We start from the raw sequence: 109,085 nt of genomic DNA, 5'->3' as shown, positions 1-109,085 counted from the left end.
AGATGAATTGAATATAATTCCCGTCTTTATCCTTTATTAGAATTAAGTCGCCCACGGCATTAAAATATTGCCGTACCCCTGTTTTATAATTGGCAAGCTCATACGCAGACTTTTCATTTCCTATCTTGACATTCTCTGATTCGGAAAAGTTCAGATCATGAAAAGGATACCCTACAATATTAGATCCATCTATTCGATAAGTGCCCAAGCCGGAAATATAAAGGTACATCTGTCCGTCTACTCTTTTGAAATAGGAAATATCCCAAATCCACCCTTTTCCGAGCTTGAATCTGCCCTCTTCATCGGTTGATTGTTTCGTGATATTCTCCTTATAACTTTCCGGGTTGAAAGTAATATCGTTCTTGGCTCGAGAGCTGTCGTATACGCGTCGCAGCGCAAAATCTAAACCGTTGTATCCGGGCATGACCAGATCCGTTGTCTCCACGCGCAAGGAAGCGTCCACGGTTGAAATATGGTCGCTTTCCGAACCGACTGCATAAGGAGCTTGATCCAAGCGAATCGCTGTACGCTGCAGCGCGACCTTGTCGTATGGGCTATCGTCGCTCAGCAATCTCTTCGCTCGACGCAGGGTGTTGTATACTAGATCGGTAACCGATAATGGATCTTCTCCTCCATATACTTGATCCGTCACAGAGGTGGGGCCATATACAGCAGCAGTTACACTTGCATTATGAGCATGTAGGGGATCCGTAACTAGCGAGGGATACTGCTGTTCCATAAATTGCTCATACGATCCGCCCTGCTTTTGAAGAAGCAGCCCTTGATAAATATGATGAAGCGGGTAGCCTTTCACGATTTCATTGACCACCCAATCCCTTGCTACGCCAAACATTTCCGTAATCGAGGTGACGGTGATTAGCTCATCTGAGTCCGATAAGGTTTCATTTGCACCGTATACGCTAGAGGTGACGGTCATATTGGATGATCGGTTCGCAGACTTAGGAGTGTCTTGTGCTGATGTAGTAGGTATACTTGTAAACAATAGCGTACATGCAAGAATTATTGACAAATATCTCTTCAAGGCTAAATCCTCCACTTCATTTTTTGTTGAATCTATATTCTTTTTAATTTCGGATTTGCAATGTATACCTTGCCTTTTCCACTCGTTCCAGTCTCACTTAGATATGTTTCACCTCCCTGTCATATCGCTAATACACGTAGATTAAATTTGAGTTGGTGGCTGGTGTTTTGTACATTTCGCTTTCGATCTCAACAGGCTGTAATGCCCGATTCCAGACTTTCAACTCTGCTATATTTCCGTGAAATTGATAGTGGGTATCATTATCCCATCCTGATAAGTAAGCACGATCTGCAACATTTCGATTAGAAGCAGTCCCTATCTTCGCAAGAGTTTGTCGAACGCCATTGATATACAACTCATTTTTGTAAGTATCCCCATTCGTAAATATTGCAGATACGTGAACCCACTTATTAACTAGTGAATCCGATGAGGTTCCATACAAATCCCCATTGCCTGTATTGAAGCCAAATAATCGATCATTAAAGTACAAATCGTACGTGCTGTTAGCCCAGCTAAAGGGCATTTCGATTTGGTTCCCGTCCCATTTCATCCAAAATTGAACGGTTGTTTGCGCACCAGGACTCGGATCCGCTTGAATTCCTGATAATTTCATTTGTTGGAATCCGTTGAACTTCAGTGATTGTACAGGCTCATCTCTTAGCTTCCATTCTCCTACCAAATCTGCTACTGCTACAGGACTTTTCGAAAATACACTGCTTGAAATTTCGGGTTGCGTTAACGCCCTCTTCCAGATTTTTAGATCTGATATTTGACCTTTGAAGCGGTAATCTTCACTCCTTGCCCAGCCTGAAATATTCGCAGTGCCCGACACAGATTTAATTAGTGATTGACTCCCGTAGTGTTGTAACGATTGCTTTGTTCCATTTACATAGATTTCACTTTTTGTAATGTCCCCGTTGTGAAATATAGCCGTAATTTGAACCCATTTGTTCGCGATATTTTCGGCTGGAAATCCAAATAAATCCCCATTCCCCGTATTGAACCCTAATACATTACTGTTCAGCCAAAGTGTATATCCCGAGTCCCAGCTAAATGGCATCATATTGTCTTGACCTGTCCAGTTCATCCAAAATTGGACGGTTGTTTTGGCATTTTCAGCGCCGTTAATTCCATAGGCATTGATTGCAACTTTTTCTTTGCCTGTAAACGTCTTTTTATCTGCGGGAGTGTAACTATTATCTGCAATGTTTACAGTAGATTTTCGAATCAGGTTGCCATTTGGGTCATATTCATAAATAACGTTGTTTCCTGCAAAGCTCGTGCCAGCCGGCAACATTATCATAAGAATTATAAGTAGTGACGATATTATCGTTCTCATATGATACCTTCCTCATCATTAAATTCATTGTTTTATGCTGCTCGTACGATTCCCGTTTTGATCGTATATATATTGATTCGTCTCCCCTTCGATAATGTGATAGACTCAATCCATTACCTGAACATGCACCCCTGCTACGGCCATCATATTCCCATATGGATCAACCGTGTAAACATGCGTAATGTATGTACCTGATTCATTATTATGTTTACTGAAAGGAATTCGGATTTTCCATACACCCGGCTTTACTTGTTCTCCTTTCATCCATGGATGTTCAAGATCATCTTGTCCATTGTGATCCGTCCATGTTGGAAATCTGACTTCATTGATGCTAGTAGGAACTCCTTCTACAAAAATTTCATATGAACCGTCGCTTTTCTTCACCTCTTGCGGAGCTCTAAGTTGAACGTTGTTGCCGCGAACCGTAACGATAAAACCATCTACAAATTTCCCATCCGCATAGATATGGGTAATATAGCTGCCCGCCTCCTGATTATGCTCACTATAAAGTACAGTTGCTTTCCATACTCCATTCGCTACTTTACTTCCCTCAATCCATTTCAAGTCATCCTGATCATGAAGAGCTGTCCACGTTGGGAACTGAACCTTCTGCGTATTCTGATCCAGACCATAAATGGCAATATCGTAGGACACACTAGATAGATTCGTCTCGATTGGATACTGAGTTCCACCTGTCACATTTACCTCTGCCGCGCCAAGCATCATGTTGTTTCCATATTTGTCAAAGCTATAAATATGTGTGATATACTTTCCTGTCTCATAATTATGCTTCTTGAATGGAATCGTTATTTTCCATGTACCGTTCCCTTGATTGACTCCTCTAATCCAAGGTTGTTCCAGATCGTCTTGGCCATTTGCCTCTGTCCCAGTCGGAAACCTAACCTCATTCACATTGGAGCCTACACCATCAATGTAAATATCATAAGACTCGTCCTTCAATGACGCTTTTTCTGGACTGCGCACTTTCACGTTAAAGCCCACATTCACGATTGTCGATGCAACCATACGATCCCCATCATAAATATGAGTAATATAAGAGCCTGTTTCCATACCGTGATTTTTGAAAAAAACAGTCGCTTTCCATACTCCATTAGACACCTTCGTTCCCTTGATCCAATCAATATCATCTTGACCATTACGATCAGTCCAAGTAGGGAAATATACCTGTTCAGCATTACTACGTATCCCTCTTATATAGATCTCATAAGATAGAGCCGACAAATTGATTGTTGGCTGTGCTGTCTGGCTCCCTTTTTTTCGATTGATTTGATTTCCGTTAGAATCATAGATATAAGACATATAAGTGCCATCTGCTTGAAAAGCAGCGATCAATCTTCCGTCAGCATCGTATATGTAATCGTTTTTCTTTGCATCTGTAGACAAGTTAATAAACACTTGCTGCGATTCCTTTTGCCCTTCTTGAGCAAGTGCTTTGTCCCCGTAAATCAAGTTTGTCCCAATCATAAAAACAATCATTATAGTGATGCTTATGAACAGCTTCTTTACATCCTTCACCATTACCATGTACCCCTGCCTTATCTATGTTTCCTTTTTCTATATTTACTATATCTGCTGACCTACGCTACTTTACAGACATTAATTTACATATATAAGAACAAACGGGTATTATTTGGGCGTGTTTTGTAACATCATTGTTCTTTTTATCACCTTATAGAAATGTTTCCATGTATACTATGTTCATATAGTCACTCACGGAGGTATAAATCGAATGAAAAAATTGATCGGCCTATTTCTTTTGCTTTTTGGATTGGCCCCTGCCATAAATACGTCCGCTTTTTCTGCAGGGATAACAGAATATGAATATAACGGGAATAACAACTTAGTGAAAACGACTTCTAACGATACACAAACAAAATATGAGTATGATAAGAATGGAAATATGATCGGTCGGAAAATAAATAAAAATCCTGTATCGATTCCTAAGAATCTAGTACGCAACTCTTATTTCAAGGAAACAATGGAAACCGGCGAGGCGAAAGATTGGAGAACAGAAACATGGGGAGCAGCAAGCAGCAGCTTTTCTATTGTAAAGTCCGGAAACAACAACTTACAAAAAATAACTGGCGAGGGTATCATCAACAACGGTATGGTCGGCGTTAGTCAAATCATTGACGTCGCCGCAGACAGAGAATTCGTTACAAATGCTACATTAACAGTAGAGCAGTTGAATCATGCGAAAGTCCAATTGTACATAGACTTCATTGGTGCTGACGGCAGCTATGTTGGAGCCAATGTTACAGAGTGGGAACACCCTACAAATGGTGGATTCATCACGCTATCAAATCATGGTCGCGTTCCTGCTTCAGCAAAAAAAGCAATTGTTTACGCCCTTCTTCGTGCAACCAATGACCAGGGTTCAGGAATCATCAATGTAAGTTCCATCCGACTTGCATACAGCTCTGATCACAATCTAGTATCGAATCCATCATTCCAATCTGAGCTTGGTTCTGAACTAGCAGATGATTGGAGAAAGACGGTATGGAGCACAGGCAAATCTCACTTCGAAACTGCTCGGCTCGAGAGCAATCATGTCCAAAAAATTACTGCATCAGAAATGGGAGTCAATGACCTGGTTGCCGTTACCCAAACGATAAAAGTGGAGAAAAATCGAGATTTTACGATTAGCGGATTATTCCAAGTCGAGCAATTGAAAGGCAGTAAAGTTCAATTATATTTGGACTTTATGGATGCCAAAGGCCAATATATAGGCGCCAGTATCACAGAGTATGAATATCCAACAAATGGACATTTTATCGTTCTTTCAAATTCAGGCACTACTCCTGCAAATGCAGAGAAGGTAGTCGTTCATGCAATCATTCGAGGTTTGACAAACCAGTCTTCCGGCAGCATGTATGTAGATTCCATTAACCTTCAATATTCAAGTGAACGAAATTTACTATCAAATCCTGAATTTAAGATTTATCCCGATCAAGATGAAATTGGCGATTATTGGTATAAATGGACGTGGTTGACGGGAAATAGCAATTATCAAATTAAACAGATCAACCAACAGCATGCTCAAAATATTGCGGGTTCGGGGATTCAAACAAACGGTCTACTAAGTATTTTTCAAAATGTGAAGGTCGATCCCTCGAAAAATTTCGAAGTTAGTGGGAAGATTCATGTAAAGCACCTAGAGCGTGCAAAAGTGCAATTGTATATCGATTTTATGGATGCTAATAACCAATTTATCGGGGCCAACATTACAGAACACTCTCAACCTAATACAGATTTTGTAACGTTGCGAAATAATGGGCAAATCCCTCAAGGGTCTGTTCGCGCTCTAGTATACATAATAATAAGAGGACTCGATAATCAAGCTTCTGGCAGTATAGATATTAAAAAGCTAGTATTCAAATACAATTAGCGATATTCTTTACCTACAAAAAGAGAAGTCCAGCCTAAATTGCCGGACTTCTCTCTCTTTACTCCATCCACTTTCTAATTAGATTTTCGTTGACTTTTAATGTTTCCATTAAATCCCTTTATTTCTTTATTACGACTTAGACTGAAGTAATCTAGGCAGCTCATCAAGAAGCCATTCTCGAGACGTCGCATCGCTCCCCGCTTTGTTGATATCGAATTCGTATACGTGTCCGTTCTTCACTGCAGGGAGCTGAGTCCAAACCTTGCTCTTCAGAAGCTCGTCCGAATCTTTTTTTGCAGATGCATCGATCGGCTTTAATATGAAGATCCGGTCTCCAGCATACTCAGGCAGCTTTTCCAGCGAAATCTCCATAAATCCAGTGCCGTTTCTTACTATGTCCTGGACAAGTGAAACAGGCTTGAAGCCCAACTCTCCGTATAATAACTGAGGCAACCCAGCCGCACCATCACGAACAAACGATTGCCGGGATACATGGTGATTACAGATGCAGTCTCTTCTGGCTTAACACCTTGTTCCCGAATCTTGTTCCACATTGCTTTTTCTTTCTTTGTGTAACGCTCCAGCCATTGTTCGGCCTCCTTTTCCTTGCCAAACAATTTGCCTAATACGCGCATTCGCTCTGGAAGAGATGCGAAAGAATCGAAGGTAACCGTTGGAGCGATCTTCGATACTTGGGTATATACCGTTTCGTCGTTGTTGGCAATAATGATGAGGTCAGGATCAACTTCTACCGCCTTCTCGACACTGAAAGGAAATCCGATATCTGTGGATCCTGACAACCGATTCTCGTAAGTGGTACCAAGTATACTTTTATGTAAAATTCCAACAGGTGTAATCCCAAGCGCCAGAAGGTCTCCAGTCGTTTCCCCATGGTAGATAATACGCTGCGGATGTGCAGGCACTTCTACTGTATGACCGGTCCAATCCGTGAACGGACGGGTTGCGGCTTGATTGCTTAAGACAGTTGCTTGCTCAGTACTATGTGTTGTTGTTGTGGATGCATTGCTTGGCGCAGTTTGTTCTGATCCTATCGGTACGCTTCCCCCACCGCATGACGTCAATAATGATGCTATAACGGTCGATACCAATGTCAACTGTCCTATACGATTCCATTTGAATATAGTCACGTATACTTCCCTCCTATTTTCAATTCGATATTGATAATGATTATCATTATTGTAATGGTAAGTATAAACAAACACTCTCTGCACCGCAATGGAGAAATGAATATTTTTATGACTTTTATGTGTGATGATATCCAAACTTCTTGAAACTAAAAGGTCGAGTTGAAGGGATCCCCCTAACTCGACCTTTTTTAACTTCTGAATCGACTCACAATAGAAACCATCTATTTATGGGTAAAATCCAAAATGAAGGTTATATGGATTATATACATTATCCTCTTACCTCACTTGGAACTATTAGCTGCTCTGCTAAACCAGCTCCCTCAGCCAATATTCGAGGAACTCCCGAATTCGCTCATTATTCTCGTATTGCAATACCCGCCGGTACATCCAACGAACTCTTTCTTTAAGCGATCGATCCCGCTGTGCACATAAACCAAGCAAGTCGATGCAGTGCAGCCGTTCCGCCCCTCGCCCGTATTCCAGCAAATGAGCATAGAGAGCAGTACCGCGGGCAATTTCACGCATGCATGTTTCAGCGACGCGGGCATTTCCATTCTCTTTCTCACTATCAGCCGGCTCGCCTGAAGCAATGAGAACCAATAGCTCCAGCATGAAGGGGCGTGCAGCATCCGTTGTCCGCTGAATCATGCTTAACAGACAAATGACGGTTGGCACAGCCGCCTCATAAAGCGAGCCCTGTACAACTACGGTCATTTCGATCAGTGAACTGGCTTGCTCCGCTTCAGCAATCGTAGACGCATCCTGCAGCTGAAGAAGAACTTCTGGCAGCCGTTCCGTCGCTTCCGCTCCTCGATACGTCGTCCAAGGTATTCGAATGATATCCCATGCCATTGTCCAGCCCTCCTTCCAGGATGCATCTTCGCCTATGATTAACATATTAGAGCTACTCCAAAATCAGAAGCAGCTCTCCATATTGAACAATATGGCTTCATGAATAATATCCGTACGCAAGTTACCTCAGACTCTCGAATATATTAAGATGCATACGATATACCGGTTGGGCGCACCAATCCAATTACTCGGGTGGAGGCGATGGACATGAATGTAATGAAGGCATTGGGATATGAGGCAAACGATCGATTGCTGATTATCAATGCTGACGATTTTGGCATGTGCCATGCCACGAATATGGGCATCATGCAGCTTCTCGAGGAGGGCTCCATTTGCTCTGCCTCCATTATGATGCCATGCGGATGGGCCAAGGAGGCTGCTCGGTGGAGCGCCGCTCATCCTGAACTGGACATTGGCGTGCATCTCACCTTTACAAGTGAGTGGGAAGGTTACAAATGGTCAGCAATGAATCGTTCGCGCGATATTTCCACACTGTTAACCGAGGAAGGTTACCTCCCTGATAATTGCCTGACAATCGAGCGCATGGCCGATCCCGAGCAGGTTCGCTGTGAAATGATTAGCCAAATCGAAGCAGCAAGGCGGCTCGGCATCAATATTACCCATGCTGACAATCATATGGGAAGTCTGTATGGACTTGCGTCAGGGAGGGACTTCCTTGATGTTGTGTTTGATGTGTGTGCAGCATACGGCCTTCCGTTCCGCATGCCAAGACGAATCGGAGGCATGAAGCTAAGTTCAGAAATGGAGCGCATGGCCAAGAGCCGAATTGAACTGGCAGATGCCAAGGGGATTGTCATTCTTGATACGCTCCTCGGACTTCCTTATGAGTGGATTCCTGGGGAGACGTATGCGCAGGTCAAAGCCAAGGCGGAAGCGCTCCTCCGAGGATTGCTGCCAGGGATTACTGAAATATTCCTCCATCCTTCTCTTGTATCTGATGAATTGAAAGCCATTACCCCGCATTGGGAGAAGCGCGGCATGGAGTGGCGGTTATTCCGTGATTCTGACATTCGCCGCGTAATTGCCGAAGAAGGTATTCAGCTTATTCGCTGGAGAGACTTGCGCGATGTACAGCGTGGACTGCTGCCGCCGCTTGCATAGCAGCAGCTTTAAAAGGAGCGTGGAGCAAATGAATAGGCAAATCGCACCGATTCGCAAAGCCGCCTTCGCTTCGGGAAATATATCGGCAAATATAATGGCGCAAATGTTCGCTGCTTATATTGTGTACTATTACGTCGATATTCTTGGAGTACGTCCAAGTCTTATCGGAATCGCGATGGTCATACATGGGCTAGTCGGCGCCTTGCTCAATCCGCTGTTCGGCTACGTATCCGACCGATTCCGCACGAGATGGGGCCGGAGGATCCCTTACATGGCATTCGGTACGCTGCCACTCGCAGCCGTATTCACCCTAATTTGGTTCCCCCTTGCTTCAGGCGATGGATTGTTTTGGTATTTTATCGTGCTTGTTCTGCTGTACGATATTCTGTACGTTCTTGTCATTTTGAACTACTCTGCATTATTTCCGGAAATGTTCGTAACGATGAAGGAAAGAGCGACTGCTTCCTCGTGGAAGCAAATGTTCGGCATATTGGGCATGATTGCAGGGGTAGCAGCGCCTCCGCTTGTGTACACGGAATATGGATGGGGCGCAATGGGGGTTACTTTTGGAATCGTATCGGCTGTATTTCTAGCGGTAATGATCTGGGGTTCGAAGGAAAATGAGCAGGCATCTGCGCGCACAATTGGATTATGGGAGGCAATTGTATATACGTTCTCTAACCGTTCCTTTGTCACCTATGTGCTCGGCGGTTTTTTTGTACAACTGACCTTTGCCCTTCTGACCGCAGCTATCCCATTCTTCACGAAATATGCGCTGCACGCAAATGAAAGCGCCAACACCATCATGCTCGGGCTTGTTTTTGTTACTGCAATTCCATTTGTTTACGTATGGGCGTATTGGACAAAACGTTACGGGCCACGCAAAACCATGATTGCAGCCATCCTATGCTACATGTTCGCCCTTGCCCCGCTTATGCTCGTCTCTACGGAAGCAGGCGCATATATTGCGGGCGCGATCATTGGGTTCAGCCTTGCTGGGCTCATCATCCTGCTCGACATCCTGCTTTCCGAGGTCATCGACGAAGATGAGCGCACGACGGGGGCTCGACGCGAAGGTATGTATTTCGGCATGAACGGATTCATTATCCGATTTGGCGTCTCCCTGCAAGCCATCATTATGAGCACGGTGCTCGAATCCAGCGGCTATATAGCCAATAGCGCTCATCAACCTGACGCAGCCATTTTCGGGATCAGGCTCATGCTGGCAGGTATCCCAATCGTCGCACTCGTATTCGCCATCATTTGCTTTATTGTGTATCCAATTCGGAACGTTCCAGAGCGGAACAATGAACCATGAATCTCTTCTGCTTCATCCATCTATAAATTTCATTATCCGCCGAATCGTTTCGTCAGCTTGTCCATATGCGCCTGTGCAATTTCACTCAGGTCAATATCATACTTCTCCGACAGGACAATGACATTTGCCAGCACGTCACCAAGCTCTTCCACCAGCTCTTGACGCAATTCATCCTTGCTTCGTTCGCCCTCGTCCGGACGGTCGCGGCCAATTTCCAGCGCTCGAACAACACGGGCTACCTCACCGACTTCCTCCATCAGGAAGCCGACGCGAATAAACGGATTGTACTGCGACCATTCCCGTTCCTGATAAAATTGCTGCACCCATTGTTGAAATGGCTTCATCTCCATCGTAAATTAACTTCCTTTCCTGACCAATGATGTCTATACTTAATAAAGTATACCAGATGAGGAGGCATGACTCGTGAAAAGATTATGTGTATATTCCGGTTCCAATTTGGGGACGCATCCCAACTTCGCAAATAGCGCTCAAGCTCTTGGCCGCGTGCTCGCGGAGAAGAACATTGAGCTCGTATATGGAGGCTCCAAGGTCGGACTTATGGGCGAAGTTGCCAACGAAGTGCTGCGTCTTGGCGGCAAGGTAACAGGCGTTATGCCGCGCGGACTGTTCCGCGGGGAAGTTGTACATACCAGCTTGACGGAACTCATCGAAGTAAAAGACATGCATGAACGCAAGAAAACGATGATAGATCTGTCTGATGGATTTATCTCGCTGCCTGGCGGATTCGGTACGTTCGAGGAATTGTTCGAGGTCATCAGTTGGGCGCAAATCGGCATTCATCAGAAGCCTATCGGCGTCTTGAACGTTGAAGGCTATTTCTCACCAATGCTGGAAATGGTGCGCCATTCCATTCAAGCAGGCTTTGTAAAGCAAGAGCATGAACTGCTTATTCTCTCTTCAGCAGATCCCGCTGAGTTGGTGGAGAAGCTGCTTCAGTATACTCCTCCCGTGTTCGGCAACAAATGGAGTCAATTGGATTCAGAATCTGATAAGTAATCCTGCACATAGAATAAGTGCATTTCCTCCATCCCACTTCATCTGTGGAAGCTCCCTAGCGAGCTTTTCCACAGATTCGGATGTGACATGACCCTCATCTCTTCCCCTCGCTTCTACAGCGTAAAACCGCTGATATATAACGCCATCCCCTACATTTCTAATAGCTGCCTACAGCCTCATTTGTACTGAGATAACGGCATATTTATCTTGGGAACTTCGTCTATTTGCGATATACTCGAAAGGAGTGAAAAAACACAGCTTCGGTTGGTAGTCCGAACGTTCCGATTGACAGTCGGGATCAGTAACCTTCCCCCCCTTGGGATGTCCATCACTCTTTATTACAAAGGGGGAATCGAGTGTGAAGTTGACCGTATTTTTTGAAGGCCCATTCTGGATCGGCATCGTAGAGGACACTGTCCACGGGCGTCTGAAGGCTTGCCGCCATGTATTCGGAGCAGAGCCAAAGGATGCAGAAGTGCTTGAATTTGTGGAAGTATTCATGATGCCGCTAATGGAGCGGGTCACGCAAACTGCTGTAGGCGCCCAAGAGCAGCTGCGTCGCATCAATCCGAAGCGGCTGGCAAGACGTGCCGCAATGGAAATGAAGCAGCGTGGCATATCAACGCAATCCCAGGAAGCACTGCGTCTTGATTACGAGAGCAGGAAGAAGGAGCGCACATGCCGCTCTCGGGAAGAACGCGAAGCATTGCAGGAGAAAAAACGGAGCATTCGCATTCAAAAGCGGAAAGAAAAGCATAGAGGTCGATAAGCTGCTTCTATGAAGCAATCGCCCCGGACACCTCTGCAGTGGCCGGGGTTGTTGCTGTCCATGCATGCAAAAGGAGACAAGCTATGTTCATCGCGATCCTCTTATTTATTATCGCCGGACTCGCCGAAATCGGCGGCGGCTACCTCGTATGGCTGTGGCTGCGCGAAGCACGTCCGCTCTGGTATGGAATTGTGGGCGGCCTGATTTTAGTTGCCTACGGCGTTATCCCTACGTATCAATCCTTTCCCTCATTCGGACGCGTATATGCTGCATACGGAGGCGTGTTTATTATTCTTGCGATTTTATGGGGCTGGTGGGTCGATAAGAAGGCGCCAGACGTTTACGATATGGCAGGAGCCGTCTTCTGCCTGATCGGAGTTGCGATTATGCTGTGGGCGCCGCGCTCTTAGTCTCGTGTTCCACCTATACAAGAGAGCTGTCCAAAAACATAAATAAAGGGAAGGGAGATACCAAGATACCACGTTGGGTGCTCCCTTCCCTTTATTTTAATATATGATCATACATTCATATATTTTAGATAGAAAACTTCTTCTTTCCTAACCTTTTCCGTTAAGCGTGCTTCTTCAACGGACGGCGCTCTAGCTGTGATCGCAGCACATCCAGCTGCGTCAGCAATTCCTGAGAAATATCACTCATTTCTCGATACGCAGTTATCGCCGTATCTCGATGTCCGATATCTATCTGGCGTGCAACCTCGCCTGCCAATCGATGCAGCTTCTCATGCAGCGCCACCATTTCCTTAAACTCTGGAAGATTAGCCACCGTCGAATCCTTGCGGCTCTGCTCTTTTTCAATCCATTTGCCAAGTCGGCATTGATGGAAATTCTCCATAACCGCCGGATCGCTCTCATCGAAGCCAAGAAGCCGATTATACGTACACCACTTCCAAAGCATATGGTCGGTCTTCATGATGCGAATCCATTGTGCTTCATCCAGATGACGGAACCATTCAAGCGACTTTTTGCGCAGGGCCTCGACGGATTGGCTTGTTGTATAAATGTGCAGCCCCGTGGATTTAGCCGTGGACATCATCTCTTCTGTATTTTTCACAATGCCAGTCATACCGGCCGTAATCTCTTGTGTCGCATCTGCCTGCTGCTCCACGATTGCTGCAATCGCATCCTCAGTAGAGCCTACCTCTTTGACCGTCTGCATCATTCGCTCCAACTGCTCGAAAGCGCTTTTATTTTTATTGTGCTGGATATCCATTTGCACTGACATATCTTCCGTCCGCTCCTGCACTGCGGTTGCCATTCCTTGAATGGTCTCGATGACTTCATAGACATCGTGTACAGCTACCTTCGTCTGATCGGACAGCTTGCGAACTTCGCCAGCTACCACGGCAAAACCACGCCCCTCTTCTCCTGCACGCGCCGCTTCAATGGAAGCATTTAACGCTAGAAGCTGTGTTTCACCAGCGACCGTATCGATTAAGTGAACGACATCCGTCAATTTTTGCATGGAACGCTGCAACTGATCAAAGCGTGTGCGCGTATCTAAGAATAAATCATTCATCATCTCGAAGCCTTCGATTGTCTCCTCGACAATGGTGCGATTTTCCTGAAGCGCCGCTATCATGTTTTCTGTATTCGTGGCGGAATCCGCAGTTTGGGCGGCTACCTCTTCAATGGACGCCGTCAATTGCTCAGTAGCTGCCTGAATGTCCATCACATCCTGCAAGGATCGCTCGGCAGCGGTAAGCATCGTGTGCAATCCATCGGTTTGAATCAACATTTCCATAATATCGCTGTTATTGTCCATCAGTCGGTATTCCGTAGCAGATTGATAGGATTCCAGAACAATTTGGGCGTCCAGCATGACAATCCGGTGGAGTGCCATTAGGATCGCTGATGCATCGTTGGAGCGGAAATCACTCACAATGATAGGAACCAGATATTCATAGACACGCAGGAAAGAGGCAATAAACCATTCCGGCTCTAATTGAATACGGCTGTGCACCTGACCAATCCGTTCTCTCATTTGTACGTATTCTTCATCAAAGGCAACTTGAGGGATAGATTTCAAATAGGAGACGAACGTGCCTTTCAATCGCGCTCTTGTACTGTGCTGATCGATCATCTGCTTCATTTCAGGCAGTTCGAACAATAAATCGTAATGGCGGTCTGTAATCGCTTCTGCGTATTTTTCCATGTATGGGGCCAAACGACGCAGGCATTCGGCATCTTTAGAAGTGATTTGTAGAAAATTCATCTTTGTTCGCAGGGAATCCAATACAACAATATCGGATTCGGTTATCGAGTGAGGTAACATCGGTTTTCGGAGAATCACCGAATTCATCCCTTTCTCTCTCTAGTAGGTTTGTTGATGTTTCCAAAAATTAATAGAATGCATATCCCCTTAATTAATAGTACCATATTCTAGGATTATGACAAAACTGTAAGCTTGCGTAAGTCAAATCAATAGATATATTCCCTATAAATCTACTACAATGGAGTTAACATACTATGCTCAACAACCACACCTATTTATCGGCGGAAGGAGGGCCACCCATGAGCAGCATACCCCCACACATCCAACCGCGTCCCACACGATGGAAGCTGGCTGTTACCCTGCTAGTCATCTGCCTGATCACCCAGCTGTTAGCCGGGTGCGCTATGGGAAGCAAGAGTGAGAGCACGGCGAAGAAGGAGGATGCCTCCTCGTCTCCGATTCAATATCAGATCCATGCGAAATGGAATGAACAGACACGAACGCTGCAATCGCAGGCTGTCGTCAAAATACGCAATGTATTTAACCGGAATCTCAATGAACTTGTGTTCCATTGGTTCGCAGACAGCTACCGCAAGCCGGAAACAATGTCTATTCAATACAAGCAGCGCAATGAAGAGATACGCAAGAAATCGCCTCAAGAAGGCCATAACATGGAGGATCGTTTTTTTGGCGGCGTTACGACCAAAAAGATAACGACTCTGGACGGAAAACCCTTGGAATTTAAGCATGCGAACCAATCCATGACCGTCAATCTTAATCAGAGCTTGGCTCCCATGGATACGATATCCCTTCGAATTCTTTATGATATACAGATTCCATATGGTGCTCAGCGGCTATCCTATACCGAAAATTACGTGGGAGGAACCTACTGGACACCACAGCTGGCTGTGTTCGATTCGATCCGCGGCGGCTGGAACCGGGTTCCAAATAATCCACGCTACAAGAGTGACTTTTTCTATACCGCTGATTATGATGTAAGCTTGAACATGCCTGCCGCATGGAATGTGGCGATGACGGGAACGATGATGGATCAGCGTGTGGAAAATGAACGGAAAATTGTGCATACAAAAGTGCAGAATGCACGCCAATTCGGATTCTATGCCAGCCCTAACTATATAGAAACGAAAGCGGAGCTGCCTGGCGGCGGCCTGTTGTCTGTATTCACCTTCGCGCAGCCGAACCAGGAGCAGATGCAGAAGTATACGGCTGCGTTGCAGAATGCGATCGGTTTTTACTCTGATAAAATTGGAGTTTTGCCGACTAAGCATTGGAAGTTCGTTGAAGCCCCATTCCCAGAAATGACAGACAGCTTGAATGAGGTCATTCTATTTAATCAACTTGGCGCAGTTGGAAGTGAGCAAGGAGTACTGTCACAGGATGTGCTTCGTTCCATTGCCAAGCAATGGTTTTCGCTTGCGATTGGGCATAATTCGCTGACGGAGGGCTTTTTGGAAGAAGGACTGTCTGAGTTCGCTGCCCACTATTATCGTCATGAGCAGGAAGGCGCACCTTGGCCAATGACACTATGGAACGGCAATTACCCGAATCTTTCGGCAACAAGCTCGTGGCGTGATCCGAGTGGTGAAGCACTCGCTCTTCCTTCTGAACAATGGCCTGCCGTTCTGTTCCAGAAGCAAGTAACGACTCCGGCCTATCATGTTGGTCAATATTCCGAGCTCCTCTATCGCGTCAAAGGAGGAGCACTTATGGTTCAATGGGTGCAGCAGACGGGCACTGAAGCGCTCGACATCGTCTGGCATAAGTACTTCCAGCGTTACAATGGACGTATGGCAACGATTGACGGGTATACGAACTTAATCGGGAGCACACTTGGAGATGTGAGAAAGACGAGCATGCAGGAGTTGCTTTCCATGACCAATCCGAAGCCTGTTGCATAAGTGATGAAGGAAGCTGGTCGTCATTCCACTTTATAAAGAAATAACAAAGGGGCAGCGTATGCTGCCCCTTTGTTTTATGCTTGCCTTTCTTTTGTGGTCCTGTACTCTGCCGTTCAAGCTTGAACTTCCCCTACATAACCGCTTGCGCATGAACATAACTATAGGCGGTTCCTTTTTATTTTGGAAGCGGTGCGGTGCGGCCAAGCTCCAAATAACCATCCGCAAGCCACTCTTGTTCAAGCTTTTGCAGTTGTCTGCACATACGAAGAACCGCATAACCATCCACACGTCCGCTCTGAGCGGCTAATAAGAAGACATTTTTCAGCATGTCTGCCTTGCGGGCAATTTCCCGAAGCTGTCCTACCCAAGGATGATCGTTGGACATTAGCGCCGCAGCGAAGCAGGAATAGGCATATCGAGAGCCAGCAAGGAATCTGAATGCATGGGAATTGCAATAAAATAGCTGCACCCAATCCGGAAATACCACTGGCTCCTGCTGATTTATCGAATAAAGGATCCATTCGTAAAAGACTGCTTCGTCACTCAGATCCAGTATCTTTTGCCGCTCCGCAAATCGCTCTATTATCCGCTCCATATCCACCTTCAATACTTGATCCGGCCTCTGAACAAGGAACGCCTTTCGATCTTCGGCCTTTATATAAGGGCTGTCTATCATACGGCGGAAATCGGCCTCGGATACGAAGCCTTCAAACTCTGGAAAGGTATCTCGGACACAATATCCCGGAACGGATGCGCCCTCTTCGGAGTAGGGGGCTGTATTTGCTGCAGCGCTGGACAGACCGCGAACCCACACAGAATGCACAGATTGCGGATGACCATAGAATCCTGGCTTCACATACGGCGATTCGCCGCACACGATCCAGAAGAAAGCTGCTTCCTCTGTAAAATCAAGTGCTTGTAAAATTGCGGCGGCATCTTCATAAGTTGCATATGGTATCTCACGGTACGGCACTCCGATGAGCTCAAGCTCAGATGGAGTTAGGCATGGGGATTCGTACAACCAAGGCAGCTTCTTGTGCACATATAAATGCTCATAAATAGAGCGCGTGCTCTCCCATGCATTGTAATACAACACCTCGACAGGAATTCCCCATTCCTGCAGCGCAATGGACACTTGGACATTCCTGCAATCCAGGAAGCCCTGCTCATAACGCTGTCTTTCCCGCATAAACGACGGTGCCAGTTCTCGTTCAGCCATTCGATGTCACCCCTTCTCATCCCTTTCCGTTCCATATCCCGCTCGACTAGCTTCCGGCACTGCTATACCCGGCTACAGATCGCTTCCAGCACCATCGCGTTAAAAGCAGCAGCAAGAGAGGCGCAGCAACGGCCCATAATATATCGCCTGCGCTCAACTCTTGGAGCACGAACTTCGGCGCATAGTTGCTAATGAGGAATATCGGAATTACATATACCCCGATTCGCTGCAGCCAACGCGGAAAAATGTCCAGCGGCATATTGTTCGCATCCCAAATAGAATGCGCGATTTCGGTCACTGCCCCAGTCTGGACGAAGCGGAACGCGAGCAGCGCGGGCAGCAGCATAATGCCATATGTGACAACAAGCGCTGATATCAACAAACCTGCAAATCCCAGAATATTGCCATCTAGCGGAAGGCCCGCACGATGCCAGCCGATGCCGATCATAACCGCTCCTGCCACGACATTCGGGATAGGCAGGCCAATATCGACATAGCGCAGCGATACAATAAATTGCAGCGATACCGGCTTCGTCAGCAGCAGATCAAGTGTCCCATCGCGGACGTATTGCTGAAGACGAATGAAGTTCACATAGAATAAGCCCATGTACAATCCCGTCATCATTGTATAAGTGCCAATGAACAGGAGAATATGATCCGGCGTCAGATTGCCAATATGAAGATCGGTCTGATACACGATCAGGATATAGAGTGCTTTAGCACATAAAAAGGCGATTTCCACCGTAATCCCCATCCAGAAATTGAAGCGGTATTCCATGCTCGCAGTAAGGCAATTTTTCACAAACAAACCGTACAGACGAGCATAATCTTTCATGTTCTTCCAAGAACGCAACTTCGTCCCCTTCCATTCCGTTCCCATTCTCTACCCCCCTAGCCCAACATACCGCTTCAGCCCGGCACGCCAAGCCAAGTGCGCAGCGCCTGCAAGCAAGGCAATCCACCCGCATTGAATCAGGAGACCTGTTAACGCCTCTCCTTCCGTCAATCTACCGTTTAGCACATTGACCGGAAAGTAAATCGTATATTTGAATGGAAGCAAGCTGAACCAGCTATTGAGCGTGTCGCCGAACACCTCAAGCGGTACGATGCCGCCGCTCAGAATTTGCACGATAAGCCCTGTAATGACAAAGAAATAAGAGATTTCTGCGAGGCGAAACGCCAAAGCGCATATGGCGTAGGAGAGAAGGAACTGCACGACGGCTGCGAGCAATAGACAAGCTGAAAATAGAACCATCCGACTTGGCGAAAGTTGCGTATGCCCATAATACGAAGCCGTAAATAGAACAACTGCCACCAGACCAAGCAAAATGCCGTCCGAGATGACACGGCTGCCTGCATAAGCAGACACCCGATACCAGAAGTAGCTTACAGGGCGAATGAGGTACGAATTCAGGCCGCCGCTCTTAATGTCTTCCGCAATCGTACGCTCGAGCTGTGTCATGACGAACTTTGCGACAAGACCGGAGAGAATCGTATACAAAATCATTTGGCTGTATTCATACCCATACAGCGTATGCTGATCAGAATTGCGATACACCGCGCTCCAAATGAGGGACTGAATACCGATGGGAAATATGAGGCTGACGAGTCCAATAACGAATTGAAGCCTGTATTCAAGCGATGATTGCAGGCCGATACCGAAGGCGGCAGCGTACTTGCTTATCCGCCAACAGGAGGAGCGTATGTTGGTGGCGGATTGATTCGCTCTGCTCAGGCCATGTCTATCCTTCTGATGCGTGGCGCGCTTCTGTTCCGGCTGTTTCCCCATCCTTTTCTTCCCCTTCTCGTTCTGCACATTTCGCTGTATACAACCGTTCAATGATCTCTTCCACCGGAACCTCCTCAACCGTCCAGTCTTCCACGAGATCGTGATCCAGCAGCAGTCTGGCCAGCGGCTTCACTTCCTCCGACGCGACTTCGAGCTCTGCTGACATCCCTTGATGCTCTCGGACATCCGCAAGCAGGCTGACTAGCTCATGCAACTGCTCAGGCGGGACAAATGAAGTGAAACGCACCTTCATCCGCTTGCGGCGGCCGAAAGAGCCGCTCATTCGCGATAGTTCACCATCATAAGCAATTGCTCCGCTATGGATCACAAGCGCCCGGCTGCACACATGTTCAATATCGCGCATGTAGTGGCTGGTTAAGAGGATGGTGGCTTTTTTCTCTTCCCTATAGGCTTTTAGGAACTGGCGAACATTGTGCTGAGCGGCAAAATCCAGCCCAAGTGTAGGTTCATCCAAGAAAAGCAATTGCGGACGGTGAATAAGCGCTGCTATCATCTCCATCTTCATTCGCTCCCCTAGCGACAAGCGCCGCACCTGTACGCCAAGCAGATGCTTCACATCCAGCAACTCGGCAAGCTCATCCAGGGTCAACCGGTATTCACGATCATCGACACCGTAGATGCATTTGTTCAAATAGATCGATTCATTCGCCGGCAAATCCCACCATAGCTGACTTTTTTGTCCCATCACGATCGCGAAGCGGCGCTTAAATGCCTGCTGGCGTTCCCATGGAACATAGCCGAGAACGCGTGCTTCCCCTGCAGTCGGATGCAGAATGCCGGACAGCATCTTCAGCGTCGTCGTCTTGCCCGCTCCATTCGGCCCAATGAATCCGACCGCTTCCCCTTGCTCAATATCGAATGATATGGATGAGACCGCGTGTCGGTATAATTGCTCGCGATGGAACAAGTTGCGCAAGGAATGCTTTAATCCGCTCTGCTTCTGGTAGTAAGCGAATGTTTTACTTAATTGTTTGACCCTAATCGCGCTCATCGCTTATATCCCCTTCCCGGCTGCTTGCTGCTAAGCTCCGTTGTTGTACAGCAGCACGCATTTCGAGCAAACCGGTGTTAAGCCGCAAGATAGCACTTCACGCTGCCTGTTGTAGCTGTCTCCATGAAAGACTTCCTTCAAGCTGGATTCGCGCAAATCGGCAATCGTGAATTCCGGAAAGAATTTGCATGGATTGACCTTCCCATTTGGCAGCACATCCATGCGTGTGGACAAGGCCAGACATTCCTTCCTCTTCATGCCGGGACGTTCCGTGCCAAGTATGAAATCCCGCACCTCATCCGGCTCCAACGCAGGCTGGAAGCGAATGCGATTATTCCAGACGCGCGAGCGCAGCTTCTCCATTTCCGCGAGCAGCGGTTCCAAATTGTCTGGCGATAGATGATAGGTGAATGAATGCCAGCTCTTCTTCGCGGAATCATGGGCGGCATCCAGCCAGCCGAAGTGCTCGGCGAAGTATGTATCCATCCGCTCCGCCACCGGCTCTGGAATATACCATGGAAAAACGAAATATACGGAGTTGACCCCTACCGTTTCAAAATACTCCATAAACTCATACAGCCGGTTCACCATCGCATCATTGATCGTCAGACTGATCGAGACATCCCCTTTGAATTCACCGGTGCGCTTTTTATCCAGCAGAAGCTGAATAGCCGACATGACTTTGCGGAAAATGCCGCGACCGCGAATCGCATCATTCTCCTCTTCAAAACCTTCCAAGCTTGCCAGCAATGTAACGCCTTCCGGCAGCTTAAGCAGCGATTCCAGCTTCTGTTCGACCAGCACCGCATTCGTGCAAATCGTCGCGATGCGCGGATCGGACGCAAGCAGCTCGCATAACTCATCCAGCTTGGAGTACATGAGCGGTTCGCCTCCCCACAAGAACATGCGGGAACGATAAGGTCTTGTTTCCTCGAATATTTTCTCAAGTAACGAGAATTCAATTTCTCTTCGCGCTTCCTGCCGCTCGAATTCATGATGATATCCGTCCGGGTTCCATTCGAAGCAGTGCTTACAGCGCAAGTTGCAGCCATTGTTCAGCTTAACTCCAATATCCCGCGGCAAATCGAACGCGAAGGCATGATCGTGCTTCAAGCCTCGGCTTCCTGTACTCATATTATGAAGCGTCTGCTTCAAGGAACGGAACTCTGTTCGCGTTAATGTCGCGCTTGTCTTCGGTTGTGTCATGCATACATCCCTCCGAAATCAGATAGTGAAAGCGCATTGCTTTTTAAATTGTGATGCAACTCATGCAGCAGCTCCCAAGAGAAACCAGCCTGTGACCAGCGCTCGTAGGATATACCAAATCCGAGCCGTTCCCACAGCTCCGCATTTGCTCGCTCATGCTCGCCAAACGGCTCCAGATAGATAAGCGGCGTCGCGGCTGACAAGGAATCAATGAGCGTTCCTCCGCCAGGCTTGCTGACGATAGCCATACTGCTGCGGATGATCGCATAGAGGCGCGGCCCATTTGCACTCCGTTCGTAGATGAGCGGCTCGTTCCGCTTCCATTCTGCAGTGGGCGGGTAAGGAAACTGTCCGTCCGGCAGCGTCTCATCCAGCCATGGATGCCATTCCGGATCGGTCATATATACTCGGTCATTTGGCAATGCCTCCTGTGCTTCTCCCACGTCATACGCAACAAAGGCAAGAGGATAGTGCTGCTGCAGAGCTGCAATCGTACTTCGATAGGTGCCGATCCCCCAACCTCCGCCGTGAACGACGATCCGTCTCTCGCGCTCTAAATAAGGAATCAAAGCCTCATCCGACATGACCAGCCTAGCATGAAGAGTCGTCGCTTCCCCTTCCAATTGAAACAGCCAATGATCCCGAAAACGGTTATCTTGATTGAAATACGGTCGGTAAGACGGTGTATCCACCGCATCCAGCCGTAAAAATTCAATGCGTATCGGCTCTGGATGCATCAACAGTTCATATTGCTTCATAATGGGGATCCAGAATCCCGTTACGGCGAGAAAGGTCGATCTTCCTTCCGCTTTCCAGCGCTGCAGAAGCTTCCTTACTGCATTATCATCCAGTACCAGCCCAATATCGCGAGCCAGCTTGGTTCCCATCTTGGCTGCTCCGAAGCTGCTGTGGAACAACTGCTTTGTGCGAATCATGTTGCGGCGAACCTCTTCAGGAAACAGACGCTCCAGCACCTCTGCCTCCGCCGGAATTCCGCGCTGGCAGAGCTTCTCTACCAGTCGAATGCCAGGTACATAGGCGCCAAGTGAATTTCCCGAGGTCAGAATTGTAATGAAGGAAGTATGCTGCACCATGAACACCTACTTTTTATATCAATAGCTCACTGTTCAAGCTTATTTATTATTAATAAATGCGATATCCGAACGCCTGAAGCGCCTGAAGGAGCTGATTGCGCAACGCAGCGCCAGCATTGCTGCTGTCCGCTGCAAGCGATACATACCAGCGCCCTGAGCGATTATGGGCTGTGGGTGCAAAGAGTGTGTTCGCAGACAACGGCATCACACCCGTTCGCCGCCCTGGCGTATACAGCAGTTCTGCTTCATCCAGCTGCATCAATAATTGCTCGAATAGAACGTCAGCCGAGTATGCATCAGATGAAGCACCAATGGCTCCAGCCGCAGATTCAGGCCATATCGTTGCTTGCTGCTCCCGCTCCGGAAGTCCGAGCTGAAGGCACGTCAAAAAGCTGCGCTGCCCCCAACGTTCCAAATGGACGTCCAAACAATGATTGAGCATTCCCATGGAATGACGGGCGTTAATTTCCACAACCGGATATACTTCACCGTTGTACAGCAACATAGAGTCAACGCATACAGGGCCGAAGTATCCGTCTTCGTACATACGAACTGCCAATTTCTCCATTTGTTCAAAGTATCCCGCTTCCGCCAGTCGGTTCAACAGTCGTGCATCCGCCGCATATGAACCGCCATAATTCAGCTGTCTATTTTCCATGCGCTGTACACCAAGAAGCTCAATCTGGCCATTCGGTGCAATGTACAATTGACAAGAGAAGTCAGCCTGCTTCGTCAGCCATGGCTCAACCAGCAGCTGCACATGTTTGCCTGCTCTCTCCTGTGCACGAAAATATTCGCTAAGACGAGTAAGTGATATTGACGAATCGACGACCATATTGCCGCTGCCGGATACCCCGTACGGTTCCTTTAGTATTAGCTTGCCATGTTTGTTCAACAGCTCAGCCCCAAGCCGTTCGGCCGAAGCAGCGTCCTCCACAAGCTGTCCAGAAGGGTTCAAGCCTAATTGCTGCGCGAGACAAAGAGAATACACTTTGGAATTCACCTGTATTACGGTTTCTGGCGAAGGAATTGAGCCGTCTAATCTATACTTCTGCACAAGCTCTGCCGCAGATGGAATAACGGCATATGCGGCTAGCGGAAGCTCTCGCATCAATTTCTTCCATCTGGAATCCGAACACAGATCCGATACGAGCTGGAATACATCCGTATTCCCATGCTCGTTCGCTTGAAGCTTGCCGCATGCCACCGAACGAAAATGAAAGCCCGCATCACGCAAATAGGCGGCTTGCGCCGCATTCCGCTGATGTCGGGTCACCGCAATGCCATCTTCCCCGCACAATGGGAACAGCAGCTCGTCCATATAATCAACGGCAGCGTGCCCTTGTGCAGTTCTAAGCGATGGCAGCTTCGCCAGCTCCGAAGGACGCCAATAAGCTTCTGCATCGAACATGCCCATGACAAGACGCGGCCCATCATAGAGCGGCAAAGATCTTAGCAGCAGCTCCTCTGGCAGAACACTACGCATGCTGCTGAACCTCGGCCCCCAGGGATTCCAAAAATTCCAGAAATGCGCGAGTGGACTGTAAATGCTCGTACTCGAACCGTTCGAAATCCATCTGCACGTTGAACTGCTCCTCCACCTTCAACATGAGCTGAATCAGCTGAAGCGAATCGAGGCCCACCTCGTCGATCAGATTCGTCTCAGGCGTGAGACGCAGCTCCCAAGACGGATCTTCCTTCACATCACTTACCATGCGAGCTAACCTATCGATTGCGTGCACATAACCACTCCTATTCTCTGTACAAAATATAGAACTACCCTTCTTACAATATGTAAAAGCACACATGAAATATGTCAGTCTATTTTTATGGCACCGCTTTCATTTTATATTTTTACAGACTCCCCCCTATAACCGCTTGTTCGATGATAGACAAAATAAAAAAAGAGATAGAAGCCGCTTTTTTTCGACCTCTATCTCTTCTCAATCTCAAAATTATTATCATTATCTATAACGCTTAATAAAGTCCACTGCCTTGCGGATGTCTACTTCAGGTGTTGCGCCTGCTTCACGCTCAATCGTCAAATAGCCTTTGTATCCGATATCAACAAGCGCCTGGAAGTAAGCGTCGAAGTCAACCTTGCCTTCGCCAAGCGGCAGCTCTTCGAACGGACCGCTAGTCGCCATCTCTGCAATTTTCTCATGCGACATTGGCTCAAAGCCCAGCATGCCGTATACGGTGCGCGGATCAACCTCGCGCAATCTCACACCGTCTTTTACATGCGTATGCACGATGTAATCCTTCAGCGTGTGTACGCCTTGTACCGGATCATCCCCTGTAACCATGACCATATTCGCAGGGTCGAAGTTAACGGCTACCCCTTTGCCAGTCAATGTATCAAGGAAGGACTTCAAATGTGCCGCAGGCTCTGGGCCCGTTTCAATAGCGAAATGCGCACCAAGGCTGTTCGCGTATTGGCTTAGTTCCTCACAAGATTGCTGCATCGCTTCAAAAATGTAATTTTGCTCATGCGGCACAATACCGATATGCGTCGTTACCACATTCGTTCCCAGATCAAGAGCCAAGTCCAAAATACGCTTGGATTTCTCAACCTTAACCGGATTTGCTTCTTTGTCCTGGAAGCCATGTCCGCCCAAGTCACCGCACAATGCAGATACGTGCAAGCCGAGCGATTCAATATAGCTGCGCAGTTCTTTGCGCGCTTGCGGCGACAGATTCGCCGGATCCATCTCTCCGCTTACCGCGTAAATCTGAACGCCGTCCGCGCCAACTTCCTTCGCCTTTACCAATGCCTCGCGCACAGGAATGCGGAAACTGTCTGTAATGACTCCAATAGGGTTCGCAATCTTCGTCATGAATTTCACTCCTTCAATTTTCGTAATACTGCAAGCTGCTAATCCGTTCACGTTCACATTTATCATTCAGGCATGAAACATGCCCTTCCTTACATCGAAAGCCTCAACTGAGGACGTTCACAACCATAACGGCTGCATTTTCATGTATCGCTTTGACTTTAAGTTAGGAGTATACAACTTCTGTTCCTTTGGTGCTGGACTCATAAATGCCGCACAAAATCTTCATCATTTCTACGCCATCCTCCGCAGGGCAGATCGTCTCTGTACGACCTTGCACGCAGTCGATGAAGTGATCGACTTCGCCTTGGAAGCCATTATTGAAGTCAAATGTCAGGTGATCAATTTGCGGCGTCATATTCAAGATCGTATTATGCTTTTCGCCAATGATCTTCAATTCAGGCTCTACTTCAGCGCCACCCTTGTCGCCGAATAATTTCACATACATATCATCCTTCTGCACATGAAGCGAAAAGCTACAATCAACCGCGAGCGATGCGCCGTTCTCGAAACGGATAAGCGCATTCGCCATATCCTCTACCGTGTTCACCTTGCCGCCGTCATAATCTGCTGCCGTGTAGAAGGTCAAGTTCTCGATGTGGTTGCGGTTGCCAAGCTTATAATACGCATTGCCGCTTACCGATTTCACCTTCGGCTTGCCCATCAAGTACCAGCACAGGTCGATCACGTGAACGCCGATATCGATCAACGGTCCGCCGCCGGAACGCTCCTTATCGCTGAACCAGCCGCCTGGGTTGCCAAGACGGCGAATACAGGACGCCTTCGCATAGTAAATCTCGCCAAGCTCGCCTTCATCGATAAATTTTTTCAATACGCGCGTATTCGTGCCATAACGGCGCACATAGCCGATTTGCAGCGTTTTGCCGCTCTTCTTCTGTGCTTCCTGCACCGCGAGTGCTTCCTCTACCGTCATACAAAGCGGCTTCTCTACGAGCACATGCTTGCCCGCTTCCAGCGCCGCGATCGCGATCGGTGCATGAGAATTGTTCCATGTACAGATGCTAACGGCATCAATATCAGGGTTTTGAAGCAGCTCATGATATTCGGTATATACAATTGCGTCTGGAGCTTCGAACTTTGCAGCCTTCTCCTTCGCACGTTCCGCATTCAGATCGCACACGGCGATAATTTCGGCTTCCTTATTGTTTTTATAGCCGTTAAAATGCATTTCCGAGATCGAACCTGTTCCAATAACCGCAACCTTGATTTTGCTCATCTGTATGTCCTCCTAAATTAAAAAATCTATATTCAATCCTCACTGGATGCTCGGCTAAGCTTACACTTCATCCCAGATGCGGCGCGCATTATCCAACGCAATCTTCGTACCTCTGAGGCAATCCTCCATACCTTCGAACTCAATGCTGACATATCCGTCAAAGCCAGATGCCTTAACCGCGCGCACGATATCGTAAATCGGCAAGTCTCCTTGGCCTACGATTGCTCCGCGCAAGTAGTTGCCGTGCAAAGATCGGAACCAGCCTTCGCCAGGATTGCGATCCGCAGGACGGATATAGAAGTCCTTAAAGTGCACCATGGAAGCCAGCTCAAGATTGTTCTTCACCGCAACGAGCGGATTCTCATCCACACATACGAAGTTGCCTACATCTATCGTTGTTCTGTAGTTGTCACGATCGACAGCAAGCACAAGACGCTTCACGCGTTCACTAGCCTGCGTATAGTAGCCATGATTCTCGACGCTTGTCACGATGTCGAATTGAGCCGCATAATCTGCAATTTGCCGGCATGCTTCTACAAGCTGCGGGAAGTCCTTTTCGAAATAAGCGGCGCCTGTTTCCGCATGTGGACGCGACGCGACATCATGACGCATGAATTTCACACCAAGGCGATTTGCTACATCAACATGCGACTTTACGCGCTCAATCTCACGCTTCAGCCCTTCTTCGTCATGACCTGCAAAGTTAGCGCCGATGCAGTAATTGGACAGCTCAAGCCCAATGCGTTCAGCAGTTGTACGAATCTCTTCCACACGTTCCGGATGATTGACCAAATCGAGATCCAAGTCTACGATTTCAGCGTGATCGGCACCATTTTCCTTCATCCATTCCAACGCACCAGATATACTTAGACGTTTGTCCTGCAGCGCAGCATACAAACTATAAATGCTAACTCCTAATTTCACAGCAGCCCACTCCATTTCTTCGTTGTGTTCGGACTTATTTCTTATCTACTTACTCGCAAACGGTTACAAGAAGCGCTTACGTTCTCCATTCCATTATAAAAAAGTTCACTTACTGCACATTGCACTATAGTCCACAAATATTGGACTTTCTTACACAGATGCATTTACAATACTTTCGAGGGGATCTAGCTATAGCTAAGCAGAACAAGAACAGTCTGCAAAATAAATATGCGAGAACCTTATTCCTAATTCATGTAAGCGCTTTACCAATATCCCGCTTTTATAGTAATCTATGTACAAACGAAAGAGGAGGAATGCTATGAGTATTGTTCACCAGCAATCCGCTTGCTCGAAAGCCTCTCTCATCAATTTTTCGCAGCTCAGCAATCAGATCCAAGCCCAAATTTATAACGAGTACTGCCATAACTATTATCATTTCGTTTACTCCATGATCCGCAACCATCATTCTACAGAAGATATTCTTCAAGAAGCCTTTCTCCGTCTCATTACAAAAAAACTCTCCCATGTGAACGACGACAAACTGTATGGATGGATTTTTACGCTTACACGCAACGTAGCAATTAACTACATAAGAAAACAAAAAAAGCATGGCATTGCTACGAATATGAAGGAGCTGCAAATGGATACCCTGCATCCACAGATGATATCCGAGTGGGATTACCTAAAGAGGTTTGAGGTCATGACTGTGCAGCAATATATGAACGACTTAGCTCCGCATCTTCGAACCATTATGTACCTTCGCTTCATGAAGCAGTTGAGCTACAAAGAAATATCCGCAGCTTTGCATATTACGGAGGGGGCCGTCCGACAAAATTTATATAGAGGGAGGAAAATAATAAAAGAACGCTACCTTCAAGAATTTGAGGAGCATATGTGTTGATTACGCTAACAATGTAAGAAACCCCGGACTCAGCGTCTGGGGTTTCTCTGTCTTGTCTATTTATGCCTCTTAGCCGAATTTTCTGTTTCATAAGTCTCTATCATTAGTCTCTATCATTAGTCTCTATCATTAGTCTCTATCATTTGCTTATGGCGTATAGAAATTCGCCCTAGTTCCTGTATACACAATATTCTTTCTTGTGACAGGATAATTCGAATGCTCCGTATATTTCACCGTCGTTCCATCACCGTACGTAACGAGTGCAACATGACTCGTATCTGTTCGGTATAAGATAGAGCCGCTGTATACCTTGCTTATGTTATTTTGTCTGGAAAAGTACCCTTTGTTCAACATATAAGGCACGACTCCACCATTATTATAGTAGCCTGTACGCATCCAATTTTCCCCTGCATAATTCCCGCGGCTGGTACTCGGATACCACTTTCCTGCTCGATTTACCGGAATCCCGCCCGCATTGAGCGCCTTCGACACAAAATTCGCACAATCACTGCCCATTCCATTGGCCGCCGAAAACTCAGGGACATCAAAAGCATGCGCTAAGGCATAATCTCTTGCTGCGAGCCGATTATAGGATATAGCTAAATGATTCGCAATCCCATTCCGCTTGGTTACTGCTTCATTGATGGCTTTCTTTCCATAATCCGCAGCCATGGATTCATCTAACCGCTCTGATGTGGCTGGCGTTACAATGGTTTCTTCCGTCGTAATATCAGCTCGATCAAATAAAGTGAGCTGTATGTCGTAATTCAAGGATTGAATCGATTCAAGCAGATTAGGAGAACTGATCCCGATTTCCATTCGGTATAGGAAGGTGGAGGGAGAAGGAGTATTATAATAAGATTCTGTTTCTTGAAGGAAGGCATCTATTTCGTTTTGGCCAATCATTTTTTCATGTTCGTTGCGAAGCTCCGACACGGCTGTCTGCATCCCTTTTACATAAGGGCTGTCTATGGGATTTCGGATTAGGGTCATGTCGACATTTACATTGACATCAATCGAAAATTTGTCGGATTCAATCTTTTCATTCCCAAATTCAAACGAAAAATGATCGAACGTATAGAGCCCCGCATATTTGGAAAACAGTTGTTTTTGCACATAATTCGCAAGTACTGCGGCTTGCTTGTCCGTCAAACTCGTATTGGAAAGTTGAATCTGACTAGCGAATTCAGAGTGAGGTAGAGGTTGAGTCGAGTTGTCCAGCGATTGATACGCCGAAACAGGAAGGATGAATATCATGAACAGCATTGCAGCCAATACAAATGACACAATTCTCTTCTTCATCATAATGAACCTCCTTATTTGATTGGGTGATTCATAGAAAAACTCCCGACTCGTGAGGTAACTCGCCTTCTAATCCCCCCCTTTTTCCAGATTACTTAGCATGATTAGTTCTGCTAGGCAGTAAGAATTGTTCCCCCTTAAAAGCTATCTCTTGGGCGCTGTAATCGTGGGGAAACTTTCTACTTATATAGACACCAAAATTACTGATTTTGTCACATTTTCCCGAAACTAATTTTTTTGGAGAAAATTCGTACCAAAGAGACCTTCTGCAAAATGAGAAGGCCTCTTCGAATGTCTCTTACCTACTTACTCTTCCGCACCATATTCAATGGATATTCCCTCTACATGCTTACGGGACATTATCTTCTTTTTCTTACGATTCTCCTTCGATTCGAACACAATGTCCATATCATAGTCTTTCGGGTACAAATCCTGCTTCTCAATATATAGCGTGAGCCGCTTCTTATTGATCTTCACCTTTTGCTGTTGAATAAGCACCCCTACGTTGCCGCGTACATCCTCTTCTTCATACACGATGCCAGTACGCTTCAAATAAGAAATGAACACGCAATCCCCTTTTTGCAGCTTAACAGAAGAGCTCTTTTTATTCCGCTGGTGAGGAATTTCGGATTTCTTTTGCTCCTTGAGGCGTTTGGCATGCTGGGCATCTGACGCACCCTCCTCCATCTCCTCGACAGAGGATGTCTCATCCACACGTATTGCCTCATTTGCTGATCCTTCTTCATCTCTTGTAAACCATCGATCATGCTGAGGTTCAGTCGGCTTACATTCTGATTCCCCTGTCAAAGCATGAGCTTCCTCCCCGGCACGGAATGTTCCAGAACCAAGCGATTGCGTGATATGCTGCGAGCGAGTAATAATATCCGCAGCCAGCCCCAGCTTCGAAGCGATAAGAAATGCATAGCTGCTTCCAGCTTCACCGATGCGAAGCTGATATCGCGGCTGCAGCGTATCCGCATCAAATTCCATCCGCGCATTCTCAAATCCATTGGTTGCAGAAGCGAAATGTTTGATTTCATTAAAATGCGTCGTGGCCACCACGATGGCCCCTCTTCTCCGCAGTTCTTCCAATATGGCAATCGACAGCCCTACGCCTTCGCCAGGATCCGTACCGGATGCCATTTCGTCAAAGAGCACCAGTGTAGATTGGTCAGCCTCCTCGAGAATATGAATTACATTGGTAACATGGGCCGAGAACGTACTTAATGATTGCTCCATGCTCTGACCATCCCCGATATCGACACACACCTTGCCGAACACCGAAAACATGCTGTTCTCTTGGGCCGGCACCAGCAAGCCCGACTGCACCATAAGGGTGAGCAGCCCAACTGTCTTCAAGGCAACAGTCTTGCCTCCCATATTCGGCCCCGTGATAATAAGACAGGAGTAACTTCGACCAATTCGAAATGTAAGGGGCACCGTATCTCCACCAAGCAGCGGATGCTTCGCATCCCGGATGTCTATGATACCTCGGTCATTCAGCTGTACGGATCGTCCATCGATTGCCCGGCTGTATTTCGCCCGCGCGAACAAATAATCATATACGCCAACCGTATCCACATTGATCTCAAGCTCATGTGTCGACTGCTCCAGCAGCTCGGTCAAGCAGCTCAGCACCTTCATTTCCTCTCTTGTCTCTTCCGTGCGCCACTGTGCCAACTGATGCTGCAAGTGGGCAATTTCTGTTGGCTCCATATACACGGTTTGCCCGCTTGCTGATTCATCCAAAACAGTTCCATGGAATTGCTTGCGCAGCTCTTTTCTAATCGGAAGTACATACCTTCCTCCACGCATGCCTACCAAATGCTCCTGCATAATTGCGCGATGCTTATTCATAAGACTGTCGAGTCTTTGCTTGATGCGGTTCTCGACCTGCATCATTTTCCGCCGCACCCGGCCCAACTCCTTGCTCGCCTCATCTGCAATTCGACCGTGGCGAATGCAGCGCTCGATCTCATCCCGAACCCGTTCCAGCTCATACATTGACGCAGCATACTGACTCACAGTAGGGGCAATGTTCAGTTTGGATCTCATATATTTCTTTAATTGTGCACAGCTGCGCAAGAAAACGGCTACGTTCGCGAAATCCTCTTCCGAGAACACATACCCTGTAGAAATGAGTGATAAAATATGCTCAATCCCTTGCAACGTAGGCAGCGGCACACTCGCGCCCTGCTTCAGCATAAAGCTGGCCTCGGCAACCTCTTCCATCGCACGGCGTACCTCTTCGATATTCGTTAGCGGGCTCATTTGCTCAACATGGCTTTTGCCTGCATAAGATACCGCATATTCCGATACTTTCGCTTTCACTTTATGATAATCCAGTCTTTGCAGCATTGCTTCATTCATGCCTCTTGATTCTCCTTTTTAATAAAAGTAGGAGAGCAGCCGCGATCGAGGCCTCCGGAAAGAAGGGTTCCTGTTAACGGAAAACACCAGCACAAATCGACCATGCCTGAATATATCCTCTATGCAACGCAAAAAAGGCAGAGCATGCGTATGCGCACACCCTGCCTATAGCTTCATTTCTCTCTTCCATATCTGCCAACGCCATGAACGAACGTACTCTTACATAGAAGTACTCGTACTTCACAGCTATTGCAAACAACACGTGCTGATGCAACACGAATCCGGGAGCAAGAGAATGAAATGCTGGCGTAGAATTGCTTATCCGCTGTTCTTAACTCGTTTCCGGAGGCTTCAGTACAGCATGCTCAAATAAACGTCACCAAGGACGCCAATTTTCAGGGATGTTCACATTCACTTATTGAACATGCCCTGCAACAAAGCTGTTCGCCTCACTATGGAATTCACTAGTTAAGAACGCTCACCAACATTAAAATCTCCCCTTGCTACATAATATTTCCCAGTATACAAAATGATCAGATACATCGTCAAGCAGCATGGATCACGATAAACGATCGGCCAGCGCCTTTTTCTTAAATTGGGAAGGCGCCATACCTGTATAACGCTTAAATATGCGTGAGAAATAGGCCAAATCATTGAAGCCTGAGCCGAAGCAAATCTCGGTCACAGACATATTTGTCTCTATAAGCCATTCCGCAGCTTTATTTACGCGCAAATTAATCAAATAATCATTAAAGGTTTTCCCCGTAAACCGCTTGAACAAGTGGCAAAAATAAGTTTTCGAGATGTTAAATTGACGGCATAATCGCTCAAGCCTCAGCTCTTCAGCGAAATGTCCATGAATATATTCCATAACGGCATTCATAAGCCCTCGATACTTCTCCACCCGTTCATCCTCCTCGCTTGGCCTATCTGCCAGCTTGGAATATTCACGGATGATGACAGAGAGCAGCTTGAGCAAATTCGCCTTGAGCATAAGCTCGAAATAGCGGTTGGAATGACCGTACTCCTCCAGCATTTCAGTAAGCAGACGGGCTACCTCCATATCGGAATCCCCGGTCAAGGCAATTTTGGGCGTCACCTGCTTCTCATCGATCAAGAATTTCTCCAAATAAGAAAAATCAAAGCACTCTTGGCTCCACTCAGATTGCTCGAATCGCTCATTAATAAAGTGCGGCAGAAACTCACAGCCGATCACTTCCATCTCCTGACCGGGAATCATGTCAACCCGATGAACTGCGTAAGGAGGAATGACAAATAAATTGCCCTTAACCATGTTATACGTTCGATGATGAATAGAGTGCTTGAACTCCCCTTTGACGACGTACCAAATCTGGATATAATCGTGGGTGTGATCCCATATGCTCCCCAACGTTTGATTGATTTTATACATTTTACAGGGCAAATGTGCTCTCATCTCTTGCTCAGAACGAAAGAGGATCACATCGTTCGCTAATTCAGCTCCCCTGCCGTCAAGCTTCCTTTCCTCAGTCATGTGCATCACCTGCCACATCATGAAATCACGGATTGTACAAAGTAACACTGCTCAATGAAGTTCCTCGTCATATTTATTCCAATAGATGGGGTCATATTCTTATTCGTCAAGTGATCTATCTCATATTGTACTATAGTTTCGTCATCAAAAAGCAAAAACCTCTTAGTAAGAGGTTTGCTTTTTGATCTACTATTTCATGTTTTTGCTAAGCTTTCGGAGTAATTTATTTGTCCTACCGACAATAAATGCTTCTGCTTTATTACTGTCATTATTAAATAAATCCACGGCTTGTTTCATAATCTTATCAACTTGATTTTCATTCATTAGCCGAATCGCACTCTTTCCCATCTTAGAAGCTGAAATCAAAGATAAATAAGCCATTAAGTCCATAATTTCTTGTTTTGTCATTTTAACCATTCAACGTCCCTTATTGATATTGCTTTTTAAATTGAACTTTGATTCATCTTGAAAGTAGGTATTTTGCAGAGTTGTTCATATGTAACCTCTTTCGTTCTTACTTTAGGACATATTTCTATAACTGCTTTAGCAATTGCTTTTGTTGCTGGAAAATAAATATGTTCATTCGTTTCAATAATTTCATTCACACTTGATGTCAATATAACGTTTTTAGATCCCAAATTATGAATGGCAATAAACCACTCTTCCCGATAATTAGCATCAATGATTCCTGATAGTACCGACAAGGAACAGCTCGAAGAATCATTATTTTCTTTCAGTGCAAATCTATACTTGCTTAACAAAGAAGATGCTATTCCAGTAGGTAAAAATACGACTTCATTCGGTTGAATGTTTACAGGATCTTTAATTGATTTTCCTTTTGGATTCAACACTGCATTTTTAATATCTACATAAATATCGTAGCTTGCATCGACATTAATGAAACTAGGCAAAATCGCTGTATTTCTCACCTTCGCAAACAGTACGGTATCACAGAGCTTCTTATTTCGAGTTGTCCGTTTATCCTTATCAACATCCCACACGTTTACACACATTGTTTTGTTTTCATTGTTTATTTTTTCTTCAATAACTAACTCATACTTTTTTTCGGAAGGCTTAATATTTAGTTCTTTCACGATTCCGAATCTTTTTTCTTTTTTCATCCACACAGTTTCACCAATTTTGTAATACCGTTTTTCATTATTCTCCACAACATACACCTCTGTACTTTTTATGGTTTTTAATAATTAATAATCATTGCTTCTTTGGTTAAACGGGGAGAAGCGTCGTACTTCTTGTTCATCTACCTTTACTGAACCCAAAAATAATTCCTTCGGTTGTACCCAATGTCTGCCTTGGGCATCAATATAAAGAGCAAGTGACTCATTTGAATCCACATGGAAAGCACCTTTATAAAGAAATACATTCAAATGTTTCCCGGATTCAGTATGTATGGCCTCAAAGTATTTATCTGCTTGCTTGTGACTAAGATCAGGTTTCACAATTCCAAGCAAATAACATTCATTGCCTTCATAATGACGATAAAACATAATATAGTCCTCCCTTTTTGGTATGGGTCAATCATGATTTTGCTGAAGAGGTAACATACTCGTTCATTTTTCGATTAATAATTCGTGCATGTACATCATTAAAAATAACCGCAATCAAGACTTTTACGTTGTTGTCATCATCTTTTAAAAATAAGTTAAAACTATTTATACCTTCCTCTATTTCGTATTTGATCACGTTCATCACCTCCGCCTTATGTTATCTGAATACACATCAGTACTTTATTTAGTTTTAAATGTAAATAGATTATATTCCCTGCTAGAATTTCCGTCAATAGGTTTTTTGTATCGGCTTTGATCCGATACATTTACGTTGTATTTTTATCCATAATCATTTTGCCTCTCATCTAATTTTTAACTATTATATAATTGCTTTCTTAAATTGATTTTTATAACCCTTGTTTATATGCAAATGCTCAATTAGCGTTATAATTTCATTCACATTAAAGTCATTTCTATATGTAATAACTGCATCGTACACTTGTTTTAAACTTACATTCTGATTATCAATCCAGTGAAAAACCTTTTCTATCCCCTCGTTATTTTCTATATTAACAAATAATCTTCTTATTATATTAATCTTTTCCATTTTTAAAACGCATTCCTTATATTTTTCTTCAAATTCGTGATATTGTTTGTAGGATAATTTTTCCTTTATATGTATAATGAACTTATGAACAATCATTGGTTTCGATAATTCACTACCATATAGGATTATAAAATTATAAAATTGCTGCAATGTTTCTTCATCAACAATGACTGATTTTAAGTCAGTTAACATTTTCCCTCTAAATCCCATTTTACATCCTAACTCGTGTAATATAATATCGTCAAAATTATCCACTATTTATCCCCCATTACAATGATGTCTGCAACAAAATGAGAACATATGTTTGTATATTTATATGCCAATTATATCCCATACAATACTTACCGTCAAATTTTTGTTGCTATATTCTAGCTTTCCATTTGACAATTTATTCATCTCTTTAATAAGAAATAGACGTACTAAAAAACGCAATGGGCGTCGCTTAATCCATTGCGTTCTTTATCTCGTCTATTTCTTTAGGATATAGGGATCTGATCGTTTCTATATTCAAAAAATCACGAAGAGACCATTTATATTTCATATTATAAAAATCGCATACTTCTTCGATCTGCTTCCTGTCCAGGCTCCCATCTCTTTTTAAAATCTGTAGAGCCAAGTATATCATACCGCTCCGCACAATATTTTTGGTAGTAAGAGCCTCGCTGTACTCCTCTAATCCATCTACTTTTTTAATCGTTTCCAGTCTATTGTAAATCGTATAAAACTTAACTTTATCGCGATTCTCTTCATTATTATTTATTGCACCTTTTAATATATAAGGTGAGTTCGGAAGCGGAATTGAGTCTCTAACTTTACTTGAAAAATCAATTCCTCCATTGGATTTATAATATAACTGCTCCTGATTCGTCAGTACCGCCATGCTAAAAATAAATGGATCTATTGGAGAAATGATTCGAGCGATATTTCCCTTCTCATCTCTTATATAAATTTTATTCTTATCGATGTCGAAATCTGAAATTTGTAAGTTAGTCAATTCCTTAACCTGGGTTCCTTGAATACCGTTCCATAAAGCTTCAATAATAAAACTATCTTGCTTATTCACTAATGAATGGATGATCGCCTGTTTTTCGTCATAACTTATATATTTTTTATACTCTTTCACAAAGGAACAAAAATATTCTTGTTTGCGTCGTAAAGGATTAATAAAATTCCTTGAATAATTATGATCCATCGCCCATTGTATGTAGGAAGATAGAACATTACAATATGTTCGTGCACTCTCTTTTGTTTTCGGTTTGAGCATATTTTCAATAAAATCTTCAATTTCGTCATCACGAAAATCATATAAATCCCGTTGGAGCTTTATTTCTATATCTACTGCTTTTTTAAATAATCTGGAGTAGACTTCTCTTGTATCTAAGTTATCAAATTGCTCAAGATATTTCATTTTAATTTCTGAGTTATAAATATCCATCTCTGACCTCCTTTATACATTTTATTCAATGGGTATCAACTAAATAAAGTACTACTTATTTTTATTATATATGACACTTTAATTAAAAGAAAGGGTACTGAGCACCACCTCAATACCCTGACATGTAACTTTTATACATATTTAATTTCACACTATTCTGTCTCTCACATTCTAATTCATTTCGACATTTTGTCAACAATCATATGCATAGCGACGCATCCAACTGTACGATTGCTTCCTCTACATCCAAATTAGACTGAACAATAGATATAAATCGTTCTAAAGCTATTGACATTTCCGAAATTCTCTTCAGTACGTTCTCCTTTTTAGGTGCCCCTGCTTGACACGACTTCCCATATTCACTCTCTACACGATAACATGTAACCAAAAAGCTACGAATAAACTCACCGTATAACTCCGGTTGTAAGGATTGGTTCATCGCTTCCTCTGCACACCAAAAAATAATCGGTATATGGGTCTTTTTCAGTGCTTTTTTTCTTTCATTTGAATCGAACGAAACAAAAGCTTCCGTAAGATACATTGAGATCTTCTTTATTTTATCAGTAATGTTTTGATTCAAAACCCGCTCTTTTTTCTTTAAGTCAAGAACATATTCTTCAATATTTTTTGCACCGAAGCCCTTAATTTTAGCTACGCCCTCTTCAAACAGCATAAAGATTTGTAATATCATTTCTTGATCTACAAACCGAACTCTGGCACGTTTCGACAATCTTACATCTTCTTTGAAGAAATGCAGGTTTGACAAATCATTAATGGATCTGATTAAATCACTATGCTTCGCTCTTGTTAATTCTATTTTAGACAGGGGCGTCCCACTATTTTGCTTTACAAACATCTTATCGCGTTCTTCATCCGTCATATTTTCTATTTTGACGATGGTGATGGATTCATCCAGTATTTCATCTTGCATCTCTTGAGGCAGATCCTTGAATTTGCACCCTGCAATTTGATGACCATATACATCTTCTGTATTTTTATGCAACTTCCATGCACCGTCAATAAAGCTCATGATCGTTGTTATTCGTTGTTTTCCATCCAAAAACCACTTTTTCCCGTCTTCTGAATCCTGGATAAGCACGGGTGGAATATAATATCCATAAATCAAAGAATGGATTAAATCACTCCGCTGATGATCATTCCAGGTTGCATTCCTTTGGATTGCCAGATCGAAACGAAGAACAATCTCATCATGTTGATTCTGACTGATCAATGATCGATCTCTTCTCCACTCTTTATAAAGACTTCTGATCGTATAATTCCTTGTTGATTTTTCGATTCGTGTTTTTCTATAAAACCGCTCTGTATTCAGATGAGGTTGTTTACCTCGTTCATTATTGTTGGTAACAGCTTGATTCATAACCTAACTATACTCCTTCTTTTCAGAGTTAGACATGTTCAAAGTAATAAGAGGCATGATGACCATGCAATATAGAGTATAAATCTACTGTATTACTTCGTACTAAATTACATTTTTCTAGAGAAACATTATATCATTATAAACCTCATTCATGTATTACTTCTTACTTAGAATCAGCAGATATCAACTTCATATTATATATTGATGCCTATTTATTATTTGATTTTACGATATTCCATAATCATATACGCCCATACAGGGAGACTGTCTTCCACACGTGCTTTCCAATAGTCAGGACTAGAAAGAATCCCTTCCTTCGCTAGTCGGTCAATGGCTTTATGTGCTTCTGCTACTGCAAGTTTGTCCAATTTCTTCACACCTTTCGATTCTCCATCATTTTTACTCACTTGAGTGCATGATTTCAGTTCATTTTGCACATCTTGAATGAAATGCTCTTTACGAATTCCCATGAGCTTTAAAGCATTTTTAAAAGGATCCACTTTGCGATCTGGATCCAATTCATCATGTCCTACTATATGTTTGTGGGGATCGAGATTGAATGTATGGCACAGATATGCATGATACCACACATACCGTTTGTAAGCTTCTTGATTATTAACGGAGCCTCTCTTATACGAGAAGCATAACTCTACTCCAATCGCAATATCGTTTGCGTCGCCCCCAAATAATTCATTATCCCTCTTTACGTTATATCTTACATGCCATGCTTTTTCGGGCTTAGCTGTTGTGGCTGGAATACACTCGATAATTTGTTTATCGTCAATGAATGTATGTGCGGATGCGGACATTTCATTGTGCGAGTTTTCGTAATATTTTACATTTGCTGAAGCAGTACTGCCATCATTGCCGGTATCATGGCTTACGATAAACCCAACATAGGGCATTGGTAACCCTGGCCGTCTTTGTGTCTTAGGTGTAAGGTATTGCTTACCAATTTCGTATTTCATTTTAAACATCATTCATTCCCCCGATACGATATGTGTCTTGCTTATGGCAGACTTTCAGCCCTTGTTTCAGAATAGTTATTTATTGATTTTTTTTTGCCGGGCGCGAACGCAAACGATTCTACACATTTAATGCCTGTAAACGCCCCCAGCTCATAAGCTAGCAGCATCAGCATATTGTCCGATATGTCCCCGATATGCCACGCTTGATACAAAGCCATGCTTAATGTGCAAAAAAATCCGATAATAAGTGCTGAAACTTTGGTTTCATCCAACGACAATCCATCTTTAATCCATTTCATGTTGACCACCTCGAAAAGATTGCAGCTCTACACGCAAGTCATCGACTTTTACTTGCAGTCTTTTATTTTCTAAAGTCAGTTCGAGATTTGTTTTGTGAAGCTGTGCGACTTCCTCGCTGAGTACTCGAATCTCTTCTCTTGCTTCCTCCAGATCGGTTTTATAGCTATTTATAATCTCTTTCAGCTCTAATCTAAATGCTTTCTCATCTTCGCTTAATGCCTTTCGGTCGCTAATCGTAACATCCTTGCGATTAGTACTCTTTGTTGCAACGAAAGTAAATATAGCTGTTACTAATGCTGTAATAACCGGAATCAGTACTTGCAGTGCCTCCAAACATAACCACCCTCTTGCTTGCATGTATCATTTTATTTCTAATCTATAAAGTGATAAGAACTCGAAAATTTCATGAAAAGAACATAAAAAAGAGGAGGTATGACGAAAGCTCCTCTTTGCGTTTTAAGTTGCGATTGCTTCATTCTAAACTATGAAATAATAGGCCCCGCCTGTTTGAGATCTAATGCCAAATCTTGCATGCAAATCATTAACATCTCTTTGACGACAAGTCGTCTGAGACACAAGATCTACGTCCGCTTGATATCTTCTAAATAGGTATCCAAACAGTTCTGGTCTACTGCTCGTCATCTCAGCCTCAACTTCATGGATTGCTTTGATATCAATTGTGGCATCTATATCCTTGTACACATTGACCGTAAGAACCGAATCGATTGTTGAATGACCCCAAACATCAATGCTAGACTCCAGATTGGTCACGATTTGGGCTAATACGGTTGCAACCAATTCAGGGCTGCTTGAAGCTATGCTTGTCTCGATATCCTCATGCTCATAGACTTCCATATAGCTATCTAAATCATTTTCGCCCTTTATATAGATAAACATCTCTGCATGCAGCTCTGGTCTACTGCTCCAAATCACGGAAGATTTATCATCATATTGTTCTTTCGTTGGCACACCAATGAATGCTGGAATATCATCATATTCTAAAGACTTGGCCTGAATGATTCCTTCAAAAGAATCATTGTAACTAAACACTTCCATGACTGCACCGAGTTCAGGCTTGTTGGACTCCATTTGCGATTCTATATTTGCCCGCGGATCATCCTCGACAAAAGCTCTAGTCTGTAATGTAGCTTGGAGAAAAGCATTCTTATCGACAATCATTTCAGATTGGAGCTCAGGTCTATTCGCATCCATTTGAGTCTTTACGTCAGAAGATTGCAGTAACGATCTAACCGTCAAGCTTGCATCTCGATAGCTTTTAGCCGTTTTATATACAAACATAGAAGAATGGAGTTCCGGTCTAGCTACATAGATATCAGCATCGTAGTCCATAAGCATTGGTACATTCCCCTGATGCACATAAAGAGAGGAATCCAGCCAGCTGAATCCGATATCGCTCTTAACGTTAATCCTAGCATTAAGGTCGCTAAAACCACGTCCAATGACAAACATCTCAGCGTCGAACAGGTATCTAGATGCCGTATAAGATTTAGATAAATCAATATATTGTACAAATAGTTTTGGCTGCTTATGCCCTAACTCCCTAGTGAAAAATGTTACATACGAGTTCGCTTGCGATCTGATGCCTATACCATAATTCGGTTGTTCGTCACGATACCATTTTAGTACAATATCAGTCATGTCTACTTCGATATATCGCTCTTTTTTATTGTAAAGGAACTTGTTTGTTATCAGACCCAGGGGCATTGGAGCATTTGCTGCTGTGATACCGATTTCATTCCAGAACTCTTTATTTGTCGTAAATTCGAGATCCATGCCTTCTACTTTATCATCAGCACAATATAATCTTAACGTAGCCTTTTCAATCAGTTTTTCTGTACCTAAAGCATGCAAATCAAATTCGATAAAGGATTCGAAGTTTTCAATATTTACATAGTCCCTCGTATCCCTACCGACAAACATTTGTTTTTCAGTGCCCCAGTTCTGCGACTGATACCTGACACTATCTCTCGTAAAAGCATCTTTTACAGGTGCTATCTCTTGAATAATTCTAGGCGCCTCGAACAGTTCATAATCGCCATACATTCGATTGTTGGGCGCTACTTCGATGACACTCTCTATGAAACTCCCGGCAATCGCCTCAATTGTGGACTGTTTATCACTAATCCCCTTATACATAATCATCGCAAACGAATCTAACTCTGACTTGCTTTGTACGCGGACTATGAGAGAAGCGTTCAAATCACTATAGGCTTTCTTGTATACAAGCATGTAGGATTCTATATCTAAATACTTGCCCGTATACAGTACATATTTGCCGGCCATTGTATTGACTGGTTCATCGTAGTGTCTAACATACATGCTTGATTCTACATCATCATGCGCATAACCTACCCAAAGGTTCGCATTAAAATCATAAACTTCCTCCTGCACCTACCATCACTCCATTGTATTGGACTAGATTTTTTGAGCCCGCGCTCTAATTTCAAATTTTCCGCTCGGAACCGAATTAGCTGTCAGCTCAGTGGCCAATCTGGCAAAGAACTCCACGGATTGATTGTAGTCTAGTATTGTATTCCAATTCAGCACTTCTTCTGACGTGAATGGGAATTGCTCCTTCGATAATTCGATTCTAACTCCGTTAGGTAAATCAGAATTCATTCCCTTCACTTCAATATTCGTAACCTTGTGACCATACATGTTCGTTAACGTAATTTTGTTCTCTTTCGAGATCTGTCCTGCAACGAGCGTACCCGTATTCCAGTATTTCAGGATCTCCCCGATATCTGTTGTATAGTACTTTCCTAAGTTGTCGCTAAACATCAATCCCGCATAGGTTCCGATAAAGTGAGTCGTCCATGAGTCTACGCTGCCCCAATAATCTTTGAATTCAACAACAAGAGTGTTCTTCTCACCAATTTTGACTTCCGTGTTTTTAATATTAAGGGCAATTGCCTCAGGAGAACCATGTAGATTCGTAAACTCGCCCGAAAGCGGATAATAGGGTTTGTCATTAAGGAATACACGATATTGAACAAGGCCCAAATCATAGTCACTTAATGTTCCTGACAGTTTGTTACCGACAAAAGAAAGGTTGATGGTTGAAGTTGTATTTAAAATATAGAGAGATGCATCACTTACACGCGCCCCTTTCATGTAGGTATTAATGCTTGCCTTTACACTATCGACATCCACAGATCCCTTTTCGTTTAGTTTTGTATCGAACATAAACCCAATTTTAATAAACCCAAAAATAGCTTTAGTTTTGAAATCCTCAGTTCTTAGCGATTCGAATTCCCAAGTTCGCATTCCATTTTTCTTCATATCATTTTCGTCAGTGATATCGAGACTCTTCCATTTCCCTTGACGATAGGATTCCCACTTCATGCCGTTGTCGAATGATACAAATAATCGAATGTTGTCTTTATATTCTTTCGTTAGCTCTATCGTATATTTTTCAACATCGTCATTTATGGAGATGTTTCCTAATGGAATAGAAATTTGACTCAATGGTGTGAATTGAGTTTTCACTACACGTCTTGACGCATTCTTTGCAACGTAAAGGATGTTGTTGTCTTCGGACATATCGGAAAGTAAATCGTGCGTATATCTCAGCAGTTTAACCTTCGAGTTACTAGCAGAGAGTAAGCTCCAATCTTCCTTCTTAATCTGATTCAAATCACTTATCCCATGTGCATATACAAAATTCATATGTTTTGGTTTTGAAAGTTCGATCCACCCACTATCAATTAGATGGAAGAGTTTAATTTCCCTTAAAGCAACTCCAAGTACAGACCCATTGTTCTCATAAAATCTCCATCTAATTTTTTTGTATTGATTCGTATTTGGAAAATGATAGGTTCGAACTTCGTTTTTATTCCAATTCACTTCGTTTCTGCGTTTATCCAGCGTTATCCATCTTGAACCATTCCAGGCTTCCAAATCCCATGCTCTTGGTGACTCGCCTACGTTTTCTTCTCTGGATAGCAATGCGTAGCTATTAAATATAGTTGGGCTAACAAATTCATAAGACAGCCATGACCTTACCTGTGTTTTCGCCGTAACCCATGCTGTATTGTTTAATCCGTCAAATACGCGAAATGCTTCATATGCCCCATCATGTGGACTTGAAGCTGCAATACCATTTGAATTATTTGTTGTCATGACAGGTACTAAACTTGTAAGACTTTTCGTTTTTTCACCCAAATTAAATGTTTTATACTTGTTATCATGGTGAATTAGAAATCTCTCACTGCTTGCTTCTTTCCCAATTATTTTTTCTAAATCCAGATATGCTATATTCACATCACCTTTTGTAAACAACATGTAAGAACCAATCGAACAACAACCTGTAATGACTGATCCATAATTGTATAAAGTAAAATTCAATTTGGAGAACTCTTCTGCCCCAAAATTCTCATAGTCAGGTATTTTAGCATAATAAACATTTGCCGGAGAACTTCCTTTATATACAGATACAATAAAAAATCCATTTGTTATTGTTACTCCTGTTGGATAACCATCTGTAAACGATACTACAGCCAACTCCTTACCTGTTATTGTATCGAAGCAATAGACACTTTTTTTATAGTCTGTCATATATAATAGGTTCCGTTTGGCGTCAATGTAAAATGAGGATGCAGCCTTTTCAGAAATGTTGACTTCTGGTTTAACCATTGTCTTTAACGTTTCGCCAGTCTGTATATCAATTTCCTTTATCATGTATGGGTCATTAGCTAATCTGACGAATAACTTTGCTCCATCTGTACCCAGGCCGCTTCCCCACAGAGGACTCATTAGTTGGAGCTTTCTTTTCATAGTCAAGGAATAAAAGTCTAAAACATATATGTAGTTTTTATTTTTACTTTGGTTATTTGGAGCGATAAACACTTCACCATTTATTCTCGCAATACCGTCACATCCTTCGGGCAATACAGTGCTAATATTCCCTTTAATCCCATTAAAGCTGTGCGCGTATAATCCTCTTCCCATTTTTAATCACACCCCTATTTGTTTACCTAAATAACTCCCTTGTATTCTTCAAATCTACTTCTAAGCTATCAATATACAATCCATCCACCTTTTCAGAGCTGTCATTTGCGAATTGCTTTTTTTCTATTTTTTCTGCAATAGGGTTAACATCACTATACTCCAGCAGTTCAATGTCATTCCCCTGATATTCATCTAGTGGAGAGACTTCTGTTCCCAACTCAACTTCTGGCTTCCCATCCTCAGAATAGATACTTAATTCAACGTTATTTTCAAAATAATCAGCTAATGATTTCTTTTCATTATCCTCGACAATAAACTCAACCTCTTCTGCTAAAGGATTTTCTGTATACTTCAAGATTTCAAATTCATCACCAACAAGATTTGGAAGATATTTTCCTTTTTCCATCTCTTTAATTAAGACTGGCTGACTTTGAGGAATCTCAGTGAAAATTTTCACTTCAAAGTCGCCATCTAACTGACTTAATTCCGCTGCTGACAGAGCTTCTACTTCACTTTTAGACATACCGTATGTTATGAAGTCCTTGTCTGTTATATCCCTGCCGATTGTCTCCCAACCTTCTTCGACAAATTTCATTAACCCAATTCGCTTAACACCAACTGAAAAGTCATATGGTGCTGCTTTATGATAGCCATCTCCAAATTCAATTTTATAATATTGATAAGTTGGCTTTATTTTTTCGAAATCCACATACCTAATGTGACTACCATTCGATGAATTATAATCATCTCCATTCACACCTATCGAATTACTATCACACTTATAGAGTTGCGTCCAATTGTTGTTATCGTTTGAGCCAAGAAATGTCCAATACTGGATTCCGAAATTGACACTATCTGCAATTCGTAACGCTTCAAGCTCAAGTCTATCTAGTGTTGTAGGCACTCCAAAGTCATATGTAATGAATCGTATTTGATTTTTACCATTTACGCTCACCCAACCAGAGTCGACCTCATTGTTAAAAACTTTCCACAAAGAATTGGGGTGATTTATATGTGTGTCACTACTATAAATATATTTGCTATTTTCATTGGCTTTAGATAGATCAATATATTTTGGTAATTGGTATCTTTTATATTCACCCGATTCATCTATGAATAAAATTTTTTCGGTTTTTGTTTCGTATGTTTCAATTTCAAATTCTATCGGGTAGTGCATTTCCCATGTTGCATTAGCTGGATAATTATAAATATCAATAATACTACCATCCGCGATTGTTTCATAATTTACTTTGAGGCATCTTGAGTACACCCAAGGAACATAAGTTCTATACCAACCTCCTTCGGCTGGAACTTTAGTGTTTTGATCGAAGATGATTGCTAGAAACGTTTCTTTAGGACAGGTGATATCAATGCCCTCAAAATAATAAATGTCATCCCCATATTTGCCGTCATTAATCAGCTCTCTAGCTAAGAGTATTTTATATTCTCTGTGCCTATTTGTCTCTTGCAGGATAGCAATCTTCATTTTTGTTTGGACGTTTGGTAATCCTCTAAATTTAATCGATTTCAATCTGCATAAAGACAACTCATTGATTGGAATTTGGAGAAAGTACATTTCTGTCTCAGTCGTAGTTGTATATACTTGTACAGGGTGTTCGAATCCATGCGAATAAATTTCTTCCTTCATTTATTTCACCTCATCTAACTTGATTTCTTGTACATTCTCTCTTGCTTTAAACTGATAACTAAAAACTTTCCCCATCCCCAACGCCTCATCTTTTTTACTCCAAACAAACTCTTTGTTATAGGGCTTGTCGAATTCTATCTTCTGTCCTTTTTGCATACCATATTTCGCGTAATCGATCGCAGATACATTTTCAGTTAGCTCCGCTACGACATATTCGTACTCTCTTTTTGAAATGATATTTTTAAATCCTTTAGGCATATATTTAGCTTCTGCTTGTAAATCAACCTCAAATGATGAAGAGCCGCCGCATCTTATAATTGGTATGACTGGTTTGGGTAACTCTCTTACTTTTACTTTCCCTATACTCTTCCCATCGACAATAGCTTCGAAAATGTTGTTATCTAAATCCATTGCTATTCCAATTCTTCGAACACCACCCACTAAACTAGATGAAATCACAGTTTTTTCACCAATTTTCTCTGCTCCATAAAAATATAAGTTTTTTGCATAAAAATTAAATAATAAATTATTTACTCCCCATGCCCCATAGTCGTCAGTGTGTTTAGCAACTAATCCAATACTAAGGTCAAGATCATTATATTTAGTGAACTCCATGTACAACTTTCCACCATAATAATCGTCACCAAATAAGATATACCCTCCTCTTACTAAATATAGACGAAAAATACCATGTATAGAAGCAAGAGAACGATTTTGTAGAAGCTTGAATCGATTTCGATTCTCATTAATATCATCGAAACTGAAACCTACAAATGGATTTTTAACTCGTTTTGTAACAGCTACATGCTTGCCATCGAATTTCCGCTTAATTAGGCTTCGTTCATTCTCCATGTATTCATAGCACTGAAAGTCTGCAATTGAATATTCCGATTTTCCATTCCAATCTCCTTGTTTTTCATACATATAAAGAACAAGCATCCTATATTTTTTATCGTTTTTGAATGTCCATTCTTTTTTTTCGTGTTCCTTCCATGTTTCATTTTTTATATCCAACAACAACGTACAACCAATCCAGGTTGGCTCTTCGTCCACTTGCTTCAGACCAAACGTATTCATCAAATTCAGTGTATCATCAGGTACTCCATAGAGCCTAAAGCTCTTGGGAGACTTTGACGTATCAGAAGAGGAGGTCATTGATATCTTTCGGGGGGTATATTCTGCTGGAAATTGGAATTTAGCATGTACTTTTTTAAAAGTGCTACTTGCCCATGCGGTATTCTTGTCTCCATCACACATGTTATATTCGCTGTATTCATATTTTGGAGTATAAAAATAATCACTAGTAGCAATCTCGAAATTAAACTTAATTCTATATTTTTCGTTAAATAATGGAAGTATTGGTACAAACATATTCACACCTCATCAAAAAGAGCATCACAATCAAATTGTAATGCTCTTTATTTCTTTTTTTTTATCCGTAAAAACCTTTGAGAAAACATTGCCATTACCATATTTATTTTTCTCTTTTTGAACAACTTTTTTTAGCACTTGACTTGTGCAGTGGTATTCTCCATTTTTCATGCCATATTCCTTATAATCTTCTGGTGAAGATGCAGATATCTCTTTAATATAGGATTGATATTCAATTAGCTTGATATCATTTATTTGCACATTAGTATTGTTTAAATTTAAAAACGTGATTTTATATAAACAATAAAATTGGGAGTTATCAAATTCCTTTCGAAGCTTCCCAAAATCATTAATCAGTATGGCTTTGTATTCAAATAAAAGATTCCATTCTTTATTAATTTCATCATATCCCTCAAATGTGATATGTGCGTTTATCTTCGCCTTTGACTGTATTTCTACAGCATTAATCAATCTAGGTTTCTTAAATTCAATTTTTATACTTGGGTGTGCAAACTGCAAACTACTATTATCGACCGAAGCATAGAAACAGCCATAGTCACCAATTGAATTGTTTTTAAAAACGTGTTCAATCGGGTACTCTGCTGAATACGCTTTATATGCATCAACACTGTTAATTTCGTTGTTAAATTCTTTCTCAAAGAAGAGTGGAATTGCACTGACTTCCTTATTCTCTATAGTAAAACTTTTTGTCACTCCATTCGCTTTCTTTTCGTTTAAAATGAAGTATTTTTGATCGTCAGCTAGTTCGGGTGTAGGTATTGTTATTAATCGAAGAGAATCCTTGTTAAAGAACTCATATTCAGTTGGATTTATGATGTAGGTCTTTACCAATTCATCGTTTGTATTATAAAACTCTACCTTTAGATTAGATTGTACTGCATATCTCCCCGCAGTATCTAATTCAAATTTACTGATCGTTACGGGATCTTTAAACACGATTTGCATATTGATTCTAGCGTCATATTTATCGTTTATCATGGAATAATACCCATCATTTAATGCATCATAAAATGTCTCGCTATAGCGTGCCATTGAATCTAAATAAGCAATTTCAGTCTCAAACTTCAAATTACCACTATTTGAAATTATTCTTCCAAAATTAATTTTAGCCCCTTTTTTATCATAAAATCTAATCCTACCTATAGTCGCTACAGCTGAAACAGTAGTTGATATATCGCTGAACTTAACTCTTTTTATAAGCAATTACAAACACCTGCCTTATTTCAATTTCAGTTTGTACATATTCTGCAATGTCGAAAGGTCTAGATCACATTTATATATACTTCCAGATCCAAGATTATTGCTAAATGTTGTATCGATTTTATCGATTTTATTTTTTCTATCTAATTTCGACAAATCTGATAAGCCCTCACTTTTAATAATCTTTTGCGAAGGCATTGTTGTAGATAACAGCTTCCAGTATGGATTAATTTTTTTGTACTTTGTTGGATAGAGATTTAGATACTGTATAGCGATATTTTTAATATCACTATTGTTTGAAATGAAGATAAATTTAAAGAATCTGTATTTCACATCATTTCCTATTATAAATACTTTTTCTTCATTTTGTTTCCAATAAACTCCGTTACGTTTTTCGATTAACGTCCAATCGTCTCCTTTCAGTGAGCCATACAAATTCCAATCTCTTGGAGATGGATAAATGTCCTGTTTAACCGTTGCATTGGCAACTGGAAGTGTATTTTTTCCAAAATTGTATTTCATAACGTACCCGCCAATTGTTTTTTCCGTTCCTTCTCCAAAATCAATTGTAATTTCTACACTTGTTTCTCCATCAGAAGACACCCAAGAATCAGAGGTACCATTGAACAACTTCCAAACGCTTGAGCCATTGGTGGCAGTGACCTTTATTTGGTGTTGTGTGCTTGTCAGTGTAGAACCATCTTCAATGAATTCATCAATCAATGGCGCAGGCTCAAGTACCTGTTCACTCCCCAGATTATAGGTTTTATACTGACCATTCACATTAAAGAAATATTGTTTTTCATCTATTCGTTTCTTTGGCTTGAGAATAAGCATAGGTCTGAACCCTACGCCAGTCATTACATCATTCTCATATTTCTTTCTAGCATCAACCACTCCGAATGCGCCTGCATCTCCGTTACCACCACCTCTAATAACCACACCTACTGATACTCCATGTGCGGGCGTATTAGTAAAAGATGGGTATTTCAAATTCCAAACTGAATTGTCTCCTATCTTGTCCATTACACCATTCAAATCTGAGTTGATATACTTGTCCCACTCATTATATTCAATAAATCCCTCATCTTTTTTTGCATTAGAGGTAATTGACGTTAATATAGGATCAAAGTCTTTGAGCTTGTCATTGGTCTTACCTGTTACGGTTTCACACATTTCTATGTAATTCAACTTGAGCGATTCCTTTGTTAAGTTAACATTAGAAGTCCCGAATCTCATTCTCCAAAACTGATGCTTATATGGGTGTTCATGATTGAAGTTCAATACATGCCAAATATTGCAATCATTAGCGCCGATTTTTATATCTAACTCCTTAGCTAATCCCCAATCATTCCCATCATCCGAATATTCTAAATACAACTTTTTTAAATTGTAATATTCCGTCCAGTACCTATTTTCAAATACGATATTTACTCTTTGAATTGACACTGGTTCTTTAAATTGATAGCCTATCCACTCTTTATCAAAGTTTGTATCTCCAAAACATAATCCTGTAGCCCAATATGTACCTTTTGCGGCTGTTACTCCAAATGCCTTTTGACCTCCGTACTGATCAACATCACCATTGAGACAAGACGACCAGATCGGAGTACCACCAACACACTTATTCTTGTACAAAACGGACTCAAGATCGTGATATGAAGTGCCAATTTGCATCAATCCACCTCTTGCGTCATAAAAATTCCAAGGTATCCGATATGCTATATTTCGATCTGCTATACAGATGATGTCACCATTATTCTTTATATCAACAACAATAAATTTAAAATATCCATCGCCATTAGTAGACCAATCTTTGTTAATCTGCCGTTTTTCTGTTTCATAATCTGTATGAACTGCAAGATCACTTAATATCCATCTATATTTTTCCTTGCTTGAGTAATCGGTCTCATCAACAATTTGTTCGAATTTTGTATCTATCGTGTAAGAGTTACACCAAAAATAATCGCCCACTTTAAGCGTCTGTAAGTTATTATTCAATGATAAGGACATATTACTTCACCTCGTAAAGATGTCTAAAGTCAAATACTGGTCTGAATCCAATTTTATTAATTCCATATGAGGCCCGTTTTGCTACGTCATATTTTTCAAAACCTGCACCATTAAGATTTCCCCCTCTTGTTATACATACCTCTGGGTTTAAATAATCAGTGCATTGAGTAATTGTTTTATAATTAAAATGATGCCAGACATCATGATCATTAGCTTTTATTGTTCCGTTTAAATTAGAGTTAACAATATACTTGTCATACTCATTATCTTTCGGGTATGCACCTAATATTGCCTTACTTGGGTCGTTTTCTATGCTTCCTTTTTCATTTATTAGACCAACCCCCCCTGTTAAGCATCTCATATATCCGTATACTCCATTTAACGTCATGGCTTTCCCTTGGATGTAGTTGTTATCTTTTGTTCCCTTTAATTCGTTGTAGGAAATGATGGTTTTAATGACTCTATCTGCGATAAGAAGACCTTCATCTACCTTAATGAAGTAGAAAATCCCTCGTGCAGAGTTTATCTCTGCACCACTATAATCAATTTCGGGAATCGCCATAAAATTACTTCCTGTTCCTACCCACGGACTTACACCACCAGTGAATTCAAATGGAGATCCATTTTCATAAACTTGCATACAAATGTAATCCCCCACCTCCATTTCTAAAATGAAGTCCCGCTCTATACCATCCGTATTGGGCTTCGCCATTAACCTTCACCTCTCAAATAAATTGCAATTTTATTTATCTTGGATACGCTCTTATTCGATCTAACCTCTTTATATGTTTCGCATATATCTTTGTGGACACTGTATATCCCTTATCCTTATAGCTATCATCTATAGTCAAGTCGTGTTGTTCCGTATAATCTACCGTTAGAAGTCCCTTATCAATTTTTACGTATTCGGTATTGTCATAATCTATCATTCCGTTAAACCCTTCAACCTCCGTAACCTTTCGGCTGCTGTTATCTGCTTGAATGATGATTTTAACTCTGACATATCGTGATTTTGGACTGGCAATCGTATTGTTTCCACTAAGCTTTACATATGGACTCCATATGCGGTTATCATGAGATGTTTTTGTAAGAATTGTAACTTTAGCTCCACCTACAATTTCTTGAACACTTACTAAATTTTTAAATGCGGTATAGTTATCAACTAAATCAATAACTTCGGATTCCCACTCACCATTTCTGGCTAATGCATGAGTTAGTTTTTCAAAACCATCCAACTTCGGAATCATGCCGTTTGTAATGATCCAAACGTTTTCATCCCAATTCTTAAATAAGTTTGCATCTTTTAATTCTCTTTCGGTTTTAGCAGCATCAATGAATGCCGAACCATTAATTACAGAATGATTATATGTATTGTAATCAGTGTTATAATAAATGTTTGTTCTACCGGCATAACTGTATCCGACGATTGCTGCTATTGTGTTACTTTTTCTGTTTCCTATTAATGTTCCTTCAATAATGATATTACTGAGTTGACCAGCCGAATAATACCCTGCGAGAATGCCTATAAATCTCCCATTTATAGATTCACTCGTGTCTATGTTTACATTAATATACATATTTGTTGCGGTTCCCCCTGTAATTGTTCCAAATACACCGCCATAGACATTCTCAACATTTGCTTGTTTTGTCTTTAATTTGCCCGTTACAACCACCCTATCTACAACACCCTTATTAAAATTAGGAGTGATGACTCCTTGCCCTGCAAAAGAAGCTTCAATGTCTACATTTTCAATGAATAAATTCTTCACAACGCAATTATCATTAAGAGATGTAAATAATCCAGTAGGGACTCCACCTATCTTTTGTGTGAAATTCAACAACTTATACCCGTTTCCGTCTAGACAACCATAAAAATCGAAACCATAATATCTTCCTTCCTCAAAAAGTCCGACTTTAAAATCGATATTTTTTGTTAGCTTATAATAGGCGTACGGATTCTTCCTCATATAAAAAAAATCATATGCATCTCGGATCAAATAAGGATCTGCTTCTGTTCCTTGTCCTTTATGATCCGCAGCATCTGACTCTTTAATTTCATAAAGCTTTTCCAATTGCAACTTACCATCATCAACAAAAGTGTTTTTACATGCACCTTTGTCAAAATTGATAGGCATGCCGATCTCTTCAACCTTCTGCCCTGACAACAAAGCAATTTCACCATCTACAAACCGAACGTTGCCAACTGTCTTCCCATTGTTTTTAGTCTTTGAGTAATCCTTAACTTCGTCAGTTTGAATACTGCTCTTTTCAAATCTCCAGTAACCGACTAATCCTGTTTCCGAACCAGTCAACACTTGAAAACGATCTGCACGAATTTGGGCCTCTAATCTCGCGAAATTCCATAGTCTTACTTCGTCCAACTTCCCTTTGTAGTCAACTCCAAATCTAAACTGTGTAGATGTTGTTTCAAGGGGAGTCTTATTTCCATAGCCAACGACTGCTTCAAGCTCTTGTTTCATGCCGTTTACATAAAGCGCAATTCCCTTTGTTAATCCACCGCCATTATACGTAAGAGCAATGTGATACCAATCGTTCCAGGTTTGAATGACTTCATTTTTGGTTGCAATCATCTCACCGCCAACACCAACTGCCATCTTGCCTCTCGTAGTCGGATCGTTATTAAGCGGATTGATAATGACCTCTATCTTCTTCATGTTTGGGCTATCATCACCATACCGAACAGGAATCATCAATTTAGAACCGTTATCTTCTGGTTTCATCCAAAAATCAATCGATCTTGGATTATCGCCTGTTGGAAGTCCAGCAGCGCCCATCTCTACATACTCGCCAGACGTTCCGCTAAAGTGGATTGCGCCATCATTTTGAGTAGCCATTAATAATCACCTCAATCAATTAAAAATCAAGCTCTTCATTGTCCCTCCAAAATTGTCGATAACTCCGCCGCTCTGATGTTCAAACACCACATAATTTACTTTCCCATCGTCATTTAACGCTCCTCCCAGCAGCACATCGATAGGAATGGTTTGCTGCGCAACCTTCTCGCTCAAGGCTTGTACAAGCGCCGAAGAATGTTTCTCTCGAAGCGTATGGTATACACCCTCGTCCAAAGTAATAGAAAATGAACTACCGTCTACATCGAAAGTTAATGTATCGTTTATACCTTGCGTGATTTTTACATCGCCTCTAATGTCTTTTGTCCCCCACACTAGTTCTGCCATATCTCTCATCTCCTTATTTCAATGTCCAAGTAATATTCGTGCTATGTCCCTTTTGCAAAGGTGATTCAATCTCGTCCACAACTATGCCTCGGCGTTGAATTACAATCTTGCCATCAAGTTCCTGATCAGAAGCAATTTTAAGAGACATATACGCTTTATCCTGATAAGGAATGGATACAATCGCTTGAAAGTTGAATATAATTCCGTCCAAACTCAACTTCTTTTTATACCCGAAGTTGTACTGCGTAATCCGGTTCGTAAACATTCCGCAATCCGTCTGTTTTTGAAATGGATTTGCTTCACTCACCGCGTCCTTATAAGAAATAATGTCATTATAGAACAGTGATCTTCCATTCAAGAGAAACTCTTTGTCATTCTCTACATAGGAAATTCTAAATTCTTCGCCGTTAATATTAAAAACTCCGTTTGCCGCTTCGAAGAATAGTTTGGAGCTATGGCCAATCAAGCCGAAACGAAGAAGTTTCATTCTATCAATACTATAGAAGCGATACGGATCCGATTCTTTCGTTTCTAGATCGTATTCACATAAATGTGTCCCATCATAGTAGTCCGCCACCCAGATAAAATCCTGACCTAAAATCGGATGCGTGCCATTACTAGTTGTAAAAATCATTACATATACCTCCACAATAATTTGCCTGCCAGATAAAGAAAAAAGGACAGGCTCTTACGAGCCCGTCCTAAATAATCTTTATACAAATCGATAGGAAACGCGGATTTTAAAGTTCTGTTTGCCTGCACTTGCAGCCAGCGGAACCTGTGCCCTTAAAGTTACAGTTACAAAGTTACCGCCTGAATCAACTTGATTGCCGTTATTATTTATTCCGAGAATCTCTTTGGCACTAGGTATTACTGGCGTAATTGTCGCACCTGCGTTATTCTTAACGGTAGGCTCCGTAGTACCGATCGGCTTGTTTCCTGAGCGGCCAATTTTGGATGTGTCTGCTTGGAGATCCGACTCTGCCAATGAATCGACTTGTGCATGGAACCAATCATCTCTGACAACCTCTACAATTTTTCCTTGTTTGTCGCCTGTACCGCCATCCATATCCCGTGTCGTGATATGGCAGTCCTGCATATTCGCTACATCTGTAGCCCCGCCTCGGTTATTCCAAATATTGAACGTAAATGCTGGACCCCAATCCCCTGCATCAACCACTCCAAAGTCGAAGGGTGCCACAATTTCACTTGCATGATTAACATCATACCATTTAATAATCGGTGCTGTTGCCATTTGAATCAAACTCCCTTATTGTGTAATTTTTACAATAACCTCAATTGTAATGTCTTGGACATCTCCGCCTAGCTGGAGAATTTCCAAGCGAAAAATATCGTCTTTCGCCACGTTTGCGACGTCAACTTTCCTCAATCCATCGTCGAAGTGTTCTCCCTTGCGAAATACAATATTTCTGGAGAGTACATCCGACCAATTGAGCATATCTCTGCTCTTCTGTAGCGTGATCTCGGTGCTCACCTTCGAATCTATACTGCCAATCATTCCTCGAACATTGACAATCTCCCCTTTGAAGGGAAATCTAGCATGAATATGCTGGACGCCGATATCCGGGAACTGAGGAATCACGAAAGTAATGACTCTCTCTTTAAGTCGATCGTCATAGGAATGTAGCTTCGCCCAATCCTCCTTGGACATGAGACCATTAACCCCTTTATTGGCTAACGGAATATTGCCCCCTAGCAAATCGATTGGAACCCAAGACTTTCCGTCCCAGCGGTATCGAATCCCGGAGTCGTATACTTGAACCGTCCAACCAATTTTCGGATGCGGATAATTGCTAAAAATTTGTTGATACGTTTTTACATATGGCAAAAAGACGAGTCGTGTTGTCTCGTATGCGTCATTCGCCATGTCTGTTGCTGCTTTTGATTCCTCGGTACTTTTTTTAGCATTTGTAGTGGCCACTTCAGATTTAATGATCGTCTGCAGCAATTCATCTCTGAGCTCTTCATAATCCTCTGTTTTGGCACTGACATCCTTAATTTTCACATTAGCGCGATCGATGATCGTTGCAAGGGACTCGACAACATCATTCATCTCGTCTTGGTGATAAACCCGGCTAGACGGATATTGGATGAATCCTCTTCCCTTGTAGGATACATTGACGGCATTCGATTCTTGGGATGGATGAAATTCGATAACGCCCGTTGAATAATTGACACTGAATTCATTCGGCTTAATCGCCTTTTTCGGTGTTCCTTCATAGTTGATTTCCATCAATCCGGCTATTTTCACTCGCGTGAAACGATCCGGTATTTCAGAAAGTATGACCTTGTGATTCAGCACTTTCAAATATTCGGCCCTGTCGATATAAGGATCTTCATTCGTCCCCTTTCTCCATACGATATGTATCGGATCCAGGTACCCATAATGACTGTACGGCATGTTTTTTCACCTCCTTCAATTGATATGAACATTGCTGCTGCCTTCTGCGATGGACGTCGTTGTCCCCGCATGAGTATCTACGGACGAGCCAACTGTCGCCGCTTGCCTTCCATTGACGAAGACATTGCTTGAGCCACTTGTTACATAGCCCGTTCCTCCGCCATCAGAGGACTTCCAACTCCAACCGCTTGGAATCGAGTATGATTCCGTCTCCGTAACAGGATCCCCGTTGCACGCAGCTTGTCGTCCATTTACATATACATTCGAGGAACCGCCATTTAGAGTCCCATCGATCGTAGCGCTTGTTGTGCCATCATGATAATGATCGTCATGCCGTTCTTCGATTTCGACGTGATCACTTGCAACAGATGAATTCGTCCTTGCCCCTTTATAAGCCATGCCAGCCATCCTATCACCCCATACAAAAAAACCACTAGGCAAGTCTAGTGGTTTTCACACAATTTTGATGATTGTAAGTACAATCATCATTTACTTTACAAGGAAAGAACCACCAAAAAAATCCAGTGGCTCCTAATATCCTATGTACAATAATATTCTTGAATCAAAAAATTATTCGTCGTACTCTCTCGTATAGAGAAGTGTTCCATTTTCATTATAGTAGTAGGCTATCTTAATATTACCGTCAATAAATTCTCCTAATCTATAATCAGCGCCTGATATATGCCCTTTTGGAATATATTCAATGAACCATCCCTCATATTTTCCATCTTTGTAATATCCTGTTTTTCCATCTTTGTTGTATGGCTCTTTTCTTACATTTCCATTTTTATATTCTTTCCCCTGTCCGTCTGGGACGAATTCGGAAAAGTTATCCGTGTATCCTTCACCTAAGTAATATTCTGTTGAGTTATGGATTTTTTTTCTAATCATTCTACCTTCGATTTTAATAATATTTGCATGGGCATATTTTTTACTTGTTAATTGTGTTCCTTTTTTATTTAAGTAATTAATAGGTACATAGGCAACGCCATTTTCTACAATGGATGCATCTGCCTTTTGCGTATCCCCGTTGATGGTGACCGCTGGTTTCCCTATCGTAAATTTCATGCTCAACAGATCGTTCTTGCCAGATACCTCTTTCGTGTTCGGATCGTAGGTTACTTTCATATTTAACTCAGCAAATAAATCTTTAAATGGTATATATGTTATTCCCTTTTCAATGAAAGCTTTATTGGACAATTTCAAGTCTATCCCGTCGATTCTGATTTCAGCGTACTCTCGGCTTGAAGATTGTGCAAATAACTGATTTGGTATTATACATGCTGATAATATTGCCACAAACAACAGTTTTGATAGTCTCTTCTTCATGTCTCATCACCTGTGTTTAAATTATATTTATTTATGTTTTACTTTACAAGGAAAGAACCACCAGAAAATCCAGTGGCTCCTAATATCCTATGTATAGTGATATTTTTGAATCAAAAATTATTCGTCGTACTCTCTCGTATAGAGAAGCGTTCCGTCCTTCGCATAGAAGTAACCCGTTCCTACATTTCTGCTATTGTGCAGTTTTACGATCATGTAGTCTGATTTGGATTGATCTCCTTCTTCACGATAAAAGATGAACCATCCTTCCATTTCCCCATCTTTATATCGTCCTGTTTCTCCATCCTTCGTATAAGGTTCCGCCGTCACGATACCTTTTTTGTATTCTTTTCCTTTCCCATCTGGAACGAATTCGGAAAAGTTATTCGTGTATCCTTCACCTAAGTAATATTCTGTTGAATTACGGATTTTTTTTCTTATCATTCTTCCTTCAATTGCGATAATATTCACCGTGGGATGCTTTTCACTGGACAGTTGTGTTCCCTTTTTATTCAAGTAATTGATCGGTACATAAACAATCCCATTTTCCACAATGGAAGCATCCGCTTTTTGCGTTACTCCGTTAATGGTAATTGATGGTTTCCCTATCGTAAATTTCATGACCAGCAGTTCATTCTCTCCAGATACTTCTTTCGTGTTCGGATCGTAGGTTACTTTCATATTTAACTCATTAAATAAGCCTTTAAAAGGAATATATGTTATTCCTTTTTCAATGAAAGCTTTATTGGACAATTTTATTTCTCTAGTATCTATTTCTATTTCCGCGTACTCGCGGCTTGAAGGTTGAGCAAATATTTGGCTTGGTAATACGGACACTGATAATATTGCTGCTAACAACAGTTTTGATAGTCTCTTCTTCATGTCTCATCACCTGTGTTTAAATAAATGTATTTTTGTTCATATTATCATTATAATATACTCTGATCATCATTTACTTAACAAGGAAAGAAACCACTAGACGATTCCAGTGGCTCCTAATATCCTATGTATAGTGATATTTTTGAATCAAAAATTATTCGTCGTACTCTCTCGTATAGAGAAGCGTTCCGTCCTTCGCATAGAAGTAACCCGTTCCTACATTTCTGCTATTGTGCAGTTTTACGATCATATAATCTGCTTTGGATATATGTCCTTCTTCAATATAATAGATGAACCATCCTTCCTTTTCTCCATCTTTATATCGTCCTGTTTCTCCATCCTTCGTATAAGGCTCCGCCGTCACGTTACCATTCTTGTATTCTTTTCCTTTTCCGTCTGGAACGAATTCGGAAAAGTTATCCGTGTACCCTTCACCTAAGTAATATTCTGTGAAATTCCGGATTTTTTTTCTAATCATTCTTCCTTCGATTTTAATAATATTTGCATGGGCATATTTTTTACTTGTTAACTGTGTTCCTTTTTTATTTAAGTAATTAATAGGTACATAGGCAACGCCATTTTCCACAATGGATGCATCTGCCTTTTGCGTATCTCCGTTGATGGCGACCTCTGGTTTCCCTATCGTAAATTTCATGCTCAACAGATCGTTCTTGCCAGATACCTCTTTCTTATTCGGATCGTAGGTTACTTTCATATTTAACTCATCAAATAAATCTTTAAATGGTATATAGGTTATTCCCTTTTCAATGAAAGCTTTATTTGACAACTTCAAGTCTATCCCGTCGATTCTGATTTCAGCGTACTCTCGGCTTGAAGATTGTGCAAATAACTGATTTGGTATTATACATGCTGATAATACTGCCACAAACAACAGTTTTGATAGTTTTTTCTTCATGTCTCATCACCTATGTTTAATAAATGTATTTATGTTCATAGTATCATTATAATATACTCTGATCATCATTTACTTTAACAAGGAAAGAACCACCGGAAAAGTCCAGTGGCTCCTAATATCCTATGTACAATAATATTCTTGAATCAAAAAATTATTCGTTGTACTCTCTCGTATAGAGAAGTGTTCCGTCCTTCGCATAGAAGTAACCCGTTCCTACATTTCTGCTATTGTGCAGTTTTACGATCATATAATCTGCTTTGGATATATGTCCTTCTTCAATATAATAGATGAACCATCCTTCCTTTTCTCCATCTTTATATCGTCCTGTTTCTCCATCCTTCGTATAAGGTTCCGCCGTCACGATACCTTTTTTGTATTCTTTTCCTTTCCCATCTGGAACGAATGTCGAATATTTTTTAATGTAGCCTTCTCCAAAATAATATTCAGTTGAATTTCTTATATACTTTCTAAGCATCCGACCTTCAATAATTATGTCATTAACTGATGAACGTTTACGGGCAGTTAATTTAGTTCCTTCTTTATTCAAATAGCTGATCGGTATATAAACCACACCATTTTCAACTATTGATGGATCTGCCTTTTGCGTAGCACCATTAATGGTAACAGATGGTTTTCCTATGGTAAACTTCATACTAAGTAATTCATTTTCAGCAGAGACTTCTTTTGTTGTTGGTTCATAGGATACTTTCATATTCAACTCATTAAATAAATCTTTGAATGGCATATATGCTCTACCATTTTCAATAAAGGCTTGGTTTGAGAGTTTTATTTCTCTTTGTTCAAAATATATTTCTGCTGACTCTCGAACTGATTTTTGTGCATATAAAGGACTTGCTGCTATAGATGATGTTAATATTGCCATAAACAACAGTTTTGATAGTCTCTTCTTCATGTCTCATCACCTTTGTTTAATAAATGTATTTATGTTCATAGTATCATTATAGTGCACTCTCGATTATTTTTTCTGTATGCCTTTTACTTTACAAAAGTAAGAACCACTAGACGATTCCAGTGGTTCTTACTTTTAATATGCATAGATTGTTATTAATATCACGTTTATTCCTTAGTATACAACAAATCACCATTTTCATTATAGTAGTAGGCTATCTTAATATTACCGTCAATAAATTCTCCTAATCTATAATCAGCGCCTGATATATGCCCTTTTGGAATATATTCAATGAACCATCCCTCATATTTTCCATCTTTGTAATATCCTGTTTTTCCATCTTTGTTGTATGGCTCTTTTCTTACATTTCCATTTTTATATTCTTTCCCCTGTCCGTCTGGGACGAATTCGGAAAAGTTATCCGTGTATCCTTCACCTAAGTAATATTCTGTTGAGTTATGGATTTTTTTTCTTATCATTCTTCCTTCGATCTTCATAATATTGGAGTGTGCATACTTTTGACCTACTTTTAACTGTGTTCCTTTTTTATTTAAGTAATTAATAGGTACATAGGCAACGCCATTTTCTACAATGGATGCATCTGCTTTTTGCATTACTCCGTTAATGGTGACCGATGGTTTCCCTATAGTAAATTTCATGCTCAACAATTTGTTCTCGCCAGCTACTTCTTTCGTGTTCGGATCGTAGGTTACTTTCATATTTAATTCATCAAATAGATCTTTGAATGGCACATAGGTTACTCCGTCTTCAATGAACGCCTTATTTGATAGTTTTAAGTTTATTCCATCTACATTTATTTCGGCATACTCTCGGTTTGAAGATTGCGCAAATAATTGATTTGGTATTATACATGCTGATAATATTGCCACAAGCAACAGTTTTGATAGTCTCTTCTTCATGTCTCATCACCTGTATCTACATAAATTTATTTATGTTCATACTATCATATTATTTGTTATGTGGCTATATTTTGCAACGTTAGTTAAGGTCAATTCTATCAGCATGCAGTTGGATAGCATTCGGTTTTATAGAGATAACACTTTTACCGCATACAAGTTCTATTTCCGTATCAGAATCTATTTTTATTTTTCCTTTTTCTGCTTTCACGACAATAGCATCAACCTGCCGATTCAATAGCTGGATCATGCGTTTATCACCAATATCTGTCGAACCCTCGAAAAAGAAACCCTTAGCTGTTTTCTTTATAATTCCTTGATTTCCTTGTCCGCTTCCCTGCCCCCAGATCATTTCTGGATAACTGTCATTTTCATCTGTATTCAAGTGCAATTTGAATTTTTGAACATCTTTATTTGATGTGTCGCCCGTAAGGAGCTTAATGAACTGGTCTTTAATAAACACATAGTCCTGATCTCCCTCCGGTTTCTCGGCCGTCTTCAAGCTATTGACCATGAGATTCGAAATGTATCCGGAGGTTTCCTTGTCCAGTACCAGCTCTTTCCCCTCATCCGATTCAATAATCAGCTTTCTGGCGCGCAGCGTACCGTCCTTATGAATCCAGAACCGCTTCTTATCATTTACATCGATTGCAATGCCTTCGTTAGCATTTAAGCGGATCACTTCCCCGCGGGCTCCATTGATCGTTATGCCCTTCTCCGCATCCAGAATGATTTTCTCGCCAAGCTCGCCGTCTAGGATTTTTAAGGCCTTTGTCTTTAATTCGACAGCCAATAGCTTGCCGTCCGTGTCCACATAGAATCGCTTATCCCAATTCGGACTCGATCCCGTGCCGATATTCTTCTCGATCTTGATGCCGTCCGTGGCGTTCAAGACGGTTCGATACATATTATCGCCGCGAGTTACAACGATACCGTTTTCCGCATCAATAAGCGTATTATTGTAGTCTCTCCCTAGCTGCAAGGAGCTTTTCTCCAAGAAATCGGCCAGCACCACTCTGCCGTATTCATATTCTTGATAGAAATTCTCCCACTTTTCATGAAACTCCGTGCGCGTTGAACCGAGATCATGGATGAGATGCGTCGTCGTGTTCATGTTTGCAAAAATCGGCTGCATATAACTTTTCAATCGATTATAGCTATCCTCCAGCTCGTTGCTGGCCGCTACGAGCTTACTTTGCGCCTCATCCAGTTCCGCATAGGAAGATTCCCTGTCATTATATATAGTCATTGCATACCGATTAATTTGCGATTTTAGTTCATTATATTGCTTCGTCACAATTTTGAACTGGTTGGCGAGCGTAATTTTCTCGGGCGATACAATCACATCATCCAATATGATGGAATCCAGTACGGTAAAATCAAGATTCAAGGCATCCGCATCCAGCAGCACATTGCCGACTTTCGTCTCGATCCGCAGCCGCTTCGCCACTAAATCCTCCGCAATTAAGGTGCCGTCTGTATATTCCGAGCTGCCTACCGCCGCGTATACTTTATTGCTCCATTTGTTCTTCTCCCATTTTTGCAGGGCCAAGCCATTGGTCGCATTCAGGACGGCCCGGTACTTGCCGTCATTCCGGAGCGCAATGAATCCGTATTCCCCGATCACGACATTGTTGTAGAATTTGCCCATATTCAATCCGGAATAGAACTGCGCATCCTGAATTTTGTTTCTCAGATTTTTTTCCTCGTCATAATACGTCTTGAAAGCAAGAATAAATTCCGAACGATCCGCGATTTCGCTCGTTTTTTCGGTCAATGGATCGTGAATAGCGATGTTCAGCGGCTCTACGGAAGTAATTTTAATATATTGAGACATATATGCTATAAGCTTCTGGTAAGCTTGCGTCAGCGACTCCGTTGAGTACAGATCCTTAGTGCTTGGCACCTTCGTGAAAAATTGGGCATTCATATCAAAATCGTCATCGCGCTGAGAGCGCTTATACTTCTTTGCTTGCTCCAGCATGCGATGATATCCCGCTTCCAGCTTGTACAATTCCGTAATGATCTGCATCTTTTCAAGAGAAGTCAGCTTACTATCCATGACGATCGTCTTAAAATCACCGATATTGAAATAGTTCGATTCCGCATCCATGATCATCTTCCCGATGTCATTGAACACTTTGATATTTTCGGCGACCAGGCCATGAGTGTATAATGTGCCGTCACGTTGATCAGCCCACATTACTTTTTCCCAACCGTCAGGCCGTTTGCTGTTTGCTTTGTCGATGACGAAGCCTTCCTTGTCCGTCACTTTTACTCTCGTAATATCGTTGAAAGACATGAGACCGAAAGCATCCGGATTTTCTTCGACGAGCCCCAGCTTCATGACCAGCTTGCCGTTCCGGTCGAATATTTCTCCCTTGGAGCCTTGGAACTTCAGAACCCCGCTCTCATCCTCGATGGCCAAGTTAACGCCCATGATGACTTTCCCGTAGATCCGCTCGCCAACGATACCGTCAGCCGTCAGGGCATGCTTCCACGTGTTGCCGCCATCATTCGTAATGGCAATCATCGAATTCAATCCAACCAAATAATGCAGCGGGTTTTTTGGATCCCGAATAATTAATCCTCTGTCCGACAGTTCCACTACCTGATCTTTCGCCCCGATAATCGCGTTTTTGTTGGCATCCCAATTGTTGTTGATAATCTGGTTGATCGCGCCGTTATTTTGCATGGATAAATCCCATTTCCACGAGTCGATCGATACTTGGGTAGACGTATTATAGGACTTGTACAGCATTTCAATAAATTTATCTTTGTTGGCGTACATATCCTTCATATTACTGATCGTAAGATTGATGCCTTTATCTTCGAAGTTGTATTCGATCTCGGTAATTTTCGCTTTGTAGCGAAGACTGATTCGCTCATGCTCAATGCCGATTGTATCTCCGAGCCCTAATTTGTCCCAATTGCGTTGCTCCGTCACCATCGACAGGAAATTGACCAGATCGACCTTTAGCGTAATCTTTTGCTGCTTCAGCTCGTCAAAAGCCTTCATTCCCTCTTTTAGTAAATCGTTCGGATCCTCGATGTTGGAATTTTGCCACTCTTTTTCAATGATATACTGATTACGTTCATCCAGCAGCTTCTTCGTAAAGTTGTTGCGAATATCGAGCCGCAGCTTCAAGGCATTGATATGATTCATGATTTCTTGATGCTGCTGTTCGATTTGGGTTACTTCAACTTCTTTGCGGCTGATTTCGGATTCCTTAGCCTTGATTTCAATCAACTTCGCATCCAATTCATTTTGGAGAGAATTCAGATCGCTCAGCAGCAAGGTGTAATCTTGGAACGTATTATCCGCATGATCAATCTCATCGCTCAGTTTCGCGATCCGCGTGTTCAACGTATCCCGTTCGTCTAACAGCATTTTCAATTGCGTGTTCAGTTGATGCAATTCCTCATTCTTAATATGAAGAATAGAATTGTTCGCTTCCCGCTTGGCGACCAGCTCGGTAAAAGCGTCCCGGTTCCCCTGCAGCAAATCCTCATATTCCAACAGGCCATGACAAAGCGCGTCCGTCATATAATCGCTATGGGACAACACCGTATGCTCTTTGGACATGAACTCTACGTACTCTACTTCGAAAGGCTGATTTATGCTGATCAAGCCATAGGCACCATGCGAATATGTCGAATCATGGCCCGATAGGACAAGTCTGTCATCGATCCATATCTTTATATCCTGGTTATATACTTCGACTGCCATCCGATAGTGCACGTCCGTGCTCCAACCGTCAACCGCATCCGTCAAGGCAAGCAGAATATCGTTCCCGTTCTCCCGTTTATAGAGTCGCAGCTTTTCCTTGCCCCAGCCGACACCGCCTTGAATTTTGCCGGACTCCCAGCCAATCCAGTAATAATTGCGATCATCCTGATATCTGACAACGAAGCCCATGACATTGTCCCCGCCGGTCGCGTTCAATGTGGCAGATAGTTTGTAATTTTGGCTTCCAAATGCGCTGGAATTCACGATTGTAGAAAGCTGCTGGAGATTAGAGGTGGAAATAAGCTTGCCATTAAGGACGCTCCATTCCGCATCATGATGATTCCATTGCGCTTTCATGTCAGGACCGTAATAATACTGTTGGCTGTAGTTTCTGTCTTCCTTGTACGGATAAATAAAATAATGAAAGTCTTCCACAAAGGACGTGCCCGTTGGATTGATTTCGCGAATCGTTATGTCTTCTTTGCCGTACATCTTCAACCGCGTTACAATCTCTTCGGCATTATCCTCCTGGTTAACAGATTCCAAGTATTTGCCGTATTTAATCGAGAATCCTTTATCATGCCCAATAAAATCCGGCTTTTTCAGGCTTACAGTTCTATGGAGCGTATCCCATACGACCACAGCATTAAAGGTTTTGGCAATATCAAATATGACCTCCAGCACGGTATTGGACGATACTTCGAGCCCTCTTCGCTTCAGCTCGAATTCGGAATCGACGTAACCGACCTGCCATATGGATTCAATCAGCACATCCTTCATAAGCTCCGTGGCGGTCTTCGACACGGCCTTATAATCCCGAATGATTTTATCGTTCAATTCATATCCCAATGACAAGGTTGATACCGACACGCTCTCTCCGTCGTCGCCGGCCCGCTTCCCGATCTGGTTCACAATAAAATATTCTTCGTAGGAGCCAAGAACGAGCTTGATCAGATATCTTCCTTTAATCAGCTCAAAGTTCTTATTGCGCGCTACGATATGGTGCTTGTCCAAATAAGCAGGGAAATCGAATGTAAGCTCATTAAGCGCGCCGAGCTTCAAATTAAACACGATATTATGCGCTTCCGCCAATTTGGATATGGTCTCTTTATTCGGCTTGCATAGAAACAGTTGGGGCGCAACAGGCTTTTTGGCAAAATCGATATCTCCTAAACGTAACATCCGTCGTTCACCTCCCGAATTATCCTTGCATGGTTTTATATTCATGTCTGATCGTCAGTTCAAATCCGCCTTCGCCGGTCAGCAGATTTTCCCCGACCTCCAGCTCGAGAAATACGTTATTATGCTTATCGTAGCGGTATATGAGCGGCAAGTCGGACACAATATCTTCATTCTCGCAATCGATGTATACCTGCTCATTGTCGTTCAAATCCGCCAATAGTAATGTCTGTCCGTTCGTTTCGTTCGTAAGCTTAATCGTGCCGGCGCCATTGCGCTTCGTAATCCACAGTTCCGGTTTGCAGGAGACGTCTCCCGTATTATTTAACAGGTATGACCCTAGCAGGGAGAACGAAATGCCGCGAAATTCGGGGCTCTTCATACCTTCATTCCGCAGCACAACTTTATATTGCAGGGAACATTGTTCCATATCATAGTAACTGTCTCTGAACAAATCCTTTGCATCGAAAGCGGCTTCGTTCATTTTGATCCACTCCGTCCAGTTCGTTGAATCATAGGACAGCCTTATGAATACATCTACCGTTCCATCATGACGCTCATATTGAACCTTCAAATCTTGAATATACGTTTCGAAATGAGAGCCCACATCGAACACTCGCGAAACATAAACCCCCTTCGGTATATATAAATCAAGCCAACTGGGCATGCTCTAACCTCCTTTGATATAAAAAAATAAGCTGCCCGAAGGCAGCTTATGCTTATTTAACCAATGACCGTAACCCGGTACTGATTAACGGCAGGTACGGATGGGAATGTCAAAATGACGCTGTTCTCATCCATCATATTAATTTGGGCATCTACTGCCGCGAATGGAGATTCCGCCTCCCGCACCATGACGACGACATCTCGAGTATTCAGTGGATGCTTGATTGTGTAGGTTGTAGAAAGACCGTCTCCGATCGTTTTCGCAACTTTTCCGGTTGCGCCCAAGCTTCGTCTTGCTCCATCAGCATCCGTAGCTCCGGTTCCTCCGTGAGCCAGCTCAATGGTATCCGCTTTCCATTTTCCCATTTGAATGGTGCCTACTGTCTCAATCGTTGCTTCACCCTTGTAATTGCCGATTGTGCCGAACGGCACGAATTCGCAGCTAGACCCCATCTCTTTCCATTGAACGGTCTTATACACATACCAGTGTACGCTGCCGTCGACGATCGTGGAGCCGCTAATATTGGTCCAGGCTGGTTCGACGGAATCCGAAGCGCCTTCAATAATGCATTTATAGTAATAGCTCATATCGCCATTCGTAGCGACGACGATTTCATCCAGCTTATAATGATAAGACGGCTTCCATGCCGTATGCCCATATAGATCATATACCAGACTTCCGGATGTAGTCGGGAATGTTGGCTGCTTCATCCCGCTTGTGCCCTCGATAATGCATTCATAATAATGGCCATTATCCGGAGAGGCTTTCACCTTGTTGCCTGCCTTATAGGAATACTGCTTCTGCCATGTAGGTGCAAATACGCCTTCCCGCACATTTACCCAGCCTGCGAAATCGCCGCGCGATGCGTTCTTGTTCCAAAACTTCTTCCCTGCATGAAAAAACTCACCCATCTCGGGGTGAGTTGCTACGTCGGATATAAGCTCTTCAAAATGATTATCGAGCACTTGAAAATTATCGGCCAACCAAGCGATGGTTTGATCGACCTGATCCGATACTTGCGGCTTTTTTAACCCCATCTTCTTCGTTTGTATCATCATAGATCACTCCATTTCATTCCTGAATATTGTAGCCATGTCGTGCTTCCGCTCTTTACCTGCAAAGCTCCGTTGACAATTTCGATATTTTGCAGCGTCCCCATCCCATTAGTAAAAGTGTTTTCCTGGATTGTTTTTGTCAGTTTTGTGCCGTCGAACATCATCTTTTCCTTCAAGGTCTTGGGCGTATAGGAGTATGGTCCGTCGCATCTCATCTTCAAGGTAATATAGCCTTGCTTCAATCCATTATGAATGAGATTCACGTCTCCATCCGGCATGCAATAAAATACCCGGGTCGGATTATCGACGGTGTAGAAAGGTTTGTAGTAAGGCTGTGACAGCCAGCGGGCAACTTCTCGAATACGCCGCTCGTCATAATGAAATTCAAAGGCAAAGGTGAGATTAAATTCGAGCGGGCTTAATTCGATGGCCTGAAAATACGGTTTATGTCTTCCGCTTACTTTTTTCTCGATAATGCTTCTTGACGGCAGCAAGCTCTCCTCGAACATACCTCCGTCTAGTTTGCAATTCAATAACCCCATATCGACGGAATAGATGCCGTCATAATAAAAATGTACGCCTTCCAGCATTAAAATCTCCCCCCTCTTGTACGCTTCAGTTTGTTCACGATTTCCGTCGCCACGATATCGGCCGTATTCCGGTCTGCATTTCCATTTACATTCACTTCAATGTGATATTCATGCTGCTCATTGGCTGGAGCAGGAATGACTGACGGAATGGATGCCGGCATGAAATTAGCAATAGGGAAACTAGGCACAGCCGATCGAATTTGTTCCACGATGCGAGCCGTGTCCAAAATGTGCTTTGTCTGCTCGGCGTTTAATACGAGTTCCTTTTTATCCAACAGCGCTAATTTACCGGAATTCCCGCTCCAATCCCCCGTATAGCCGCCTGTATCGAATTGGTGCAGAGGCTTTCCGTCCTTATACCATGACCCATTCTTGTATACTGCACCTATTTCTTTTCCTAGCTTTCTGTTCTCTTCCTCTAATCTTTTTCTTTCCTTTTCATCAGTGGTCAGTTTCCACTTCTTACTGTTGGATATCATTTCAGTGATTTTGTCTTTCGCGGATAGTAAGCTGTTGTCTGGGAGGCCTGCGGTAGGTTTATTACTTCCGTCGAGGTTTTGGGAATTCGCATCGTTGACGATTGAACCCATGGAACCAAGCTTTGAGTCATTTAATTTGTTGAGTTCACGAATTGCTTCCTTTACTTTATCGGTGAAATTCGTCGTAATCGAATCTCCTAATATATCGAATTTGGAATCGACTTCTCCAGACCAAGTGTTGACGGTTTCAAGCATTTCATTGAAGTTGCCTTCATATACTTGCTTGCGCATATCTGCAAATTTTTGTTCGTTGTTCAGTTCATTTTCCCAGAACTTTTGCCGTTCCTCCGCCTTCTGTTCCAACAATTTGACCGTGTTGTTGTATTCCTCTTCCATCTTTTCTTTTTTGCTTTCCAGCTTTTCTTGCTCCGAGTTCAGTTCGTCCTCCAGGTTATTCTTGCGGAGCTCGATTTCCCGATTATGCTGATATTCGGACAACTCCTGTTCTTTCTCGGTCAATTGCTTGATTAAGTCGGCTTTTTGACTTTTCGCTTCATAGGAATCATCCATGGATAACAAGTCGATTTGTTTTTTGAGATCCGTTATTTCGTCTTGTTTTTTGGACAAATCATTTTCATAGGTTCGCGTGGATTCCGTGCGATCAAGCATCTGCATTTGTTGATCGTAGGCATCCTGCAACGCTTTAAGCTCTTTATCGATTTGCTTCATCCGATTCTCATGAACCTGTTTTTCTTGTTCGAGCTTTAACCGATAATGTTCCTCGTCCGCTTTTTTTAAGAGTTCGAGTTTTTCTTTGTATAGCTCGACATATTGATCGGCTGCTTTTTCGTAAATGTCTTTTACGCTGCCATTAAGATCCTTAACCGACCGTTCTGTATCTTGCAGCTTATCCTCTTGTTTCTCGATTTCATCGGTCAAACGTTCCACGATATCTTTGTTGTTTTTATTTAACTCCAACTGCGACTTAAGGAATTTAATATTGTTTTTAATATCATTGGCCTCACCCTTGCGCAAGCCAGCGATTTGTTGCAAATATCCGATATGCTTCGCATAATCCCCATCTTCTTTATCCACGTCATAGCGAATATTATCCTCTAGTTGCTGAATGCTTTTGGCATATTTTTTGCTCTCGTCGTTCATGCGGTACAGATGCTTGTCGATGACGGAGTTGGCTATTTTTGTTTTCTCCGAATTAATATCCCTATCCTTTTGACGCATTTCAGAATATTTTCCTTCAATACTCTTCCTTAATTCGTCTTTTTTAAGTTCCGACAAATCTTTATTTTTTAATTGTTCTTCATAAAAATTTATTTCGTCTTGGTAACTTTTCTTTTGCAAACTTAATAATTGGATTTTTTCAGCCGCATGATCACGATACCCTTGGGTTGTACTGTCATATAAATCCATTACGTAATCCTGATAATCTATTTTCTCGGATAACGTATCTCTTCGATGGCTGTACATAGTGGCTGTAGCATCAACCATCTTACTATTAAGCTCTGCAATGACCGACTCCATTTCAGAAGATTGAGATTGCAAATCATGGAGACGATCTTTCGCTTGGGCTACCTCTTGCTCAATTTCCGCTGCAATCGCTTGTTTCGTTTTATTTGCATTTTTATCTTTATCGACGGTCATATAGCCGGTTTTCTTGATTTGTTTTTGCTTGATTTGTTCATTTAAAGAACTTATTTCATTGTCAATCGTTTTTTTCTTCTCACCTGACAATCTGATTTCTTCAGCTAGAGCCTGCCGGTGCTGCTTAGACCACGTACTGTACTTCTCTTGAATTCTTTGCTGCTTTTCAATGGATTGAGTAAGTTCGTCCATATGTTCTTTATACTTGTCTACCACATAGATTGCATCTTGAAGTTCGGGTTTCGGGTTAGAAGAATGAGAACTCCCCCCATAAGAACTACCGCTAGAAGCTTGTTTTTTTTTAGCAGCTACTTTATCCTTTATCGCTTTTAGTTTTTCTTTATCTCCGTAATATGTGTGTTTTATATGACGATTATAACCAGCTTGTGTAAGCTCTTTTGCTGCATTCATTTCATCGATAGTAGTCGTGTATATTCCATTTTTTCGATTGTTCTCTATTTCATCGTTCTTCTTTTTTGCGTCGTCATAAATTTTATCTACATCAACATCGTATAAATTTCGAGCATCCATAAGCAATTCGTAAGCTTCAATCTCATCTTCGATTGCTTCGATTGTATTGACTGCTTTGTCCTTTGCAGCAATGCCTTGCTTATTCTTCTTATCGATATCATCTTGAAATTCTTTTTCTCTTTGCTGCATTAAATCTTTTAAACCATCTGCAGTAAGTTGAATGTTCCCGTTTTCAATATAAATTGCATCATGTAAGGAAGGATACGTACTTAGCAATTCAGTAATCGAATCTTTAGATAGCTTTTGTCCATCTGCTAATTTATGATAAGCAGAACGAAGATTTTCAATCTCTTTCGCATTTTTCGGATCAATTTTCATTCTCGTGCTATTTATTTCTTTGGCTGCTTTTTGATGTCCGACTCTTATGTCATTGAATAATTTGAGGAACGGATTATTAACCGGATTTTTGCTCAATTTTTCTTTTATATTATCTATAACATCAAGCATATTATTAGCCTGTTCTGGTTTTACGTTCATCAGATCATCAATAGATACTTTGTTACCTTGAATTACCCCCATTATTTCATTAATAAACGAAGGGATCTTTTGAGCAGCATCTTTTGTGTCTTCACCGAAATTATCTATATTTTCCACAAATATTTGTTTAAGGGATTCTATAAATAAAAACTTATTTGAGTCTACAGGTATATTGCTAGAGTTAATATAATTCTGAAAGGCTAAGTTAATAGATTCATTGAAATCGGTAGAACCATGAATGATACTGTCCTTCAAGTTTTGATTTTCTACTTCATATTTTTCTTTTTCAGCGATAATATCATTTATAAACTTATCAAAATTTGCTAAGGCTGCACTTCTATCGGGTGATCCTTGTAAGCTATTTATGAGAATAGTATAGAACGGATTAACGTCTAGAGCTTTATCTTTTGGTAAGGCATCAAAAATTGGATTCATTTTATTTGTGAAAGCTTCTTTTATACCCTCAATATCATCAAATTTGATGTCTTTAATGTCCGTTTCGATAAACATTCTTGCTCTTTTTGCAAAGTCGAGCCGCGTATCTTGGAAGTCGATTTGTTTTTTGTTATTTCTGATTTTCTTAATATTTTGATCTACTTCTCCAAAATCGCCATCTAATTTTAACTTCAACTCTTCTTTATTATTTTTTAGTTCTCTTTGCTCTTCTTCTACTCGAAGCCTCTTTATTTCATCCGCACTTTTTGCTACAGCATTCCCATATTCATCATAGTGGGAAATAAGTTCAGGCAACTTCGTTTTTATTTGCTCAATAATACCTAAATACTTTTCCTCTTCCTCTATTGTTCGGCTTTTACCTTTAAGTTGCAAATTCTCAAAGGTATCAACATCCATATTCTTTCCATCAAAAATGCTGTCATAGTCTTCTTTAAACTTTTTAATTCTTTTGGTATCGTCATCGAGGAATTTTAATCTATCTTTTCGATCGTTCTCTGGTTTGTTGATAATGTTAAACAGACCTTGAATTACTTCCCCAATCATAAGAAGTGCACCCACGTATGGGACAATTCTCGCTAACCCTTTTCCTATTACTGAGAAAAAAGTGCCAATGCTGCTGCTGCCCATAACGAGATTTTTCAAGGCATCAAATTTAGACAACCCGCTGAGCCCGGCAAAAACTGTAGCTATAGGAAGAGCGCCTATCATTTCCGTTACTTTTGTAAGAAATTCTACTATTGTCGTTAACCCAGAAATAATATCTTTAACGGCTTCTGAATTGCTAAACGTATTCCAAAATTCAGAAAGAGACGTTTGCAGCTTCCCGATGCGCGCCTCGAAACTGTCCGCATGCTGATTGAATGCTTGAGCCGCCGATCCGGCTGAGCTCATAGCTGTTTCGGTTGCTCCCTTGGCCTTGCTCCAATTCTCCATGATGGAGGATACGACCTCGTTCTGATCCCCGCCGATCTTGCTGGAAACGTCCACCTTCTCTTCCTTCGACAATTTATCCCATACCTGAGAGAGACTCTGGAAGATTTCATAGGTGGACTTAAAGGTCGTTTGATCCTCTTTCATTAAATCTAGAGCGCCGCTGCCCATCAATTTGTATTTCTCATTGAGAGACGCAAATGTTTTTTCAATTTGCGGAACGACGCCCCTTACTTTTTCGCCGCTCTCAGAAAGTCCCTGCAATCTCAATGCAATGGTTTTTAATCCCGCTCCGGCTTTTTCCGGATCTTTCAGATCAATATTCGCTGCCGTAATCATTCCAATGGATTGCTGAACCGTATTTCCGGCCTTTTTCAGATCAGAGGAGGAGTCTTTCAACGCATTGCCCAAGCCTTCTGACGTGATGGAGAAATTATTCTTAACCGCCGTAAACATATCAACGACGCTGCGGACATTGTTCCCGTATTTATCGACTTCAATGTCGAAGCCGCGCAATACGGCTATGATGCTCGCGCTCGCGTCACCTATGCCCATGCCGCCGACCTTGGACAGTAATATGCTGTTTTCACTTAACCCCGTTGACTGTTCCAACGTATAGCCCAGCTTTTGGAACTCTGTGGTTGCTCTTACTACGGAAGCTGAAGCAACGCCCATTTCCTTACTGATTCCAAAGGCACGTTCTTTAAACGCATCTAGTTCTTGTGAGCTTGCCCCGGACGTGCTCTTCAGGTCGATCATGGCCCTATCGAGTTCTACGACTTTCTCAAGCCCCTTCTTCATCTGATCCTCGAACTTGAACGACCATTCAAACGCCTCAGAGGCGCGTTGCCATGACGGAATACCATTCATTGCAGCAGCCAGCTTATCCGGAATTGATTCTTCCTTTTTTGCTTTACTATCCGAGGAAGAAGATGCTTTTGTGCCAGATTCCTGCTTACTAGCCGTATTTTTAGCGGAATCTATTATACTGGATTGATTCTGAGCCGCGGTTGATTGCATCTTCAGCAATTGAGCATACGATCTTGTCAATTCATCGATTTGGCGCTTGGCTTCTTTTTGCTGTCTTACAAATTCCTTTCCTGCTTTCGCAACATCGATTTTAGACAGTTCCTTAATCGATTTTTTCAATTTTTTGATTTCGTCGCCAGCCTTGCCAAGTCCATAGTCGATATCAATCTTGCCAATTGAGGCGATTAACTTTTGTATGCTGCTGATCTCGCGAATGACACTGTCTTTGTTCTGGATAATTAGTTCAAGCTTGAATTTATACTTTTTGCTAATGTTCGCGATCAGCTTTTTTATATCTTTTTCAGCATTTTTCATATCTACGCCTAATAAAATCGTCTGATCATTCGTCATCATCAAACACCCCTTTTCAGTGCATAAAAGAAAAAGGAGTGCTCTTCGCACCCCTCACCCATATCATTCAGTCGTAATCATCTCTGCAATATCGCACCATCTGTCATATTCCAAAGCCTCGCTGCCTTTAAAAGTCTTATCGCACTCCAAAATTAATTCTTTTATAAAGAGCAGCATTTCTTTACGCTCTGTATTTTGCTCAATAACAAAATTCTCATTTAACAATAGGAAATACTCACCCTGAAAGCCTTCACGATCAGGCACATCGTACATTTGCTGTCCGTTCGACTCGATGATGACAGGTTCCCCATTGCTGTCCAGTTTAGCGAACTCGCGAATCAATTCCGCATGCTCTTCTTGAATCAGCTTGTGGCGCTCCATTAGTACTTTCACGAATCTCGTTCGCAATCGCGACTTCCGACCCGTCAATTCAAAGCTCATTAGAAAGGTAATAAAGGGTTCAACCTCAGCATTTTTTAGTTCCATTTGGATCTACTCCTTTTATTTGGTTTGACGTTCAATATAATCAAGCGGATTGGAACGGATTTTACGCTCCTTCAACAAATACAAGAAGAAGGACGACATCGAACTTAATCTTCGTTGAATTCTTCGTTCATTATTTCCCAGCTCCATGATGCAAAATGAAATAAAATCCTCAATCAGTGAAATCATTCTGTCGATCCCATTCTCGGAATTCACACATTTTAATATATCCTCTTCTGACAATGTTCCTTTTTCAGCTCTGTCATGTAGAAAGACCAACCATTGATTAAAATCAGATAAGTAACTTAATTGGGAAGATTCACTAAGACTTTTGTATGTAAAGTAACAACTCACATAATGTTTATTTTCATTCGCTACCTTTTCTAACTTTTCTTTTGTTACATATCGTATATATTTTCTGCTAGACAACTGACTATCCCCTGTTCTTTATTCCATTAGGCTTTTATCCGCTAACTGTGTTTTCATTTTCTCTTTCAGTTCTTCAAATTCTTTAGCATTTGCATTGAAAGTATCGATGGCACTTCGCAGGGTGCTGGACAATCTTTCGAGCTCTTTTTCCTCAAAACTCATATAAATCTGAAACAGTGTCCCTGTATTAATCATGTTCTCGATTGCTTGAAGCTGCTCGCTAAATGTAGAAGGAAGCTCTAATGTTGTAAAATGCTTAACCGTTAAAAACATCAAATACGGAACAATAATTTGTTCATATTTCTCCTTATCTTGCAATTTAGCTTGATCGAGCTTATCGATCAGTTCTGTAATGCAAGAATCCATTTTGGCGGGACTAAAATATTTACAAATTTCTAAGCCAAATTGCTGAGCTTTATCCCCAATGTCAATCGTAACGACAACCTTTTTCGTTTCGTTAAACTTCTCATTCATTTGTGTAATTAGTTCATAATTTAAATTTTTTACTCGCTTTGCCATTTGTGCTCACTCCCGAATCGTCAATTTATAAATAAAATGTTCATTTTATTAAAATTCGAAAAAAAAGGCGAGAAGGAGAACCCTTCTCGCCTTCAATTTAATACTTTATTTTGCTTTTGATATTAGTAACGAATAATCTTAACCATGTCTGTGCTAGCTGGATCTTTAAATACATCCAATTTCATATCGAATACGGATGGATCTCCATCAGGCTGCATAGTCAATGTAAATTCGGAACCGATTTTCGCTTTCGGAATGACGATTTGAACTTTCTCATCCTTACCTGTCGTTTCAGAACGCCATACCGTTTTACCAACGACACGATAGTAACCGCTGAACTTATCGGATTTAATCGTAAGAACTTCTGCGTCGTTCGTTGTTTGATAAGTAAAGTACACAATAACCTTTCGGCCAACTGGCAGATCAGTGGAAGGAACCGTAATTTCCTTGTCCGTTACTGTGATCGATGCCTTTGGCACCTCTTTTTCCTGGCTATAGCCGTCTTCAGAGAAGTAGATTTGAACAGAATCTTTATCTGCCTTTTCTTCAAGAACAATTTTAGAATTATTAGCACCGCCGTCAGTTGCCACTGCTACCACACGCTCATAAATCGTTTCTGTGCGTTTCTCCAGCTCAGTGCCGGTTTGCATTGCAATCGATTTTGGATTCAACAATGCGTCCTGGATATTAAATGTAGCTGTACGACCAAAGTCCCAACCTACAAGACGGCTTCCGCCTTTACCGCCGGTTGCAAAGCTGCTTTCTGCCGTATTTTCCAGATTAGATAGCTTCAACGTATCTAAGTACAATTCTGCCTTGTTCGTCAACAAGTTGTAGAACATTACATCTGCTACCTCTTTAACTCCAAATCGTGCCATAATAAATCCTCTCCTTAACTAAGTTATGATTGAGTTGCTTACATTCTAAATAGTCACTTTTGCTAAATGATTTATTGTTTTTTGGTTATTCTATGCTCGAACCCTATTTTCTCCTTAATTATCTCTACTTGACCAATGACGAAGCTGAACATTCTGGGCCCCAGCCAACATCGATTGAATACTAATATCATACTGATCGATAATTTCAAGCCGCTTGAATTTCCTGTACACTTGGAACACCGTTAAGTCAAGCATGTTAATTTCATTGATACTATATGATTTAGATGTAATGGCTGCGAGGATATCAAAGAAATCTAAATCGTCGTTACCTACTTCATCTAGTCTACTTTTCCGCCGCTTTAGTTCATCTCGTCGTTTTGCCAGCTTGTCCATTTGTTCCTTTAGTTTTTTCGTTTCTTCATCTGCCGGATCGAACTCGTTGTCTTTCTTCTCATCAAAGTGATTGATGTAATTTTGCCATTTAATTACTTCTTGAATCTCTTTATAATTCATTTTATTAATTTGGCGCATCTCTCCGTCCGTCATTGTAACGATCAAGCTTACGTTCTCCTTGTCCGGATAGACTTCAGCCCTGAGAAAGAAGGAAACTGACTGTATGAGAAGTTCAACAATGTCATCGCCACCTCCCAATAACAATAACTCAAGCGTATCTATATGTTCTGGGGCCTCTTTCAGGAGATTGCTATTGTTTAGCGTAATCATGTTTAAATATTTCATATATTCTGAATATCCTACATCAATAATGTCTCTTATTTTCAACGGATAGATTTCACCAAAATTCTTTGCATAAATCGGCCTGCCTCCCAATAATTTCAGTTTTAAATCAATACTCTCCATTGTTCTTTATCTCGCTCCTATTCATGTATGCAGACAATAAAATAATTAATAAGAAATAATTTCTCACAGAAATCACCGCACTTCCCACATATATATTTTTTATTTATAGTACTTTATTTAGTTTTTGAAGAAAGACATGACTCTTTATATTTCGATTTACGACACTTTTTGCATATTGATCGAAGTCCTGATTTCGAGTTTTTCATAGGACTGAAATATTTTGTACTGGCAATATAGTTCTGCTTGCAACAGTTGCATGTTTTATACTTTCCGCGCAATATATATGTATATAACCAATCTTCTTTACTTTGTTTGTATGTTTCTACGAGCATAGACGGAATCGTATCTCTTGTCATTTTACTAAGTGCTGGCTTGGTCATTTTTACATGATATTTTTGATTTAACCGCTCAATCATCATGTCATGTGTGCACCCTTCAATTTTCCACACGAATACATCCTTCATGTAATCCTTCATTATGGTGTGATCCATTAATTCTTCAAAAATAAGCATCACTAGCTTTAAATATCCGTGAGTATCATCGTATGACCTCTCTTTCAATTCCGTATAGCATTCAAACAGTATTCGAACAATCTCAATATCGTCAAATCGAATATAGGAAAGTTGGTTGTTATCTTTTTCTATTTTGCTGATTTTATTGAATCTAATGTATTGCTTAAGTTCATTTTTTACTGCAATTTCATCCTTTTGAATGTCTGTCCGAATCCATTTTAGTTTTTTGATCTCTGCTGCTGGCATTTGCAGACCATTTGAATCTGTACTGGTTTTAATTAGTTTATTAATCTGCTCGATCGCTTTTCCCGTTTCTTTTAGCTCTGCATATGATAATCGATCTTCCTTAAGAACCTTGAGTTTTGGAATTTTGATAATGGAACGGCTGGATTTCTTTTTTGACTCCTCGACCACAATCATTTTTTCGATAGCAGACTCACGAATTTGGTTTCGTTTTTTTCGATATGCCGTAATTGTATCGGAGGCTGCATCACTATCTTGAGTATACAGCAAATAATTTGCTAACGATTCTAAGTCCTTGGCTACCCTGTTGCTGTCGCTTAACATCCCATGTTGACCTATATGCGGGTTATATGCTTCGTCAAAATAACGCACAATATTTGCATCATGTTTTGAAATGATTTCTTGTACCGATTTTAAGCGAGATTTACTGTCTGTTATTTCATAATCCAATTCCACCGACATTTTCCCCATGTGTCATCCACCCCTTTTTTATATCAACATAATAATACTTTCTTTGGTTTTAGTAAACTGTCATTTCGTTTTTCCTCATAAAAAAAGCAGAGCCTTCTCAATTTCATTGGCTCTGCTAGCATCCTCGTATTCTATGAAAATATTAGATTTTTATTTCCCTCTACTATTGATTTTCGGAACAACTCGCCCTTGCGCCTTCCCAAGCCAGTATACGAATGGCAAGCCAATCAGGGTCATGACCATGCTGATCATGTTCACCTCATTGATGCTCATTGTAAATGCTGTATTTTGCAGCAATGTCGCGTCGGCGATCAAGCCATGCAACTCCCCTGCGTGATGAAGTGCGCGTACAGCAAGCAAGGACGTAAACAAGCCGATGGACAAGCTCGCCATCCCTTGGCGCAGCCAACTGTTGATCGAAGATCCATAGCCTGACAGCTCGCGAGGAATCGCAGACATGCCTGCATTCAATATCGGGGTATTCGCAAGAGCAATACCTACATTGCGAACAGCCATCCACAGCGTAATATAGCTATGAGGTGTATCAACATGCAGTCGTCCTAGTTCATACGTGCCAATGACCATCAGCAGCAGCCCTGTTGAGATGAGCTTCACTGGCCCAAACCGCTCATACCAGCGTCCAGTGAATGGCATAACGAAGGCCATAAGCGCTGATGCCGGAAGCAAGACAAGTCCAGATACCAATGTCGAAGAGCCCTGTACACGCTGTAAAAATAATGGTGTTAATAATGCACCAGCATACAAACTAATCGTCACGATCGTAACCAGTATCATGCTAAATGCGAACCGCTTATAACGGAACACGCGGAAATTGAGCAAAGGATGCTCAATGCGAAGAGAGCGGCGTACGAAGGCGATGAGAATGATTATGCCGACGATGATGCAGCCAATCGTCTTCCAAGAACCCCAGCCCCAGTTGGACAAATTGCCAAAGGCAAGCAGCAGCAGCAAGCTGCCCAGCGCTACGGTGAAGAAACCAAGCTTATCAAATGTATCTCCTGAGGCAAGGCGATACATTGGAATATACCGCATGACCGAAATCATCGCAATGATGCCGATAGGTACGTTCATCCAAAACAACCAGTGCCAATCCCCAACATGGACAATCCATCCAGCCAATGTCGGGCCAACAGCTGGCGCGAGCATGGCGGACAATCCCCACAGGCTTATCGCCATCGACTGGCGTTCACGAGGAACTACCTGATATACGACAGACATCGTCGTCGGCATAATGATGCCGCTGAACATCCCTTGAAGGACACGGAATACAATCAGGCTCCATTCACTCCAGGACACCGCACATAACACGGAACAAATCACAAATCCGCTAAGGGCAACTAAGTACAGCCGTTTCGTGCTGAATCGATTGCCCAAATATCCGACAGCAGGCGCAATAATCCCTGTTGCCAGCATAAATCCCGTCAATACCCACTGAATCGTCGTCAAATCCGTGTCAAAATGGGTCATCATTACCGGCAGTGCAATATTGACGGTATTCGTGCTTAATACGGCCAAGAAATTTCCAAAAAAGATGGCAAACATAATACTCCAAAACATCCTGTTGGTCATCGTGTGTTGACTTTGTTCTCCCATATGCATACATCACAGCTTTCTAAATTCGATTTAACCTATTATTTGTTCATCCATGTCATAGCATCCACGCAGTAACACGGCCTTTTTCTAGTGTAATCCTCTCCAGCCTATTGTGTCAATATTGACATATCAACTTGAAATAAATGTTTATCTTCATCCTGCATGCACAAAAAAGAGCCGCAGCTTTTATCCATTAAAAGCGCGACTCTGGATTTACAATTCAATGTATTATGCCATCGGATGTCCAAGCATATGAGCAAAATAGGCGATATTACGATCCAAAATTTCACGGTCGGCATTCGGCAATTGATGAAGAAGCTGCTGAATATCCTTAACGAAGACTCCCATGCCTGACATGTTCGCCTTATCAAACCGGCTATCCACCTTAATAGGAGGAGCCTCTTGCTTGGCGACGGCAATTTCCTCTCGATATTTGTCCATCCAGCCCTTATTCTGCGGTATACGCTGTGCGAATTTCATCAGGACGCCGAACCAGTCTCCGCCTTGGCTAATAGCATCCTCCATTTGCTGATGACTTTCAGGTGCGAACCTTCTCATCAAGTCCGTAATATTCACATAATCATCCGGCGCTCCTGCTGGTTTGGGAGTAGGCTCTCGATATGGATTCGTTCCGGCTGCCGTCCCATCCGCCCGCTTCTGCGACAACGCAGCAATGTTGTTGAACGTGCTAAGCAGTTCCGAGCCCTCTTCATCCGTAAAATAATGCTGTGCGATATATTTGGCTTGGGTCAACCCTAACTCCAGCAAAGCTGAGCGATCCGCATCATCAGGAACAGAGCCGCCGGGAGCCAGATTGGATTCAATGACTGTATACACAGCTTTTTTAATTCCGGGCGATTTTCCTTCCAAAATGCGCTGCAGCGAATCATAGATGTCCGCATTTCCATAATAAGAACCAACATGATGTTCAATAGCACCAACAGCTAGCTGCCGTCCGGTTGGGCTAATTTCAACGGAGTCGTGATTGACGCCGTTCATTATGCCCGTATCGGTTCTCATTTGCCTGCTCGATTGCCCATAGCTGTCATACAGCTTCGGTGAAATCATTGGATTGTTTATTTTCATGGCTGCCTCCTGCATGATGGCATACGACGTATGCTCTATCATCTGAATAGGTATGTTGGATAATTTCAGGCTTCTACAACATATATCGACCACCGGTATCCAATGATTTACATTTCATCCTCAAGTCAGTAAGAAAGCATAAGTACATCCACACAACAAAGCCTCCAGCACGCTAGTTAGGCGAGATTGGAGGCTATAGCAGCTTGCGACTAATAATGAAGAACACTCGCTAATTAACCATCACCATCAATCGTCACATTCATCCGTGAACAATTAACCTCTTCCTCCGTACAAGCTGTAAGCGAAGTGATAGATAATATCCGTTGCACTTACGTTCGGACGTTCGGACACTTGTACGTTAATGCCGCTCAAGTCATAATAATGCGTGAAATTAATAGGTCCCGGTAAAAATTCCATTATGCTTCCCGTTGAAGCCGGCAGGCTTAATGTAGCCGTAAAGTTTCCGTTGGCATCCGTATACACGGAAGCAGTGCGGGTACGATTGCCGCTGCCTTCCGTCCAATTCTTATTCAACCATAGAACATCCACTTTCGCATTAGCGACCGCAAAATTATCCGATGTTGTCACCTTGCCGCTTACCGTGAGCGTGTCTTTTGCACGGAAATGTCTGCCGTATTGGTAAGTCGGATAAGAATTCGGGCCTTCATTGGAATTAAAGCCGATAATGGAAATCTTGTCTGCACGCAGTACCGGTCTAACAGTCAACGTGTAATTGGTATTATCATATTGGCCCGTCGTATAGACACGAACATAGAATGTACCCGTTCCTATTCGAACATTTTTGTCTGTCGGAGATGACAGCAGCCTCATTTGATTGCCTTCATATGCCCCGTATACTTCAACCTTATATCCTTTGCTCATAGAGGTATTATCCAGTGTTAAGTTCAAAGCGTCATAATTGCGATTTTCCGGTACATTTATCGCGAACCAATCATTATCGATCGGAGAGCTGATCGAACGCGTGTTCAACGATGACCCCGATGTGTTCACTGTAAATCCATAGGCGTGAAATGCATTTTCATCCGTCTCATAGGCGTCATATTCCGAACTGACGGCCAGCGTGACGGTAAACGGATCATTGATGCTTCCGCCCTGCTTGGCGAGTACCTCGACGAGATAAGCCTTATCACCCGACGTCGTGTTTTTCGTACCCACGTTTTCAGATAATGTGCGCGTTCCGTTCTCATAATTATTCATATACGTTCCGTAAATCGATTGATCAATTGGCGTCGTAATGATATTGCCTGTTGCCATATCGAATTCGTACAAATACAGATCATAGTTCAACTGCGGCGACAATGGCGGATCGAGCTGTACCTGCAGCACTTCTCCCGGCTTCACGTAAATCGGATATAAATGGACGGCTTCCCCTTCCTTCGGTATAACCCCGGTATAAGTGGCGGTTGTAACCGAGCTGGCCGACTCCGCCAATGTGCGAAGAGAGCTTGTCAGGGGCTGAATAGATGCGGCATCATTCAAATTCACGGGAGTATCAATCGTATGCTGCAAGGCGCCATTTAAGCCATCTGCAGGTGCGGCTTTCATGAGCTGTGTAATAGGCTCCGCATTATCAATCGCGGCATGCAGTGATGATGCATCCTCTTGCGTTATTGCTGGAAGCGCTTCTGAAAGTCTGCCCTCGGCTGCAGACACCACGCTCATTTGAAATACGAGCAGCAGGACGAGGCTTAGCACCGTTACGATCGAAAACTTTTTCTTCATCGTGGTTTTACCCCTTTCTCGATATGTAAAGTGACCTTGAATTCGGAACTGAAGGTCTTATAAATAAAGACGTACACACAAGCTCTTTTCTAACGAAAAATTTATCAATTAGAATCCGTCACTTAGAATTCGAAATGCAAAGTTAAGACCACTTCTTCGAAAATTGCTGCCGAAGCTTGATTCGTGCGCGAGCCAGCCGTTGGCTGATCACTTGCTCGGACAAGTGCAATTCCTTGGAGATCTCTTTATACGATTTATTTTCAAAATAGTGCAGACGAAGCAGGTCTTGGTAATGGGATTTCAATTCACTCATCGATTGATGCAATAAGGAATCCCGCAATTTATTTTCCACTGTAATCGATATGTCCGGTTCCGTTTGGGCAAGCGGGGTTGAGTTGGCTGTGTGCAGCATGGACTCGCCTGCTTTCAAATTGTGGCTTTTATTTTTGCGAAGAACATCGAACGCGGTGTGGCGCGCAACTTGCTTGAGCCAGGAACGAATGGCGGCAGGATGCCGCACATGGTGGATATTCGTCAATGCCTTCATCGAGGCTTCTTGAATGACATCCTCCGTTAACGAGCGATCTTGAACGATGGAATAAATGTCGGCGTACACAAGCTTGCGAAATTCATCATAGACGACCGCCTGAAGCTCTTGGTTCGCATTCTGTACGTATGCGTATAATTGCATCAGTGCTTGTCCCATTTTTGCTTTCCCCCGATCAAATCTTTGATATGGGGCGCCCTTGCCTCCGGTTGATCTGACTCGCTGCTTACAAGCTCGCCCTTAAAACAGCTCGATTCGTTTCAAGTATAACTCATTAATTCCAAATTGTAACAATAACAAGAAGATATTCATGTATCGTTCACATGCGGCAAAATAAAAAAAGAAGCACCGATATATTCGATGCTCCTTTTTCGATCACCCTCAGCATTTCATTTCTTGAATTCACCGTGGCCTAGTTTTACTTCGAAGAAGAGGCACTCTGCCGAGAACCTGAACTAGACGTCCGCTGCGCAAAGTTGAGCTTGCGCTGCATCACTCCAAATATGATATCCGCAACGATGGCCAGCAGTGCCGCTGGAATCGCTCCCGCATACAAGCGGAGCGGATTTTGCCCGTTCAATCCAGAATAGATTTCTCTACCCAATCCATCGCCGCCGACGAGAGGCGCGATAGTCGCAACCCCGATTGCAATGACGGCCGCAATGCGAAGTCCTGAAATGACATAAGGCAGCGCCAGTGGGAATCTCACCTTGAACATGAGCTGCATCGAGCTCATGCCAAGTCCGCGTCCCGCTTCCACATAGCTTCCGTTCACCTGCTTCAAGCCGACATATGTGTTGCGAACAATTGGATTCAAGGAGTAAAGCAGCAGACCAACGACAACGGTCGTTGTCCCGAGACCGAACACGAGCATTAGCAGCACCAGCAGCGCCAAGCTCGGTACAACCTGCAGCATGCTGGTTATTGCCAAGATGAACTTAGCCAGCTTCTCATTCCGGGAACAGAGCACACCAAGCGGGATTCCGATTGCGAGTGCAAGACCGATGCCTGCCAGCACCATCACCACATGTGTAATAAAATACTCCCACAGCATACCGCTGTTTCTACCCATATATGACAATAAATCTGCGATTGACCACTCATAATTGCTCATTCGTATCCTCCTTCCCTAGCTCTTTAGCAAGCCGACCTTAGTTAAATAATCGACAGCAACCTCACGCTCGCTTTTTTTCTCAATATCCACTTGATAATTGAGATCGATCATCGTCTTCTCATCCAGCGTACCCAAGAGCAGCCCGATCACGTCATTCAGCTCTGGGTGCTTTTCCAGCACATCCTTGCGGATGACCGGGGATGCATCATAAGGAGGGAAGAATTGCTTGTCGTCCTTAATCGTTGTTAAATTATAGGCTTTCAAGCGCGAATCGGTGGAATAGGCAAGCACAATATCCACCTGGTTGTTGGCAACAGCCTCATATACCAGACTCATCTCCATTGGAAATTCCTTGCCAAAGGCAAAGCCATAAGTTCGCTGGAAGCCCTTATATCCATCCGCATCACGCTCCAGCCAAGTCGTGTCAACGCCCAACCTCAAGCTGCCTGCATCTTTGGCCACATCCGATATCGTCTTGTATCCTTTCTCATCCGCCAGCTTTTTCTGGATCGTAAAGGCATACGTATTCTCGAATCCAAGCGGCTCATACCATTTGAAGTCAAAATATTTATCAAAACCCTGCTGAGCCTGCTTCAATACCTCCTGGCGATTCTTCGTCTCTTTCACCGGAAAGTGATTGTTGAAGATCTCACCCGTGTACAAGGTTGCCATCTGTACTTCATTCTTCTTCATCGCATTGATGACTACAGGACTAGCCGCTAAATCCGGCAGTACCTTGACCTTGATATTCGTACGATCTTCAATAAGTGCTTTATACATTTCCGCAATAATTTTGGTTTCCGAAAATGTCTGGGTGCCGATAATGATCCGGTTATCCGCTCCACAAGCAGACAACAACAATGCCAGCATAACCATGAGTGCTGTTCCGCCAACAGCCCATTTCTGTCGCATCTTCATATGTGCGCCCTCCTTCATTCAGACATTCAGGACAGGTGTTCATCACGATTCAACTAAATCCAGCTCAAATCCCAGCTAACCGAGTTCCGAGTTTCATTCAACTTAATGCTTTACTTGATTCGCTCACATTCAGCGCTGCGATGAACATCCTGCCTTACACTTCTATCCTTTATCCGACTGTCCACCCCGTTCACGTACGGCAATAACTTATGCCGTCATGCTGCTCGTCCGTCCGAAACGGCGTGTCAGTGCTCGCTCAATCCAGCCCAGCAATGCGTCAATGACAAATGCCAGTACAATGGCTCCAACTGCTCCTGCGACAATCAATTCCGGCTTATTTACGCCAAGACCGGATACGATTAGCTGTCCAAGACCACCTGCACCGATAAGTGCTGCTAACGTGGCCCAACTGATAATGTACACAGTCGTAATTCGAATGCCCGACATGATATAAGGAAGCGCCAGAGGAAGCTGAATGCGAAGAATACGCTGCATCGTATCGTATCCCATGCCCCGTGCGGATTCCAGCACGCCGCGATCGACCGACTCGAAGCCATCATACGTATTGCGCAGAATCGGCATTATAGAATACAAAAACAAGGCGATAATTGCCGGCTTCATCCCAATGCCCATCAGCGGTATCAGAATCGCGAGCAGCGCAAGGCTTGGAATCGTCTGCAACAGGTTCGCAGCAAAGAACACAATGCTGTTCACCCACTTCACGCGATTGTAGACAAGCACGATTCCTAATGGGATTGCTGCCAAGCAACCCAGCAGTACAGAAGCGGCCGTAATCGCCAAATGCTCGCGAAGCGCCATGATTATGTCTGCGCCTCGCTCCTGAAAGAACGTCCACCATTCATTCATCATCCATCAGGCCTCCTCCGCATAAGCTTTCGCCAGCTTATCCACGACAGCTGGATATACCTCGGACAAATGCTTGACGACACTTCCCCGCGTAATGAGTCCCACAAATGTCCCCGTATCATCGACCACCGCCAGATTGGTCAAGCGATGATCGTTCATCATATTCAAGGCATCAGGCAGCGGCGTTCCCGGTGGAACGGAATAGCCGATCGGCTTCATCACATCTTTGACGGTTTTGCCTTCCTCACCGTACTGATCGAGTACATTATAGATCGATACAATGCCTTGGAGCTTCTTCGCACGATCCACGATGAACAAGGAGTCAACCTTGCGATGCTCCATCATTTTGATGGCTTCCGCTAAACCGCGATTCGGGAATGCCGTCGCTGGTGTAGACACCATTACCTCATCCACGGTTGGAATATCGATAGGAGACTCGCTCTCCAATCTCTTTTGACCGATGAACGTGCGAACGAAATCATTCGCCGGATGGCGAAGAATCTTTTCTGGAGAACCGGTCTGCACGACCACTCCATCCTTCATCAGCACGATTGTATCTGCAATCTTGATCGCCTCATCCATATCATGGGTAACGAAAATAATCGTCTTATTAAAATCTTGCTGTAATCGAATCAGTTCATCCTGCAATTGTTCACGGCTAATAGGATCAAGTGCACTAAACGGTTCGTCCATTAGAATAATATCTGGATCCGCTGCAAATGCGCGAGCAACACCAATACGCTGCTGCTGTCCGCCACTCAATTCGGCTGGATACCGATTGCGGTAAATTTCCGGATCAAGGTTAACGAGGCGCATTAGCTCATCAATACGGGCGTCAATCTTATCTTTATCCCATTTGTTCAAGCGTGGAACGACAGCAATGTTATTGCCGATCGTCATATGGGGGAATAGCCCGATATTTTGAATAACATAACCAATGTTGCGGCGTAGCTCTACGGGGTTATGCGACGACACGTCTTTGCCGTCAATGAGAATGGTGCCGTTTGAAGGAGTCATCAGACGATTAATCATCTTCATTGTCGTCGACTTTCCGCAGCCGCTTGGTCCAATAAGAACGGTCAGTTCTCCTTTCTTGAACTCAAGGTTGATGTCTTTCAACGCCTGAAAGCCATCCTCATACACCTTGTTCACATGCTGGAATTGAATCATGCATCGCTCACCTCTTTTATAAGATTAGATAATAAATTTATCATCTATGAAAACAATAAAAACAGCTATGTTTATTATTACATACATATTTTTTCGTGTAAAATCTTATGTAAAAACCTTTTCTTAAAATATGTGAAAATCATACATATAAGATAGTCTTATATATATTACTTACCCCGCGTCAGAAGTACGGAAACAACGAAAAACCGCCCTTTCAAAAAGGATGGTTTTATTGTCTTCATTTCTACTATGCAATATACCCAATGTACCCCGCCATAAAGACAGATTAACTCCACATAACCAAGCATTATTTAATGAACAATATTCCCCATAATGAAATAAAGGCTGCAATCTAAAAAAATGGTTATGCCGTCTCCAATTGTAAAAAATACTTTACGAATTGTAAGAAATAATTTACACTCATAATTAGAGGTGGTGCTATTGTTACAAAACAAGTTAGTTGTTTACCGAGCAGAAAAGGGATGGACACAAGAAGAGCTTGCAAAGCGGGTTGGCGTTAGCCGTCAAACCATTGCAACCCTTGAAAAAAACAAATATAATCCTTCTCTTATTCTTGCCTTCAAAATTGCAAATGCTTTTGACAGGACATTAACCGAAGTCTTTGATTATAAGGAGCGGGTGTAAAAATGTTATTGTTGAAGATTGTATTCATTGTTGTGATATTTCTTAGCCAGATGTATCATTGAAATTCAAATCAAGTGAGGAAGCAAAGGATGAAAGAGGTAGGGAAATTACGCATAAAACAAATAGTATGCTGTTTAATATGTTGTATGCAGGTGTTATTCTATTGATTGCACTCCATTTGCTTGAAATTGTTTCAATCAAATATTCACCTGATATTCTGTTATATTTCACACTATTGTTGAGCGTTTTTGGGAGCGTCTTTCTTTATATCAATAAGAACAAGGAAAATTATGAAGTGAACCGTAATTGACCTCTTCATTGAGGTTCTTTTCATGCATAATTTTACGAAAAATGAAAAAAAGGCGCGCAGCGCCTTAGCGCCGCGTCACCTTGGTCCAGAAGCCGCCATGCAGCTGTGACGGTTCAGAGGTAATAATAAATGCCTTAGGCTCAATATCCAATATCGAGCCTTGCAGCTTGGTTCGATTTTTACGCCGCGACAGCACCTCGAGCATCAAGCGATCTCCATCCCGGCCGCTGCCGATCCATGTTGTAACCCCATAGCCGTGGTCGCGCAAATAATTTGGCAGCTCACTCTCCGGATTATTAACGATAACTTTCAGTACGACATATCCCAGTGCTATCTTATCCTCGATCCAGGATCCCACAAGTACACCTATTCCGTAACCGGCCGCATATACAATAAGGCTAATCGGCTCGTTCAAATATTTAAGCACCATGTTCAAGCCAAGCACGTAAATGATAATTTCTACTGTACTGATCATAGCAGCTAAATAGCGCTGCCCCTTCAACGTCAAAATCATCCGCAGCGTAAAAAAGGAGACATATACGATTTGGATCGTGAAAATAGCAATCAGTATCGTAAGCATACACGCAAATCCTCTCTCGCCTGCTAAGCAGCTATACAGCAGCATTGCTGATGATTGTGGGCATCAGGTATCCAGCCGCAATCAGCACCTGTAACAGCATCTGTACAGCACTTATAAAAGCGCATCGTAATAAATTCATTACCCGATTATGGAAGCCACGAAACGTCCTTCTCCTTTGCAGTATAGCGCAAGGAGGATTGATCCTTCACCTGAATCAACCGTAAATTCGACCTTAAGGCAAAAAAAGAAGGACTCCGGCCCATGTCCGAACTCCCTTGATTGTAATGTCTATAGTACGCCGAGGCAAGAGCAGAAGGCGATAGGGAAATCATTTCAAATTCAAGCCGTTCCCCTTGCGCCTGCATCCTTGATTCTTTTTCGCATCCGTTCCTGTTCCAGCCTGCTAATGATCAGATCTGTGGTGATCCAGTTGAAGTATTTGATAAAGCGCGTCCATATTCAAGCTGTTCCGCACCAGGTCAGCCAGCCGATCGAATGCCTCTTCACGCTTGGCATTATAGTTCAGTGCCGTCGGTAGATGCTCCATCCCTTTGACCTGACGAAGACGGTTCAACCAGCCTCTGCGAAACTCATCATTATGGAAGACGCCATGCAAATAAGTGCCTAGTACCTGTCCTGAAGCTGTCACACAACCATCTGTTCCGCGATCGCCTTCTAACAAAAACAGCGGCTCAGCTCCCATATCAGCAGATACCTGTGCCATGAATGTGGAGCGTCCCATATGAATCTCATACCCCTCAACCGGGTGCTTGTATAGTGGGGTTCCTTCTAATTGTGAAGCACAAACCGTACCGGATACCCGTTCCGTGCGCTTATCGGCTGCAAATTCGGTAGCAAGCGGCAGCAGTCCCAATCCGTCCATTACGGAACCCGCCTCAGCTTCTGCCCCTGCCGGATCGGACAAGCTGTGCCCAAGCATTTGGTATCCGCCGCAGATGCCGACAACGGCAATCTTGCTGGTTGAAGCGAAAGCCTGGATAGACTCCGCTAAGCCTGTACTGCGCAGCCATTTGAGGTCAGTCATCGTGCTTTTCGTGCCAGGAATGACAATTGCATCAGGGGCACCCAGTTCCTCCGGCTTTCGTACATAGCGAACGCGTACATCCGGTTCCGCAACAAGCGGATCGATATCTGTAAAGTTAGAGATGTGAGGCAGTGCTATCACCGCGATGTCGAGATCATTGTCCGGCTCTATCTTGCCCTTCCACTGCTCCAGCGCAACCGAGTCTTCAGCCTCAATGTCGAGATCGTTGGCATATGGAAGCACACCAAGCACCGGTTTTCCTGTCCGTTCCTCCAGCCAATCCAGTCCTGGCTGCAGAAGCGTGACATCTCCGCGAAATTTATTAATAATAAAGCCGCGAACGCGTTCTCGTTCGTGCGGCTCGAGCAGCTCAAGCGTGCCGACAATAGATGCGAAGACACCGCCGCGATCGATATCCGCTACAAGAATAACAGGCGCATCTGCCCACCCTGCCATGTTCATATTCACAATATCGTTCTGCTTGAGGTTAATCTCGGCAGGACTCCCTGCTCCCTCCATCACGACAATATCGTATTCAGACCGAAGCCGATTGACCGCCTCAACAACGATGCGCTTCGCCTCCGGCAGGAAGCCTGTGCGATAATCGCGAGCGTTCAAGTTCTGATACGGCTTGCCATGTACGACAACCTGCGCGCTCATCTCCTTCATAGGCTTTAGCAGCACCGGGTTCATATCAGTCGTAGCCATGACGCCGCACGCCTCGGCCTGTACGCCTTGGGCGCGTCCAATTTCCTTGCCGTCTGGCGTAACATAAGAATTCAGCGCCATATTTTGCGATTTGAACGGTGCCACCTTGTAGCCATCCTGCTTGAGGATACGGCACAGCGCTGTGGTCACTACACTTTTGCCAACATCAGAGGCCGTTCCTTGCAGCATAATTGTCCGACCGCGAACGAACTCCTGATCCGACGTTCCAACGCCCTGAGCCGGCATCGTTTTCTTCAACTGTTCATCCATCCCTTGTTCATCCTTTCATCCCGCACAAGACCACGAGCAGCAGCAGGAACACCATTTCCGTACATTCATTCAATGCGCCATAGGTATCGCCTGTCAGACCGCCCAGCTTCTTTGACAAATAGCGTGATATGCCCCATGCAGAGACGATTCCAAGCAGCGGCGAAGCGATAAGCAGCCACCAAGGCCATCCCGGAATAATTCCTGCCGGCACTGTCATCAGAGGGCTAACCTGAATCGGAAGCATCATGAAAGCCACAGCCGCAGCGGTCAACACCCATGCACATCCATAGGAAGCACTCACGTGCTTCTGGGTGAGCCCTTGGAAATAACTGCCGAGCCCGGATTCAGCCCGTGCATACGGTTCATTCGTCATCGCCCATACCATTGCTGCACGAGACCAAATAAAGGGAATGACAATCCATATATGCCATACATTTGCATCAAATAGAATCATGAGCAGTGACCATTTCAGCAGCAGCATCAAGACACAAGCGATAACACCCATCGCTCCGACCCGACTGTCCTTCATAATTTCAAGCATGCGCTCGCGGGAGCGGCTGCTGAATATGCCGTCTGCTGTATCCATCAGTCCGTCCATATGCAGTCCGCCCGTTACTACCAGCATCAGCGCCAATGTCATCGCTGCAGCCGGCCCTGTCGGCAGCAGCAGGGACAGCCCCGCCCCTGCGCCCCATATGATCAGTCCAACAACGCCGCCTGCAATGGGGAAGAACAAGGTGCTGCGCTTCAGCACCTCGTTCGTAAAGGGCACTTCCTTCGGAATCGGAATACGAGTAAGGAATTGCATGGCCGCTATTAACGCATGTGCATACTGCTTCATAGCTCTACCATCCTGCTCTTAAGCTCGATCGGAATCCCCGCAGTTACCAAATATACTTCATCGGCAAGTGCAGCCATACGCTGATTGAGCCGCCCTGCTGCATCGCGGAATATACGCCCGAGCTTGTAGGCAGGAACGACGCCGCTGCCGACCTCGTTCGTGACCATGACGACGATACCCTCTCGTCCTTGAATCGTATGAAGCACCTGCTGCATACTGCGAATACAGCTTTCCAACTGCTCCTCCATATGTGCCTCATCTTCCTGCTCGGCTCGCAAAAGCTCATTGGACAACCAGATCGTCAAGCAATCGACAAGCACAGCCGGCTGCTCTGCTTGGCTTAGCCATGTCGGCAAATCAAGCGGCTGATTGACAGTGGCCCATCCATAGTCAGATGCTTCACGGCTCGCCCGGTGCAGCCGAATACGCTCCATCATTTCTTCATCATGAGCTTCAGCAGTAGCAGCATAGATACCGCCGTTCGGGGACAGCCTCATGAATAATTGCTCAGCGAACGTACTCTTGCCACTGCGTGCCCCGCCTGTTACGAGTACAATTTTCCCCATTCTCACTCATCCTTGCTTCATAATACTTGCTATATCAGGTCAGATCATCACGTAAACTGCCCGCTGTATACCTGCTAACGGCCATTTCTTACTATCTGTTAATTCTGTATTTCTATTAGTGACTATATCAGCAATACCTATCAATCACTTGTATTAGCGACTCCGTCATTTCTACAGCGGTCATTCCTTATTCGTTACACCCGCCTCTGCAAATGTAGCCATTTCCCGCATAATCCGCATGGCTGCGTCAATCAGTTGGAACATAAGCACTCCGCCGGTTCCTTCCCCGAGTCGCATCTGTACATGCAAGCAAGGGTTCAACTTCAGCTCAGACAAAAGGGCTCTATGTCCCCGCTCCTCTGACAAATGTGAACCAATGAGATAAGGCTGTACCGCCGGAGCCAACCGAACTGCCGCCAGCGCGGCTGCACTGGAAATAAATCCATCCACGACAACCGGAACCCGGTTGGCCGCAGCTGCAAGAATAACCCCCGTCAGACCGGCAATTTCCAAGCCGCCTACCTTCGCAATCACATCGAGAGCATCCTCTTGGTTCGGTTTATTTATCTCAAGCGCTTGCCGTACTACATTGCATTTATGTTTCCACTGTTCATCACCGATGCCAGTTCCGTGCCCTACTGCATCTTCAGGCTGCATGCCGGTGAAGGCGCACAGCATCGCCGCACTCGCCGTTGTATTCCCAATTCCCATTTCTCCCGTCGAGAATAAACGGTATCCATCGCGGACGTACTGTTCTACAATATCAACACCAACTAGAATCGCAGATAATGCTTCTTCGCGTGACATCGCTGGGCCCTTTGCCATGTTCGCTGTTCCTTTCCGGACCTTGCGCGATACCAGCTTTGGATCACTCAAGTCGGCATTCACACCGATATCGACACAGATCACATCGGCTCCTGCTTCGCGAGACAGGACATTGACTGCAGCCCCTCCACGCAGAAAATTGAACACCATTTGCGGCGTCACTTCAGATGGAAATGCACTTACGCCTTCGTCGCACACCCCATGATCGCCAGCCATGACAATAACTGCCTTCTTCTCGAATTGCGGCTTAACCTCTCCTGTAATGCCCGCAGCCTGCACAGCTATGTGTTCCAGCACGCCCAAGCTTCCCGGCGGCTTTGTCAATTGATTTTGATGCTGGATGGCAGATTGAATTGCCTCCTCGTCCAGCGGTTTAATTTGTGCGATCAGTTGCTTCAATCGTTCATTCATGCTGCTCATCTCCGTTGTCAGATTCAATGCCATACTGTCAGCGCTTTCCGCTGCTCTTGCTTATCTCCAAAAACATCAGCTCAACATGCCTTGCTTACGTTAAATCGTTACCTATTTCAAATTGTAAAGCTAGTAATTGCGTTATTGCAAAATCATAATAAGTTGTGCTGTCCCATCTATCATCCATGACTTGGGCGAATTAACACCTGCGGACGTCCTGTATCAGGATGCGGCACGATCGTCGTGTCGGTGGCAAAGATCCGCGACAGCAGCTCCGGATTCATCAATTCATCGGGCGTGCCTTGGGCAGCAATCCCTCCGTCATGGATTACAACAAGCCGATCACAGTATAAAGAAGCCAAATTCAAGTCATGGAGCACAGATACGATTGTCAAGCCGCAATCCTTCTGCCAATCCCGAACAATATCCATAAATTGCACCTGATAATGGATATCCAGATAGGTTGTCGGCTCATCCAAAAGCACGATGCTGGGCGATTGCACCATCAGCTTGGCCAAAGCCGTGCGCTGACGCTGACCGCCGCTAATCCGATCGAGCGGATAATCGGCCAGCTCTGTCAGTTGCAGCCGCTCCATAATTCGGTCTACGAGCGCTCCGCTGTCCTCGGACTCTGATCCGAGCCAGGACTGAAAAGGGAAGCGTCCCATTTCAACCACCTCACGGACGGTAAAGCCAAGTGGCGGCAGAGCTTCCTGCTGCAATACAGCCATCAGTTGGGACAATGCTCTTCGTTTGTAGGAAGCCAGCGCCTGTCCATTCACCTGGATCGAGCCTGACGTCGGACGATCGGCTCCAGACAATAAGGATAGGAGCGTGGATTTGCCGCTGCCGTTCGGACCGATAATGCCGACCCATTCACCAGCTTGCACACGAAGCTCTACATCATGAAGAACATGCTTCTCGCCATAGTGCTTGCTCAATCCTTGAACTTCAATGATCGTGTCTTTAACCAGTTCGTTAGCGGGATTGCTGCTCTCTGCCAACCCCAAATCCCTTAGCGGCAAATGTTTTCCTCTTTGTGTCATGACCATTTCCCCCGTTTCGCTCGCTTATTGCGCATAAGCAAGTAGGCGAAGAATGGCGCACCCAGGAACGCCGTTACAACCCCCAGCGGAATTTCCGTCGGCGCAAAAGCCGTGCGGGCAATTGTATCCGCCCACATGACATAAATGGCTCCCCCAATTGCTGAGAGCGGTATCAAATATCGATAGTCTGGGCCAACAATCAAGCGCAGCAGATGCGGCACGACTAGGCCGACAAATCCAATGACGCCAGAGACGGACACGGCCGCTGCTGTAATCATTGTCGCCGTCAGCAGCACTGCCCATTTCGTTCGTTCCACATGAAGTCCGAGATGGGAGGCTTGCCGCTCGCCTAGTGCAAGCAAATTCAATGGTCTTGCGTATACAATAAGAATTACGATGCCGACTGCCAAATAGGGAGCAAGGACAAGCGTATAGGACCAGCCGCGCATCGCCAAGCTTCCCATTACCCAAAATAAAATTTCATTGATCGTCTGATTCGTCATTGCCACAAGAAACGATACAATTGAGCCAAGAAAGGCTTGCATCACTACCCCGGATAAAATAAGCGTCTCGATCGGAATCTTGCCCTGCTCACTGGCAAGCTTGATGACCACCATCAAGGTTGCCACCCCTGTTGCGAATGCGACGACAGGTATAGTCCATTCGCCGAACAGTGCATATTGCAGGCCAAAGTAAATAAGCAAAGCGGCTCCCACAGAAGCGCCAGAAGATACCCCTAATGTATACGGGTCTGCCAGTGGATTGCGCAATACCCCTTGAAATGCAGTTCCCGCTACACCGAGTGCCGCTCCGACGAGCAGAGCCAGCAGAACACGAGGGAAGCGTACCTTCATCATAATTTGCGCAGAGGCATCATCCCATGTAACCGGAATTACTTGATCCATGCCCGGAATATGATGGAGCAGAATTTGTGCAATTTCTCCCATTGGCATTCGTACTGACCCTACAGCCAAACATCCCACAACGGACAAAAGGAGAAGCGCAATACCCGCTCCTCCATACCCAACCATTTTATTCATCGTTCTCTCCACGACGATTATTTCACCAAGTCCGGATGAATCGCCTTCGCAACAGCCTTCAATCCGTCAGCAACACGTGGTCCCGGACGGCTGATCAGGTTCTGATCCACACCAATTACTTGATTGTTCTTAATTGCATTGATATTGTTCCAACCGCTGCGTCCACGAATAATTTCTTCCAAGGACTTGTTCGTCTCGGAATCCACTACACCTTGTGTGAACATGATTACATCCGGATTGGATTTAATAATATTTTCTTCGTTAATTTGAATCCAGCCAGCTGAATCAGCCGCAACGTTTGTGCCGCCCGCCATTTCAATCAGCTCGTTCATGAACTCGCCGCTGCCTACTGTCCAGCCTGGGGAGAATTCAATGTAGACCTTCTTCTTCTCCGCGCTTTGGACCGCATTCTTTACGTCATCACGCACTTGCTTCATGTTGTCAACGACTGTCTTCGCTTCCGCTTGATGGTCTGTAATTTGACCATACAATTCGATATTGGTAATCACATCATCGTACGTTTTTGGCTCGACCTTGAATATTTTAATTCCAAGCTCGCGGAACTTTTTCACAACTGGCTCCTTCATGGAGATGCCTGTGAACACGATGTCCGGCTTGGCTTTAATAATTGCCTCTTCATTCGGCTTCGTAATGCCGCCCATTTTCTCTTTGGACTTCGCTGCTTCCGGATAATCATCAAAATCAGAAACACCAACGATTTGAGCATCCAATCCAAGTGCGAACAAGGACTCTGTCTCTGCTGGAGATACAGACACTATACGTTCAGGCGCTTTTTCGAAGGTAAATTCTTCGCCTGTTGCATCTTTAACAGTCAGTGGATATTTCGTTTTCAGATCATCCTGCTTCGGTTGTTCAGAGGCAGTGTTGTTGGTCTCTTGCTGAGCAGCCGTATTTTCAGCGGGTTTAGCCGCATCCTTGTTGCCGCAAGCCGCAAGTCCTACTGTCAGCATAAGCGCCAGCAGCGCCGCAACCGATTTGTTCAACCATTTGTTCATGTTTTATCTCTCCCTCGCGTCATTCTTTCCTCGTCTTACCTCTGTACCAAATGTGCAAGCGTAAAGCGGTTCCATTCGCCACCATGCGTAACGAAATTGCGTGACAAGTTGCAATTGCCTAAAGTTATACTCCCCTGCGGGTATCGGTTGTCAATGAGCACTTGCATATACCTAAGCTGTACCTCTTCATGTGACTGAATTCGTGATATACATTCGTGCTGTGCATTTACATCAAATTGCATTGCTGTCGTGTATAAGCGCTTATGGTTATGAAATGCTTGCTTATACAGCAAAAAACCCCCGATCCTTCGATCCAGGGGAACACATTGTCATCTATCGCAATATCCAGCAGACACCTAGATACAGGGGCCAGCAGCTAAGCTGCCATGTTGCCTGATGCATTACGCCAATGACGTGCTCCTCTCCGCGAAGGATACAACTCGTCTATCTTCAGGCAGGTTTCCTGACTTAGGAGAATACGTTGAGCTCGCCTTCCCATCCTTATCAGCGGATACCATACCTGCTGATCAATTAGACAGTGGCCTAATGAGCACAACACTCCATTCACAGTGGCGGGACCGCGCCGGGTTCACACCGGCTTCCCTTTTAACCCTGGGTACAAATATCACACATCCCGGCATTTCAACCCATACAGCCCCATTGCTGTACAATAACATTCATGGATCAATCCCGTTATGATTCCCCAAGGACCTGAAGTATCGCGAATATTCAACATCGAATAATTTCGTTATCTAAGTCCTAAACTCGATATTAGATTATAGGGGAAAAGCCCACCACTTGCAATAGAATACATCATTGCTGCGATGATATTAGCCTGTTAGCGCATGCTTCCTCATTTGCTTGGCAGACGTTCCGCTCGCAAGAACTTCCATTTGCGCGCACATTGCTTCGCTGTAATCATGATCCCGCCGCCGATTGGCGCTGCCGCTTCCCAAAATGATTTTCGTGGAAAAGCCAGCGTATATAATCGACGTACGACGCCTCCGTGTGTAACAATGACAACATCCGGCCGCGGGGCAAGTCCGCTGCCATATGTTTGCCGCATCCGGCTCGGCTTGCACCGCATCACCCGCCCACGGGGAAGCGGGGAAGAATGATGCGGCCGACGACGGGCAGCGCATTCCTGACGCTCCGCGTGTATGCCGCAGCTGCTGCCGAAGGATTCGCGCGCGTTCCGCAGCACTTCCCACCATACATGCGCGGTGCGCGTGCAGAAGGACTGCCATGGCTCCCCGCGCGGCGGCTGGACGGCTGAAGAATCGTCCAGCCATCTGCGATACTGAGGATCCTCCTTCAAATCATTGTAGGTCAAGCCTTCCCACATGCCGAAGTCATACTCTCGCAATCTTGTATCCTCTACAGCTTGCCTGCTGTCGCGCGGACGCAAATAAGCAAGCGTATCGCGGCAGCGCCGCATATCGCTCGTATATAGAAGCGGTGACGGATGTGCCACTGCGCGGCGAAGCCCTCTCAGTTCTTCAGTGGAATCCGGCAGCAGCGGCACATCTGAATAGCTAATGTAGCGCCGCTCTGTATTCTCTTTCGTCAAGCCGTGGCGTACAAGCGCGAAGCGTACAATCTTGCTGTTCGTTTGACTCTTTTTTCGTAATATATGCCTTGTCATATTGACTCGTTTCCTATTGGTTTTCAATGCTCCTAAACGACGCTTGTTCCGATGAATAGGGGGAGCATTCCATTTAGTTGTCCGTCTCATTCCATTTCGTACTCCTTCATTCACCAATCGTCTACAGAAGCCATCCTCCGCATATATAGAGGAGCAGACTTGCAACAATCACAAAGCATGTGGAGCTGCTTAGTAGCAGCCTGCATACCGCAGGTATATGCTCTGCCTGCAAGGGCTGCTGTGTATCCCCCATATATGCGCGGAATGAACGTATTCCTTTATACACATTATATCCACCAAGCCGGATGCCAAGTGCTCCCGCCGCGGATGCTTCCGCCCAGCCACTGTTCGGGCTCGGATGCTTTCTCGCATCTCGCAGCGCCGTTGAGCAAGCTCTGCGAGCATCATAGCGATGCAGCAAGGCACTTACCGTGACAAAGACTGCTGTCATTCTCGCCGGTATCCAGTTGGCAATATCGTCAAGGCGAGCAGACGCCCAGCCTAAATTCCCATACTTCTCATTCTTATAGCCGACCATGGAATCGAGCGTATTAACCGCACGATACGCCATTGCCAGCGGTGCGCCTCCGATAAGCGCGAAGAACAACGGCGATATCACCGCATCCACAATATTCTCCGCTACGGTCTCCACGGTGGCGCGTACGACCTCCGGTTCATCCAATTGCTCTGTATCGCGGCCGACAATCATGCCGACTTCTCGACGAGCACTCTCTAAATCCTGCTCTTTCAGCCTCCGATACACAGCCATCCCTGCATCCTTCAGTCCTTTTGCCGCAATTGTTGTTCCAATCAACAATGCTTCGGCTGCCCATCCGATATAATCATGAACATGGTACATCCCTTTTAGAACAAGCCAGGTCACTCCATACGTGCCGCCAACTACAACAAACGGCAGCAAAATTCCAAGCGGCTTGAGCGCTCTCTCAGAAGGGCTGATCCGGCGTATGAATCGCTCTACGGCTCTAATCCCTTTCCCTATACCAATGACCGGGTGTGGAATCGCCTGCGGGTCGCCAACAATCCGATCCCATATGTATGCTGCTATTATGATAAGCGCTGCTGTCATGTTTCTCCCACCCTAGTAGGTTGTTCCGCTCGTTAGCGGTTACGCTTCATGCTGAGTCTTCACGGATTCATATACAGTGTTATAAACGAGCTGCCCAACTGCATGTCCCAATGTTGTCGCTGTTCCCGCATAATTGTGCACGGGTTCATACCGACCGCTGTCTATTACTGCAAGTGCAATCGCATCCGTAGTCGTTCCTGTGGCAACGCGTCCCGTTTCAGCGTCTATGATGCCAAGATCAGACAGCGCTGCACATTTGGCCTCTGTAGCCGTCATGAATAGATTCAATATCGCCGCATTGGACAGCTTCCCATCCAATACAAGAATTGAATTGATCGTGCCTGGCTTCAACGATTCATAGGCTGAAAATACACGCCGCGGCATGCCTGAACGTGCCGCATTGGATGTCCCCGCCGTTGTGATGCACAGCAGCGAGCATTCATCCGCTTCCTGCTCGACAACAGAGGCATGACTAACTTTTGCAGCCGTCAAGAGCCCCACCGTCTGTTCCGGTACATAGCCACTTTCCATACACGAAAGCCGCAGATATTCTGCTGGATCAGTGCAGTCGAATTGATAATGAACCATTTGGTTCAAAATGCGATTCCCCATCCATTGTCCGCCATGGTATACAGCACTGCTCCATATTGGTACAGTTTGCGGCAGCTCAACAACGACTTGAGCATCCTCCCAGTGAATATGTACTCCTGCGATATACTGAGATAGATAGGAGCGTTTCCCCTCTCGATATGGCTGCATCCCGCTTCCCCTCAATTCTGTGTTTGTTTACTGTAACACAGCTGCAAGTGCTGACGCTACAATTCCGTTCGCTCGTCGATCCTTGACTGCGATTCGGAAGTCTCTCTCCGTGAGCCCAGCATACATATCACAATTGCGTATCAGAATACCTGCGCGGCATAATTCTGCCTGAAGCAACTTCGCCGTCCACCCCTCCGGAGCTCGGCACAATAAAAAATTCGCCACGCTTGGCCACGTCCGTATCCCTAGTGCATGCAGTTGCTTGCGCAAAACAGCTCGCTCTTCAGCAATGAGCGCCCGCGTCGCATTCGCATATGCTTCCGCTTGCTCGTCCGACAATAAGGCTTCGCCAGCCGCGAGAGCCAAGCCATTGACACTCCATGCCACTTGCATGCGCAGCATCACCTCAATATGCTGCGGCTGGGCAATCGCATATCCAAGGCGCAGTCCGGGAATGGCGTAAAACTTCGTTAATGAACGAACAACAATAAGATTTGGGCAGCGATATACGATTGGAACAAGAGACATTTCTTCTTCATTCGCAAAGTCAATAAAGGCTTCATCGATAACAAGAATCGTTGAAGCCGCCTCTGCTAACACTGCAAGTCTTTCCAGCAATGCGCGCTCGTACAAGGCACCATTCGGATTGTTTGGATGTCCAATAAACACCACATCAGTTTTCGAAATAAGCTCAGACAGTTGTGCTTCAGTCGCGCAGAAGTCGTTATCTTCGCTGCCCACTACATGGATTACTTCAGACCCGAACTTGCGTGACAGCGTCTCATATTCAGAGAAGCAAGGCGCAATGACGCCAACCCGTTGGGGACGAATTGCCAACAGCAGCAGGGCCATGCACTCTGCAGCTCCGTTTCCGATGCTAATATAATCCTCGCCTACTCCCAGTTTCGCAGCTAATGCTTTCTTCATCTTCCGGTGCCCAGGATCCGGATAATGAATAATAGAAGCCATCATCTCATTCCTGAGGCGCTCCATAACGGCCGTCGGCGGCCCAAGCGGGTTAATATTGGCACTGAAATCCAGCAGCGCTTTACTGTCTACTCCAAATGCATCCGCGGCTGTCCATACATCCCCGCCATGTCCGAATCGTTCAACTGTGCTCATTGCTGTCTTCCTCCCAAGGATGTCCAGTAAATTTGTCCAATGGTTGAATAAATTCTATGTACAGCTCCACCCAGACGGAGCTCGACCAGTTTGCAATAATCATTTCTACTCGTCCATTATGCGGAAGACAGCATTGTTCGTCAAACGAATTTTCCTAGTATGTTGGAGAGTCTTATTCATGTTAAGCAGGCATTGCAGCGCGATTATGAAGGAATTGCTAATGAATTATTATGAAATTCCAAAAAACATTGGTCAAACGGACACTGTAACACTTCTGTTAATTGCTGTATAATCTTGTTGCAACACACATCTTTACGTAGATGTGATATGTCATAGACGAGGAGGGATGATTATGTCGGTGCATCACAAGACATCATGGGCTAATCTCGGCGCCGCCATCATTGTTTCCATCTATTACGCTGCGATTCTGTTTCGACTCAAGGGAGACATTGGATTATACAGTATTGAAATGATGGCCCTTGCACGCAATGTGTTTGGAATTACTGTCGTTATTCAAGTCGTTATGCACTTTATTAACTTTATGTCCAAGGATGAGACTGAGGACAAGGAATTGGCTCGCTCTGTGTCTATGCAGGCTAATCAGTTCAGCCTACTTTTTCTCGTCCTCGCTGTAGCTTGCTGTGCGGCCTATTTAATTTATGTATCGGATACACGCACCCTGTTGCTTTCTCCGCTCGTCTGCGCTCATTTACTCGTATGTGTGCTGCTGGCTGCGTGGATTATCAAGCACACCTTGGAATTAATGATGTACCGTCGTTATTTGGAGGCAGATCCGTTAGATCGCCCTTAATCATGTAACCGTTTACTTCACGAATATCTATCATTTTGGATACAAAATAATAAAGAGTGTCCACAGCAGCTTTTCCTGCGGGACACTCCTTAATTTGGCCAGCACCGTCAGTTGATACAGGCCAGCCTTGCTTATTTATCAACTACTGTAAAGAGCTGCTCTGCACTCGTACGCGGGCGAGCCTTCGGCGCATTATCGAAATAACCGATACGGATTACCCCTACAATTTTCTCGCCCGGCTGAACACCTACCATTTCACGATACTGCTTGTTATAAATGTAATCGCCTGTATGCCACAGCATGCCGAGCCCATGTTCCCAGCCTAACAGTTGGAAATTCTGAATCAAAGCGCTAACCGCTTCCAAATCCTCCTGCCAAATATTCGGACGGGGATCTTCCGGCATAACGACATGCAAGTAAGCAGGGACATGTGTCAAGTGATCCATAAACTTCTGGCGCTGCTCTGGAGTTGCGTCTTTCAGCTTGGTCTTTTCCAAAATGGCAAGAAGCCCTTTCACAACGCGTTCCTTGCCTTCTCCTTCTACATATATGAAGCGCCATGGCTCACGCAGTCCGTGATTCGGCGCCCACACGGCATCATTCAGCAGTTGCAGCACCAAGCTGCGATCAACTGGCCTATCGTTAAATTCATGAATACTTCTACGTTCCCGAATGATTGAAGCAATCGACATTAGGACGTTCCTCCTCGTATAGGTCTGCATTGTAACCGTCTTAGTTACTTCTCATCATACCATCTGTGATAACGATTATCAATATCAAATCTGTTTTGTATTTCGATTCAAATCGTATACAATAGAAATATGTACATAACAGCCTCAACATGAAGGAGTCGGACAAGCAATGAAATTTATTGATAATCAAGGCATAACAGACCCTCGCATCAATCTTGCGATAGAAGAATTCGTATTGAAGCATCTGCCGCTTGAGGAAGACAGCTATCTTCTTTTTTATATCAACGAACCCTCTATCATCATCGGCAAAAACCAAAATACAATTGAAGAAATCAATGCCGAATATGTGAAGGACAACAACATACACGTCGTTCGCCGCCTATCTGGAGGCGGGGCCGTCTATCATGATACAGGCAATCTGAACTTCAGTTTCATTACTAAGGACGACGGGCAATCGTTTCACAACTTCCGCAAGTTCACCCAGCCCGTAATCGATACCCTGCATTCGCTTGGCGTTGATGCTGAACTGACTGGTCGAAATGATATTCAAGTCGGAGAACGCAAAATTTCTGGTAACGCCCAGTTCGCTACGCGCGGACGGATGTTCAGCCATGGAACGCTGCTGTACAACTCTGAGATGGAGCATGTCGCATCAGCCTTGAAGGTACGCCAGATTAAAATTGAATCCAAAGGCACAAAGTCTGTGCGCTCACGTGTTGCCAACATTGTGGAGTACATGAAGGAGCCAATGACAATCGAGGAGTTCAAGGCCACTATTCTGCGCCACATCTTCGGAATGGAAGCGGATCAAGTACCGCAGTATGTGTTGACTGAGCAGGATTGGGAGGTCATTCACCGCATCTCCGAAGAACGCTACCAGAACTGGGACTGGAACTACGGCTCTTCCCCGAAATTCAATGTAGAGCATTCGAAGAAGTTCCCTGCCGGCATCGTCGATGTGCGCTTGGATGTAGCAGATGGCGTTATCCAATCGATGAAAATTTACGGTGACTTCTTCGGCATCGGTGAAGTAAGCGACATCGAGGAGCAGCTTCAAGGCGTTCGCTATGAGGAGCAGGCCATTTACGAGGCGATTGGAGATATGGATATCAATCATTACCTCGGTAACATTAGCAAGGATGACTTTATCGGACTGCTCATGCTGCAAAAATAGGTGCTAAAAAATATAGAATCATACAAAGAGGCGTTCTCCTTGGAAGAGAACGCCTCTTTCTCATGTAACAAAACATACCGGCTATCGATCCGACAGATCCACAGTATGTCCTATCACCGTTATTCTACTTAGTATAGCTTGTCCAATACTGATTTTGCCGTTTGCTGAATTGCCTTGTAGGCCTTCTCTTTCTCTTGAAGGGCAACCGCCGTAGACAGAATATCCAGCACATGGATTTGAGCAATCTTCGAGGAGAAGGCTCCGCCCTCTAACGGTGTTTCCTTGGACTTGATCAATAAAATAGAGTCTGCATATTTCGTAATTGGCGACTTCGCATGGCTCGTTAAACAGATGAAAAACACCCCATTGTCTTTCGCTAACCGGATCGTGTCTACCAAGTCCTTCGTACTGCCCGATGTCGATATGCCGAATACAACATCCTGTTCCGACATCAGTACAGCATTCATCGCCATCACGTGCGGATCTGTAATCGCTTCTCCCGTGTAGCCCAGCCGCATAAATCGATACTGCGCATCCATCGCTGTCATCGCTGAGGAGCCTACGCCCATGAAGAACAAGCGCTTCGCCTTAACAATGGCCTCGACAGCCTTATTCAGCTCTTCCATATTCAGCAGGGACAACGTGTGCTCCAGTGATGCGACATTCTCCATTGTCATTTTTTTCGCAACAATAGACAAATCATCGCTCTCTTCAATTTCGCTATTCTCATGCTTCAATGGCGATACCAGATCCTTGGCTAAGGACAGCTTGAAATCCTGGTAGCTCTTAAAACCGAGATTGCGGCAAAATCGCAGCACGGAAGTCTCGCCTGCACTTGCTCTCTCTGCCAAATCCGTAACTGTCGCATAGAGTACCGAATCCGCATTTTTCAACACATAATCGGCTATTTTCTTCTCTGTCTTCGTAAGTGACGGATACAGGCTCTTAATAAGCAGAAGAGTATTCGTATGTTCACCAGCGACCATCTGTGACTCCTCCAGTCTCGTTATGTCATTCAATCGGCGTCATCACAGCAAGGATGAAGCCTCTCTAGCGCGGCCACCTGCTAGATTGCATGCCCTGCAAATCCCAGTTCACCTATACATCAATCATCAACGATTCAATGCCTTCCATAATATGAACCCAGTCTTCACGCTGGTGCAGTAATCCGCTTATTTTTCCCCGCTATCTGGTATATACCTAGCCTTATCATCTAATGGAATGAATAAAAAATCAATATTTTATCGCAAAATCATGAAAGCGCTTCTATAATTATACAATCAAATTTCCTTTTCTCTATCAGCACATACACTTTCAACCAATTTGCGATAGAAAAACGACCAACATAAAGGCGGCAAATAGACAGTTCGTTAACTGCTATTGCCGCCTATTGAGCTAAATATATCGTGATAAATCACTTAAATCCTGTCAAAGCGATACCTTCAATAAATTGCTTCTGCACGAAGAAGTATAGGACTACGATCGGTACCGTAAAGAGTGTGGATGCAGCCATCAGCTGCTCCCAAGCCACCTTAGTTTCTCCGATGTACCCTTTTAGACCAATAGACAGGGTCCAATTTTCCGGACTGTTCAAATAGATGAGCGGCCCCATAAAATCCCCCCATGAAGCGAGGAAGGTAAGCAAGCCGATCGTCATCACCGCTGGACGCGCCAATGGAAGAATGATTTGCGAGTAAATTCGGAATTCAGACGCACCATCAATCTTCGCTGACTCGGACAGCTCATAAGGCAGGTTCATAAAGAACTGGCGTACCATGAAGACGTTCGTTGCCATCCCGAACCACGCCCCAAGCCAGAGCGGCCAGAAGGAATCGAGCAAGCCTAGATTGTTGTACAATACGTATAATGGAATCAGCGTAACTTGATACGGAAGCATTAAGGTTGCCAGCATGAAATAGAACAACGTATTGCGCCCCTTAAACTGAATGCGCGAGAATCCGTATGCTACGAGCGGACAAATCAATACGACCCCAATTACACTGACGCCAGCGACCAGAACCGTATTCCATAAATAGCGGAAGAATGGAATCATATTGACAGCTTCTACATAGTTGCTCCACTGAAAATGCTCCGGGATCCAAACAATTGGAATCGCGAAAATCTCTTCCTGCGTCTTCAGTGACGTAAGTACGGTCCATACGAATGGCAATAAAAACAGCAGACCAACAACACCAAGAATCAAATGCGGAATCCACGTTTCTCGAATAGAGCGCTTGATAGAACGCCGACGCTTCGCCTGACTCATGGGGGTAACCGATGTATTTACGCTGCTCATCAACGTTCACCTCCGTAATAAACCCAGCGAGCTGATGACCGGAAGACAATAACCGTAAGCACCATAACGATAATGAACAAGATCCACGCCATAGCGGATGCATAGCCCATCTTCAAGAATGAGAAGGCATTTTGATAGAGATAGATGGCATAGAACAAAATAGAGTTCTCAGGTCCGCCAATCGATTGCGCCTGTTCCGCGAATATCATACCCTGCGCGAAATATTGGAATGACCCAATGAGACCCGTTACGACGAGGAACAGGTTCATTGGCGAAATCGCAGGGAACGTAATGTTCCAGAACCGCTTCCATGCATTCGCTCCGTCAATCGAAGCAGCTTCATAATATTCCTTCGGCACATCCTGCAATGCCGCCAAGTACATGACCGTGGTTGTTCCGGTTCCCCAAAAGCCCATAATAATAAGGGAAATCTTCGTCCACTTCGGATCATAAATCCAGTTCGGTTCCGGCAATCCAAGCGCACCGAGCATTTGGTTCACGATACCGTACTGCGCATTGAGCAGCCACATCCAGAGCAAGGAAGCAGCTACGATCGGTACCAGTGTAGGCAAGAAATAGACGGTACGATAGAAGGACTTCCCCTTTACCTTCATGTTCAACAGCAGCGCAATGCCAAGCGCGTATGCCAGCTGCGGAAACAAGCCAAAGATCGTCATAAACAGGGTGTTATACATCGACAAGTAGAACTTATCATCATGGAACAATTCCTTAAAGTTATCCAATCCCACCCATTGCGGGGCAGAAAACAAATTGTATTCTGTAAAGCTGTAATATAATGAAGTAATGATCGGGTATAATTGGAACCCAATAAAGCCAATAATCCATGGGCTAATAAAGGCCAGTCCGATCAACAGGTTTTTGCGCTCGCGTCTGCGTATGCCAGCATTGGTCGTGCTCTCCATATAAACTCCCTCCAATCGATCGGGGTAAAAAGACGGCCTCCCATAGTGGGCAGGCCGTCCGTTGTCATTCTCTCTCTTTCGGTTACATTAACGGTTACAGCCACACATGATGTTATTTTTTCTGTGCTTTATCGGCTAATGGCTGAATCTTCTTCACAACATTATCCATTGCCTCTTGTGCGGTTTGCTGTCCTTTAAGCGCCTTTTCTGTTTCTTCAGTCAACGACTGCAAATATGCATCGATATAAATCGTGTTCGGGAAACCCTTCAGGTTCTCGCTCTTCGCACTTTCAAAGAATTCTTGGTTGACTGCAAGCTTTGGATCATTTTTGATCTTCTCGTTGTCCAACACGCTCAACACAGATGGAATCGAGCCATTGACCAACGTCATTTCAATTTGTGCTTCATCACTGAGCATGAACTGCAAGAACTTCCAGGCAGCGTCCTTATTTTTTGCTTTTGTCGGAATGTACATTGCTACAGGGCTGACCATCCCCGCGTTCTTCAGCTCAGGCTTATCCTTTGGATATGGGAATGGAGCTACACCAATTTTGCCTTCGCTGCGCTCTGTTACATACCAGTTATCCCAACCGATAATCATGCCGAGCTTGCCTGTTACGATCGGGTCTTGCGGGGTAAGCAGTCCGCCCATGCCCGATTTAATTTTGTCGATGCCATCATTGCCAAATTCTCTGTAATAGGACATTTGATAATCAATCGCATCTACGTTTGCTTTTTGATTCGCTGTCAGCTTACCGTTGCCGTCATCCCAGCTTCCGCCGAAGATCGTAGGCCAGAATACGCTGTCAATCCAAGGATAGTCAGGAATGAATCCGATTTGTGTATAGCTGCCGCTGCTATCTTTTTTCGTAAGCTTCTTCGCCACTTCGAACATGTCTTCCAAGGTTTCAGGAGGGGCCGTAATGCCTGCGTCCTCGAACATCTTCTTGTTGTAAAACAGCTTGTTTGCCATTGCCAAGCGAATTGGCATGCCGTATGCCTTGCCATTAACCTTCATCCGCTCGAATGCCGCAGGGATCAATCTGGTCATATCGAATTTATCCTTCTGGATAAATTCATCAAGCGACATGATGGCTCCAGCTTCTGACCAAGGACCAATGAAGTTCCAT

At 43.5% G+C, this 109,085-nt stretch carries 96 protein-coding genes, 2 pseudogenes and 1 riboswitch (1 of these 99 running past the window's edge); of the genes and pseudogenes, 12 read left to right on the top strand and 86 right to left on the bottom strand.

Annotated features, from left to right (window positions below; genetic code table 11):
* From ACQ5BJ_RS14355 to ACQ5BJ_RS14345, 3 genes and pseudogenes are all read right to left on the bottom strand, one after another.
* A pseudogene (locus ACQ5BJ_RS14355) lies at positions 1 to 1,042 on the bottom strand (polymorphic toxin-type HINT domain-containing protein); the annotation flags it as partial.
* A gap of 127 nt (positions 1,043 to 1,169) precedes the next feature.
* Entirely contained in the window at positions 1,170 to 2,381 is a 1,212-nt protein-coding gene (locus ACQ5BJ_RS14350) for a LamG-like jellyroll fold domain-containing protein (RefSeq protein WP_430110389.1), read from the bottom strand.
* A 105-nt stretch (positions 2,382 to 2,486) separates the two neighbouring features.
* Positions 2,487 to 3,920 carry a GBS Bsp-like repeat-containing protein gene (locus tag ACQ5BJ_RS14345; RefSeq protein WP_430110392.1) on the bottom strand — a complete coding sequence of 478 codons (1,434 nt, stop codon included), beginning with the start codon at positions 3,918 to 3,920 and terminating at the stop codon, positions 2,487 to 2,489.
* A gap of 211 nt (positions 3,921 to 4,131) precedes the next feature.
* Between ACQ5BJ_RS14345 and ACQ5BJ_RS14340 the strand changes: the two genes are divergently transcribed.
* The gene (locus ACQ5BJ_RS14340) at positions 4,132 to 5,790 is read left to right on the top strand and encodes a hypothetical protein (RefSeq protein ID WP_430110395.1); all 1,659 of its coding nucleotides are present in this window, start codon (positions 4,132 to 4,134) and stop codon (positions 5,788 to 5,790) included.
* Positions 5,791 to 5,919: 129 nt separating this feature from the next.
* On the opposite strand, the gene ACQ5BJ_RS14335 is transcribed toward ACQ5BJ_RS14340, so the two are convergent.
* From ACQ5BJ_RS14335 to ACQ5BJ_RS14325, 3 genes are all read right to left on the bottom strand, one after another.
* On the bottom strand, positions 5,920 to 6,162 hold the full coding sequence (locus tag ACQ5BJ_RS14335) for an ABC transporter substrate-binding protein (protein WP_430113402.1): 243 nt from the start codon (positions 6,160 to 6,162) through the stop codon (positions 5,920 to 5,922).
* 20 nt (positions 6,163 to 6,182) lie between these two features.
* Positions 6,183 to 6,938 carry an ABC transporter substrate-binding protein gene (locus ACQ5BJ_RS14330; protein WP_430110401.1) on the bottom strand — a complete coding sequence of 252 codons (756 nt, stop codon included), beginning with the start codon at positions 6,936 to 6,938 and terminating at the stop codon, positions 6,183 to 6,185.
* Positions 6,939 to 7,244: 306 nt separating this feature from the next.
* Positions 7,245 to 7,790 carry a hypothetical protein gene (locus tag ACQ5BJ_RS14325; RefSeq protein WP_005548871.1) on the bottom strand — a complete coding sequence of 182 codons (546 nt, stop codon included), beginning with the start codon at positions 7,788 to 7,790 and terminating at the stop codon, positions 7,245 to 7,247.
* A 207-nt stretch (positions 7,791 to 7,997) separates the two neighbouring features.
* Between ACQ5BJ_RS14325 and ACQ5BJ_RS14320 the strand changes: the two genes are divergently transcribed.
* Complete coding sequence (locus ACQ5BJ_RS14320) at positions 7,998 to 8,912, top strand: polysaccharide deacetylase family protein (protein WP_005548872.1); 915 nt, start codon at positions 7,998 to 8,000, stop codon at positions 8,910 to 8,912.
* 28 nt (positions 8,913 to 8,940) lie between these two features.
* Complete coding sequence (locus ACQ5BJ_RS14315) at positions 8,941 to 10,230, top strand: MFS transporter (RefSeq protein WP_430110405.1); 1,290 nt, start codon at positions 8,941 to 8,943, stop codon at positions 10,228 to 10,230.
* Between the two features lie 32 nt (positions 10,231 to 10,262).
* On the opposite strand, the gene ACQ5BJ_RS14310 is transcribed toward ACQ5BJ_RS14315, so the two are convergent.
* Complete coding sequence (locus ACQ5BJ_RS14310) at positions 10,263 to 10,580, bottom strand: MazG nucleotide pyrophosphohydrolase domain-containing protein (RefSeq protein WP_005548875.1); 318 nt, start codon at positions 10,578 to 10,580, stop codon at positions 10,263 to 10,265.
* 73 nt (positions 10,581 to 10,653) lie between these two features.
* On the opposite strand from ACQ5BJ_RS14310, the gene ACQ5BJ_RS14305 reads away from it, so the two are divergent.
* The 3 genes from ACQ5BJ_RS14305 (at position 10,654) to ACQ5BJ_RS14295 (ending at position 12,426) form a co-directional block, all read left to right on the top strand.
* On the top strand, positions 10,654 to 11,247 hold the full coding sequence (locus ACQ5BJ_RS14305) for a TIGR00730 family Rossman fold protein (RefSeq protein ID WP_005548876.1): 594 nt from the start codon (positions 10,654 to 10,656) through the stop codon (positions 11,245 to 11,247).
* Between the two features lie 358 nt (positions 11,248 to 11,605).
* Positions 11,606 to 12,016 carry a YjdF family protein gene (locus ACQ5BJ_RS14300; protein WP_005548878.1) on the top strand — a complete coding sequence of 137 codons (411 nt, stop codon included), beginning with the start codon at positions 11,606 to 11,608 and terminating at the stop codon, positions 12,014 to 12,016.
* A gap of 83 nt (positions 12,017 to 12,099) precedes the next feature.
* Complete coding sequence (locus ACQ5BJ_RS14295; RefSeq protein WP_430110410.1) at positions 12,100 to 12,426, top strand: YnfA family protein; 327 nt, start codon at positions 12,100 to 12,102, stop codon at positions 12,424 to 12,426.
* 160 nt (positions 12,427 to 12,586) lie between these two features.
* Here the strand turns inward: ACQ5BJ_RS14295 and ACQ5BJ_RS14290 are convergent, their stop codons facing one another.
* A complete protein-coding gene (locus tag ACQ5BJ_RS14290; protein ID WP_289356275.1) occupies positions 12,587 to 14,335 on the bottom strand; it encodes a protoglobin domain-containing protein in 1,749 nt (582 codons plus the stop codon).
* Between the two features lie 212 nt (positions 14,336 to 14,547).
* On the opposite strand from ACQ5BJ_RS14290, the gene ACQ5BJ_RS14285 reads away from it, so the two are divergent.
* Positions 14,548 to 16,167 (top strand): hypothetical protein, encoded by a 1,620-nt coding sequence (locus tag ACQ5BJ_RS14285; protein ID WP_430110412.1) that lies wholly within the window; start codon positions 14,548 to 14,550, stop codon positions 16,165 to 16,167.
* Positions 16,168 to 16,342: 175 nt separating this feature from the next.
* Here ACQ5BJ_RS14285 and ACQ5BJ_RS14280 read toward each other — a convergent pair whose 3' ends face one another.
* From ACQ5BJ_RS14280 to ACQ5BJ_RS14230, 11 genes are all read right to left on the bottom strand, one after another.
* Positions 16,343 to 17,386 (bottom strand): hypothetical protein, encoded by a 1,044-nt coding sequence (locus ACQ5BJ_RS14280; protein WP_430110414.1) that lies wholly within the window; start codon positions 17,384 to 17,386, stop codon positions 16,343 to 16,345.
* A gap of 46 nt (positions 17,387 to 17,432) precedes the next feature.
* The gene (locus ACQ5BJ_RS14275; RefSeq protein ID WP_430110417.1) at positions 17,433 to 18,266 is read right to left on the bottom strand and encodes an ABC transporter permease; all 834 of its coding nucleotides are present in this window, start codon (positions 18,264 to 18,266) and stop codon (positions 17,433 to 17,435) included.
* A 3-nt stretch (positions 18,267 to 18,269) separates the two neighbouring features.
* On the bottom strand, positions 18,270 to 19,175 hold the full coding sequence (locus ACQ5BJ_RS14270) for an ABC transporter permease (protein WP_430110420.1): 906 nt from the start codon (positions 19,173 to 19,175) through the stop codon (positions 18,270 to 18,272).
* Positions 19,129 to 20,187, bottom strand: coding sequence for an ABC transporter ATP-binding protein (locus ACQ5BJ_RS14265; protein WP_163979791.1), 1,059 nt, complete (start codon positions 20,185 to 20,187; stop codon positions 19,129 to 19,131). Before ACQ5BJ_RS14265 ends, ACQ5BJ_RS14270 begins: the two co-directional genes overlap by 47 nt.
* 30 nt (positions 20,188 to 20,217) lie before the next feature.
* The gene (locus ACQ5BJ_RS14260) at positions 20,218 to 21,393 is read right to left on the bottom strand and encodes a radical SAM protein (RefSeq protein WP_171419526.1); all 1,176 of its coding nucleotides are present in this window, start codon (positions 21,391 to 21,393) and stop codon (positions 20,218 to 20,220) included.
* A complete protein-coding gene (locus tag ACQ5BJ_RS14255) occupies positions 21,390 to 22,487 on the bottom strand; it encodes a hypothetical protein (protein ID WP_430110424.1) in 1,098 nt (365 codons plus the stop codon). Before ACQ5BJ_RS14255 ends, ACQ5BJ_RS14260 begins: the two co-directional genes overlap by 4 nt.
* Before the next feature lie 49 nt (positions 22,488 to 22,536).
* Complete coding sequence (locus ACQ5BJ_RS14250) at positions 22,537 to 23,973, bottom strand: hypothetical protein (protein WP_430110427.1); 1,437 nt, start codon at positions 23,971 to 23,973, stop codon at positions 22,537 to 22,539.
* Positions 23,966 to 24,229, bottom strand: coding sequence for an acyl carrier protein (locus tag ACQ5BJ_RS14245; protein ID WP_005548890.1), 264 nt, complete (start codon positions 24,227 to 24,229; stop codon positions 23,966 to 23,968). Before ACQ5BJ_RS14245 ends, ACQ5BJ_RS14250 begins: the two co-directional genes overlap by 8 nt.
* 222 nt (positions 24,230 to 24,451) lie before the next feature.
* A complete protein-coding gene (locus ACQ5BJ_RS14240) occupies positions 24,452 to 25,324 on the bottom strand; it encodes a sugar phosphate isomerase/epimerase family protein (RefSeq protein ID WP_005548891.1) in 873 nt (290 codons plus the stop codon).
* Between the two features lie 163 nt (positions 25,325 to 25,487).
* Complete coding sequence (locus tag ACQ5BJ_RS14235; protein WP_268599755.1) at positions 25,488 to 26,558, bottom strand: Gfo/Idh/MocA family protein; 1,071 nt, start codon at positions 26,556 to 26,558, stop codon at positions 25,488 to 25,490.
* 60 nt (positions 26,559 to 26,618) lie between these two features.
* Positions 26,619 to 27,482: a sugar phosphate isomerase/epimerase family protein gene (locus ACQ5BJ_RS14230; RefSeq protein WP_005548893.1), complete on the bottom strand. Its 864-nt coding sequence runs from the start codon at positions 27,480 to 27,482 to the stop codon at positions 26,619 to 26,621.
* Positions 27,483 to 27,801: 319 nt separating this feature from the next.
* Between ACQ5BJ_RS14230 and ACQ5BJ_RS14225 the strand changes: the two genes are divergently transcribed.
* Positions 27,802 to 28,383: an RNA polymerase sigma factor gene (locus ACQ5BJ_RS14225; protein WP_262866663.1), complete on the top strand. Its 582-nt coding sequence runs from the start codon at positions 27,802 to 27,804 to the stop codon at positions 28,381 to 28,383.
* Positions 28,384 to 28,530: 147 nt separating this feature from the next.
* Here ACQ5BJ_RS14225 and ACQ5BJ_RS14220 read toward each other — a convergent pair whose 3' ends face one another.
* From ACQ5BJ_RS14220 to ACQ5BJ_RS13975, 50 genes are all read right to left on the bottom strand, one after another.
* Positions 28,531 to 29,688, bottom strand: a complete 1,158-nt coding sequence (locus ACQ5BJ_RS14220; RefSeq protein WP_430110432.1) for an amidase domain-containing protein — start codon at positions 29,686 to 29,688, stop codon at positions 28,531 to 28,533.
* 303 nt (positions 29,689 to 29,991) lie between these two features.
* The gene (locus ACQ5BJ_RS14215; RefSeq protein ID WP_430110434.1) at positions 29,992 to 32,055 is read right to left on the bottom strand and encodes an endonuclease MutS2; all 2,064 of its coding nucleotides are present in this window, start codon (positions 32,053 to 32,055) and stop codon (positions 29,992 to 29,994) included.
* A 559-nt stretch (positions 32,056 to 32,614) separates the two neighbouring features.
* A complete protein-coding gene (locus ACQ5BJ_RS14210) occupies positions 32,615 to 33,568 on the bottom strand; it encodes a helix-turn-helix transcriptional regulator (protein WP_005548900.1) in 954 nt (317 codons plus the stop codon).
* Between the two features lie 189 nt (positions 33,569 to 33,757).
* The gene (locus tag ACQ5BJ_RS14205; protein ID WP_005548902.1) at positions 33,758 to 33,985 is read right to left on the bottom strand and encodes a hypothetical protein; all 228 of its coding nucleotides are present in this window, start codon (positions 33,983 to 33,985) and stop codon (positions 33,758 to 33,760) included.
* Positions 33,986 to 34,011: 26 nt separating this feature from the next.
* The gene (locus tag ACQ5BJ_RS14200; protein ID WP_430110437.1) at positions 34,012 to 34,737 is read right to left on the bottom strand and encodes a hypothetical protein; all 726 of its coding nucleotides are present in this window, start codon (positions 34,735 to 34,737) and stop codon (positions 34,012 to 34,014) included.
* Positions 34,738 to 34,773: 36 nt separating this feature from the next.
* Positions 34,774 to 35,076 (bottom strand): DUF1653 domain-containing protein, encoded by a 303-nt coding sequence (locus tag ACQ5BJ_RS14195; protein WP_005548905.1) that lies wholly within the window; start codon positions 35,074 to 35,076, stop codon positions 34,774 to 34,776.
* A 31-nt stretch (positions 35,077 to 35,107) separates the two neighbouring features.
* On the bottom strand, positions 35,108 to 35,272 hold the full coding sequence (locus tag ACQ5BJ_RS14190) for a hypothetical protein (protein WP_157266973.1): 165 nt from the start codon (positions 35,270 to 35,272) through the stop codon (positions 35,108 to 35,110).
* A 183-nt stretch (positions 35,273 to 35,455) separates the two neighbouring features.
* Positions 35,456 to 35,938, bottom strand: a complete 483-nt coding sequence (locus tag ACQ5BJ_RS14185; RefSeq protein WP_268620850.1) for a hypothetical protein — start codon at positions 35,936 to 35,938, stop codon at positions 35,456 to 35,458.
* Between the two features lie 187 nt (positions 35,939 to 36,125).
* Positions 36,126 to 37,118: a hypothetical protein gene (locus ACQ5BJ_RS14180; protein ID WP_163978245.1), complete on the bottom strand. Its 993-nt coding sequence runs from the start codon at positions 37,116 to 37,118 to the stop codon at positions 36,126 to 36,128.
* A 199-nt stretch (positions 37,119 to 37,317) separates the two neighbouring features.
* Positions 37,318 to 38,496, bottom strand: coding sequence for a DUF262 domain-containing protein (locus ACQ5BJ_RS14175; protein ID WP_005548912.1), 1,179 nt, complete (start codon positions 38,494 to 38,496; stop codon positions 37,318 to 37,320).
* A 215-nt stretch (positions 38,497 to 38,711) separates the two neighbouring features.
* On the bottom strand, positions 38,712 to 39,476 hold the full coding sequence (locus ACQ5BJ_RS14170; RefSeq protein WP_005548913.1) for a peptidoglycan recognition protein family protein: 765 nt from the start codon (positions 39,474 to 39,476) through the stop codon (positions 38,712 to 38,714).
* Between the two features lie 29 nt (positions 39,477 to 39,505).
* Positions 39,506 to 39,763: a hypothetical protein gene (locus ACQ5BJ_RS14165; protein WP_430110441.1), complete on the bottom strand. Its 258-nt coding sequence runs from the start codon at positions 39,761 to 39,763 to the stop codon at positions 39,506 to 39,508.
* Positions 39,750 to 40,097 carry a hypothetical protein gene (locus tag ACQ5BJ_RS14160; protein ID WP_005548917.1) on the bottom strand — a complete coding sequence of 116 codons (348 nt, stop codon included), beginning with the start codon at positions 40,095 to 40,097 and terminating at the stop codon, positions 39,750 to 39,752. Before ACQ5BJ_RS14160 ends, ACQ5BJ_RS14165 begins: the two co-directional genes overlap by 14 nt.
* A 144-nt stretch (positions 40,098 to 40,241) precedes the next feature.
* Positions 40,242 to 42,176, bottom strand: coding sequence for a DUF7594 domain-containing protein (locus tag ACQ5BJ_RS14155; RefSeq protein ID WP_005548918.1), 1,935 nt, complete (start codon positions 42,174 to 42,176; stop codon positions 40,242 to 40,244).
* A gap of 24 nt (positions 42,177 to 42,200) precedes the next feature.
* Entirely contained in the window at positions 42,201 to 44,735 is a 2,535-nt protein-coding gene (locus tag ACQ5BJ_RS14150; protein WP_262866665.1) for a discoidin domain-containing protein, read from the bottom strand.
* A 22-nt stretch (positions 44,736 to 44,757) separates the two neighbouring features.
* Entirely contained in the window at positions 44,758 to 46,383 is a 1,626-nt protein-coding gene (locus ACQ5BJ_RS14145; RefSeq protein WP_430110445.1) for a discoidin domain-containing protein, read from the bottom strand.
* On the bottom strand, positions 46,384 to 47,754 hold the full coding sequence (locus ACQ5BJ_RS14140; protein WP_262866667.1) for a hypothetical protein: 1,371 nt from the start codon (positions 47,752 to 47,754) through the stop codon (positions 46,384 to 46,386).
* A gap of 30 nt (positions 47,755 to 47,784) precedes the next feature.
* A complete protein-coding gene (locus ACQ5BJ_RS14135; RefSeq protein WP_262866668.1) occupies positions 47,785 to 48,978 on the bottom strand; it encodes a hypothetical protein in 1,194 nt (397 codons plus the stop codon).
* A 15-nt stretch (positions 48,979 to 48,993) separates the two neighbouring features.
* Positions 48,994 to 50,988, bottom strand: a complete 1,995-nt coding sequence (locus tag ACQ5BJ_RS14130; protein ID WP_430110450.1) for a discoidin domain-containing protein — start codon at positions 50,986 to 50,988, stop codon at positions 48,994 to 48,996.
* Between the two features lies 1 nt (position 50,989).
* On the bottom strand, positions 50,990 to 51,700 hold the full coding sequence (locus ACQ5BJ_RS14125; protein ID WP_163978235.1) for a hypothetical protein: 711 nt from the start codon (positions 51,698 to 51,700) through the stop codon (positions 50,990 to 50,992).
* A 34-nt stretch (positions 51,701 to 51,734) separates the two neighbouring features.
* Positions 51,735 to 53,843, bottom strand: a complete 2,109-nt coding sequence (locus tag ACQ5BJ_RS14120) for a LamG domain-containing protein (protein ID WP_005548931.1) — start codon at positions 53,841 to 53,843, stop codon at positions 51,735 to 51,737.
* 15 nt (positions 53,844 to 53,858) lie between these two features.
* A complete protein-coding gene (locus ACQ5BJ_RS14115) occupies positions 53,859 to 54,188 on the bottom strand; it encodes a hypothetical protein (RefSeq protein WP_005548933.1) in 330 nt (109 codons plus the stop codon).
* Positions 54,189 to 54,201: 13 nt separating this feature from the next.
* The gene (locus ACQ5BJ_RS14110; RefSeq protein ID WP_005548934.1) at positions 54,202 to 54,822 is read right to left on the bottom strand and encodes a hypothetical protein; all 621 of its coding nucleotides are present in this window, start codon (positions 54,820 to 54,822) and stop codon (positions 54,202 to 54,204) included.
* 78 nt (positions 54,823 to 54,900) lie between these two features.
* The gene (locus ACQ5BJ_RS14105; protein ID WP_005548935.1) at positions 54,901 to 55,443 is read right to left on the bottom strand and encodes a hypothetical protein; all 543 of its coding nucleotides are present in this window, start codon (positions 55,441 to 55,443) and stop codon (positions 54,901 to 54,903) included.
* 15 nt (positions 55,444 to 55,458) lie between these two features.
* Positions 55,459 to 56,610: a hypothetical protein gene (locus ACQ5BJ_RS14100; RefSeq protein ID WP_268620871.1), complete on the bottom strand. Its 1,152-nt coding sequence runs from the start codon at positions 56,608 to 56,610 to the stop codon at positions 55,459 to 55,461.
* A 15-nt stretch (positions 56,611 to 56,625) separates the two neighbouring features.
* On the bottom strand, positions 56,626 to 57,009 hold the full coding sequence (locus ACQ5BJ_RS14095) for a PAAR domain-containing protein (protein WP_005548938.1): 384 nt from the start codon (positions 57,007 to 57,009) through the stop codon (positions 56,626 to 56,628).
* A 171-nt stretch (positions 57,010 to 57,180) separates the two neighbouring features.
* Positions 57,181 to 57,939 (bottom strand): stalk domain-containing protein, encoded by a 759-nt coding sequence (locus tag ACQ5BJ_RS14090; RefSeq protein WP_430110456.1) that lies wholly within the window; start codon positions 57,937 to 57,939, stop codon positions 57,181 to 57,183.
* A 117-nt stretch (positions 57,940 to 58,056) separates the two neighbouring features.
* Positions 58,057 to 58,818: a stalk domain-containing protein gene (locus tag ACQ5BJ_RS14085; protein WP_430110460.1), complete on the bottom strand. Its 762-nt coding sequence runs from the start codon at positions 58,816 to 58,818 to the stop codon at positions 58,057 to 58,059.
* 151 nt (positions 58,819 to 58,969) lie between these two features.
* Positions 58,970 to 59,731, bottom strand: a complete 762-nt coding sequence (locus ACQ5BJ_RS14080) for a copper amine oxidase N-terminal domain-containing protein (protein WP_268599770.1) — start codon at positions 59,729 to 59,731, stop codon at positions 58,970 to 58,972.
* 151 nt (positions 59,732 to 59,882) lie between these two features.
* Complete coding sequence (locus ACQ5BJ_RS14075) at positions 59,883 to 60,644, bottom strand: copper amine oxidase N-terminal domain-containing protein (protein ID WP_268599771.1); 762 nt, start codon at positions 60,642 to 60,644, stop codon at positions 59,883 to 59,885.
* 164 nt (positions 60,645 to 60,808) lie between these two features.
* Positions 60,809 to 61,561: a copper amine oxidase N-terminal domain-containing protein gene (locus ACQ5BJ_RS14070; RefSeq protein ID WP_268599772.1), complete on the bottom strand. Its 753-nt coding sequence runs from the start codon at positions 61,559 to 61,561 to the stop codon at positions 60,809 to 60,811.
* 79 nt (positions 61,562 to 61,640) lie between these two features.
* A complete protein-coding gene (locus ACQ5BJ_RS14065; RefSeq protein ID WP_430110465.1) occupies positions 61,641 to 66,470 on the bottom strand; it encodes a phage tail spike protein in 4,830 nt (1,609 codons plus the stop codon).
* Positions 66,471 to 66,489: 19 nt separating this feature from the next.
* Positions 66,490 to 67,134 carry a phage distal tail protein gene (locus ACQ5BJ_RS14060; protein ID WP_005548950.1) on the bottom strand — a complete coding sequence of 215 codons (645 nt, stop codon included), beginning with the start codon at positions 67,132 to 67,134 and terminating at the stop codon, positions 66,490 to 66,492.
* Positions 67,135 to 67,190: 56 nt separating this feature from the next.
* Entirely contained in the window at positions 67,191 to 68,192 is a 1,002-nt protein-coding gene (locus ACQ5BJ_RS14055) for a hypothetical protein (RefSeq protein WP_005548952.1), read from the bottom strand.
* A complete protein-coding gene (locus tag ACQ5BJ_RS14050; protein WP_005548954.1) occupies positions 68,189 to 68,779 on the bottom strand; it encodes a phage tail domain-containing protein in 591 nt (196 codons plus the stop codon). Before ACQ5BJ_RS14050 ends, ACQ5BJ_RS14055 begins: the two co-directional genes overlap by 4 nt.
* Positions 68,779 to 74,694 (bottom strand): phage tail tape measure protein, encoded by a 5,916-nt coding sequence (locus ACQ5BJ_RS14045; protein ID WP_430113401.1) that lies wholly within the window; start codon positions 74,692 to 74,694, stop codon positions 68,779 to 68,781. The genes ACQ5BJ_RS14050 and ACQ5BJ_RS14045 overlap by 1 nt, the downstream gene beginning before the upstream one ends.
* A 60-nt stretch (positions 74,695 to 74,754) precedes the next feature.
* Entirely contained in the window at positions 74,755 to 75,177 is a 423-nt protein-coding gene (locus ACQ5BJ_RS14040; protein WP_005548961.1) for a hypothetical protein, read from the bottom strand.
* Between the two features lie 15 nt (positions 75,178 to 75,192).
* Positions 75,193 to 75,603: a hypothetical protein gene (locus tag ACQ5BJ_RS14035; protein ID WP_005548963.1), complete on the bottom strand. Its 411-nt coding sequence runs from the start codon at positions 75,601 to 75,603 to the stop codon at positions 75,193 to 75,195.
* A gap of 18 nt (positions 75,604 to 75,621) precedes the next feature.
* Positions 75,622 to 76,122 carry a hypothetical protein gene (locus ACQ5BJ_RS14030; RefSeq protein WP_268599777.1) on the bottom strand — a complete coding sequence of 167 codons (501 nt, stop codon included), beginning with the start codon at positions 76,120 to 76,122 and terminating at the stop codon, positions 75,622 to 75,624.
* Between the two features lie 122 nt (positions 76,123 to 76,244).
* Positions 76,245 to 77,000 carry a hypothetical protein gene (locus tag ACQ5BJ_RS14025; RefSeq protein WP_268599778.1) on the bottom strand — a complete coding sequence of 252 codons (756 nt, stop codon included), beginning with the start codon at positions 76,998 to 77,000 and terminating at the stop codon, positions 76,245 to 76,247.
* Between the two features lie 114 nt (positions 77,001 to 77,114).
* Positions 77,115 to 77,858, bottom strand: a complete 744-nt coding sequence (locus ACQ5BJ_RS14020) for a hypothetical protein (RefSeq protein WP_268599779.1) — start codon at positions 77,856 to 77,858, stop codon at positions 77,115 to 77,117.
* A gap of 113 nt (positions 77,859 to 77,971) precedes the next feature.
* Complete coding sequence (locus ACQ5BJ_RS14015) at positions 77,972 to 79,084, bottom strand: hypothetical protein (protein WP_430110473.1); 1,113 nt, start codon at positions 79,082 to 79,084, stop codon at positions 77,972 to 77,974.
* Between the two features lie 150 nt (positions 79,085 to 79,234).
* Positions 79,235 to 80,647 (bottom strand): MDR family MFS transporter, encoded by a 1,413-nt coding sequence (locus tag ACQ5BJ_RS14010; protein WP_268599781.1) that lies wholly within the window; start codon positions 80,645 to 80,647, stop codon positions 79,235 to 79,237.
* Between the two features lie 279 nt (positions 80,648 to 80,926).
* The gene (locus ACQ5BJ_RS14005) at positions 80,927 to 81,784 is read right to left on the bottom strand and encodes a hypothetical protein (RefSeq protein ID WP_430110476.1); all 858 of its coding nucleotides are present in this window, start codon (positions 81,782 to 81,784) and stop codon (positions 80,927 to 80,929) included.
* A 273-nt stretch (positions 81,785 to 82,057) separates the two neighbouring features.
* On the bottom strand, positions 82,058 to 83,527 hold the full coding sequence (locus tag ACQ5BJ_RS14000) for a carboxypeptidase-like regulatory domain-containing protein (protein WP_430110478.1): 1,470 nt from the start codon (positions 83,525 to 83,527) through the stop codon (positions 82,058 to 82,060).
* Between the two features lie 142 nt (positions 83,528 to 83,669).
* Positions 83,670 to 84,233: an RNA polymerase sigma factor gene (locus ACQ5BJ_RS13995; protein ID WP_430110481.1), complete on the bottom strand. Its 564-nt coding sequence runs from the start codon at positions 84,231 to 84,233 to the stop codon at positions 83,670 to 83,672.
* 259 nt (positions 84,234 to 84,492) lie between these two features.
* On the bottom strand, positions 84,493 to 85,188 hold the full coding sequence (locus tag ACQ5BJ_RS13990) for an ABC transporter permease (protein ID WP_005548978.1): 696 nt from the start codon (positions 85,186 to 85,188) through the stop codon (positions 84,493 to 84,495).
* Between the two features lie 15 nt (positions 85,189 to 85,203).
* Positions 85,204 to 86,106 carry a glycine betaine ABC transporter substrate-binding protein gene (locus ACQ5BJ_RS13985; protein ID WP_268599785.1) on the bottom strand — a complete coding sequence of 301 codons (903 nt, stop codon included), beginning with the start codon at positions 86,104 to 86,106 and terminating at the stop codon, positions 85,204 to 85,206.
* A gap of 207 nt (positions 86,107 to 86,313) precedes the next feature.
* Complete coding sequence (locus ACQ5BJ_RS13980) at positions 86,314 to 86,973, bottom strand: ABC transporter permease (protein ID WP_268593831.1); 660 nt, start codon at positions 86,971 to 86,973, stop codon at positions 86,314 to 86,316.
* Between the two features lie 6 nt (positions 86,974 to 86,979).
* Positions 86,980 to 88,143: a betaine/proline/choline family ABC transporter ATP-binding protein gene (locus ACQ5BJ_RS13975; protein WP_005548983.1), complete on the bottom strand. Its 1,164-nt coding sequence runs from the start codon at positions 88,141 to 88,143 to the stop codon at positions 86,980 to 86,982.
* A gap of 441 nt (positions 88,144 to 88,584) precedes the next feature.
* On the opposite strand from ACQ5BJ_RS13975, the gene ACQ5BJ_RS13970 reads away from it, so the two are divergent.
* On the top strand, positions 88,585 to 88,788 hold the full coding sequence (locus tag ACQ5BJ_RS13970; protein WP_197268788.1) for a helix-turn-helix transcriptional regulator: 204 nt from the start codon (positions 88,585 to 88,587) through the stop codon (positions 88,786 to 88,788).
* Positions 88,789 to 88,790: 2 nt separating this feature from the next.
* A pseudogene (locus ACQ5BJ_RS13965) lies at positions 88,791 to 89,098 on the top strand (hypothetical protein).
* 64 nt (positions 89,099 to 89,162) lie between these two features.
* On the opposite strand, the gene ACQ5BJ_RS13960 reads toward ACQ5BJ_RS13965, so the two are convergent.
* The 12 genes from ACQ5BJ_RS13960 to cobD form a co-directional block, all read right to left on the bottom strand.
* The gene (locus ACQ5BJ_RS13960; RefSeq protein WP_005548988.1) at positions 89,163 to 89,678 is read right to left on the bottom strand and encodes a DUF2179 domain-containing protein; all 516 of its coding nucleotides are present in this window, start codon (positions 89,676 to 89,678) and stop codon (positions 89,163 to 89,165) included.
* A gap of 403 nt (positions 89,679 to 90,081) precedes the next feature.
* Positions 90,082 to 91,701: a cobyric acid synthase gene (locus tag ACQ5BJ_RS13955; RefSeq protein WP_268599788.1), complete on the bottom strand. Its 1,620-nt coding sequence runs from the start codon at positions 91,699 to 91,701 to the stop codon at positions 90,082 to 90,084.
* A gap of 7 nt (positions 91,702 to 91,708) precedes the next feature.
* A complete protein-coding gene (cobS, locus tag ACQ5BJ_RS13950) occupies positions 91,709 to 92,542 on the bottom strand; it encodes an adenosylcobinamide-GDP ribazoletransferase (RefSeq protein ID WP_289356296.1) in 834 nt (277 codons plus the stop codon).
* Positions 92,539 to 93,108 carry a bifunctional adenosylcobinamide kinase/adenosylcobinamide-phosphate guanylyltransferase gene (gene cobU, locus ACQ5BJ_RS13945; protein ID WP_430110488.1) on the bottom strand — a complete coding sequence of 190 codons (570 nt, stop codon included), beginning with the start codon at positions 93,106 to 93,108 and terminating at the stop codon, positions 92,539 to 92,541. The genes cobS and cobU overlap by 4 nt, the downstream gene beginning before the upstream one ends.
* Positions 93,109 to 93,288: 180 nt before the next feature.
* Positions 93,289 to 94,344, bottom strand: coding sequence for a nicotinate-nucleotide--dimethylbenzimidazole phosphoribosyltransferase (gene cobT, locus ACQ5BJ_RS13940; protein WP_268599789.1), 1,056 nt, complete (start codon positions 94,342 to 94,344; stop codon positions 93,289 to 93,291).
* Between the two features lie 179 nt (positions 94,345 to 94,523).
* Positions 94,524 to 95,390 carry an ABC transporter ATP-binding protein gene (locus ACQ5BJ_RS13935; RefSeq protein ID WP_005548996.1) on the bottom strand — a complete coding sequence of 289 codons (867 nt, stop codon included), beginning with the start codon at positions 95,388 to 95,390 and terminating at the stop codon, positions 94,524 to 94,526.
* On the bottom strand, positions 95,387 to 96,430 hold the full coding sequence (locus ACQ5BJ_RS13930) for a FecCD family ABC transporter permease (protein ID WP_430110492.1): 1,044 nt from the start codon (positions 96,428 to 96,430) through the stop codon (positions 95,387 to 95,389). The genes ACQ5BJ_RS13935 and ACQ5BJ_RS13930 overlap by 4 nt, the downstream gene beginning before the upstream one ends.
* Positions 96,431 to 96,447: 17 nt before the next feature.
* Positions 96,448 to 97,446 carry an ABC transporter substrate-binding protein gene (locus ACQ5BJ_RS13925; protein ID WP_163978207.1) on the bottom strand — a complete coding sequence of 333 codons (999 nt, stop codon included), beginning with the start codon at positions 97,444 to 97,446 and terminating at the stop codon, positions 96,448 to 96,450.
* Between the two features lie 436 nt (positions 97,447 to 97,882).
* Positions 97,883 to 98,106: riboswitch (cobalamin riboswitch) on the bottom strand.
* Positions 98,107 to 98,299: 193 nt separating this feature from the next.
* A complete protein-coding gene (locus ACQ5BJ_RS13920) occupies positions 98,300 to 99,181 on the bottom strand; it encodes a histidine phosphatase family protein (RefSeq protein WP_268621544.1) in 882 nt (293 codons plus the stop codon).
* A 31-nt stretch (positions 99,182 to 99,212) separates the two neighbouring features.
* Positions 99,213 to 100,178, bottom strand: a complete 966-nt coding sequence (cbiB, locus tag ACQ5BJ_RS13915) for an adenosylcobinamide-phosphate synthase CbiB (protein ID WP_005549007.1) — start codon at positions 100,176 to 100,178, stop codon at positions 99,213 to 99,215.
* Between the two features lie 39 nt (positions 100,179 to 100,217).
* The gene (locus ACQ5BJ_RS13910) at positions 100,218 to 100,937 is read right to left on the bottom strand and encodes an adenosylcobinamide amidohydrolase (protein WP_430110497.1); all 720 of its coding nucleotides are present in this window, start codon (positions 100,935 to 100,937) and stop codon (positions 100,218 to 100,220) included.
* A 27-nt stretch (positions 100,938 to 100,964) separates the two neighbouring features.
* Positions 100,965 to 102,059, bottom strand: coding sequence for a threonine-phosphate decarboxylase CobD (gene cobD, locus ACQ5BJ_RS13905; protein ID WP_430110499.1), 1,095 nt, complete (start codon positions 102,057 to 102,059; stop codon positions 100,965 to 100,967).
* Between the two features lie 352 nt (positions 102,060 to 102,411).
* On the opposite strand from cobD, the gene ACQ5BJ_RS13900 reads away from it, so the two are divergent.
* Positions 102,412 to 102,870 (top strand): hypothetical protein, encoded by a 459-nt coding sequence (locus tag ACQ5BJ_RS13900; RefSeq protein WP_005549011.1) that lies wholly within the window; start codon positions 102,412 to 102,414, stop codon positions 102,868 to 102,870.
* 131 nt (positions 102,871 to 103,001) lie between these two features.
* On the opposite strand, the gene ACQ5BJ_RS13895 is transcribed toward ACQ5BJ_RS13900, so the two are convergent.
* A complete protein-coding gene (locus ACQ5BJ_RS13895; protein ID WP_005549012.1) occupies positions 103,002 to 103,562 on the bottom strand; it encodes a nitroreductase family protein in 561 nt (186 codons plus the stop codon).
* 169 nt (positions 103,563 to 103,731) lie between these two features.
* Here ACQ5BJ_RS13895 and ACQ5BJ_RS13890 point away from each other — a divergent pair, with 169 nt between their 5' ends.
* Positions 103,732 to 104,736: a lipoate--protein ligase gene (locus ACQ5BJ_RS13890; RefSeq protein ID WP_005549013.1), complete on the top strand. Its 1,005-nt coding sequence runs from the start codon at positions 103,732 to 103,734 to the stop codon at positions 104,734 to 104,736.
* 128 nt (positions 104,737 to 104,864) lie between these two features.
* Here ACQ5BJ_RS13890 and ACQ5BJ_RS13885 read toward each other — a convergent pair whose 3' ends face one another.
* From ACQ5BJ_RS13885 to ACQ5BJ_RS13870, 4 genes are all read right to left on the bottom strand, one after another.
* Positions 104,865 to 105,722 carry a MurR/RpiR family transcriptional regulator gene (locus ACQ5BJ_RS13885; protein WP_289356303.1) on the bottom strand — a complete coding sequence of 286 codons (858 nt, stop codon included), beginning with the start codon at positions 105,720 to 105,722 and terminating at the stop codon, positions 104,865 to 104,867.
* A gap of 428 nt (positions 105,723 to 106,150) precedes the next feature.
* Entirely contained in the window at positions 106,151 to 107,032 is an 882-nt protein-coding gene (locus tag ACQ5BJ_RS13880) for a carbohydrate ABC transporter permease (protein ID WP_289356304.1), read from the bottom strand.
* The gene (locus tag ACQ5BJ_RS13875; protein WP_005549018.1) at positions 107,032 to 107,955 is read right to left on the bottom strand and encodes a carbohydrate ABC transporter permease; all 924 of its coding nucleotides are present in this window, start codon (positions 107,953 to 107,955) and stop codon (positions 107,032 to 107,034) included. The genes ACQ5BJ_RS13880 and ACQ5BJ_RS13875 overlap by 1 nt, the downstream gene beginning before the upstream one ends.
* A gap of 112 nt (positions 107,956 to 108,067) precedes the next feature.
* Positions 108,068 to 109,085, bottom strand: partial view of an ABC transporter substrate-binding protein gene (locus ACQ5BJ_RS13870; RefSeq protein ID WP_367668499.1) — the 3' portion only. It continues 308 nt past the right edge of the window; 1,018 of the gene's 1,326 nt are visible here — the last part of the coding sequence; its start codon lies beyond the right edge, outside the window — the gene reads right to left on this strand; its stop codon occupies positions 108,068 to 108,070.

This window comes from Paenibacillus sp. B1-35, from assembly GCF_050474385.1.
GTDB classification, from domain to species: Bacteria; Bacillota; Bacilli; order Paenibacillales; family Paenibacillaceae; genus Paenibacillus_B; species Paenibacillus_B alvei.
Note: the sequence above shows the minus strand (reverse complement) of the source record. Positions and strands in the feature narration are given on the sequence as shown.

Bases quoted from the DNA above. Each gene is read 5' to 3' on its own strand.
- ACQ5BJ_RS14350 (WP_430110389.1), bottom strand. From the start codon at position 2,381: ATGAGAACGATAATATCGTCACTACTTATAATTCTTATGATAATGTTG.
- ACQ5BJ_RS14345 (WP_430110392.1), bottom strand. From the start codon at position 3,920: ATGGTGAAGGATGTAAAGAAGCTGTTCATAAGCATCACTATAATGATT.
- ACQ5BJ_RS14340 (WP_430110395.1), top strand. From the start codon at position 4,132: ATGAAAAAATTGATCGGCCTATTTCTTTTGCTTTTTGGATTGGCCCCT.
- ACQ5BJ_RS14335 (WP_430113402.1), bottom strand. From the start codon at position 6,162: ATGGAGATTTCGCTGGAAAAGCTGCCTGAGTATGCTGGAGACCGGATC.
- ACQ5BJ_RS14325 (WP_005548871.1), bottom strand. From the start codon at position 7,790: ATGGCATGGGATATCATTCGAATACCTTGGACGACGTATCGAGGAGCG.
- ACQ5BJ_RS14320 (WP_005548872.1), top strand. From the start codon at position 7,998: ATGAATGTAATGAAGGCATTGGGATATGAGGCAAACGATCGATTGCTG.
- ACQ5BJ_RS14315 (WP_430110405.1), top strand. From the start codon at position 8,941: ATGAATAGGCAAATCGCACCGATTCGCAAAGCCGCCTTCGCTTCGGGA.
- ACQ5BJ_RS14310 (WP_005548875.1), bottom strand. From the start codon at position 10,580: ATGGAGATGAAGCCATTTCAACAATGGGTGCAGCAATTTTATCAGGAA.
- ACQ5BJ_RS14295 (WP_430110410.1), top strand. From the start codon at position 12,100: ATGTTCATCGCGATCCTCTTATTTATTATCGCCGGACTCGCCGAAATC.
- ACQ5BJ_RS14290 (WP_289356275.1), bottom strand. From the start codon at position 14,335: ATGAATTCGGTGATTCTCCGAAAACCGATGTTACCTCACTCGATAACC.
- ACQ5BJ_RS14285 (WP_430110412.1), top strand. From the start codon at position 14,548: ATGAGCAGCATACCCCCACACATCCAACCGCGTCCCACACGATGGAAG.
- ACQ5BJ_RS14280 (WP_430110414.1), bottom strand. From the start codon at position 17,386: ATGGCTGAACGAGAACTGGCACCGTCGTTTATGCGGGAAAGACAGCGT.
- ACQ5BJ_RS14275 (WP_430110417.1), bottom strand. From the start codon at position 18,266: ATGGGAACGGAATGGAAGGGGACGAAGTTGCGTTCTTGGAAGAACATG.
- ACQ5BJ_RS14270 (WP_430110420.1), bottom strand. From the start codon at position 19,175: ATGGGGAAACAGCCGGAACAGAAGCGCGCCACGCATCAGAAGGATAGA.
- ACQ5BJ_RS14265 (WP_163979791.1), bottom strand. From the start codon at position 20,187: ATGAGCGCGATTAGGGTCAAACAATTAAGTAAAACATTCGCTTACTAC.
- ACQ5BJ_RS14260 (WP_171419526.1), bottom strand. From the start codon at position 21,393: ATGACACAACCGAAGACAAGCGCGACATTAACGCGAACAGAGTTCCGT.
- ACQ5BJ_RS14255 (WP_430110424.1), bottom strand. From the start codon at position 22,487: ATGGTGCAGCATACTTCCTTCATTACAATTCTGACCTCGGGAAATTCA.
- ACQ5BJ_RS14250 (WP_430110427.1), bottom strand. From the start codon at position 23,973: ATGCGTAGTGTTCTGCCAGAGGAGCTGCTGCTAAGATCTTTGCCGCTC.
- ACQ5BJ_RS14240 (WP_005548891.1), bottom strand. From the start codon at position 25,324: ATGACGAAGATTGCGAACCCTATTGGAGTCATTACAGACAGTTTCCGC.
- ACQ5BJ_RS14235 (WP_268599755.1), bottom strand. From the start codon at position 26,558: ATGAGCAAAATCAAGGTTGCGGTTATTGGAACAGGTTCGATCTCGGAA.
- ACQ5BJ_RS14225 (WP_262866663.1), top strand. From the start codon at position 27,802: ATGAGTATTGTTCACCAGCAATCCGCTTGCTCGAAAGCCTCTCTCATC.
- ACQ5BJ_RS14220 (WP_430110432.1), bottom strand. From the start codon at position 29,688: ATGATGAAGAAGAGAATTGTGTCATTTGTATTGGCTGCAATGCTGTTC.
- ACQ5BJ_RS14215 (WP_430110434.1), bottom strand. From the start codon at position 32,055: ATGAATGAAGCAATGCTGCAAAGACTGGATTATCATAAAGTGAAAGCG.
- ACQ5BJ_RS14210 (WP_005548900.1), bottom strand. From the start codon at position 33,568: ATGACTGAGGAAAGGAAGCTTGACGGCAGGGGAGCTGAATTAGCGAAC.
- ACQ5BJ_RS14205 (WP_005548902.1), bottom strand. From the start codon at position 33,985: ATGGTTAAAATGACAAAACAAGAAATTATGGACTTAATGGCTTATTTA.
- ACQ5BJ_RS14195 (WP_005548905.1), bottom strand. From the start codon at position 35,076: ATGTTTTATCGTCATTATGAAGGCAATGAATGTTATTTGCTTGGAATT.
- ACQ5BJ_RS14180 (WP_163978245.1), bottom strand. From the start codon at position 37,118: ATGGATATTTATAACTCAGAAATTAAAATGAAATATCTTGAGCAATTT.
- ACQ5BJ_RS14175 (WP_005548912.1), bottom strand. From the start codon at position 38,496: ATGAATCAAGCTGTTACCAACAATAATGAACGAGGTAAACAACCTCAT.
- ACQ5BJ_RS14170 (WP_005548913.1), bottom strand. From the start codon at position 39,476: ATGATGTTTAAAATGAAATACGAAATTGGTAAGCAATACCTTACACCT.
- ACQ5BJ_RS14165 (WP_430110441.1), bottom strand. From the start codon at position 39,763: ATGAAATGGATTAAAGATGGATTGTCGTTGGATGAAACCAAAGTTTCA.
- ACQ5BJ_RS14150 (WP_262866665.1), bottom strand. From the start codon at position 44,735: ATGGGAAGAGGATTATACGCGCACAGCTTTAATGGGATTAAAGGGAAT.
- ACQ5BJ_RS14145 (WP_430110445.1), bottom strand. From the start codon at position 46,383: ATGAAGGAAGAAATTTATTCGCATGGATTCGAACACCCTGTACAAGTA.
- ACQ5BJ_RS14140 (WP_262866667.1), bottom strand. From the start codon at position 47,754: ATGTTTGTACCAATACTTCCATTATTTAACGAAAAATATAGAATTAAG.
- ACQ5BJ_RS14130 (WP_430110450.1), bottom strand. From the start codon at position 50,988: ATGTCCTTATCATTGAATAATAACTTACAGACGCTTAAAGTGGGCGAT.
- ACQ5BJ_RS14125 (WP_163978235.1), bottom strand. From the start codon at position 51,700: ATGGCGAAGCCCAATACGGATGGTATAGAGCGGGACTTCATTTTAGAA.
- ACQ5BJ_RS14120 (WP_005548931.1), bottom strand. From the start codon at position 53,843: ATGGCTACTCAAAATGATGGCGCAATCCACTTTAGCGGAACGTCTGGC.
- ACQ5BJ_RS14115 (WP_005548933.1), bottom strand. From the start codon at position 54,188: ATGGCAGAACTAGTGTGGGGGACAAAAGACATTAGAGGCGATGTAAAA.
- ACQ5BJ_RS14110 (WP_005548934.1), bottom strand. From the start codon at position 54,822: ATGATTTTTACAACTAGTAATGGCACGCATCCGATTTTAGGTCAGGAT.
- ACQ5BJ_RS14105 (WP_005548935.1), bottom strand. From the start codon at position 55,443: ATGGCAACAGCACCGATTATTAAATGGTATGATGTTAATCATGCAAGT.
- ACQ5BJ_RS14100 (WP_268620871.1), bottom strand. From the start codon at position 56,610: ATGCCGTACAGTCATTATGGGTACCTGGATCCGATACATATCGTATGG.
- ACQ5BJ_RS14095 (WP_005548938.1), bottom strand. From the start codon at position 57,009: ATGGCTTATAAAGGGGCAAGGACGAATTCATCTGTTGCAAGTGATCAC.
- ACQ5BJ_RS14090 (WP_430110456.1), bottom strand. From the start codon at position 57,939: ATGAAGAAGAGACTATCAAAACTGTTGTTTGTGGCAATATTATCAGCA.
- ACQ5BJ_RS14085 (WP_430110460.1), bottom strand. From the start codon at position 58,818: ATGAAGAAGAGACTATCAAAACTGTTGTTAGCAGCAATATTATCAGTG.
- ACQ5BJ_RS14080 (WP_268599770.1), bottom strand. From the start codon at position 59,731: ATGAAGAAAAAACTATCAAAACTGTTGTTTGTGGCAGTATTATCAGCA.
- ACQ5BJ_RS14075 (WP_268599771.1), bottom strand. From the start codon at position 60,644: ATGAAGAAGAGACTATCAAAACTGTTGTTTATGGCAATATTAACATCA.
- ACQ5BJ_RS14070 (WP_268599772.1), bottom strand. From the start codon at position 61,561: ATGAAGAAGAGACTATCAAAACTGTTGCTTGTGGCAATATTATCAGCA.
- ACQ5BJ_RS14065 (WP_430110465.1), bottom strand. From the start codon at position 66,470: ATGTTACGTTTAGGAGATATCGATTTTGCCAAAAAGCCTGTTGCGCCC.
- ACQ5BJ_RS14060 (WP_005548950.1), bottom strand. From the start codon at position 67,134: ATGCCCAGTTGGCTTGATTTATATATACCGAAGGGGGTTTATGTTTCG.
- ACQ5BJ_RS14055 (WP_005548952.1), bottom strand. From the start codon at position 68,192: ATGATGATACAAACGAAGAAGATGGGGTTAAAAAAGCCGCAAGTATCG.
- ACQ5BJ_RS14050 (WP_005548954.1), bottom strand. From the start codon at position 68,779: ATGCTGGAAGGCGTACATTTTTATTATGACGGCATCTATTCCGTCGAT.
- ACQ5BJ_RS14045 (WP_430113401.1), bottom strand. From the start codon at position 74,694: ATGATGACGAATGATCAGACGATTTTATTAGGCGTAGATATGAAAAAT.
- ACQ5BJ_RS14040 (WP_005548961.1), bottom strand. From the start codon at position 75,177: ATGGAACTAAAAAATGCTGAGGTTGAACCCTTTATTACCTTTCTAATG.
- ACQ5BJ_RS14030 (WP_268599777.1), bottom strand. From the start codon at position 76,122: ATGGCAAAGCGAGTAAAAAATTTAAATTATGAACTAATTACACAAATG.
- ACQ5BJ_RS14025 (WP_268599778.1), bottom strand. From the start codon at position 77,000: ATGGCACGATTTGGAGTTAAAGAGGTAGCAGATGTAATGTTCTACAAC.
- ACQ5BJ_RS14020 (WP_268599779.1), bottom strand. From the start codon at position 77,858: ATGGAGAGTATTGATTTAAAACTGAAATTATTGGGAGGCAGGCCGATT.
- ACQ5BJ_RS14015 (WP_430110473.1), bottom strand. From the start codon at position 79,084: ATGGGGAAAATGTCGGTGGAATTGGATTATGAAATAACAGACAGTAAA.
- ACQ5BJ_RS14010 (WP_268599781.1), bottom strand. From the start codon at position 80,647: ATGTTTGCCATCTTTTTTGGAAATTTCTTGGCCGTATTAAGCACGAAT.
- ACQ5BJ_RS14005 (WP_430110476.1), bottom strand. From the start codon at position 81,784: ATGAAAATAAACAATCCAATGATTTCACCGAAGCTGTATGACAGCTAT.
- ACQ5BJ_RS14000 (WP_430110478.1), bottom strand. From the start codon at position 83,527: ATGAAGAAAAAGTTTTCGATCGTAACGGTGCTAAGCCTCGTCCTGCTG.
- ACQ5BJ_RS13995 (WP_430110481.1), bottom strand. From the start codon at position 84,233: ATGGGACAAGCACTGATGCAATTATACGCATACGTACAGAATGCGAAC.
- ACQ5BJ_RS13990 (WP_005548978.1), bottom strand. From the start codon at position 85,188: ATGAGCAATTATGAGTGGTCAATCGCAGATTTATTGTCATATATGGGT.
- ACQ5BJ_RS13985 (WP_268599785.1), bottom strand. From the start codon at position 86,106: ATGAAGATGCGACAGAAATGGGCTGTTGGCGGAACAGCACTCATGGTT.
- ACQ5BJ_RS13980 (WP_268593831.1), bottom strand. From the start codon at position 86,973: ATGAATGAATGGTGGACGTTCTTTCAGGAGCGAGGCGCAGACATAATC.
- ACQ5BJ_RS13975 (WP_005548983.1), bottom strand. From the start codon at position 88,143: ATGATTCAATTCCAGCATGTGAACAAGGTGTATGAGGATGGCTTTCAG.
- ACQ5BJ_RS13960 (WP_005548988.1), bottom strand. From the start codon at position 89,678: ATGCTTACGATACTGATTGCTATTTTCACGATCCAAATCGTATATGTC.
- ACQ5BJ_RS13955 (WP_268599788.1), bottom strand. From the start codon at position 91,701: ATGGATGAACAGTTGAAGAAAACGATGCCGGCTCAGGGCGTTGGAACG.
- cobS (WP_289356296.1), bottom strand. From the start codon at position 92,542: ATGAAGCAGTATGCACATGCGTTAATAGCGGCCATGCAATTCCTTACT.
- cobU (WP_430110488.1), bottom strand. From the start codon at position 93,108: ATGGGGAAAATTGTACTCGTAACAGGCGGGGCACGCAGTGGCAAGAGT.
- cobT (WP_268599789.1), bottom strand. From the start codon at position 94,344: ATGAATGAACGATTGAAGCAACTGATCGCACAAATTAAACCGCTGGAC.
- ACQ5BJ_RS13935 (WP_005548996.1), bottom strand. From the start codon at position 95,390: ATGACACAAAGAGGAAAACATTTGCCGCTAAGGGATTTGGGGTTGGCA.
- ACQ5BJ_RS13930 (WP_430110492.1), bottom strand. From the start codon at position 96,430: ATGAATAAAATGGTTGGGTATGGAGGAGCGGGTATTGCGCTTCTCCTT.
- ACQ5BJ_RS13925 (WP_163978207.1), bottom strand. From the start codon at position 97,446: ATGAACAAATGGTTGAACAAATCGGTTGCGGCGCTGCTGGCGCTTATG.
- ACQ5BJ_RS13920 (WP_268621544.1), bottom strand. From the start codon at position 99,181: ATGAGACGGACAACTAAATGGAATGCTCCCCCTATTCATCGGAACAAG.
- cbiB (WP_005549007.1), bottom strand. From the start codon at position 100,178: ATGACAGCAGCGCTTATCATAATAGCAGCATACATATGGGATCGGATT.
- ACQ5BJ_RS13910 (WP_430110497.1), bottom strand. From the start codon at position 100,937: ATGCAGCCATATCGAGAGGGGAAACGCTCCTATCTATCTCAGTATATC.
- cobD (WP_430110499.1), bottom strand. From the start codon at position 102,059: ATGAGCACAGTTGAACGATTCGGACATGGCGGGGATGTATGGACAGCC.
- ACQ5BJ_RS13900 (WP_005549011.1), top strand. From the start codon at position 102,412: ATGTCGGTGCATCACAAGACATCATGGGCTAATCTCGGCGCCGCCATC.
- ACQ5BJ_RS13895 (WP_005549012.1), bottom strand. From the start codon at position 103,562: ATGTCGATTGCTTCAATCATTCGGGAACGTAGAAGTATTCATGAATTT.
- ACQ5BJ_RS13890 (WP_005549013.1), top strand. From the start codon at position 103,732: ATGAAATTTATTGATAATCAAGGCATAACAGACCCTCGCATCAATCTT.
- ACQ5BJ_RS13885 (WP_289356303.1), bottom strand. From the start codon at position 105,722: ATGGTCGCTGGTGAACATACGAATACTCTTCTGCTTATTAAGAGCCTG.
- ACQ5BJ_RS13880 (WP_289356304.1), bottom strand. From the start codon at position 107,032: ATGAGCAGCGTAAATACATCGGTTACCCCCATGAGTCAGGCGAAGCGT.
- ACQ5BJ_RS13875 (WP_005549018.1), bottom strand. From the start codon at position 107,955: ATGGAGAGCACGACCAATGCTGGCATACGCAGACGCGAGCGCAAAAAC.